At 70.8% G+C, this 115,343-nt stretch carries 98 protein-coding genes, 5 tRNA genes and 1 riboswitch (2 of these 104 cut by a window edge); of the genes, 29 read left to right on the top strand and 74 right to left on the bottom strand.

The window, feature by feature from the left end:
- Both leuD and leuC read right to left on the bottom strand, forming a co-directional pair.
- Positions 1 to 310: the 5' portion of a 3-isopropylmalate dehydratase small subunit gene (gene leuD / locus AB0I83_RS08545; protein WP_363304074.1), read on the bottom strand. It extends 284 nt beyond the left edge of the window; 310 of the gene's 594 nt are visible here — the first part of the coding sequence; it begins with the start codon at positions 308 to 310; the stop codon falls past the left edge of the window.
- A 5-nt stretch (positions 311 to 315) separates the two neighbouring features.
- Positions 316 to 1,740 carry a 3-isopropylmalate dehydratase large subunit gene (gene leuC / locus AB0I83_RS08540; RefSeq protein WP_356531143.1) on the bottom strand — a complete coding sequence of 475 codons (1,425 nt, stop codon included), beginning with the start codon at positions 1,738 to 1,740 and terminating at the stop codon, positions 316 to 318.
- A gap of 173 nt (positions 1,741 to 1,913) precedes the next feature.
- On the opposite strand from leuC, the gene ndgR reads away from it, so the two are divergent.
- Positions 1,914 to 2,630, top strand: a complete 717-nt coding sequence (gene ndgR, locus AB0I83_RS08535) for an IclR family transcriptional regulator NdgR (RefSeq protein WP_356531141.1) — start codon at positions 1,914 to 1,916, stop codon at positions 2,628 to 2,630.
- Positions 2,631 to 2,799: 169 nt separating this feature from the next.
- Here ndgR and AB0I83_RS08530 read toward each other — a convergent pair.
- From AB0I83_RS08530 to AB0I83_RS08490, 9 genes are all read right to left on the bottom strand, one after another.
- Positions 2,800 to 2,875, bottom strand: a tRNA-Glu gene (locus tag AB0I83_RS08530).
- Between the two features lie 20 nt (positions 2,876 to 2,895).
- Positions 2,896 to 2,967 (bottom strand) — tRNA-Gln (locus tag AB0I83_RS08525).
- 12 nt (positions 2,968 to 2,979) lie between these two features.
- Positions 2,980 to 3,052 (bottom strand) — tRNA-Glu (locus AB0I83_RS08520).
- A gap of 85 nt (positions 3,053 to 3,137) precedes the next feature.
- A tRNA-Glu gene (locus tag AB0I83_RS08515) sits at positions 3,138 to 3,210 on the bottom strand.
- Positions 3,211 to 3,229: 19 nt separating this feature from the next.
- Positions 3,230 to 3,301: transfer RNA gene (locus AB0I83_RS08510), tRNA-Gln, on the bottom strand.
- A gap of 84 nt (positions 3,302 to 3,385) precedes the next feature.
- Entirely contained in the window at positions 3,386 to 4,105 is a 720-nt protein-coding gene (locus tag AB0I83_RS08505) for an HAD family hydrolase (RefSeq protein ID WP_363304073.1), read from the bottom strand.
- A gap of 86 nt (positions 4,106 to 4,191) precedes the next feature.
- On the bottom strand, positions 4,192 to 5,673 hold the full coding sequence (gene gltX / locus AB0I83_RS08500; RefSeq protein WP_363304072.1) for a glutamate--tRNA ligase: 1,482 nt from the start codon (positions 5,671 to 5,673) through the stop codon (positions 4,192 to 4,194).
- A complete protein-coding gene (locus tag AB0I83_RS08495; protein WP_363304071.1) occupies positions 5,666 to 6,442 on the bottom strand; it encodes a fumarylacetoacetate hydrolase family protein in 777 nt (258 codons plus the stop codon). The genes gltX and AB0I83_RS08495 overlap by 8 nt, the downstream gene beginning before the upstream one ends.
- 100 nt (positions 6,443 to 6,542) lie before the next feature.
- Positions 6,543 to 6,725, bottom strand: coding sequence for a hypothetical protein (locus AB0I83_RS08490; RefSeq protein ID WP_356531230.1), 183 nt, complete (start codon positions 6,723 to 6,725; stop codon positions 6,543 to 6,545).
- Between the two features lie 610 nt (positions 6,726 to 7,335).
- On the opposite strand from AB0I83_RS08490, the gene AB0I83_RS08485 reads away from it, so the two are divergent.
- From AB0I83_RS08485 to AB0I83_RS08450, 8 genes are all read left to right on the top strand, one after another.
- Complete coding sequence (locus tag AB0I83_RS08485; RefSeq protein ID WP_363304070.1) at positions 7,336 to 10,998, top strand: nitrate- and nitrite sensing domain-containing protein; 3,663 nt, start codon at positions 7,336 to 7,338, stop codon at positions 10,996 to 10,998.
- The gene (locus AB0I83_RS08480) at positions 10,999 to 11,421 is read left to right on the top strand and encodes a roadblock/LC7 domain-containing protein (protein WP_003966009.1); all 423 of its coding nucleotides are present in this window, start codon (positions 10,999 to 11,001) and stop codon (positions 11,419 to 11,421) included. It abuts the gene before it with no gap.
- 134 nt (positions 11,422 to 11,555) lie between these two features.
- Complete coding sequence (locus AB0I83_RS08475) at positions 11,556 to 11,963, top strand: DUF742 domain-containing protein (protein WP_356531135.1); 408 nt, start codon at positions 11,556 to 11,558, stop codon at positions 11,961 to 11,963.
- Positions 11,944 to 12,531 carry an ATP/GTP-binding protein gene (locus AB0I83_RS08470; protein ID WP_351276111.1) on the top strand — a complete coding sequence of 196 codons (588 nt, stop codon included), beginning with the start codon at positions 11,944 to 11,946 and terminating at the stop codon, positions 12,529 to 12,531. Before AB0I83_RS08475 ends, AB0I83_RS08470 begins: the two co-directional genes overlap by 20 nt.
- A 351-nt stretch (positions 12,532 to 12,882) precedes the next feature.
- Positions 12,883 to 16,083, top strand: coding sequence for a nitrate- and nitrite sensing domain-containing protein (locus AB0I83_RS08465; RefSeq protein WP_363304069.1), 3,201 nt, complete (start codon positions 12,883 to 12,885; stop codon positions 16,081 to 16,083).
- Positions 16,084 to 16,093: 10 nt separating this feature from the next.
- Complete coding sequence (locus AB0I83_RS08460; protein WP_030125847.1) at positions 16,094 to 16,507, top strand: roadblock/LC7 domain-containing protein; 414 nt, start codon at positions 16,094 to 16,096, stop codon at positions 16,505 to 16,507.
- 89 nt (positions 16,508 to 16,596) lie between these two features.
- A complete protein-coding gene (locus tag AB0I83_RS08455; RefSeq protein ID WP_363304068.1) occupies positions 16,597 to 17,292 on the top strand; it encodes a DUF742 domain-containing protein in 696 nt (231 codons plus the stop codon).
- On the top strand, positions 17,273 to 17,854 hold the full coding sequence (locus tag AB0I83_RS08450) for an ATP/GTP-binding protein (protein WP_356839723.1): 582 nt from the start codon (positions 17,273 to 17,275) through the stop codon (positions 17,852 to 17,854). The genes AB0I83_RS08455 and AB0I83_RS08450 overlap by 20 nt, the downstream gene beginning before the upstream one ends.
- Positions 17,855 to 17,988: 134 nt before the next feature.
- On the opposite strand, the gene AB0I83_RS08445 is transcribed toward AB0I83_RS08450, so the two are convergent.
- Positions 17,989 to 18,192, bottom strand: a complete 204-nt coding sequence (locus AB0I83_RS08445; protein ID WP_356531130.1) for an acyl-CoA carboxylase subunit epsilon — start codon at positions 18,190 to 18,192, stop codon at positions 17,989 to 17,991.
- A 62-nt stretch (positions 18,193 to 18,254) separates the two neighbouring features.
- A complete protein-coding gene (locus AB0I83_RS08440) occupies positions 18,255 to 19,838 on the bottom strand; it encodes an acyl-CoA carboxylase subunit beta (protein WP_363304067.1) in 1,584 nt (527 codons plus the stop codon).
- A gap of 614 nt (positions 19,839 to 20,452) precedes the next feature.
- On the opposite strand from AB0I83_RS08440, the gene AB0I83_RS08435 reads away from it, so the two are divergent.
- Positions 20,453 to 21,664, top strand: a complete 1,212-nt coding sequence (locus tag AB0I83_RS08435) for a glycoside hydrolase family 64 protein (protein WP_363304097.1) — start codon at positions 20,453 to 20,455, stop codon at positions 21,662 to 21,664.
- Between the two features lie 117 nt (positions 21,665 to 21,781).
- Positions 21,782 to 23,104, top strand: coding sequence for an amidohydrolase family protein (locus AB0I83_RS08430; RefSeq protein WP_363304066.1), 1,323 nt, complete (start codon positions 21,782 to 21,784; stop codon positions 23,102 to 23,104).
- 108 nt (positions 23,105 to 23,212) lie between these two features.
- Here the strand turns inward: AB0I83_RS08430 and AB0I83_RS08425 are convergent, their stop codons facing one another.
- Complete coding sequence (locus AB0I83_RS08425) at positions 23,213 to 23,737, bottom strand: hypothetical protein (RefSeq protein WP_356531124.1); 525 nt, start codon at positions 23,735 to 23,737, stop codon at positions 23,213 to 23,215.
- Between the two features lie 241 nt (positions 23,738 to 23,978).
- On the opposite strand from AB0I83_RS08425, the gene AB0I83_RS08420 reads away from it, so the two are divergent.
- On the top strand, positions 23,979 to 24,593 hold the full coding sequence (locus AB0I83_RS08420) for a YceI family protein (RefSeq protein ID WP_356531123.1): 615 nt from the start codon (positions 23,979 to 23,981) through the stop codon (positions 24,591 to 24,593).
- A 71-nt stretch (positions 24,594 to 24,664) separates the two neighbouring features.
- Here AB0I83_RS08420 and AB0I83_RS08415 read toward each other — a convergent pair whose 3' ends face one another.
- The 3 genes from AB0I83_RS08415 to AB0I83_RS08405 all read right to left on the bottom strand — a co-directional run bounded on the left by AB0I83_RS08415 (position 24,665) and on the right by AB0I83_RS08405 (position 26,875).
- Positions 24,665 to 25,297, bottom strand: coding sequence for a class I SAM-dependent methyltransferase (locus tag AB0I83_RS08415; RefSeq protein WP_363304065.1), 633 nt, complete (start codon positions 25,295 to 25,297; stop codon positions 24,665 to 24,667).
- Entirely contained in the window at positions 25,294 to 26,331 is a 1,038-nt protein-coding gene (locus tag AB0I83_RS08410; protein WP_363304063.1) for an NAD(P)/FAD-dependent oxidoreductase, read from the bottom strand. Before AB0I83_RS08410 ends, AB0I83_RS08415 begins: the two co-directional genes overlap by 4 nt.
- 118 nt (positions 26,332 to 26,449) lie before the next feature.
- The gene (locus AB0I83_RS08405; RefSeq protein ID WP_363304061.1) at positions 26,450 to 26,875 is read right to left on the bottom strand and encodes a Rid family hydrolase; all 426 of its coding nucleotides are present in this window, start codon (positions 26,873 to 26,875) and stop codon (positions 26,450 to 26,452) included.
- Positions 26,876 to 27,002: 127 nt separating this feature from the next.
- On the opposite strand from AB0I83_RS08405, the gene AB0I83_RS08400 reads away from it, so the two are divergent.
- Both AB0I83_RS08400 and AB0I83_RS08395 read left to right on the top strand, forming a co-directional pair.
- Entirely contained in the window at positions 27,003 to 27,512 is a 510-nt protein-coding gene (locus AB0I83_RS08400) for a MarR family transcriptional regulator (protein WP_363304058.1), read from the top strand.
- A 311-nt stretch (positions 27,513 to 27,823) separates the two neighbouring features.
- A complete protein-coding gene (locus AB0I83_RS08395; RefSeq protein ID WP_363304057.1) occupies positions 27,824 to 28,357 on the top strand; it encodes a translation initiation factor IF-2 in 534 nt (177 codons plus the stop codon).
- Here the strand turns inward: AB0I83_RS08395 and AB0I83_RS08390 are convergent.
- Together AB0I83_RS08390 and AB0I83_RS08385 are read right to left on the bottom strand one after the other, a co-directional pair.
- Positions 28,346 to 29,416: a sigma-70 family RNA polymerase sigma factor gene (locus AB0I83_RS08390; protein WP_363304056.1), complete on the bottom strand. Its 1,071-nt coding sequence runs from the start codon at positions 29,414 to 29,416 to the stop codon at positions 28,346 to 28,348. The two genes, AB0I83_RS08395 and AB0I83_RS08390, sit on opposite strands and share 12 nt — an antisense overlap.
- Before the next feature lie 118 nt (positions 29,417 to 29,534).
- On the bottom strand, positions 29,535 to 29,771 hold the full coding sequence (locus AB0I83_RS08385; RefSeq protein WP_363304055.1) for a hypothetical protein: 237 nt from the start codon (positions 29,769 to 29,771) through the stop codon (positions 29,535 to 29,537).
- A 729-nt stretch (positions 29,772 to 30,500) separates the two neighbouring features.
- Here AB0I83_RS08385 and AB0I83_RS08380 point away from each other — a divergent pair.
- A complete protein-coding gene (locus AB0I83_RS08380; protein ID WP_363304054.1) occupies positions 30,501 to 31,871 on the top strand; it encodes a cellulase family glycosylhydrolase in 1,371 nt (456 codons plus the stop codon).
- 50 nt (positions 31,872 to 31,921) lie between these two features.
- Here AB0I83_RS08380 and AB0I83_RS08375 read toward each other — a convergent pair whose 3' ends face one another.
- Positions 31,922 to 32,188 carry a helix-turn-helix transcriptional regulator gene (locus AB0I83_RS08375; RefSeq protein WP_363304053.1) on the bottom strand — a complete coding sequence of 89 codons (267 nt, stop codon included), beginning with the start codon at positions 32,186 to 32,188 and terminating at the stop codon, positions 31,922 to 31,924.
- Positions 32,189 to 32,277: 89 nt separating this feature from the next.
- Here AB0I83_RS08375 and map point away from each other — a divergent pair, with 89 nt between their 5' ends.
- Entirely contained in the window at positions 32,278 to 33,078 is an 801-nt protein-coding gene (map, locus tag AB0I83_RS08370) for a type I methionyl aminopeptidase (protein ID WP_363304052.1), read from the top strand.
- An 8-nt stretch (positions 33,079 to 33,086) separates the two neighbouring features.
- Here map and ppk2 read toward each other — a convergent pair whose 3' ends face one another.
- Entirely contained in the window at positions 33,087 to 34,037 is a 951-nt protein-coding gene (gene ppk2 / locus AB0I83_RS08365) for a polyphosphate kinase 2 (protein WP_363304051.1), read from the bottom strand.
- 213 nt (positions 34,038 to 34,250) lie between these two features.
- On the opposite strand from ppk2, the gene AB0I83_RS08360 reads away from it, so the two are divergent.
- Positions 34,251 to 34,829, top strand: coding sequence for an MSMEG_1061 family FMN-dependent PPOX-type flavoprotein (locus AB0I83_RS08360; protein WP_363304050.1), 579 nt, complete (start codon positions 34,251 to 34,253; stop codon positions 34,827 to 34,829).
- 53 nt (positions 34,830 to 34,882) lie between these two features.
- On the opposite strand, the gene AB0I83_RS08355 is transcribed toward AB0I83_RS08360, so the two are convergent.
- The 9 genes from AB0I83_RS08355 to AB0I83_RS08315 form a co-directional block, all read right to left on the bottom strand.
- Positions 34,883 to 36,262: a hypothetical protein gene (locus AB0I83_RS08355; RefSeq protein WP_363304048.1), complete on the bottom strand. Its 1,380-nt coding sequence runs from the start codon at positions 36,260 to 36,262 to the stop codon at positions 34,883 to 34,885.
- Between the two features lie 78 nt (positions 36,263 to 36,340).
- On the bottom strand, positions 36,341 to 39,427 hold the full coding sequence (locus tag AB0I83_RS08350) for a glycoside hydrolase family 3 N-terminal domain-containing protein (protein WP_363304046.1): 3,087 nt from the start codon (positions 39,425 to 39,427) through the stop codon (positions 36,341 to 36,343).
- 85 nt (positions 39,428 to 39,512) lie between these two features.
- Positions 39,513 to 40,940: a GH1 family beta-glucosidase gene (locus AB0I83_RS08345; protein WP_363304045.1), complete on the bottom strand. Its 1,428-nt coding sequence runs from the start codon at positions 40,938 to 40,940 to the stop codon at positions 39,513 to 39,515.
- 52 nt (positions 40,941 to 40,992) lie between these two features.
- Positions 40,993 to 41,979, bottom strand: coding sequence for an ABC transporter ATP-binding protein (locus AB0I83_RS08340; protein ID WP_363304044.1), 987 nt, complete (start codon positions 41,977 to 41,979; stop codon positions 40,993 to 40,995).
- Positions 41,976 to 43,001, bottom strand: coding sequence for an ABC transporter permease (locus AB0I83_RS08335; RefSeq protein ID WP_363304043.1), 1,026 nt, complete (start codon positions 42,999 to 43,001; stop codon positions 41,976 to 41,978). Before AB0I83_RS08335 ends, AB0I83_RS08340 begins: the two co-directional genes overlap by 4 nt.
- A 4-nt stretch (positions 43,002 to 43,005) precedes the next feature.
- Entirely contained in the window at positions 43,006 to 43,986 is a 981-nt protein-coding gene (locus AB0I83_RS08330; protein WP_363304041.1) for an ABC transporter permease, read from the bottom strand.
- Entirely contained in the window at positions 43,983 to 45,038 is a 1,056-nt protein-coding gene (locus tag AB0I83_RS08325) for an ABC transporter ATP-binding protein (protein WP_356531095.1), read from the bottom strand. The genes AB0I83_RS08330 and AB0I83_RS08325 overlap by 4 nt, the downstream gene beginning before the upstream one ends.
- A 19-nt stretch (positions 45,039 to 45,057) precedes the next feature.
- On the bottom strand, positions 45,058 to 46,737 hold the full coding sequence (locus AB0I83_RS08320; protein ID WP_363304040.1) for an ABC transporter substrate-binding protein: 1,680 nt from the start codon (positions 46,735 to 46,737) through the stop codon (positions 45,058 to 45,060).
- A gap of 80 nt (positions 46,738 to 46,817) precedes the next feature.
- Entirely contained in the window at positions 46,818 to 47,792 is a 975-nt protein-coding gene (locus tag AB0I83_RS08315) for a LacI family DNA-binding transcriptional regulator (RefSeq protein WP_356531092.1), read from the bottom strand.
- Positions 47,793 to 48,061: 269 nt separating this feature from the next.
- Between AB0I83_RS08315 and AB0I83_RS08310 the strand changes: the two genes are divergently transcribed.
- Positions 48,062 to 49,930 carry a ricin-type beta-trefoil lectin domain protein gene (locus AB0I83_RS08310; RefSeq protein ID WP_363304039.1) on the top strand — a complete coding sequence of 623 codons (1,869 nt, stop codon included), beginning with the start codon at positions 48,062 to 48,064 and terminating at the stop codon, positions 49,928 to 49,930.
- Between the two features lie 9 nt (positions 49,931 to 49,939).
- On the opposite strand, the gene cimA is transcribed toward AB0I83_RS08310, so the two are convergent.
- From cimA to AB0I83_RS08265, 9 genes are all read right to left on the bottom strand, one after another.
- On the bottom strand, positions 49,940 to 51,547 hold the full coding sequence (gene cimA / locus AB0I83_RS08305; RefSeq protein ID WP_356531089.1) for a citramalate synthase: 1,608 nt from the start codon (positions 51,545 to 51,547) through the stop codon (positions 49,940 to 49,942).
- Positions 51,548 to 51,825: 278 nt separating this feature from the next.
- Positions 51,826 to 52,470 (bottom strand): TetR/AcrR family transcriptional regulator, encoded by a 645-nt coding sequence (locus AB0I83_RS08300; protein WP_363304038.1) that lies wholly within the window; start codon positions 52,468 to 52,470, stop codon positions 51,826 to 51,828.
- Positions 52,471 to 52,474: 4 nt separating this feature from the next.
- Positions 52,475 to 53,479, bottom strand: coding sequence for an agmatine deiminase family protein (locus AB0I83_RS08295; RefSeq protein WP_363304096.1), 1,005 nt, complete (start codon positions 53,477 to 53,479; stop codon positions 52,475 to 52,477).
- 31 nt (positions 53,480 to 53,510) lie between these two features.
- A complete protein-coding gene (locus AB0I83_RS08290) occupies positions 53,511 to 55,193 on the bottom strand; it encodes an urease subunit alpha (RefSeq protein ID WP_363304037.1) in 1,683 nt (560 codons plus the stop codon).
- Positions 55,193 to 55,882, bottom strand: a complete 690-nt coding sequence (ureA, locus tag AB0I83_RS08285; protein ID WP_363304036.1) for an urease subunit gamma — start codon at positions 55,880 to 55,882, stop codon at positions 55,193 to 55,195. Before ureA ends, AB0I83_RS08290 begins: the two co-directional genes overlap by 1 nt.
- Before the next feature lie 144 nt (positions 55,883 to 56,026).
- Entirely contained in the window at positions 56,027 to 57,130 is a 1,104-nt protein-coding gene (locus AB0I83_RS08280; RefSeq protein WP_363304035.1) for a branched-chain amino acid aminotransferase, read from the bottom strand.
- A gap of 294 nt (positions 57,131 to 57,424) precedes the next feature.
- Entirely contained in the window at positions 57,425 to 58,468 is a 1,044-nt protein-coding gene (locus tag AB0I83_RS08275) for a 3-isopropylmalate dehydrogenase (protein ID WP_363304034.1), read from the bottom strand.
- A 103-nt stretch (positions 58,469 to 58,571) separates the two neighbouring features.
- The gene (locus tag AB0I83_RS08270) at positions 58,572 to 58,700 is read right to left on the bottom strand and encodes a hypothetical protein (RefSeq protein ID WP_356531079.1); all 129 of its coding nucleotides are present in this window, start codon (positions 58,698 to 58,700) and stop codon (positions 58,572 to 58,574) included.
- Positions 58,701 to 59,019: 319 nt separating this feature from the next.
- A complete protein-coding gene (locus AB0I83_RS08265; protein ID WP_363304033.1) occupies positions 59,020 to 59,619 on the bottom strand; it encodes a TetR family transcriptional regulator in 600 nt (199 codons plus the stop codon).
- Between the two features lie 105 nt (positions 59,620 to 59,724).
- On the opposite strand from AB0I83_RS08265, the gene AB0I83_RS08260 reads away from it, so the two are divergent.
- Entirely contained in the window at positions 59,725 to 62,046 is a 2,322-nt protein-coding gene (locus tag AB0I83_RS08260; protein WP_363304032.1) for a glycoside hydrolase family 3 N-terminal domain-containing protein, read from the top strand.
- A gap of 102 nt (positions 62,047 to 62,148) precedes the next feature.
- On the opposite strand, the gene pruA is transcribed toward AB0I83_RS08260, so the two are convergent.
- On the bottom strand, positions 62,149 to 63,780 hold the full coding sequence (pruA, locus tag AB0I83_RS08255; RefSeq protein WP_356531075.1) for an L-glutamate gamma-semialdehyde dehydrogenase: 1,632 nt from the start codon (positions 63,778 to 63,780) through the stop codon (positions 62,149 to 62,151).
- 105 nt (positions 63,781 to 63,885) lie between these two features.
- Positions 63,886 to 64,812 carry a proline dehydrogenase family protein gene (locus tag AB0I83_RS08250; RefSeq protein ID WP_356531074.1) on the bottom strand — a complete coding sequence of 309 codons (927 nt, stop codon included), beginning with the start codon at positions 64,810 to 64,812 and terminating at the stop codon, positions 63,886 to 63,888.
- A gap of 177 nt (positions 64,813 to 64,989) precedes the next feature.
- On the opposite strand from AB0I83_RS08250, the gene AB0I83_RS08245 reads away from it, so the two are divergent.
- Complete coding sequence (locus AB0I83_RS08245; protein ID WP_363304031.1) at positions 64,990 to 66,159, top strand: helix-turn-helix domain-containing protein; 1,170 nt, start codon at positions 64,990 to 64,992, stop codon at positions 66,157 to 66,159.
- 86 nt (positions 66,160 to 66,245) lie between these two features.
- Here AB0I83_RS08245 and serA read toward each other — a convergent pair whose 3' ends face one another.
- The 6 genes from serA to AB0I83_RS08215 form a co-directional block, all read right to left on the bottom strand.
- Entirely contained in the window at positions 66,246 to 67,838 is a 1,593-nt protein-coding gene (gene serA, locus AB0I83_RS08240) for a phosphoglycerate dehydrogenase (RefSeq protein ID WP_356839684.1), read from the bottom strand.
- A 301-nt stretch (positions 67,839 to 68,139) separates the two neighbouring features.
- Entirely contained in the window at positions 68,140 to 69,141 is a 1,002-nt protein-coding gene (gene ilvC, locus AB0I83_RS08235; RefSeq protein ID WP_356531070.1) for a ketol-acid reductoisomerase, read from the bottom strand.
- A gap of 114 nt (positions 69,142 to 69,255) precedes the next feature.
- Positions 69,256 to 69,783 (bottom strand): acetolactate synthase small subunit, encoded by a 528-nt coding sequence (gene ilvN, locus AB0I83_RS08230; RefSeq protein WP_356531068.1) that lies wholly within the window; start codon positions 69,781 to 69,783, stop codon positions 69,256 to 69,258.
- A 22-nt stretch (positions 69,784 to 69,805) separates the two neighbouring features.
- Positions 69,806 to 71,677 carry an acetolactate synthase large subunit gene (locus AB0I83_RS08225; protein WP_356531067.1) on the bottom strand — a complete coding sequence of 624 codons (1,872 nt, stop codon included), beginning with the start codon at positions 71,675 to 71,677 and terminating at the stop codon, positions 69,806 to 69,808.
- 217 nt (positions 71,678 to 71,894) lie between these two features.
- Positions 71,895 to 74,723 carry an EAL domain-containing protein gene (locus AB0I83_RS08220; protein WP_363304029.1) on the bottom strand — a complete coding sequence of 943 codons (2,829 nt, stop codon included), beginning with the start codon at positions 74,721 to 74,723 and terminating at the stop codon, positions 71,895 to 71,897.
- 268 nt (positions 74,724 to 74,991) lie between these two features.
- Positions 74,992 to 75,942: a 2-hydroxyacid dehydrogenase gene (locus AB0I83_RS08215; RefSeq protein WP_356839680.1), complete on the bottom strand. Its 951-nt coding sequence runs from the start codon at positions 75,940 to 75,942 to the stop codon at positions 74,992 to 74,994.
- A 130-nt stretch (positions 75,943 to 76,072) separates the two neighbouring features.
- Between AB0I83_RS08215 and AB0I83_RS08210 the strand changes: the two genes are divergently transcribed.
- Positions 76,073 to 77,029: an aldo/keto reductase gene (locus tag AB0I83_RS08210; protein WP_363304095.1), complete on the top strand. Its 957-nt coding sequence runs from the start codon at positions 76,073 to 76,075 to the stop codon at positions 77,027 to 77,029.
- A gap of 93 nt (positions 77,030 to 77,122) precedes the next feature.
- Positions 77,123 to 78,304 carry a PQQ-dependent sugar dehydrogenase gene (locus AB0I83_RS08205; protein ID WP_363304028.1) on the top strand — a complete coding sequence of 394 codons (1,182 nt, stop codon included), beginning with the start codon at positions 77,123 to 77,125 and terminating at the stop codon, positions 78,302 to 78,304.
- Positions 78,305 to 78,513: 209 nt separating this feature from the next.
- Here the strand turns inward: AB0I83_RS08205 and AB0I83_RS08200 are convergent, their stop codons facing one another.
- The 13 genes from AB0I83_RS08200 to AB0I83_RS08140 all read right to left on the bottom strand — a co-directional run bounded on the left by AB0I83_RS08200 (position 78,514) and on the right by AB0I83_RS08140 (position 95,279).
- Positions 78,514 to 79,188 carry a hypothetical protein gene (locus AB0I83_RS08200; protein ID WP_363304027.1) on the bottom strand — a complete coding sequence of 225 codons (675 nt, stop codon included), beginning with the start codon at positions 79,186 to 79,188 and terminating at the stop codon, positions 78,514 to 78,516.
- 26 nt (positions 79,189 to 79,214) lie between these two features.
- Positions 79,215 to 79,766 carry a GNAT family protein gene (locus tag AB0I83_RS08195; RefSeq protein ID WP_356531060.1) on the bottom strand — a complete coding sequence of 184 codons (552 nt, stop codon included), beginning with the start codon at positions 79,764 to 79,766 and terminating at the stop codon, positions 79,215 to 79,217.
- A gap of 28 nt (positions 79,767 to 79,794) precedes the next feature.
- The gene (locus AB0I83_RS08190) at positions 79,795 to 82,020 is read right to left on the bottom strand and encodes an MMPL family transporter (protein ID WP_363304026.1); all 2,226 of its coding nucleotides are present in this window, start codon (positions 82,018 to 82,020) and stop codon (positions 79,795 to 79,797) included.
- A 206-nt stretch (positions 82,021 to 82,226) separates the two neighbouring features.
- The gene (locus AB0I83_RS08185; protein ID WP_363304025.1) at positions 82,227 to 84,332 is read right to left on the bottom strand and encodes a phosphocholine-specific phospholipase C; all 2,106 of its coding nucleotides are present in this window, start codon (positions 84,330 to 84,332) and stop codon (positions 82,227 to 82,229) included.
- 213 nt (positions 84,333 to 84,545) lie between these two features.
- Positions 84,546 to 86,054 (bottom strand): Asp-tRNA(Asn)/Glu-tRNA(Gln) amidotransferase subunit GatB, encoded by a 1,509-nt coding sequence (gatB, locus tag AB0I83_RS08180; protein WP_363304024.1) that lies wholly within the window; start codon positions 86,052 to 86,054, stop codon positions 84,546 to 84,548.
- Between the two features lie 16 nt (positions 86,055 to 86,070).
- Positions 86,071 to 86,313: a hypothetical protein gene (locus tag AB0I83_RS08175; protein ID WP_056794577.1), complete on the bottom strand. Its 243-nt coding sequence runs from the start codon at positions 86,311 to 86,313 to the stop codon at positions 86,071 to 86,073.
- The gene (gatA, locus tag AB0I83_RS08170) at positions 86,310 to 87,812 is read right to left on the bottom strand and encodes an Asp-tRNA(Asn)/Glu-tRNA(Gln) amidotransferase subunit GatA (protein ID WP_356531056.1); all 1,503 of its coding nucleotides are present in this window, start codon (positions 87,810 to 87,812) and stop codon (positions 86,310 to 86,312) included. The genes AB0I83_RS08175 and gatA overlap by 4 nt, the downstream gene beginning before the upstream one ends.
- A 5-nt stretch (positions 87,813 to 87,817) precedes the next feature.
- Positions 87,818 to 88,114, bottom strand: a complete 297-nt coding sequence (gene gatC / locus AB0I83_RS08165; protein WP_356531055.1) for an Asp-tRNA(Asn)/Glu-tRNA(Gln) amidotransferase subunit GatC — start codon at positions 88,112 to 88,114, stop codon at positions 87,818 to 87,820.
- 136 nt (positions 88,115 to 88,250) lie between these two features.
- Positions 88,251 to 90,320 (bottom strand): bifunctional diguanylate cyclase/phosphodiesterase, encoded by a 2,070-nt coding sequence (locus AB0I83_RS08160; RefSeq protein ID WP_363304094.1) that lies wholly within the window; start codon positions 90,318 to 90,320, stop codon positions 88,251 to 88,253.
- A 380-nt stretch (positions 90,321 to 90,700) separates the two neighbouring features.
- On the bottom strand, positions 90,701 to 92,899 hold the full coding sequence (gene ligA, locus AB0I83_RS08155; RefSeq protein ID WP_363304023.1) for an NAD-dependent DNA ligase LigA: 2,199 nt from the start codon (positions 92,897 to 92,899) through the stop codon (positions 90,701 to 90,703).
- Between the two features lie 37 nt (positions 92,900 to 92,936).
- Positions 92,937 to 93,962 carry a methionine synthase gene (locus AB0I83_RS08150; protein ID WP_363304021.1) on the bottom strand — a complete coding sequence of 342 codons (1,026 nt, stop codon included), beginning with the start codon at positions 93,960 to 93,962 and terminating at the stop codon, positions 92,937 to 92,939.
- 32 nt (positions 93,963 to 93,994) lie between these two features.
- Entirely contained in the window at positions 93,995 to 94,684 is a 690-nt protein-coding gene (locus AB0I83_RS08145) for an SDR family oxidoreductase (RefSeq protein WP_356839673.1), read from the bottom strand.
- A gap of 55 nt (positions 94,685 to 94,739) precedes the next feature.
- On the bottom strand, positions 94,740 to 95,279 hold the full coding sequence (locus tag AB0I83_RS08140; protein ID WP_363304020.1) for a TIGR00730 family Rossman fold protein: 540 nt from the start codon (positions 95,277 to 95,279) through the stop codon (positions 94,740 to 94,742).
- A gap of 65 nt (positions 95,280 to 95,344) precedes the next feature.
- On the opposite strand from AB0I83_RS08140, the gene AB0I83_RS08135 reads away from it, so the two are divergent.
- Together AB0I83_RS08135 and AB0I83_RS08130 are read left to right on the top strand one after the other, a co-directional pair.
- Positions 95,345 to 95,680: a DUF427 domain-containing protein gene (locus tag AB0I83_RS08135; protein WP_363304019.1), complete on the top strand. Its 336-nt coding sequence runs from the start codon at positions 95,345 to 95,347 to the stop codon at positions 95,678 to 95,680.
- A 62-nt stretch (positions 95,681 to 95,742) separates the two neighbouring features.
- On the top strand, positions 95,743 to 96,543 hold the full coding sequence (locus AB0I83_RS08130) for an alpha/beta fold hydrolase (protein WP_363304018.1): 801 nt from the start codon (positions 95,743 to 95,745) through the stop codon (positions 96,541 to 96,543).
- Between the two features lie 95 nt (positions 96,544 to 96,638).
- On the opposite strand, the gene mnmA is transcribed toward AB0I83_RS08130, so the two are convergent.
- Positions 96,639 to 97,772, bottom strand: a complete 1,134-nt coding sequence (mnmA, locus tag AB0I83_RS08125; RefSeq protein ID WP_363304017.1) for a tRNA 2-thiouridine(34) synthase MnmA — start codon at positions 97,770 to 97,772, stop codon at positions 96,639 to 96,641.
- 61 nt (positions 97,773 to 97,833) lie between these two features.
- Between mnmA and AB0I83_RS08120 the strand changes: the two genes are divergently transcribed.
- Positions 97,834 to 98,520 carry a peptidoglycan recognition family protein gene (locus AB0I83_RS08120; RefSeq protein ID WP_363304016.1) on the top strand — a complete coding sequence of 229 codons (687 nt, stop codon included), beginning with the start codon at positions 97,834 to 97,836 and terminating at the stop codon, positions 98,518 to 98,520.
- A 57-nt stretch (positions 98,521 to 98,577) separates the two neighbouring features.
- On the opposite strand, the gene AB0I83_RS08115 is transcribed toward AB0I83_RS08120, so the two are convergent.
- The 3 genes from AB0I83_RS08115 to AB0I83_RS08105 form a co-directional block, all read right to left on the bottom strand.
- A complete protein-coding gene (locus tag AB0I83_RS08115; RefSeq protein ID WP_356531042.1) occupies positions 98,578 to 99,747 on the bottom strand; it encodes a cysteine desulfurase family protein in 1,170 nt (389 codons plus the stop codon).
- A 210-nt stretch (positions 99,748 to 99,957) separates the two neighbouring features.
- Positions 99,958 to 100,365, bottom strand: coding sequence for a DUF4190 domain-containing protein (locus AB0I83_RS08110; protein ID WP_363304014.1), 408 nt, complete (start codon positions 100,363 to 100,365; stop codon positions 99,958 to 99,960).
- A gap of 16 nt (positions 100,366 to 100,381) precedes the next feature.
- Entirely contained in the window at positions 100,382 to 100,537 is a 156-nt protein-coding gene (locus tag AB0I83_RS08105) for a hypothetical protein (protein WP_356531040.1), read from the bottom strand.
- A 106-nt stretch (positions 100,538 to 100,643) separates the two neighbouring features.
- On the opposite strand from AB0I83_RS08105, the gene AB0I83_RS08100 reads away from it, so the two are divergent.
- Entirely contained in the window at positions 100,644 to 101,267 is a 624-nt protein-coding gene (locus AB0I83_RS08100) for a TetR family transcriptional regulator (RefSeq protein WP_363304013.1), read from the top strand.
- Between the two features lie 187 nt (positions 101,268 to 101,454).
- On the opposite strand, the gene AB0I83_RS08095 is transcribed toward AB0I83_RS08100, so the two are convergent.
- The 10 genes from AB0I83_RS08095 to AB0I83_RS08050 all read right to left on the bottom strand — a co-directional run bounded on the left by AB0I83_RS08095 (position 101,455) and on the right by AB0I83_RS08050 (position 112,285).
- On the bottom strand, positions 101,455 to 102,330 hold the full coding sequence (locus AB0I83_RS08095; protein ID WP_363304012.1) for a thioesterase family protein: 876 nt from the start codon (positions 102,328 to 102,330) through the stop codon (positions 101,455 to 101,457).
- A 58-nt stretch (positions 102,331 to 102,388) separates the two neighbouring features.
- A complete protein-coding gene (locus AB0I83_RS08090; RefSeq protein WP_356531036.1) occupies positions 102,389 to 103,060 on the bottom strand; it encodes a trimeric intracellular cation channel family protein in 672 nt (223 codons plus the stop codon).
- Between the two features lie 18 nt (positions 103,061 to 103,078).
- Complete coding sequence (locus AB0I83_RS08085) at positions 103,079 to 104,353, bottom strand: dipeptide ABC transporter ATP-binding protein (protein WP_363304010.1); 1,275 nt, start codon at positions 104,351 to 104,353, stop codon at positions 103,079 to 103,081.
- Entirely contained in the window at positions 104,350 to 105,444 is a 1,095-nt protein-coding gene (locus AB0I83_RS08080) for an ABC transporter ATP-binding protein (RefSeq protein ID WP_363304009.1), read from the bottom strand. Before AB0I83_RS08080 ends, AB0I83_RS08085 begins: the two co-directional genes overlap by 4 nt.
- On the bottom strand, positions 105,441 to 106,430 hold the full coding sequence (locus AB0I83_RS08075) for an ABC transporter permease (RefSeq protein ID WP_363304008.1): 990 nt from the start codon (positions 106,428 to 106,430) through the stop codon (positions 105,441 to 105,443). The genes AB0I83_RS08080 and AB0I83_RS08075 overlap by 4 nt, the downstream gene beginning before the upstream one ends.
- Positions 106,431 to 106,521: 91 nt before the next feature.
- On the bottom strand, positions 106,522 to 108,282 hold the full coding sequence (locus AB0I83_RS08070; RefSeq protein WP_363304007.1) for an ABC transporter substrate-binding protein: 1,761 nt from the start codon (positions 108,280 to 108,282) through the stop codon (positions 106,522 to 106,524).
- Between the two features lie 43 nt (positions 108,283 to 108,325).
- A complete protein-coding gene (locus tag AB0I83_RS08065; protein ID WP_356531029.1) occupies positions 108,326 to 109,318 on the bottom strand; it encodes an ABC transporter permease in 993 nt (330 codons plus the stop codon).
- A 370-nt stretch (positions 109,319 to 109,688) separates the two neighbouring features.
- A complete protein-coding gene (locus AB0I83_RS08060) occupies positions 109,689 to 110,471 on the bottom strand; it encodes an enhanced serine sensitivity protein SseB C-terminal domain-containing protein (protein ID WP_356531027.1) in 783 nt (260 codons plus the stop codon).
- Between the two features lie 160 nt (positions 110,472 to 110,631).
- On the bottom strand, positions 110,632 to 111,399 hold the full coding sequence (locus AB0I83_RS08055; RefSeq protein ID WP_363304006.1) for an enhanced serine sensitivity protein SseB: 768 nt from the start codon (positions 111,397 to 111,399) through the stop codon (positions 110,632 to 110,634).
- Between the two features lie 196 nt (positions 111,400 to 111,595).
- On the bottom strand, positions 111,596 to 112,285 hold the full coding sequence (locus tag AB0I83_RS08050) for an AAA family ATPase (RefSeq protein ID WP_363304005.1): 690 nt from the start codon (positions 112,283 to 112,285) through the stop codon (positions 111,596 to 111,598).
- 184 nt (positions 112,286 to 112,469) lie between these two features.
- A riboswitch (glycine riboswitch) is annotated at positions 112,470 to 112,567 on the top strand.
- 165 nt (positions 112,568 to 112,732) lie between these two features.
- Between AB0I83_RS08050 and gcvT the strand changes: the two genes are divergently transcribed.
- The 3 genes from gcvT to glyA form a co-directional block, all read left to right on the top strand.
- Positions 112,733 to 113,866, top strand: a complete 1,134-nt coding sequence (gene gcvT / locus AB0I83_RS08045; RefSeq protein ID WP_363304003.1) for a glycine cleavage system aminomethyltransferase GcvT — start codon at positions 112,733 to 112,735, stop codon at positions 113,864 to 113,866.
- A 102-nt stretch (positions 113,867 to 113,968) separates the two neighbouring features.
- A complete protein-coding gene (gene gcvH / locus AB0I83_RS08040) occupies positions 113,969 to 114,346 on the top strand; it encodes a glycine cleavage system protein GcvH (protein ID WP_356531020.1) in 378 nt (125 codons plus the stop codon).
- 19 nt (positions 114,347 to 114,365) lie between these two features.
- A protein-coding gene (gene glyA, locus AB0I83_RS08035; protein WP_363304002.1) for a serine hydroxymethyltransferase crosses the window boundary here: on the top strand, positions 114,366 to 115,343 show its 5' portion. 282 nt of this gene lie beyond the right edge of the window; the window shows 978 of its 1,260 coding nt (coding positions 1-978); its start codon is at positions 114,366 to 114,368; the stop codon falls past the right edge of the window.

The following is a 115,343-nucleotide window of genomic DNA, read 5'->3' as shown; positions in this document are numbered from 1 at the left end:
TGCCCCGGAAGATGTCGGCGAACCGGGAGGAGACGACGGTCTTGAAGCCGTAGTTCTGCAGGGCCCAGACCGCGTGCTCTCGGGAGGAGCCCGTACCGAAGTCGGGACCGGCCACCAGGACCGAGGCACCCTTGCGCTCGGGGCGGTTGAGGACGAAGTCCTCGTCCTTGCGCCAGGCCTCGAAGAGCCCGTCCTCGAAGCCGTCGCGGGTGACCTTCTTCAGCCAGTGCGCCGGGATGATCTGGTCGGTGTCGACGTTGCTGCGCCGCAGCGGGACGACCCGGCCGGTGTGTGCGGTGAATGCTTCCATGGCTCTCAGACTCCGGCGGGCGTGCGGACGTCGGACAGATCGGCGGGCGAGGCCAGATGGCCCAGCACGGCGGTGGCGGCGGCGACCTGCGGGGAGACCAGATGGGTGCGGCCGCCCTTGCCCTGCCTGCCCTCGAAGTTCCGGTTCGAGGTGGAGGCGGAGCGCTCGCCGGGGGCCAGCTGGTCGGGGTTCATGCCGAGGCACATCGAACAGCCCGCGTGCCGCCATTCGGCGCCGGCGGCGGTGAAGACCTTGTCCAGGCCCTCCTCGACGGCCTGCAGGGCGACCCGGACGGAACCCGGGACGACCAGCATCCGTACCCCGTCGGCGACTTTGCGGCCGTCCATGACCGAGGCGGCGTTCCGCAGGTCCTCGATGCGCCCGTTGGTGCAGGAACCTACGAACACGGTGTCCACGTTGATCTCGCGCAGCGGCTGGCCGGCGGTCAACCCCATGTACTCCAGCGCCTTTTCGGCGGCGAACCGCTCCGAGGCGTCCTCGTACGAAGCGGGGTCGGGGACGTCGGCCGACAGGGGCGCGCCCTGCCCGGGGTTGGTGCCCCAGGTGACGAACGGCGCGAGCGCGGCGCCGTCGATGACGACCTCGGCGTCGAACACGGCGTCGTCGTCGGTGCGCAGCGTCTTCCAGTACTCCACGGCCGCGTCCCACTCCGCGCCCTCTGGCGCGTGGTCGCGGCCCCGGAGGTAGTCGAAGGTGGTCTCGTCGGGGGCGATCATCCCCGCGCGGGCGCCGGCCTCGATCGACATGTTGCAGATGGTCATCCGGGCCTCCATCGAGAGCTTCTCGATGGCGGAGCCGCGGTACTCCAGGATGTAGCCCTGGCCGCCGCCGGTGCCGATCCGGGCGATGATGGCCAGGATCAGGTCCTTGGCGGTGACGCTGTCGGGGAGTTCGCCCTCGACGGTGATCGCCATCGTCCGGGGACGGGCCAGGGGCAGCGTCTGGGTCGCCAGTACGTGCTCGACCTGGCTGGTGCCGATACCGAAGGCCAGCGCCCCGAAGGCGCCGTGGGTGGAGGTGTGGGAGTCCCCGCAGACGACCGTGGTGCCGGGCTGGGTCAGGCCGAGCTGCGGGCCGACCACGTGCACGACGCCCTGCTCGACGTCTCCCAGCGGGTGCAGCCGGACGCCGAAGTCCGCGCAGTTCTTGCGCAGGGTCTCCAGCTGGGCGCGGGAGACAGGGTCGGCGATCGGCTTGTCGATGTCGAGGGTCGGGGTGTTGTGGTCCTCGGTGGCGATGGTGAGGTCGAGTCGCCGTACCGGGCGGCCGGCCTGGCGCAGACCGTCGAACGCCTGCGGACTGGTCACCTCGTGCAGCAGGTGCAGATCGATGAAGAGGAGGTCGGGCTCGCCATCGGCGCGCCGGACGACGTGGTCGTCCCAGACCTTCTCCGCGAGTGTCCTACCCATCGCTTTCCCTCCGGCCGGCATCTTCGCCGGCCCAACTAGAGATTCGGATGCCGCCGTCCGGACCCCCGAGCGGGGCGGTGGCCGTGGGCCGTTGTACGACCGCACGTACAGGTTCGCAACTTCCGGGGAAAATTGAACTTGCGTTTCACAGAGTGAGACGCGAGTATCGTCGTATGGACAACTCTAGCGGCGTCGGCGTTCTCGACAAGGCAGCTCTGGTATTGAGCGCCCTGGAGTCCGGTCCGGCCACCCTCGCCGGGCTGGTCGCGGCGACAGGGCTCGCACGGCCCACGGCACACCGACTGGCCGTGGCACTCGAACACCACCGCATGGTGGCGAGGGACATGCAGGGCCGGTTCATTCTCGGCCCCCGGCTGTCGGAACTCGCGGCCGCGGCCGGCGAGGACCGCCTCCTGGCGACGGCCGGCCCCGTACTCACACACCTGCGCGACATCACCGGCGAGAGCGCGCAGCTCTACCGCAGGCAGGGCGACATGCGCATCTGCGTGGCGGCGGCGGAGCGGCTCTCCGGTCTGCGGGACACCGTGCCGGTCGGCTCCACGCTCACCATGAAGGCGGGCTCGTCCGCGCAGATCCTGATGGCCTGGGAGGAGCCGGAACGGCTGCACCGCGGACTGCAGGGCGCCCGCTTCACGGCGACGGCGCTCTCCGGCGTGCGCCGTCGGGGCTGGGCCCAGTCCATCGGCGAGCGGGAGCCGGGCGTGGCCTCGGTCTCGGCACCGGTCCGCGGACCGTCGAACCGGGTGGTCGCCGCGGTGTCCGTCTCCGGACCGATCGAGCGCCTCACCCGCCACCCGGGCCGGATGCACGCCCAGGCGGTCATCGACTCGGCCGCCCGGCTGAGCGAGGCCCTGCGCCGTACGAGCTGAGCCACCCGCCGCACCCACACCGGCCGCCCCAGCGTCGTGGCGGCCCAAGTCACCTTTCGCACAACCGAGATGGGCATACCCCGCGAAGCCGGTCGGCGGCGGGAGCCGTACTCGTCGCGCACACGCAGAAGGCCCTCCACCGAGGTGAAGGGCCTTTGTATGGTGCTGTTGGTACCCCCGACCGGATTCGAACCGGCGCTACTGCCGTGAGAGGGCAGCGTGCTAGGCCGCTACACAACGGGGGCGTGTTCACTGCTGACTTGCGCTGGGCTACCAGGACTCGAACCTAGAATGACGGTACCAGAAACCGTAGTGTTGCCAATTACACCATAGCCCATGGTGTGACAAGTACCCCCGACCGGATTCGAACCGGCGCTACTGCCGTGAGAGGGCAGCGTGCTAGGCCGCTACACAACGGGGGCCCTAGCGATCCTCACCAGGCGTCAGCCGGATGTTGTCACCGCGAGAACGTGGGTGCGACCCTGATGTTCGTGCGGGATGGATCTGTACCCCCGACCGGATTCGAACCGGCGCTACTGCCGTGAGAGGGCAGCGTGCTAGGCCGCTACACAACGGGGGCCTTGTTACTTGATCTTGCGCTGGGCTACCAGGACTCGAACCTAGAATGACGGTACCAGAAACCGTAGTGTTGCCAATTACACCATAGCCCACTGAAACGCAACCCCTTCGGGCCTTGTTTCTGTCTGCGCTCCCGGCCGGATCTTTCGGCCCGCTCGGGCGGCGCAGGAAGAACATTACCTGAAGGTGTCCGGCGCTCCAAAACGGGTATCGCCCGCCAGCAGGCCGGGAAGCTCGTCCAGCCCCGTGATGCGGACGAGTTCGGGGCGCCCTCCCCTGCCCCGGCGGTCCAGCCAGATCCCGCTCAGGCCCGCGGCGACGGCACCGGCGGCGTCGATGTCGGGCTCGTCCCCGACGTAGGCCACTTCGTGCGGATCGAGCTCCAGCGCCTCGCAGGCCGCGTGGAAGGCCCCCGCGTCCGGCTTGGAGATGCCGAGCTCGACGGCGCACACCACCGCCTCGAAGCGGTCCCGCACCCCGAGCGCACGCAGCTTGCGGTCCTGGTTGTGGATGCTCGAATTCGACAGGACGGCGTGCCTGAACCCGTCGGCCAGCCGGTCCAGGACAGGCACCGTGTCCGGGAACAGCGCCCAGGCGGACTCGTAGTGGGCCGCGTGCCGGCCGAACCACTCATCGGCCTCGGCGTCGCTCAGCCACCGGCCGAGGAACGTCCGTACCCGCTCCCGCCGCTGGCCCTGGAAGTCGACCTCCCCGGCCGCGAACCTGGCCCACTGCACGTCGGTGACGGCCTTCCACACGTCGAGGGCGTGGTCCACGGACGTGTACTCGCCGGGCAGGCCCTCGGACTCCAGGTGCATGCGCATGCCGACGCGGTCTGCACCGGAGTAGTCGAAGATCGTGTCGTCGATGTCCCAGAGAACCGCTCGGATCGGCATACGGGCCAGGTTAGCGGCGTATCCCCCGTACGACGACGGGGTGGCCGCCCCGGCTCGGGCGGCCACCCCGTCGTGGGAACCGGACGTTACGCGGCGAGCCTCGCCAGCGCGGCGTCGATGCGGGCGATCGTCTTCTCGCGGCCCAGGATCTCCAGGGACTCGAAGAGCGGCAGCCCGACCGTGCGGCCGGTGACGGCGACACGGACCGGGGCCTGCGCCTTGCCGAGCTTCAGCCCGTGCTTCTCACCGGCGGTGAGGACGGCGGTCTTGAGTGCCTCGGCGTTCCACTCGGCGGCGGTCAGCTCGGCGCGCGCCGTGACCAGCAGGGCGTCGGAGCCCTCCTTCATGGCCTTCGTCCAGGACGCCTCGTCGTGGACCGGCTCGTCCAGGAAGAGGAAGTCCACGTTGGCGGTGATGTCCGAGAGCACCGTGACGCGTGTCTGGGCGTGGGGAGCGATCTCCGCGAACCGCTCCGCGTCGAAGGCCTCGGGCGCCCAGGGCGCGAAAGGTGCCTTCAGCCACGGGCCGCAGGCCTCGGTGAAGGTCTTCACGTCGAGCATGCGCAGGTGCTCGGCGTTGACGTGCTCGGCCTTCTTCAGGTCGAAGCGGGCCGGGTTGGCGTTGACGTCCGCGATGTCGAACGCGGCCACCAGCTCGTCGCGGCCGAAGATGTCGCGGTCCTCGGCGATCGACCAGCCCAGCAGCGAGAGGTAGTTGATCAGGCCCTCGGCCAGGAACCCGCGCTCGCGGTAGAGGTTGAGCGAGGCCTGCGGGTCACGCTTGGAGAGCTTCTTGTTGCCCTCGCCCATGACGTACGGCAGGTGGCCGAAGGCGGGGGTGTCCTTGGCGATGCCCAGCTCGATGAGCGCCTTGTAGAGGGCGATCTGGCGCGGGGTGGAGGAGAGCAGGTCCTCGCCGCGAAGGACGTGGGTGATCTCCATCAGGGCGTCGTCGACCGGGTTGACGAGCGTGTACAGGGGAGCGCCGTTGGCCCGGACGATGCCGTAGTCCGGGACGTTCTCCGGCTGCACGGTGATGTCACCGCGGACCAGGTCGGTGAAGGTGACGGCCTCGTCGGGCATCCGGAAGCGGACGATCGAGGTGCGGCCCTCGGCCTCGTACGCCGCCTTCCGCTCGTCGCTCAGGTCGCGGCAGTGGCCGTCGTAGCCCGAGGGGCGGCCGGCCGCACGGGCGGCGTCGCGCCGGGTGTCGAGCTCCTCGGTGGTGCAGTAGCAGTGGTACGCGTGCCCGGAGGCCAGGAGCTTCTCGGCGACGTCCTTGTAGAGGTCCATCCGCTGCGACTGACGGTAGGGGGCGTGCGGGCCGCCGGTCTCGGGGCCCTCGTCCCAGTCGAGCCCGAGCCAGCGCATCGAGTCGAGCAGCTGCGTGTAGGACTCCTCGGAGTCGCGCGCCGCGTCGGTGTCCTCGATACGGAAGACCAGGGTGCCCTGGTGGTGCCGGGCGAACGCCCAGTTGAACAGGGCGGTGCGGACCAGGCCCACATGGGGGTTGCCGGTCGGGGAGGGGCAGAAACGGACGCGGACGGGTGCGACTGGTGCGTTAACCACGCTTGATCACCTTGTTGGTGAGAGTGCCGATGCCTTCGATGGTGACGGCGACCTCGTCGCCGACGTGCAGGGGTCCGACACCTGCGGGTGTTCCGGTGAGGATCACGTCGCCCGGGAGCAGCGTCATGGCCTCCGAGATGTGGACGATCAGGTCCTCGACCGAGCGGATCATGTCGCTCGTCCGGCCGAGCTGTCGTTGCTCGCCGTTGACCGTGGTCTGGACGGCCAGGTTGCCGGGGTCGACGTCGGTCTCCACCCAGGGGCCGAGCGGGCAGGAGGTGTCGAAGCCCTTGGCGCGGGCCCACTGGCTCTCGCGCCGCTGCACGTCGCGGGCGGTGACGTCGTTGGCGCAGGTGTAGCCGAGGACGACGTCCTTGACGCGCTCGCGCGGAACCTCGCGGCACATACGGCCGATGACCACGGCGAGTTCGGCCTCGTAGTGCAGTTCCTCGGAGAAGGAGGGGTACTCGATGGCGTCGCCCGAACCGATCACCGAGGTGGTGGGCTTGAAGAAGGCCACCGGCACGTCCGGGACCTCGTTGCCCATCTCGGCGGCGTGTTCCGCGTAGTTGCGGCCGATGGCCACGACCTTGTTCGGGAGCACGGGCGGGAGCAGCCGGACCTTCTTCAGCGGGACCTTGGTCCCGGAGAGCTCGAAGTCGGCGTACGGGATGCCCTTGATGATGTCGAGGACGAGGCTGTCGGGGCTGTCGCCCTCGACCGCGCCGAAGGCGACATTGCCGTCGATGGAGAACCTGGCGATGCGCACGGGATGCTGTCGCCCCTCACTTGCTGGTGCTGGCTGGCTGAAGACTGACGCTCCAGGCTAGCGCCTCGCCCGGCACCGGAGAGGGCGACAGCCTCGCGCGTCAGGAGCCGGCCGCGACCGGGGCTTCCATGAGGATGGTGCGGCGGGGGTTGGCCGTCCGGGTGGGCAGGTCGACGGAGTGCTCGGGCTGCTCCGGCGTGTGCAGCGCCTCGGCGCCGTCGAGGTGCGCCAGCGTGGTGCGCCGGGGGTTGGCAATGTTGCGGAACGTCATCGTCGTCTTCATCTGCCGCATGGACCCTTGTCGCCGGGGCGCCACCCGGAGGGGCGCCGGTTTGTCGGACTCGCTATCCCTGTAAAGCGCCAGGCTAAACATCCGATTCCCGGACCGAGCCGGAGAGAGACGTCGATCATCATGTGAGTTTCCTCACGAAGTTGCCGACAAAGCGCCCATTGCGGGCGGCTGACCGGCGGAAGCAAACCAGACAATACGTCACTGAATCTGGCATTCCGCTCCCGATCATGCCGTCTGGGACACCGCCCGCCTCACCGGACAGCACCCTTATTCGACCGCTTTGACCATGAACACGCTGCACGCCTTGTCACATGGTCATCACACGGTGTCATCCAGGTCACAGCCAGGTACGTGGGCCTTGTTGGAGATCCTCCACTGTGCTGGAATTCCACGCACCGCCGCGGGTTTCAGGTCCCAGCGCGCAGGGGCGCAACGCAGCGCCGAGTGGCGGCGGGAGGGGGAAGTACGCCGGTCATTCACGACCACCTTGGGGCGCGTCCAGCGCCCCACGACGCCGACACCGTTCTGCCGCGCCACGCGCGGAGGGACGCCTGGTCCAGAGGTTGCGACGCTAGTGCAGGGACGTTTCAAGAGGGATGGCATGGGGTCGCCCCAGCCCCGCCAGGGCCGAGGGGAAACTCCGGCTGATCAGGAACCGCGCGACGGGAACTCCCGCGGCTCCGCACCCCAGCACGCCCAGAATCCCGGCAACGGCGGCGACCGCTCACAGCGGTCCGGCACGCCCGGTGCCGACGCCGCGGACCCGGCGGCGCCCCTCAAGTCGGCCGGCCCCGGCAGCACCGGCTCACGCGTGGCCCTGCGCAACTGGCGCATCAGCACGCGTCTGGTCTCCCTGCTCGCCCTCCCCGTGGTCGCGGCGACCACCCTGGGCGGTCTGCGCATCAACGAGTCCATGAACGACATGGACCAGTTGGAGCACATGCAGCTGCTCACCAAGATGACCAAGCAGGCGACCGCGCTCGCCAACGCGCTCCAGGAGGAGCGCGACAAGTCGGCCGGCCCGCTGACCAACGGCGTGAAGGCCACCGACTTCAAGGTCACCGAGCCCCGCAAGCGCACCGACCGCGCGAAGGCCGCCTTCCTCGACGCCACGGACGAGATCGGCAACACCCCCGGCGACGCCGCGCTGGACAGCATCCACGCGAGCGTCAGCCAGATCAGCACCCAGCTGGGCAACATCACCAGCATCCGCAAGGACGCCTACGCCGGCGACAGCCCGAGCCTCAACACGGTCGACCGCTACAGCCAGCTGATCACCTCGCTGCTGAGCCTGTCCCAGGACATGGCACAGGCCACCAGCAACCCGGAAATGATCAAGCGCACACGTGCGCTGGCAGCCTTCTCCTCCTCGAAGGAGTACGCCTCCGTCGAGCGCGCCATCATCGCGGGGGCCCTCCCCGGCGGTGACAGCGGGGACACTCACCTGAACGACAACGACCAGGCGTTCGGCCGCAACGCGCTCAACAAGGGCGCCACGACCCTTCAGACCTTCCAGTCGACCTACGAGTCGACGGGCAAGAGCTCCACCGATCTGCTGGCGCCGCTGGACAACGGCAACCCGGAGATCAAGGCCGCCGACATGTACGCGAAGAAGGTGCTCGACAGCCCGCTGGGCATGGAGGGCAGCAAGCCGCGTACGTACATGGACTGGTACGACCAGAGCTCCAACAAGATCCAGGCCATGAAGACCATCGAGGAGACCCTCCTCGGTGACATGGAGAGCAAGGCCCGCGAACTGCGTGACGAGTCGCAGCGCGACGCCATCCTCAACGGTGCGATCATCCTCCTCGTCCTCGGTGTGTCGCTGGTGGGCGCCTTCGTCGTGGCGCGGTCCATGATCCGCTCGCTGCGCCGCCTGCAGGACACCGCGACCCGGGTCGCCCAAGACCGCCTGCCCGAGCTCGTCAGGCAGCTCTCCGAGACGGACCCGCAGGATGTCGACACCTCCGTCGAGTCGGTCGGTGTCCACTCCCGTGACGAGATCGGCAAGGTGGCCGCGGCCTTCGACGACGTGCACCGCGAGGCGGTCCGACTGGCCGCCGAGCAGGCGCTGCTGCGAGGCAACGTCAACGCGATGTTCACCAACCTCTCGCGCCGCAGCCAGGGCCTCATCCAGCGTCAGCTCTCGCTCATCTCCGAGCTGGAGTCACGCGAGGCCGACCCGGACCAGCTGTCCTCGCTCTTCAAGCTCGACCACCTCGCGACCCGTATGCGCCGTAACGGCGAGAACCTCCTCGTCCTCGCGGGCGAGGAGCCCGGCCGCCGCTGGACGCGTCCCGTGCCGCTGGTCGACGTCCTCCGTGCCGCCGCCTCCGAGGTGGAGCAGTACGAACGCATCGAGCTGGCCGCGGTGCCCGCCACCGAAGTGGCCGGCCGCGTCGTCAACGACCTCGTGCACCTCCTCGCCGAGCTGCTGGAGAACGCCACGTCGTTCTCCTCCCCGCAGACGAAGGTCCGGGTCACCGGTCACGCGCTGCCCGACGGCCGTGTGCTCGTCGAGATCCACGACACCGGCATCGGCCTCTCCCCCGAGGACCTGGCCGCGATCAACGAGCGGCTCGCCTCGCCGCCCACCGTGGACGTCTCGGTGTCCCGCCGCATGGGTCTGTTCGTGGTCGGCCGGCTGTCCCTGCGTCACGGCATCCGCATCCAGCTGCGCCCCTCCGACTCCGGTGGCACGACCGCGCTGGTCATGCTGCCCATGGAGGTCGCGCACGGCGGCAAGCAGGCACCGTCCAAGCAGGGCGCGCAGAGCGGTGCCCCGGGCGGTCTGCTCGCCGGTGCCGGTTCTCCCGCCGCGGGCGGCCAGCGCCCCGGCCTCGCCGGCTCCGCGGGGGCTCCCGCCAAGGGTCTGGGTTCGGCCGCCGCGCGCGGGCAGGTCGGTTCCGGCTCCGCGCCGCGCGCCGCACTGCCCTCACGTGACGCCGGACCGCGTCAGCCGCAGAACGGCGGCCAGCAGGGCCCCGGCCTGCCGAACCAGGGCCGTCCCGAGGCGCCGCGCCAGGGTGGTGGACTCTCCGGAGCCTTCGGTGGTGCCCGGATGGGCGCACGGGGCCCGCAGGACCCCTCGGGCGGCGCGGACTCCAACCGGACCAACCTCTTCGGGCACACCGGATCGCAGCCCGGCAGGCAGAGCGGCCCGCCCGCACGGCAGGCTCCGCAGCCGCAGCAGGCCCAGTTCGGCCAGGGCGGCCCGCAGCAGCAGCAAGGTGGCCCCGGCCGCCAGCTGCCGCCGTCCGGCGGACCGCGGGCCGAACTGCCCGGCGGCAACCCGCAGCAGCAGGCCCCGAGCTGGGGCGCGGAGGAGCAGGGCGCCCCGCGGCGTCCGCAGCAGGATGCGGCGCGCGGTCACGAGGAGTCGTCCGACACCGGAAGCTTCGCGCGGCCGGGCAGCTCCGCCCCGAACCAGCGGTTCAGCCCGCCGAACCAGCGCCCGCCGATGAACGACCGTCAGGGACCCGGCGCCACCGCCGAGTTCGCCCGTCCGGACTTCTCGGCGCCGCAGGCACCGCAGGCCCAGGACCCGGCGAGCACCGCCCAGTTCGCCCGCCCGGACTTCAACGCCCCGATGCCTCAGGACCAGGGCTACGGCGCCCAGGCCCCGCAGCGTCCGCAGACGCCCGCACCGCGCCGGCAGGACAACGGCGACTTCGGCGCCCCGCGCCCGCCGGTGCCCGCCGCGGGCGAGCTGCCGCGCCGTCCGGAACTGCCCCAGCAGTACGAGGGGCTCCCTCCGGCCGGCCCCGGTGAGCTTCCGCCCGCCGGCCCGGGTGACGGGCGTACGCCGCTGTTCGACACGCTGGAGACGAACTGGTTCCACGGCACGCAGCAGAGCGGCCAGCAGCCGCCGGCCGCCGCGCCGCAGGCACCGTCCGCTCCGCAGTCGACCGACGGCCAGGCTCCGCCCATGCCCCGGCGTGGCGCGTCCGACACGGCTGCCACCAGTTCCTGGCGCGCCTCGCCCAACGACGAGCTGGGGCGGCAGGCCGAGCGGGTCAAGAAGCCCGCCGCGGGCGGTATCACCACATCCGGACTGCCCCGCAGGGTGCCACGTGCCAATTTGGTGCCGGGCACCGCTCAACAGCAGAATCATCAGTCCGGACCCCAGGTTTCGCGTGCGCCCGATGACGTACGCGGCCGTCTGACCAATCTCCGCCGGGGCATCCAGCAGGGACGACAGGCCAACAACGGCTCGTCTACCGGCAGTTTCCAACTCGGCCCCACTCACCAGCAGGAGCGTTAGTTGAGCCCCATGAGTCAGGCCGCGCAGAATCTGAACTGGCTGATCACCAACTTCGTGGACAACACCCCAGGGGTGTCCCACACGGTGGTGGTCTCCGCGGATGGCCTGCTGCTGGCGATGTCCGAAGGTTTCCCGCGCGACCGCGCCGACCAGCTGGCGGCTGTCGCCTCCGGTCTGACGTCGCTGACCGCGGGCGCCTCTCGCATCTTCGAAGGCGGCGCCGTGAGTCAGACGGTCGTGGAGATGGAGAGGGGTTTCCTCTTCCTCATGTCCATCTCGGACGGATCCTCGCTCGCCGTCCTCGCCCACCCGGACGCGGACATCGGCCTGGTCGGATACGAGATGGCACTTCTCGTCGACCGCGCGGGAACCGTCCTGACCCCTGATCTCCGCGCCGAGCTACAAGGCAGTCTGCTCCACTAGGCGGCCATGCGGCAGACACCTGACACGATCACCCCAGGTACTACTCAAAACCCTCACCCACCAGGCCGCACGAGCTTCCCACCGGCCACCTTCAGACGGCAGATCGACCCCCTGCTGTCACGCCCGGAGGATTTATGACCCCGCCACCCGCCTCACCGGATCCGTACGGCGCACTGCACCACGCGTCGTACGACGGTGAAGGCGACCAGCCGCTGGTCCGTCCGTACGCCATGACCGGCGGCCGGACCCGGCCGCGCTACCAGCTCGCCATCGAGGCACTGGTCAGCACCACGGCCGACCCCGCGAACCTCGGGAGCCTGCTTCCCGAGCACCAGCGGATCTGCCACCTCTGCCGTGAGGTCAAGTCGGTGGCCGAGGTCTCGGCCCTGCTGTCCATGCCCCTGGGTGTGGCACGGATCCTCGTGGCGGACCTGGCGGAAGCCGGCATGGTGGCGATCCACCAGCCGGGCAACGGAGAGACCGGCGGCGCGCCGGATGTGACACTGCTCGAAAGGGTGCTCAGTGGACTTCGCAAGCTCTAGCGGCGGTACGGGTACGGCCCGCGCAACCACCTCGGCGAAGATCGTGGTGGCAGGGGGCTTCGGCGTGGGTAAGACCACGTTCGTCGGTGCCGTCTCGGAGATCAACCCGCTGCGCACCGAAGCCGTGATGACGTCCGCCTCCGCGGGCATCGACGACCTGACCCACACCGGGGACAAGACCACCACCACCGTGGCCATGGACTTCGGACGCATCACCCTGGACCAGGACCTGATCCTCTACCTGTTCGGCACCCCCGGACAGGACCGCTTCTGGTTCATGTGGGACGACCTGGTACGCGGCGCCATCGGCGCCGTCGTCCTCGTCGACACCCGCCGCCTCGCCGACTGCTTCCCCGCCGTCGACTACTTCGAAAACAGCGGCCTCCCCTTCGTCATCGCCCTCAACGGCTTCGACGGACACCAGCCCTACACCCCCGACGAAGTACGCGAAGCGCTCCAGATCGGCCCCGACGCCCCGATCATCACGACGGACGCGCGGCACCGCGCGGACGCCAAGAGCGGCCTGATCACGCTGGTCGAGCACGCCCTGATGGCCCGGCTGAAGTAGCCGCAAGTCGGTATCGATCTACGGAAGTTGCAGTAGTCACACGGGGGCGGCCTGTGTCCTTTGACACGATCCGCCCCCGTGTTCATAACATTTCGACAGTGAATCGCGCCCTCGCCACCACCCGGCGCGTACGAACGGTACCGCTGTGCTCATACGAGCCTCGCCTTTTGACGGGGCTCGCTCTTTATGCCCGTTTTATCTTCGGTGCGCCTTACTCGGAATCTCATATTCCGACTGTTTGGAACGCGACCCGTCCGCGTGCTGCAATGCCTCGAACTACCGAGCAGTACGGCCCCCTGAACGATAATTCCGGCACAACGTAGGTGCCGACGCCGAGAGGTTGTTGGTCGAGTGAGGCGAAGCAACGAGAGCCCCGCTGCGCAGCCGGAGCGGGGCAACTTCACCCCGCCGCCGCGCGCCGCGGTGTCGCCTTCGGGCACGTCCGAGGCGCAGTCGGCGGGTGGCAGCACCAGTCGGCTGTCACCGCGCAACTGGCGGGTGCCCACGCGGCTGAACGCGATTCTCCTGATACCCGCGCTGGTCGGCCTGGTCATGGGCGGCTTCCAGGTGAAGGGGTCGGTCGACACCTGGAACGAGGCCCAGGACGCCGAGAAGACGGCTCTGGTCGTCCGCGCAGCCGCGGCGTACGGACAGGCGCTGCTGAACGAGCGTGACCTCACCGCCCAGCCGCTGCTGTCCAACAAGCGCACCGCCGCCGAGGTCGAGGACGTGCGGGCCACCACCGACGCCGCCGCCGCGAACTTCGACGACGCGGTGAAGGACATGCCGGAGAAGCAGGGGCTCGACCGCCGCCTGAAGCTGTTCAAGGTCGAGGAGCCGCTGCTTCCCGAGCTGCGCAAGGCCGCCTACGCCGAGGCCATGGACCCGGTGAAGACGGAAGAGGGCTACACCAAGGTCCAGCACTCGCTCATGGAGTTCTCCAACGAGCTGGGCCTGGGCACCGGCAACATCACCAGCTACGGCCGGACGGTGTACGCGATCGAGCTGGCCAAGGCCGCAGAATCGCTTCAGCGCTCGATCGGCATGCACCTCCTCGTGCGTCCGAGCCAGGAGGAGCGCAAGTTCAACGGCCAGGTCACGGCGTTCAGCTCGTACAACTACCTGGAGCAGATCGCACTCGGCGAGTTCGTCTCCGGCGGTACGGGGGCCGACGCGGCCCGACTCAAGGAGGTCATGGCCGGCAAGGCCGCCGAGGGCGCCAAGCAGCTGAAGGCGGCCAAGGCACAGGCCGCTGCCGCCGGAGAGCCCTTCGTGTCGCCCCCGAGCATCGACGGTTCGGTCTTCGACGGCATGGCCCAGCAGATCGGTCAGGGCAAGCAGCCGGACGAGCTGAAGGCCAAGGGCATCACCCCCGAGACCTGGATGGCGGCTTCCACCGCGAAGTTCGACGGCTACACGACGGTCGAGAACGAGCTCGTCGACAAGGCCGTGGCCGAGGCGGCGGAGATCTCGACCGACGCCAGGAACGACGCCATCGTCAACGCCGCGATCGTGATCGTCTCGCTGCTGGCCGCGTTCGTCATCGCCGGGCTCATGGCCCGCCAGATGAGCCGCTCGATGCGCCAGCTGCGTACGGCCGCCTTCGGTATCGCCGAGCAGCGGCTGCCGATGCTGGTCGACCAGCTGTCGCGGACCGAGCCCGGCCGGGTGGACACCCGGGTGCAGCCCATCCCGATCAACAGCCAGGACGAGATCGGCGAGGTCGCCCGCGCCTTCGACCAGGTGCACCGTGAGGCGGTCAGGCTCGCGGCCGAGCAGGCCATGCTGCGGGGCAACGTCAACGCGATCTTCACCAACCTGTCGCGCCGCAACCAGTCGCTCATCGAGGGCCAGCTGACCCTCATCACCGACCTGGAGAACAACGAGGCCGACCCGGACCAGTTGGAGAGCCTCTTCAAGCTGGACCACCTGGCCACCCGTATGCGCCGCAACGGCGAGAACCTCCTCGTCCTCGCGGGCGAGGAGCCCGGCCGCCGCTGGAACCAGCCGGTTCCGCTGGTCGACGTGCTGCGCGCGGCCTCGTCCGAGGTGGAGTCATACGAGCGCATCGAGCTCACCGGTGTACCGGAGAGCGAGATCCACGGCCAGGCCGTGACCGACCTCGTGCACCTGCTGGCCGAGCTGCTGGAGAACGCGACCACCTTCTCCTCGCCGCAGACCAAGGTCCGCGTCACCGCGACCCGGCTGCCGGACGGCCGCGTCATGGTCGAGATCCACGACAAGGGCATCGGCCTCACCGCCGAGGACTTCGCGGACATCAACCACAAGCTGGCCAACCCGCCGACCGTGGACGCCGCGGTGTCCCAGCGAATGGGCCTGTTCGTGGTCGGCCGGCTGGCCGACCGGCACGGCGTCCGCGTCCAGCTGCGCCCCTCGGGCGAGCAGGCGGGCACCACGTCCCTGGTCATGCTGCCGGACGCCATCACCCACGGTGGCGGTGGCGGATCGGCCGCGGAGGGCGACTTCACCGTCTCCTCGATCATCCCCGAGCAGCAGCAGGCACCGGCGTTCGACCCGATGCCGCAGCCCCTCCCGATGCGTACGGCGGCCGAGCTCGGCTTCGACGACTCCCGCTACGACACCCCGGCGGCGGACTCCCCGCAGCTGGACCCGGTCAACCGTTCGCTGATGCGCGAGGAGCGTCGTGCCGCTCTGGAGGCTCAGACGGGCGGCGAGCACCAGGCCTTCACGGGCAACGGCGGCGGGCAGCAGCACTACGCACAGGAGCAGTACGGCCAGGGCCAGTACGCCCAGGAGCAGTACGCACCCGAGCAGTACGCCCCGCAGCAGCAGGACTACGCGCAGCCCGCCCACGAGGGCGGCTTCGAGCCGTACCCCGCCGGGAACGGGTACCAGGAGCAGCAGCAGAACGGCTATGCGGAAGGCGCGTACCCCGCTCAGGACGGCCGGCAGGATCAGTACACCGACCCGTTCGCGCCGCAGAGCGACCAGTCCCAACAGGGCGAATGGTCGGGACAGGGCTCTTATCAGGGAGCCTTCGAGACCCCGTCACAGCCCGAAGCGGAAGCCGCGCCGAGCACTCCCGCGGAGACGCGGGAACACGTAGGCTTCGACCGCCCGGGTCCCACCCACAGCCCCGGTCAGGATGTGACGGACGCGGGTCTCCCCCGCCGTGGCGCGGGCCAGCAGCACTGGCAGCCGACCGGCCGCGGAAACGGCCGGCCCGCCGCGCCGGAACAGCGGCCGCAGGCGCCGAAGCCGGAACCGAAAGCGGACGACGCCGACGGGAACGGCAGCGAGGACTGGCGCTCCGCGAACGACGAGCGCTGGGAGCGGGCCGAGAAGCTCCGGGATCCGAAGGCGGGCGGAATCACCCCGTCGGGTCTCCCCCGGCGCGTGCCCAAGGCCAATCTGGTCGAGGGCACGGCTGAGCAGACCCAGCAGGGCGGCCCACAGGTCTCCCGCGCTCCCGAGGACGTGCGGGGCAGGTTGAGCAACCTGCGACGCGGCGTCCTCCGGGGACGTACCGCAGGGTCGGACACAAGCAACACCTACAACCAGGAGCGTTAGTGTGAGCCCGATGAGCCAGGCGGCGCAGAATCTGAACTGGTTGATCACCAACTTCGTGGACAACACCCCTGGGGTGTCCCACACGGTGGTGGTCTCCGCCGACGGACTCCTGCTGGCGATGTCCGAAGGTTTCCCGCGCGACCGCGCCGACCAGTTGGCGGCTGTCGCCTCCGGTCTGACGTCGCTGACCGCGGGTGCCTCCCGGATCTTCGAAGGCGGCGCCGTGAACCAGACCGTTGTGGAGATGGAGCGAGGATTCCTCTTCCTCATGTCCATCTCTGACGGATCCTCACTCGCCGTTCTCGCCCACCCGGATGCCGATATCGGCCTGGTTGGGTACGAAATGGCACTTCTCGTGGACCGTGCAGGAAGTGTCCTCACCCCGGATCTCCGCGCCGAGCTGCAGGGAAGTCTTCTTAACTAATAGACGGACAGTGCGTTTCTCGTCACCGCGCCATAGGGTGCGGTGGCGCGGCACCACTGGGATGGCGACCGGCAGGCGGAGGAGGAAACGTGGCAACACCCACAGGCGGGCACCCGTACCAGGGCGGTCAGCGGGTTCCGGGTGAGCAGGGTGACGATCGTTTCAACAACCCCTCCATGCCCGGCAGAGAGGGTCCGCAAGACTCTTATCAGCCGTACCAGCCGTACCAGCCCCCTCAGCAGTCGTACCGGCAGCCCCGACAGGGCTCGCAGGACGACGACTGGTGGGACCACGTCCAGCAGCCCGCTTCGGAGTGGCCGCCGCAACAGCCTCACTACGAGCAGCCGCGGCACGAACAGCAGCCGCCGCAGCGGTACGAGGCTCCTCCGTCGCGCATCCAGCCGGTCCAGCGGCAGGCCCCCGCGCCCGCCGCGCCCGCGGCGCACAACCCGCTGGTCCGTCCGTACGCCATGACCGGCGGCCGGACCCGGCCGCGTTACCAGCTCGCCATCGAGGCACTGGTCAGCACGACGGCCGATCCCGCCCGGCTGCAAGGGCAGTTGCCCGAGCACCAGCGGATCTGCCGGCTCTGCATCGAGATCAAGTCGGTGGCCGAGATCTCGGCCCTGCTCTCGATTCCCCTCGGCGTTGCCCGGATCCTCGTCGCCGACCTGGCCGAGGCCGGACTCGTCGCAATCCATCAGCCCGGCGGCGACGAGACCGCCGGCGGCCAGCCAGATGTGACACTGCTCGAAAGGGTGCTCAGTGGACTTCGCAAGCTCTAGCGGCGGAGCAGCCCGCTCCACTACCTCGGCGAAGATCGTGGTGGCAGGGGGCTTCGGCGTGGGTAAGACCACGTTTGTCGGTGCCGTCTCGGAGATCAACCCGCTGCGCACCGAAGCCGTGATGACGTCCGCCTCCGCGGGCATCGACGACCTGACCCACACCGGGGACAAGACCACCACCACCGTGGCCATGGACTTCGGACGCATCACCCTGGACCAGGACCTGATCCTCTACCTGTTCGGCACCCCCGGACAGGACCGCTTCTGGTTCATGTGGGACGACCTGGTACGCGGCGCCATCGGCGCCGTCGTCCTCGTCGACACCCGCCGCCTCGCCGACTGCTTCCCCGCCGTCGACTACTTCGAAAACAGCGGCCTCCCCTTCGTCATCGCCCTCAACGGCTTCGACGGACACCAGCCCTACACCCCCGACGAAGTACGCGAAGCTCTCCAGATCGGCCCGGACACCCCGATCCTGATCACGGACGCGCGGCACCGCGCGGACGCCAAGAGCGCGCTCATCACGCTGGTCGAGCACGCCCTCATGGCCCGCCTGCGCTGAGCCCCTCGCCGCACGGCGAAGGCCCCGTACTCCTTCGAGGAGTACGGGGCCTTCGTCCGTCAGGGGCGGCTTCACCCGTCAGGCGCTTCGTCCGCCGGGCCCGGAGGGCCCTGGAACGGCCTCAGCGGCCGTTCTCAGCCCTGCCAGCTGTGCGGGGCACGGAATCCGGGGGTGCGCTCCAGTCGGCGCCATCCGGCGGTGTCACGGCCTCGGTGGGCCGGTGCGTCGGTCCGGTGGGCGGCCCGGGCGAGCAGGACCGCGGTGATGGCGGCGAGCTCCTCGGGGCCGGCCTGGCCCTTCTCGACGCGTAGGACCGAATCGGCGGTGGTGACGTTCATGGGGTCTCCGGCTTCTGTGCGGGTGGTCGCGGGCGTGGGCGGGGTGGCCGCTGCGGCCGCGACTACTGCGGCGGGTTGCCGTGCTTGCGGGACGGCAGGTCGGCGTGCTTGTTGCGGAGCATCGCGAGCGAGGCGATCAGCACCTCGCGTGTCTCGGCGGGGTCGATGACGTCGTCGACCAGGCCGCGCTCGGCCGCGTAGTAGGGATGCATCAACTCGGCCTTGTACTCCTTGACCATGCGGGCACGCATGGCCTCGGGGTCCTCGGCCTCCGCGATCTGGCGGCGGAAGATGACGTTGGCGGCACCTTCGGCGCCCATCACCGCGATCTCGTTGGTGGGCCAGGCGTAGGTGAGGTCGGCCCCGATGGACTGGCTGTCCATGACGATGTAGGCGCCTCCGTACGCCTTGCGGAGGATCAGCGAGATCCTCGGCACGGTGGCGTTGCAGTACGCGTACAGGAGCTTCGCACCGTGCCGGATGATCCCACCGTGCTCCTGATCGACGCCGGGCAGGAAGCCGGGTACGTCCAGGAGAGTGACGATGGGGATGTTGAACGCATCACACATCTGGACGAATCGCGCGGCCTTCTCGGACGCCTCGATGTCCAGCACACCGGCGAGTGCCTGGGGCTGGTTGGCCACGATGCCGACGACCTGGCCGTCGAGCCGGGCCAGGGCGCAGACGATGTTGCGGGCCCAGCGCTCGTGGATCTCCAGGAAGTCGCCGTCGTCGACGAGCTCCTCGATGACCTTGTGCATGTCGTACGGGCGGTTGCCGTCGGCCGGGACCAGGTCGAGCAGGACCTCGCCGCGCCGGTCGGCCGGGTCGTCGCTCGGGACGACCGGCGGGTTCTCCCGGTTGTTGGAGGGCAGCATCCCGATCAGGTAGCGGACCTCGGCGATGCAGGTCTCCTCGTCGTCGTACGCGAAGTGCGCGACGCCCGAGGTCTCGGCGTGCACGTCCGCGCCGCCGAGCCCGTTCTGGGTGATCTCCTCGCCGGTGACCGCCTTGACGACGTCCGGGCCGGTGATGAACATCTGCGAGGTCTCGCGGACCATGAACACGAAGTCGGTCAGCGCCGGGCTGTAGGCCGCGCCGCCCGCGCACGGGCCGAGCATCACCGAGATCTGCGGGATGACACCGGAGGCGCGGGTGTTGCGCTGGAAGATCCCGCCGTATCCGGCGAGCGCGGACACGCCCTCCTGGATACGGGCGCCGGCGCCGTCGTTCAGCGAGACCAGCGGGGCCCCGGCCGAGATGGCCATGTCCATGATCTTGTGGATCTTCGTGGCGTGGGCCTCGCCCAGCGCTCCGCCGAAGATCCGGAAGTCGTGCGCGTAGACGAACACCGTCCGGCCGTCGACCGTGCCCCAGCCGGTGATGACACCGTCGGTGTACGGCTTCTTGGCCTCCAGGCCGAAACCGGTCGCCCGGTGCCGGCGCAGCTGCTCGACCTCCTTGAACGATCCCTCGTCAAGGAGCAGCGCGATGCGCTCCCGGGCCGTCAGCTTGCCCTTGGCGTGCTGCGCCTCGGTCGCCCGGTCGCTCGGTCCACGCCGGGCCTGCTCGCGCAGCGCCAGCAGTTCGGCCACGCGTCCACGCGTGTCGCTCGGCTCGCCCGGGATTTCGTCCACAACGGTCATGCATCGACCCTACGAAGCCGACCGCACAATTCCGCCGTCCACATTAAACAGTCTCCTGCCCGGTTTCCTGGTGGCACCCGACAGAATGAGAGCACCGTGCAGCCCATCTGTCAGCTGAGCGGGCTCCGGCTTTGTAGATCCTGTACAAACCCTTAGATGTGGCCCCGGACACATCGGCGCCCGCGCGCCACGCCGCGGACCCACCGGGGACACCACAATGGCAGAGCCCGGCGCCGGGACAGGGGGCGGACGGCGACGGCGTACGGGGCGGGCCGAGGGCGGCGCCGCCCGGCCGCACCACGCCCGCCACACCGCACGGGCCCGGCGGCACCCACCGTGCGGGACCGGTCGCCCGCGACGGGTTCGGAAGCTGTTCACTCCGCGCATCCGGACCTCGACCGGGAGTCGCGAAAACCCTTTCCGTGGCGTCGAGTTGTGAAGATGGGAGCCTCTTGAGAGCGCTCTCAGTCATAAGTCTTGACGCTTGCGGGAGCCGTCGCGAGAGTAGGGCGCACCGCAGACGACCCCCACCGCCACACCTCCCCGCACCACCCCCCACACCTGTGTCTGCGGTCCCCCCACACCTCGGGAGTTCCTTCGTGATTTCACGCCGAATGTTCCTGACGGGCGCCGCCGCCTCCGCGACCGCGCTCACCTACCCGCTCTGGGGCAGCGCCCTGAGCCCGCGCACGTCGGCCGCCGCCGCAACCTGTGAACTGGCTCTGGAGAACCGCTCGTTGCCCGGCACGGTGCACGCGTACGTCACCGGGCACGAGCAGGGCACCGACCGCTGGGTCCTGCTCCGCCCCGACGGCAGCGTCTACCGCCCGGACTCCCCCGGCGCTCCGCAGACCCCGCTGCCCGTGGACTGCGCCATCCCGCTGAAGGCCGCGGGCGCCGGACCCGTCGTACTGACCCTGCCGCAGATGTACGGGGCCAGGGTCTACTTCGTGCGGGACGACAAGCTGGACTTCTACCTGAACCCCGGGCCGTCCCTGGTGGAGCCCGCCTTCGCGACACCGACCGACCCGAACTACGGCAGGACCTGGTCGTTCTGCGAGTTCACCTTCAATCCCCAGCAGCTGTACGCGAACATCAGCTACGTCGACCTGGTGACCGCGCTGCCGATCGGCCTGACCCTGGAGGGCGACACCACGCACACGGTGGCCCCGCTCCCGGACGGCGCGGTCCAGCGCATCGCCGACGACCTCACCGCCCAGGCCGCCTCCGACGGACAGCCCTGGGACAAGCTGGTCACCCGCGGCTCGGACGGAGAGGTACTGCGGGTCGTGTCGCCGCAGAACCTGATGGCGCCGTTCTTCGACCGGCCGGACGAGATGCCCTTCCGGGACCTGTTCACCGCGCAGATCGACGAGGTCTGGGAGAAGTACCGCTCCACCGACCTGCGGATAGACATGCAGGGCGGCCGGGGCACGCTGGCGGGGCGGGTCAGCGGCGACACACTGACCTTCGAGGGCGGTCACACCTTCGTCAAGCCGACGTCGAAGGACATCTTCACCTGCAACCACGGCCCCTTCACGAACAACCCGGGTGACTCCGACGACAAGAAGGCGCTGCTGGCGAGGATCGCGGCGGGGTTCAACCGCTCGATCATGCTCAGCCACCCGCAGCAGCCCAACGGCACCTCGGTGGCGGACTACTACAAGGGCGGCGTGACGAACCACTGGTCGCGGGTCGTCCACGCGAACTCCCCCATCGGATACGCCTTCCCCTACGACGACGTCCGCCCGGACGGCGAACCGGACGTCTCGGGTGCGGCGCACGACGGGAATCCGCGCCGCTTCACGGTGAGCGTGGGCTCCTGACCCTCTCCCCGCGCCGGGCCGTCCACCGCACACCGCGGCGGGCGGCCCGGCCGCGTCCGGCACCCGTACGGCCCAGTCCGGCCTGCGGGGCCGGGCAGCGGGAAGGATCGTCGGAAGATGTCCTCATCCGACGCACTGCCCGCCGGGGAGCCCGGTGAACGGGTCCTCCTCCAGGACCTACGCCTGATCGACGGCACCGGGCGCGCCCCCGTGCCGGATGCCGCGCTGCTGATCGAGGGGACGGCGATCCGGTGGGCCGGCCCCCTCGCACGTCTGCCCGCGGAGCTCGCCCCGCCGAAGCGGCTGAGCCTCGGCGGGCGGACCGTCTGCCCCGGTTTCATCGACGCGCATGTGCACTTCGCCCTGCCCGGCCCCGCCGGCAACCCCCTCCAGGGCCTCTACGAACTTCCGACCTACCGTGCCCTGAACGTGCTGGACCGGCTGCGCGTCACCCTGGAGAACGGGGTCACCACCGCGCGGGACCTGATGGGCCTGGACGCCGGGTTCCGGCAGGCGGTCGCGGAGCGGAAGATCGTCGGGCCCCGGCTGCTGGTCTCGGTGACCATGCTCAGCCAGCGCGCGGGACACGCCGACTTCACCCTGGCCGCCGGGATCGACGGACTCGCCGTCGCCGTCGCCTTCCCCGGGAGCCCGCCCAGCCTGGTCGGCTCGGTCGACGACATGCGGGCCCGGGTCCGCGACCTGGTCGCGTCAGGCGCCGACTGCGTGAAGCTGGCCACCAGCGGAGGCGTCACCTCACCTCACGACCAGCCCGAGTGGCTGGGGCTGCGGCCGGAGATGATCAGCGCGGCCGTCGAGGAGGCCCGCTCCTACGGAGGTCTGCCCGTCGCCGCGCACGCCATCGGACGGCCGGGGATCGAGGCGGCCGTCCGGTCCGGCGTCACCAGCATCGAGCACGGTTACGCCCTGGACGACGAGCTGCGGGCGGAGATGGTGGAGCGGGGCCAGTACCTGGTGCCGACGCTGCTGGAGACCACCCAGGACCTCGATCCGGCGCGCACCTCGCCCTCCGCGTACGAGAAGGGGGTGCGTTGGCACCGGATCGCGCAGGAGTCGGTGGCCAGGTCGGCCGCGGCCGGCGTCCGCATCGCGATGGGGACGGACAGCGGTCTGGCGGTCGGGCACGGCCAGAACCTGCGGGAGCTGGGGCTGCTGGTGGACATCGGGGGCCTCACCCCGATGGCGGCGATCGTGGCCGCGACCGGCGAGGCGGCCCGGCTGTGCGGTGTCGGCGAACTCACCGGCACCCTGGAGGCGGGCAAGGCCGCCGACCTGGTGATCACGGACGTCGACCCCCTGGCCGACATCAGGGCGCTGGGCGAGCCGGCCCACATCCTGGCCGTGGTGAAGGAGGGTCGGATCGCCATCGACCGGGCCGGTGTCCTCGGCACGGGGTCACTGCCCGCGCTGCGGCCCTGACGCCCGGCGGACCGGCTCCGGCGAGTGCCCCCGCTCCGTGGATCCGTGGAGCGGGGGCACCGGGCTGCCCGGGGCGGGTGCCACCGGGCGCGTGCCGCTCCGGGACCGTCAGCAGCCGCCGCAGTTGTAGTACGTCACGTCCCAGTGGTTGCCCTCGTCGGCGTAGACGTTGCCGGAGCCGGACTGGTACTGGGGAGCGCCGTCACCACGGACTCCGATGTAGGTGAACACGCCCTTCACGTAGTTCGTCAGGCAGGTGGTCTTGGCGAAGTCGAGCTTGTAGCCGTTCCAGTGCGAGTACGTGCCGGAGGCGTGGCCGGTCTCGGTACCGCCGGTGATGTTGAGCGCGCAGCCCGTGGCGCTTTTCAGCGTCTGGGCGCCCTGGGCACTGGCGAGGTTGAGCTGGTCGAAGGACGTGCAGGTGGAGACGTTCCGGTTGGAACAGCCGCCCGAGGACGACCAGGTGACCCCGGACGAGGTGAAGCGTGAGGTCGCCTGGGAGTGGGTCAGCTTGGTGGCCGCGTGCGCCTCGGTCGCACCGCCGCCGAGGACGCCGACGCCGGGCGCGAAGAGGGCGCCGAGGACGAGGGCCGTAGCGGTCAGGGCCGAGCGGAGTCTGGGACGGGTCAGCATGGGGGGATCCTCCTGCTCATGACAATTTTTGGGGCAGGGAGATAGTGCCCGAGCTCTACGCGCGTCCGCCAGGGGGCGGCGCGGACCACTCCACTTCGGCCACGACTTCCGGACCGGCCTGGACCCTTGATGTTGAACATTGAACAAAAAGGGTCTACAGTCAATCTCGTTGAAGGTTCAACAAGAACCTCGACGGCCTGTCGTCACAGAACACGCCGGACGCACGTACCGAGGAGGAGCCATGGCTCTGTTCAACCGCAAGAACGCCGCCCCGTCCACCACCGCCACCCTCGCCGTCGACCCGGCGCTGGCCGCGCTCACCGGCACGTACACGATCGACCCGGCCCACAGCAGCATCGGCTTCACCGTGCGGCACGCCATGGTCACCAACGTGCGCGGCTCCTTCGCCGAGCACGAGGGCACCCTCACGCTGGACGGCGCGGACCCGGCCGGGTCCTCCGCCTCGATCGACGTCCGGATCTCCAGCGTCGACACCGGCATCGCCGACCGGGACGGCCACCTGGTCAGCGGCGACTTCTTCGACGCCGAGAAGTTCCCCCTGATGACGTTCCGCTCCACGCGGGCCGAGCAGCTCGGCGGCGACTCGTACCGCGTCACCGGCGACCTGACCATCAAGGACGTCACCCGTCCGCTCGCCATCGACCTGGAGTTCAACGGCTCCGCCACCGACGTCTACGGCAACGAGCGCGTCGGCTTCGAGGGCAGCGCCGACATCCTGCGCTCCGACTGGGGCCTGACCTGGAACGCCGCCCTGGAGACCGGCGGCGTGATGGTCAGCGACAAGGTCAAGCTGAACTTCGACATCTCCGCGATCAAGGCCGCCGCGCAGGTCTGAGCCTTCCGGACCGAGCGCGCCCGCCGGCCCTCCCCCACCGGGGAGGACGGCGGGCGCCCGGCTGTGCCCGGTCACCGGACGCGGCGGACCTTCAACGCGTTGTCGGTGCGCGTGGTGGGGTTGCCGTCGGGGTCGTTCTGGACGCGCTCGTGCTCCTCGCTGAGCAGCACCTCCCACTCCCCCTCCGGGAGTTCGAGGGAGGCGAGGACCTCGTCCGTCGTCGGCAGCTCCATGTCCGCGTGGTCGTGCTCCCAGGAGGGGAAGCCGGCGTGGCCGACGATCAGGAGTACGCCGCCGGGTGCGACCGCGGCGGCGGCCTCGCGCAGGATCCGTTCGCGCGGCAGGTCGCCCATCGAGTGCAGGAACTGCGCGGAGACCAGGTCGTACTCCCCCTCCGGGAACGAGGCCCCCAGGTCGTGCCACTGCCAGTGGATCAGGTCCGCGACACCGGCGTCGGCCGCGTGGACGGCCGCCCGGTCCAGGGCGACCCGCGAGATGTCGGTGGCGGTGACCCTCCAGCCCCACCGGGCGAGCCGGACGGCGTCGGCGCCCTCGCCGCAGCCGAGGTCGAGGGCGCGGCCCGGCGTGAGGCCCTCCACCTCGCGGACCAGGACCGTGTTGGGGTTCCCGCTCCAGATCCGGTCGCTCTCTCGGTACCGGTCGTCCCACATCTCGGCGTCGGTGCGGGTGCTGTCGGTGGTCATCGAGTCTCCTGCAGTCCGTGACGGCGGTCTCCGAGCACACGCTCGGAGACCTGGCGCTCGGCCTCGGCCGAGAAGGGGGTGCGGCGCGCCTCGACCGCGCGGCGCGTGTCGTCGGTGACGAGGTCCATGTTGATCATCGATGCCGACCTGAGCCCGGCGGCCGCCGCTCCGACGACCTGCCCCATGAGGTCGGCGACGTTACCGGCCACCCACACGCCGGGCACATCGGTGGCGCCTGCCGGGTCGGCCGCGACGTACGTGCCGACGACGTGGTCGCCGATCACCATCTCGGTCGGCACCAGGCCGAGGCCCTCCAGGACCGCCGACCGCGCGGTGAAGCGGGGCTGGACGACGACCGCCTCGCGCGGGATCACCGCGCCCCCGGCCAGCCGCACACCGGTGACCTTGTCCTCGGCCACCTCCAGCGCGGCCACCTCACCGTCCACGACGGAGATGCCCCGCGCGGCGAGCTGCTCGTACTCCTCGTCGCTGAAGTCGGCCTGCTCGTGGCGGAAGAGCACCACGTCGTCGGTCCACTGCCGCCAGAGCAGTGCCTGGTGCACGGCCATGGGGCTGAGCGCCAGCACGCCGACCGGCCTGTCCCGCACCTCCCAGCCGTGGCAGTAGGGGCAGTGCAGCACCTCCTTGCCCCAGCGCCCGGCCAGGCCCTCCAGCGGAGGCAGCTCGTCGACGATCCCGGTGGTCACGAGGAGTCGACGGGCGTGGACGGCGCTCCCCTCCGCCCGCACGACGCGGAAGCCGTCGGACAACCTCTCGGCCGAGACGACGTCGCCCCGGACGATCTCGGCGCCGTAACCCGCCGCCTCGGCCCGCCCGACGGCCAGCAGCTCCAAGGGCGGGACGCCCTCGCGCCCCAGGTAGTTGTGCGCGTGGGAAGCGGGCGCGTTGCGCGGGCTTCCCGCGTCGATCACGAGCACGGAACGCCGCGCCCGGGAGAGGGCGAGCGCCCCGCTCAGCCCGGCGGCCCCACCGCCGATCACCACTACGTCGTACCGCTGGTCGGTCTCGCTCATGCGGAACACCTCCTGTTACGGGAGATGGTGCGCGCGCGGCGCCGATTCGACAAACCTGCTTGCCGAAGTGGCAAACTCGCCCGGATGGCGCCCCTCCTCCCCGGGCTACGGGGATGGCTCAGCCCCCGGAGCCGACCACGGCGGTGACGCGGATCTCCACGCGCATGGCGGCGAGCCCGAGGACCGTGACGCCGGTCTCGGTCCAGATCGGCGCGCGGCCGTCGAGGCGACGGCGGAACTGCTCGGCCATGACCGCGTTGTGGTCGTCGCCGATGGCGTCATCCCCCGGCGCGACCTTGTGGTACGAGTTGACGTGGATGACGTCCTTCCACGTCGCGCCGACCGTGGCGAGCGTGCGCTCCACGTTGTCGAAAGCCTGGATGATCTCGTCCTCCAGCGAGTCGGGGATCACCAGGTCGTCGTCCACCCCGGCCTGGCCGGAGGTCTCGACCCGGTCGTCGACGCGGACGGCCCCGCTGTAGCCGAGGGCCTCGTACAGCTTCTCGCCGTAACCCGGAGTGACGCCGAAGGTGACGGTGCTCATGATGTTCCCTCTTCCTGTCCACGGGGCGCGTTTCCCGTTGAATGACTTCACGCGTAAAGTGAGACTAGCAAGCGATGACTTCAAGCGCAAAGTGATGGCGAACTTCGCCGGAGGGGCGGGAAGATCCATGAGCAGCACGGGAGAACCCATGAGCGGCACGGGCGAACACGAGGACGACGAGGAGCTGCGATGGCTCGACGAGCAGGAGAAGGCGGCATGGACGGGGCTGATCTCCCTCGTCCTGCTACTGCCCGCCAAGCTGGAATCGCCGCTACGGCAGGAACACGGCCTCACCCTGTTCGAGTACCTCGTGCTCAGCCACCTCTCCGAGGCGCCGCGGCGCAAGCTGCGGATGGGAGAGCTCGCCTTCCTCGCCAGCGGGTCGCTCTCCCGCCTGTCCAACGTCGTCAAACGCTGCGAACAGCGCGGCTGGGTCCTACGGACACCCGACCCGGCAGACGGCCGTTACACCCTCGCCGAACTCACCGACGGCGGCTTCGACATCGTGCGCCTGGCAGCGCCCACCCACCTGCGCGCCGTACGCCGCATCGTCCTCGACTCGCTCAACACGACCGATCAGAAGGCCCTCGCCCGCGTCGCGCGGAGACTCCGCATCGTCCCCGACGACTTCGGCTGACAGCCGTCCCACGCGACGACCCGGGACGAGCGGCGCCGAGGTCCGTTTCGGAGTGTCGGGCGCCCGGTGCGAAGGAACGCAAGCCGGTTTCGCCGACGGGGCTGAGTACGATCGCCCGTGCCGGCCCGAGGACGTGAGCGGCTGCCGCCGCGCGGCGCCGGAAGGGTGGGCACATGCGCCGACTGCTGCTGCTCGCACCGCTGTTGGTGCTCACCGCCGGCGCGAGCGACCGGCTCTAGGGCCAGCGTCCGCGCACGGCGGAGGAGGTAGGACGCTCCGCCTCCGGCATCGACGGGGTGGAGGTGCTCCGGGTGACGGGCACCTCCACACATGACGGGGACGGCGTCGACCTGGTCGTCCGCACGTCCGGCTCGGCGCACAGGGGATGGATCGACACCCAGGAAGTCACCGTCGAGCGCTGTTTCGGGATACGGGTGTCGCCCAGGTCGCAGTGGCGTGAGGATCCAAAGGATGCGGACTGCCCGGACGGCCCTCCGCCGGCCTTCGCCCAGCCGCCCGAACCGGCCCGGCTGCCGTACGAGGAGCTCCGCGCGAGACTTCCCCGGGTGCCGGAGGGCGGCCGGGTGGACGAGGCGGAGGTACGCCGTGGGATCGCCGCCCTGGACCTGCCCCCGGAGATCCGTACCGAGGTGAAGGGGGACGGCGGACGGGTCGGTGTTCTCCTGTACGTGAGGGGCGACGGCTTCGACGCGCAGGACTGCCTGCTCGGCCGGGTGGGTCCCGGCTCCACCGACGTCCGGGTGCCGCCCCGGGTGCAGCGGATGCCCGGGGAGGGCGGGTGCAGCGTCGGCAACGCGCTGGATCCGGCAGCCTCACCGCACTGAACGGGACGCCCGGCCCAGCGGTTCGGGATCGACCGTGACGCCGCCCACCGCGGCGGTGGTGACCGTCGGCACCGGGGGCACTTCCGGGCGACGGAGATCCGGCGTGTCCACCGGCAGTGACGGTATCGACGTGAGCGTGTCCACCGGCGTCGGTAGCGAGACAGGTTGGCCGGATCCGATCGATACTTCCACCCCCACCGCGCCCGAAGGCTCGTGGGAGCACGGCGGACTCAGCGGAACGGACCGCGACGCGTCCTGCCCCGTACCGGCGTCGCGATGCGGGTCCGGCGAGGGCATCTGCGTGTGAGGGCGTGCCCGAGACGCTCGGGGAGCGGGGAACTCGGCGGCCGGAGCGGGGCGCGGCGCCACGGCCCCGTGCCTGCTCCCCGGAGGCCGGACGTCCGGCTGGTCGAAGGGCCCCGCCGGCATCACCGCCGCCGCCACGGCGAGCGTCACCGCAGCCGACGTCACCCCCGCGGACGGGGCGACGTCCGCGCGGGGAAGCCTGCGCGCGCACAACCACACCGCCGTGGCCAGTGCGAGGGTCCCGGCCAGGGCGTCACGCAACGACCGTCTGGCCCGGGCGAGCAGCGACTCGGTGGCCCGGTAGCTCAGCCCCATGGCCCGGGCCACCTGCCCGACGTCCAGATCCCGCGCCTGGAGCAGCAGCGCCTGCGCCTGGCGGGCGGGCAGCAGTTCCGCGCTGCGCCCGGCCAGCCATCTGGCCTCCGCCCGGTCGCATACCGCCTCCTCCACGGGGGAGGGCTCGGCCGGAGCGGTGGAGAGGCTCTTGCTCAACTCCCGGTCGTGGGCGACCTGCCGGTGCCGGTCGGCGCATGCGCGTACGGTCGCGCGCCTGAGCCACGAGCGCACCCGGCCGTACTGGACGTCAGGGTCCTCGACCGCGCGGACCATCGCTTCCTGGACGGCGTCCTCGGCCTCTTCGGCGCTCGACGAACGGCGGCGCGCGATCTCCAGCAGTTCGTCACGGTGACTCCAGACGAGCTCCCACCGGTTGCCCGGGCCGCCTGGACGGCGAGCGGTACGCGGGTCGCTCACGTTCGAAACCCTCTGGTCCGTGGTGTCAGGTCCGCTGTGTCCGCCTCGGTTCCGCACGGCCCCTGTGCCCCGCGGCCGGTGGCCGTCGGAGCACGGGGCGTACGGGCTCGGCGCAGGATCAGGCCGAGAGCGTGGCGGCGGAGCCGAGACCGGCGACGCCGAGCACGTCGCCGCCGAGGGCGCCCGAGAGACCACCGGGGAGCAGCGACGCGCCCGGCAGGTCGGCGCTGACCGCACCGGCGACGCCACCGACGAGCGGAGCCTGGACGGCAGCCGCGCCGGAGAGGCCACCGGACACGGCGTCCAGGTCGCTGTCGGAGATTTCCTGGGTGTGTATCTGGGGGACGGAGCTCATGATGTGAATTCCCTTCGCATTGATTCCGAACGGCCGGGCCGACCCCGTCAAGACGAAGGGCCCCCGCCGATGTCGCGGCCACCGAGGGCTCACCGTTCGCCCTGAGGCGGTGAATTCGCCTGCGGCCGGCGCGATGTGAGGGATGTAAGCACGTCAGGGCGTTGCGGGGCCACCCTCCACCGGTCCGGCGAATGGTTGTCGGGCGAGGAATCGCCGACACGGTCACATCAATCCGTGGACCGGTACATTTTCTTCACCCGTCCGACCGACGGACGTTTCGCAGGACGAATATTCGATCCGCCGCGAAGGGGACATTGTCGGTCGCCGACGTGGAGGATCCGGTCCGCGCGCGAAAAGCGGCGGGAGCCGTCTCGCCTCCTGCGGACACGATGTGCAGATCCGCCGCAGACGGCCCCGGCGCGCCTCCCGGAAGCACCGTCCGGGCGGGCTTCACGCCACCGGGGCCCCGAATACGGATCGTCACGGTGCAGGCTGCGCCCCGGCCGTAGGGCGACCCGGCCGTCGAGCACCCGGCGAGACGGAAGGGAATGGGCTGCCCTGCTTCCGGGGGGAAGCCCCGGAACCCTCCACACGCACCTCCGGACCGGTGTCGTCCCGTCGGTACGTCGAATGTCTATCGCGCGTCGGCGCTCCGGTGTACGTTCTCGGGTCGACAGGCCTTGGGAGCGCTCCCATGAGCCGATTCCGCTTCGCACGAGGAGGAACGCCATGAAACGCCTGCTCGCCTTACTGGCGACCTGCGCGACAGTCCTGGGCCTCACGGCGGCAGCCGGCCCCCAAGCGGCGGCCGCCACCGGGTGCAAGGTCGAGTACAGCGTCACCGGCCAGTGGGCGGGAGGCTTCCAGGCCGGGGTGAAGGTCACCAACCTGGGCGCCCCCGTCACCGGATGGACGCTCGGGTTCGCCATGCCGGACGCGGGACAGAGGATCACCCAGGGCTGGAACGCCACCTGGTCCCAGTCCGGCCCCACCGTCTCCGCCGTCGGCGTCGACTGGAACCGCACACTGGCCACCGGCGCGGCGGCCGACCTGGGATTCACCGGTTCCTTCACGGGTGGCAACCCGAGACCTACGGCCTTCACGCTCAACGGGGTCGCCTGCACGGGTTCGCTCGAAGAGCCCCCGCCGGCCCCGGCGGACGGCACCCCGGTGGGCGTCAACGGCCAACTCCACGTCTGCGGCGTGCACCTGTGCAACCAGTACGACCGCCCCGTCCAGCTGCGCGGCATGAGTACGCACGGCATCCAGTGGTTCGGCACGTGCTACAACGCGGCGTCCCTGGACGCGTTGGCGAGGGACTGGAAGTCGGACCTGCTGCGCATCGCCATGTACGTACAGGAGGACGGCTACGAGACCGACCCGGCGGGCTTCACCAGTCGAGTGAACGGCCTCGTCGACCAGGCAGAGGCCCGCGGCATGTACGCGCTGATCGATTTCCACACCCTGACGCCGGGCGACCCGAACTACAACCTCGACCGCGCGAAGACCTTCTTCGCGTCCGTCGCCGCCCGCAACGCCGGCAAGAAGAACGTGATCTACGAGATCGCCAACGAGCCCAACGGCGTCAGCTGGTCGGCCATCAAGAACTACGCCGAGCAGGTCATCCCGGTCATCCGGGCCGCCGACCCGGACGCCGTCGTCATCGTCGGTACCCGCGGCTGGTCCTCACTGGGCGTCTCGGACGGCTCCGACGGGAGCGAGGTCGTCAACAACCCCGTCAACGCCACCAACCTCATGTACACGTTCCACTTCTACGCCGCGAGCCACAAGGACGCCTACCGCGCCGCAGTGAGCCGGGCCGCCTCGCAACTGCCGCTGTTCGTGACCGAGTTCGGCACCGTGAGCGCCACCGGCGGCGGAGAGATGGACCGGGCGAGCACCACGTCCTGGCTGGACCTGCTCGACCAGCTGGGGATCAGCTACGCCAACTGGACCTACTCCGACGCCCCCGAGAGCAGCGCGGCCCTCCGGCCCGGCACCTGTGACGGCGGCGACTACAGCGGCAGTGGGGTGCTGACCGAGTCCGGGGCGCTGCTCAAGAACCGGATCAGTACGGCCGACAACTTCCCCACCGGCTGACCTCGTCCGGGCCCCGCCCTCGGCGGGGCCCGGACGCGCGCTCCCTCCGCTCAGGAGGCCTTGCTCAGGACGAGGCCGCTGCGCCAGACGACGGCGAGTTCGGGCAGCGGCACGGCGAGCACCTCGCTGAGCCGGACGACGGTGCCGAACGCGGGTGTGGGCAGCCGGCCGGTCTCGATCTTGCGGAGGGTCTCCGGCGAGATCCCTGCCGCCAGGGCCACCTCGGCGAGGCCGCGTCCGGCCCGGGCGGAGCGCAGCGCGGCTCCGAGGCGCCGGCCCGCCTCGATCTGTTCGGGGGCGAGCGGATGACGAACCATGCGCTCATGCTAGAGCGGCACGCGATCCGGCGGCAACCACCCCCTGGTATAAATATACCTACCAGCGTCGCGGAGGATCGAGGAACGCAGTGATCGAGCACAAAACCCCCCAGGACATCGAGCGGATGCGCGTCACCGGACAGTTCGTCGGCGAGGTGCTGGCCGAGCTCGCCGCCCTGGCCGCGGTGGGGGTCGACCTGCTGGATCTGGAGCATGAGGCCCGCCGCCGGATCAAGGAACGCGGCGCGCAGTCCTGCTACTGGGACTACGAGCCCTCGTTCGGCAAGGGCCCGTTCCGCAACGTGGTGTGCCTCTCGGTCAACGACGCCGTGCTGCACGGACTGCCGCACCGCTACAAGCTGCGCGACGGGGACCTGCTGACCATGGACATGGCCGTCACCATCGACGGGTGGGCCGCGGACTCGGCCCGGTCCGTCGTCGTCGGCACCGCGGCCGAGGAGGACCTTCGGCTGATCGAGGCCACCGAGGTCGCCCTGGAAGCCGGCATCGAGGCCGCCAGGCCGGGCAACAGGCTCGGGGACATCTCGGCGGCCATCGGCTCGGTCGCCGCGGAGTACGGCTACCCGGTCAACCTGGAGTTCGGCGGACACGGTATCGGCCGCACGATGCACGAGGACCTGCACATCCCCAACGACGGCCGCCCCGGACGCGGCTGGAAGCTGCGCCCCGGCCTGACCATCGCGATCGAGCCCTGGTTCGCCGCCGGCACCGACAAGATCGTCTACGACCCGGACGGCTGGACGATCCGCTCCGCCGACGGCTCGCGTACCGCTCACTCCGAGCACACGGTCGCCGTCACCGAGACCGGCCCGCTGGTGCTCACCCGCCCCCCTCGGAGCGACGAGGCGCCGCAGGACCGGAGGCGGTGAGCGGCCCCTTACGGGTGCGCGCCCCGCCCCCTGGTGTTCGGGGCGAGGCGGGTGGGTGAGAGGGCGGTGTCCTCCTCGCCCGGTTCCAGCAGGGTGGCGGCGGCGCCGACGACGAGGGGGTCCGGCCTGCCGACGGCGCCCGGGTCCTTCGCCGTGTAGTCGATGCGGGCCAGGAGGCTGCGCATCGCTTCGAGGCGGGCCCGGCGCTTGTCGTTGCTCTTCACCACCGTCCACGGCGCGTACTCGGTGTCGGTGGCGCGGAACATGCGGATCTTGGCCGTGGTGTAGTCGTCCCAGCGGTCCAGGGAGTCGATGTCCGTGGGCGAGAGCTTCCACTGCCGCACCGGGTCTATCTGCCGGATGGCGAAACGGGTGCGCTGCTCGGAGCGGGAGACGGAGAACCAGAACTTGACCACGATGATCCCGTCGTCGACGAGCATCTCCTCGAAGGCCGGGCACTGGTCCAGGAAGCGTTCGTACTCGGGCGGGGTGCAGAAGCCCATCACGCGTTCGACACCGGCCCGGTTGTACCAGGAGCGGTCGAAGAAGACGATCTCACCGGGTGCGGGCAGATGGGCCACGTAGCGCTGGAAGTACCACTGCCCCCGCTCGCGGTCCGTCGGCTTGTCCAGGGCGACTATGCGGGCGCCGCGGGGGTTGAGGCGCTCGGTGAAGCGCTGGATGGTGCCGCCCTTGCCCGCCGCGTCCCGCCCCTCGCAGACCACGACGACCCGCGCGCCGGTGTCCTTGGTCCACCGCTGGAGTTTGAGCATCTCGATCTGCAGGATGCGCTTGATCCGCTCGTACTCCTTGCGGCGCAGCCTGCGGTCGTACGGGTAGTTCTCCCGCCAGGTCCTGATCGGCCTGCCCTCGTCGTCGAGCAGGATCGGCTGCTCCGGCCTGGTGGCGTCGACGGTCAGGCCGTGCAGAAGCTGCTTCTCCAGGCGGTCACGGTCCACGCGACAAGAGTGGCACCCGTTCGCGTCCCGCGCCACCAGGTGGCGCGGGACGTCCGAGCCGCCTGGTTCATCGCGTCCGCGAACAGCGGGACGACCTTGTCCCGCGCGCTTGCCACCCCCGGGTCGGGACCCATCGGGCACCTAAGTAAGGTGACCCTAACAGTGCCAGGTCAGCGTCCCGCTGCTGCGCCCACACGAGGTACGGAGAACCCCTTGTCGAATGCCGCGCCCGCACCGGCACCGGCCGCCCCCGTCGACACCGCGGACCCGCTGGCCGGAGCCGTGCCGCTGGAGTCGGCGGAGCAGCTGCGCGAGATCCTGGGCGAGCCGTGGCCGATCGTCATCGACAAGGTGCACGACGAGCTCACCGAGGCCGACCTCGCCCTGCTGGCCCGCTCCCCGTTCTGCGCCGTCTCCACCTCGGACGCCGACGGCAACTGCGACACCTCCCCGCGCGGCGGGGAGCCCGGCTTCACCAGGGTCCTGGACCCCCGCACCCTGGTGATGGCCGACCTGCCGGGCAACCGGCGCGGGGACAGCTTCCACAACATCCTGTCCAACCCGCACGTGGGGCTGCTGTACCTGATACCGGGTGCGATGACGGTCCTGCGGATCAACGGCCGGGCCCGCGTCCTCAGGGACGCTCCGCTCTTCGACGAGATGAAGGTCAGGGGACGGCGTCCCGACCTCGCCCTGGTCGTGGACATCGACGAGATCTACCTGCACTGCCCGGCCTCGCTCAAGCGCTCGGGCCTGTGGGCTCCGGAGAAGTGGGAGGGCGCGTCCGAGTAGGCGCGCGACCTCGCCGCCCCGCCCCGCTCGCACCCGATGAAGCGGGGCGGGCCTCAGAATCCGCCGCCTCCGTCGAACCCTCCGCCGCCGCCGAAGCCGCCGCCGTCACCGAAGCCGCCGAAGCCCGAGGAGTCGAAGTCGGAGCCGGAGAAGTCGCCTCCGCCCCAGTCGCCTCCCCCGACCCCGCCGAAGTCACCGCCGCCGTACTCCGCCGCGTACGCCGGGGTGGAGAGCATCGAGCCGAGCATGGTGCCGACCAGGAGGCCGGGCAGCAGGCCGCCTCCGAAGTAGCCGCCGGCCCAGGGGCCGTAGGCCGGGCCCGCCTCCCAGTAGGGGCGGCGGCTGCCGTCGCCCACGTCCACCGTGCGGCTCATCGGGTCCTCGCCCTCCCGCAGCCGCACCTCGTCCGCGCCGCAGACCGGGACCTCGCGGGCCGCTCCGCCGGACGGCGTCCATGTGACGTCCGCGACGGAGGGGCCGTGGCGCGGGTCGAAGAAGCAGGGCGGGCGGCGGTCCGGCAGTTCCCGGTGCTTGCGGCGCGCCTCCAGGACCGCGAGGGAGAACCGGCCGTCCTCCAGGGCCTGGGTGACCCCGCGCACGTCGGAGGGGTGGCGGGCGCTGCCCATACGGGACTTGGCGTCCTCGTAGGAGTCGAGCGCGCGCTCGTAGTCGGCGCGCATCGGGTCGTCGGCTCCCGGCTCCGCCGGATGGAAGTCCAGCCGGTCGAGTGCTTCGCCGTACGCGGTGATGTCCTCGTCCACGACCACCCGGAGCTTGTCCAAGGCGGCCTGCTCCTCCTCCTCCCGGCGCCTGCGGTTGCGGCGGACGACGGTGAACGCGGTGGCGCCGCCGACGGCCACGACGCCGCCGAGGACGATGAGGCCGGCCACCGGCATCCCGCTCGTGGAACCGTCCCCGGCGGTGCCACCCGACCAGGAGTCCGGGGCGCTGCCCTTGGCCTGTTCGAGGGCCCGGTCGACGAACGCGTTGAGCTGGGTCGCGGCGTCGGTGTCCGCGCCGGGGGCCTTCACGGCCGTGGTGAGGTTCTCCACGGCACGGGTCGGCATCACCTGCGGGTCGGCACCCGCGTCGAATCCGTTGCCGAGGCGGACCGCGTAGACGCCGGTGATCCCGGTGTCGCTGCGCAGGTTCCGCAGGAGGTTCTCGGGCGGGTACTGGGACGTCGCGGGCAGCACGGCCACGAAGACCGGCTTGTCGGCGTCCTTGATCTTCTTCTCCAGCGCGGCCTCCTGGGAGGCCGGGAGCTGCCCTGCCGCCGCCGGGTCGACGTAGACCGGGCCCTGGCGCAGGGCGCGGGCCGCGTCGCCGATCGTGGAGGGGGCGGCAGGGGCAGCGGGGGTCATCGCCAGCACGGCCGCCGAGAGAATCAGCAGCAGGCAGGCCCACAAGGGAGCGAACAGCCTTTTCCGCATACTCCGAAAGTAACCCGGGCGGGCGAAGGATGCGTCGCCCGCCCGGGTCCCTCCCGTGTTGTTACGCGGCCCGTGTTGTTACGCGGCGCGGTACGCCGTGCGCAGCTTGGACACCGCGCCGGTCAGATCACCGGTGAGCAGCAGGTGGTCCGCCTCGGCGAACGGCTTGGACACCGCGGCGGCCGGCTCGCCGCCTGTCTTCTGCTGGACCAGGAACCTCGCCCGGTCCACGATCTCCTTGCCCGCGGCGGTCCTCCCGAGACCCGCCCGCTCGGCGAGCCGCGCGGCGACGGCGAGGGCGGTCAGCGCCGCCTCACCGCCCGAGGGTGGCTTCCGCAGGGTGGTCAGTCCCCAGCCGTAGGGGAACTGCGGGTCGTAGGCCGCGTCACCGACGTTGATCGGCAGCTGCGACTCCGACCGCGGCCAGGTCACCGGCAGCTGCCCGGTGAAGGCCCGCTTGCCGTAGAGGACGTCGGCGACGCCGTCGCCCTCGGTGCCGGGCAGCCAGGAGGCGACCAGCGCGTCGATGTCGCCGAGCCGGTCGCCGATGAGCTGCGGACGACCGGAGACGACGAGTACGGCGCACTCCATGGCGGCGCAGACCGTGTCGACGGCCTTCTTGTCGGCATCGGTGAGCTCCAGGTCGTGGCCGTTGCCCACGTCTCCGATGCCCTCGGCGTAGGGCTTCTCACCGACGACCACGACTCCGGCGTCGTACCCGCCGGTCGGGGCGGAGGCGTCCTCGGAGAAGGTGGCCGACGAGGTGTTCCTCTCGATGCCCTCCAGGATCGTCGTGCCCGTGGTGGTGGCACCGGAGGCGCCCTGCCAGCTCACCGTCCAGCCGCCGGCCTGGTTGCCGAGGTCGTCGGCGTTGGAGCCGGCGACGTACACGTTCTGGGACGCCTTGAGCGGGAGCACGGCGCCGTCGTTCTTCAGCAGCACCTGGGACTTGGCGACGGCCTCGCGGGCGACCGCGCGGTGTGCGGCCGATCCGACCTCGTCCAGGTTCGACGTGTCCGCGTACGGCTTCTCGAAGAGGCCGAGGCGGAACTTCTGGGTCAGGATCCGGGAGACCGCGTCGTCGATCCGGGCCTGGCCGATGCGGCCGGCGGCGACCTCGTCCTGGAGCGTCTTCGTGAAGTCCTGGTACGCGGTCGGGACCATGATCATGTCGAGCCCGGCGTTGACCGAGGTGCGGACGTCGCTCGCGTAGTCACCGGGGATCTGGTCGATGGCCTGCCAGTCGCTGATGACGAAGCCCTCGAATCCCATCCGGTCCTTGAGCACACCGTTGATCATCTCGGCGTTGGCGTGCATCTTGACCGGTCCCGCGTCGTCGCCGAGGACGTCCAGCGAGGAGTAGGACGGCATGACCGTGCCGACGCCGCGCTTCACGGACTCGGCGAACGGCGCGAGGTGGACGGCTTCGAGCTCCTGCCGGGTGACCTTCGTGACGCCCTGGTCGATGGTGTACGAGCCCGTGGTGGACGAGCCGAACTCCGTGCCGCCGTCGCCGACGAAGTGCTTGGCGCTCGCCAGCACCTTGTCGGCGCGGGCCAGGTCCTTGCCCGAAGGGCTGCCCTGCATGCCGGTGATGACCGTCTCCATGGCCTCGACCAGGGCGGGGTCCTCGCCGTACGCCTCGTAGGAACGGCCCCAGCGCTCGTCACGGGTGACGCACACGCAGGGGGCGAAGTCCCACGGGATACCGGTGGCGCGGACCTCGTTCGCGGTGACCGCGCCCGTCCTCTCCGCGAGCTTCGGGTCACGGCCGGCGCCGATGCCGATGTTGTGCGGCATGATCGTCGAGCCGATCACGTTGTTGTGGCCGTGCACCGCGTCCACGCCGTAGATCAGCGGGATCTGGAAGCGGGTCGTCTGGGCGCGCAGCTGGTAGGCGTCGACCATCTTCGCCCAGGCCTCGGGCGTGTTCGGGGTGGGTACGGAACCTCCGCCGGAGAGCAGCGAGCCGAGGTCGTACGCCGCGATGTCGCCCTGCGACCGGAGCGCGTTGCGCTCGGCCTGCGTCATCTGGCCCGCCTTCTCGGCGGGCGACATCCGCGAGAGGAGGTCCGCGACGCGCTTGCTCACCGGAAGCTTCGCGTTCTGGTACGCCAGACCGTGGGCGTCGATGACGACCTGCGGGTCCTCCTTGGGCGCCTTGGCCCCGGTGACGGTGAGCTCCAGCGGGATCGTCTCCGCCGGCTCGGCGCCCCTGTCCCTGGTGGTGGCCACGGAGACGGTGTGCGTGGTGCCGGACGCGGTGCCCGCGGGGAAGGTGTGGGTCCCGGTGACCGGCGTGTAGTCCTTGCCGGGCTCGGCGCTGCCGCCCTTGGTCGTGTACGCGACGGTGACGGGCTCCTCGATGGGGACGGAGCCGGTGGTGGCGACGGAGATCCTGATGTCCGCCCTGCCGCCCTCGGTGACGGGGTGGACCGCGGAGTCGATCACGACGCTCGACTTCAGGGCCGGGTCGGCCTTGCCGTACAGCTCGACCGCGTCCATGGCGAAGGAGCCGGGAGCGCCGGTCGGCAGGGTGAGCGCGTAGCCCCACATCTCGTTCAGGCCGAGGACCTGGTCGATGCCGCCGACGGGCTGGTAGTCGGTCCGGTAGACGAAGTCCGCGAAGGGGATCTCGACCTGGTGCCAGCCCTCCCAGTCGTCGGTGAAGGAGGTGGTCCACAGCTCGGAGGCGCCGCCGTTGGCACCGCCGTCCTTGATCTCGAAGTTGATCCGCTTGCCCGAACCGGGCGGCAGCGGCGCGGTGTTCTGCCCGTACCACCAGAAGCGGACGCCCTTGTGGGCGGTCCAGTCCTTCGGGGGCTGGTCCACCGCGAACTCGTGGCTGAGTCCGCCGTAGGCGCTGATGTCGTAGGTGCCCTGGAGGACCTTGGCGCCCTCGGGGGCGTCGGCGCGCTCCTCGAACTTCAGGGCGGGGTGGTCGTCCGCGTCGCCGCCCCAGGTGAAGAGCGAGTCGGCGGGCGGGTTGCCGAGCGGCACCTCGCCCTCGAAGCGGTCGACGAGGACGGGTGCGGGTTCGTCAGCGTCGGCGGCCGCGCTGGGGACGGCCCCGGCGAGGAGTGAGGCGAGGACGGCGGCGGCTGCGAGGCCGGCGGTCACCGGTCTCGCCCGGTGGCCTGCGCGGACGTGCGGCGTACGGGGCATGGACGGCTCTTCTCTGCTCCGGTGACGGTGACGGTGAGGGGCGGCGGGCGCGACCAGGACGACGTCGTACGGGAGGGCTGTCGTGTCAGTCCCGTACGGGCCGGTCGGTGCGGGCGTTCCGGGTGAGCCGGATCGTGTCGCGGTACCACTTGGCGCTGTCCTTGAGCGTCCGCGCCTGCGTGTCGTAGTCGACGCGGACGATGCCGAACCGCTTGTCGTACCCGTACGCCCACTCGAAGTTGTCCATCAGCGACCAGGCGAAGTAGCCCCGGACGTCGGCGCCCTGGCTGCGGGCCTCGGAGACGGCTGCGATGTGGTCGGCGAGATAGGCGGTGCGGCCGGTGTCGGGCACGGAGCCGTCGGCGGCGACGGTGTCGTCGAAGGCGGCCCCGTTCTCGGTGATGACGGTCGGCAGCGCGTAGTCGCGCTGGAGCCGCAGCAGCAGGGAGGTGAGTTCCTCCGGGGTGATCTCCCAGTCCATGGCGGTGCGGGGCAGGTCGCGTTCCACACCCCGCACGACGGGGAGGCCGTCGGCGCCGGTCGGCGAGCCGTCCTCGGTGACCCCGGAGAACAGGGCGCCGCGGTAGAAGTTGACGCCCAGGACGTCGAGGGGGGTGGCGATGGCGGCCAGGTCGCCTTCCTGGACGGGCAGTTCGATGCCCTGGGCCGCGAGGTCGTCGACGACGTCCTCGGGGTAGCGGCCGTGGACGATCGGGTCGAGGTAGAGGCGGGTGCCCATGCCGTCGGCGCGGCGGCAGGCGTCGCGGTCGGCCTCGCTGTCCGTCTCCGGGGTGGCGGTGCCGAGGTTGAGGGTGATGCCGAGCTCCAGCGGGCGGCTCCCCGCCGCCTCACGCATCTGCCGGGCGGCGAGGCCGTGGCCCAGGAGCAGGTGGTGGACGGCGCCCACGGCGTCGCCCATGTCGGTCCGGCCGGGGGCGTGCGCCCCGTAGGCGTATCCGAGCATCGCCGAGCACCAGGGCTCGTTGAGGGTCGTCCAGTGCTCGACCCGGTCACCGAGCGCCTCGTACGCGAGCGCGGCGTACTCCGCGAACCGCAGCGCGGTGTCACGGGCCGGCCAGCCGCCCGCGTCCTCCAGCTCCTGCGGCAGGTCCCAGTGGTAGAGGGTGATCCAGGGGGTGATGTCCCTGCCCCGGAGCTCGTCGACCAGCCGCTTGTAGAAGTCGAGGCCCTTGGCGTTGGCGGGGCCGCGGCCCCCCGGCTGGATGCGCGGCCAGGCGAGCGAGAAGCGGTAGGTGTCGACGCCGAGGCCGGCGATCAGCTCCACGTCCTCGGGCATCCGGTGGTAGTGGTCGCAGGCGACGTCGCCGTGCTCCGCGTTGTGCACGGCGCCCGGCACACGGCAGAAGGTGTCCCAGATGGAAGGGGTGCGGCCGTCCTGCGACGCGGCGCCCTCGATCTGGTACGAGGAGGTGGCGACGCCCCAGCGGAAGTCGGCGGGGAGTCCCTGGACGGCGGCGGGCTGAAGGCTGCTGCGGGGCGTGACGAGGTTCATCGGGACTCCGTAACTCCGTTGTGCTGCGGGGTGGTGAGCGGCGGGCGGACGGTCAGTGGTGCAGCCAGCAGGCGACTTCGCGGTTCTGTCCCGCGTCCGGCGGGGCGAGGACCGGGACCCGCTCGGAGCACGGCTCGAAGGCCTTGCCGCAGCGGGGGTGGAAGGCGCAGCCGGCGGGCATCGCGGACAGGTGCGGGGGTGAGCCCGGGATGCCGGTGAGCTCACGCCGGGGGCCGTGCAGCGCGGGGAAGGAGTGCAGCAGGCCGTCGCTGTAGGGGTGTCGGGGGTCGCGGTAGATCTCTGCCGCACCCGCCTGCTCCACGATCCGGCCGCCGTACATGATCGCGATGCGGTCGGAGAACTCGATCAGAAGCGAGATGTCGTGGGTGATGAACACGACGGAGAAGGAGAGCTGCTCCCTGAGCTGGACGAGCCTGCGCAAGATCTGACGCTGCATCACAACGTCGAGTGCGGTGGTCGGTTCGTCCATGATGACGATCTCGGGCTCCAGGGCGAGCGCCATCGCGATCATCACGCGCTGGCGCATGCCGCCCGAGAGCTGGTGCGGGTAGGCGGCCAGGCGGTCGGCCGAGATCCCCACCAGTTTGAGCAACTCCGCTGCCCGATCGGTCCGTTCGGCCTTGCGCATGCCGGGGCGGTGCGCCTTGAGCACGTCGGTGAGCTGGCTGTGGACGGTGTGCACCGGGTTGAGCGAGTTCATCGCCCCCTGGAACACGATCGACAGCTCCTGCCAGCGGAAGGCGCGCAGCTCGTCCGGGGAGAGCGAGAGGATGTCGACGGGCTCGGCGCCCGGCCGGTGGTAGCGCACGCCGCCGCCGGTGATCACCCCGGGCGGGGAGAGCAGCCGGGTGACGGCGTAGGCCAGGGTGGACTTGCCCGAGCCCGACTCGCCTGCCAGACCGAGGACTTCGCCGCGGTGCAGGGTCAGGTCGATGTCCCGGAGCGCGTGCACGCCGCTCGCGCCGGTGCCGTAGTCGACGTTCAGGCCGCTGATGGTGAGGATCGGCTCGGCGGTCATGCGGAGTGCTCCTTGCTGGACGTGCCGGACGGCTCGGGCGCGGGGGCTCCGGTGCGGCCGGGAGGCGTGGCCGCACGTGCCACGGGGGTGAAGCCGACCCGCATCCGCACCTTGCGGTCGGCACCGCCGGCGGTGCGCAGGCGCGGATTGACGAACTCGTCGATGCCGAAGTTGATCAGGGCGAGCGCGGTGCCCAGCAGGGCGATGCAGAGGCCGGCCGGGACGAACCACCACCAGGCTCCCTGGGCCAGCGCCTGGTTGGACTGGGCCCAGAAGAGCACGGTGCCCCAGTTCCAGTGGGAGATGTCGGCCACGCCGATGAAGGCGAGGGTGATCTCCGAGAGGATCGCGAAGATGACGGTGCCGACGAAGCCGGACGCGATCACGGCGGTGAGGTTCGGCATGATCTCGAAGAGGATGATCCGCCAGGTCGACTCGCCGGTGGCGCGGGACGCCTCGACGTAGTCGCGGCGCCTCAGGGACAGCGTCTGGGCGCGCAGGACCCGAGCGCCCCAGGCCCAGGACGTGAGCGCGATGACGGCGGCGATCAGCAGGTCGCCGGTGTCCTCGACGAAGCTCGCGATGATGATGATCAGCGGCAGTCCGGGGATCACCAGGAAGACGTTGGAGAGCATCGAGAGGAGCTCGTCGGCCGCGCCGCCGAGGAAGCCCGCGCTGACGCCGATGAGCACCGACAGCACGGTGGCGAGGAATCCGGCGAGGAACCCGACGAGCAGCACCCCGCGGGTGCCGACGAGGATCTGCGAGAGGACGTCCTGCCCGGTGTGGGTGGTGCCGAACCAGTGCTCGCCGGACGGCGGCTGGAGCAGCTGGTCGCTCATCGCGTCCGGGTCGTACGGGGCGAGCCAGGGGCCGATGACGGCGATCAGCAGGAAGAACGCGAGGATGGCCAGGCCGGTGCGGGTCTTGCCTCCGCGCAGGAAGCGGAACCGGGCCCGGCCGGCCGCCGCGGGGGTGGGCGGATCGTCCAGTACGGCGACGTCGGTGGCTGCGACGGACATGGTGTCACGCCTCCTTGCGGGTGCGGGGGTCGAGGAGGGCGTAGGCCATGTCGGCCAGCAGGTTCGCGGCGAGCACCGAGAGCGTGATGATCAGGAAGACGCCCTGCATCAGGGGGTAGTCCTTCGCGCCGACCGCCTGGAGGAGGCGGAAGCCGATACCCGGGTAGTTGAAGACCATCTCGACCAGCAGGGTGCCGCTCACGATGAAGCCCAGGGAGAGCGCGAAGCCGGAGATGTTGGGCAGCACCGCGTTGCGGGCCGCGTAGGCGAACATCACCCGCCGCTCGGAGAGCCCCTTGGCCTGCGCCACCATGACGTAGTCCTCCGAGGAGACGGTCACCATCATGTTGCGCATGCCGAGGATCCAGCCGGCCACGGCGCTGAGCACGATCGTCACCCCGGGCAGCACACCGTGGTACAGGGCGCTGGAGATGAACGGCCAGTCGAAGGCCGGGACCAGGGAGCTGTCGTAGCCGCCCTCGAAGGGGAACAGCGGCCACTTCACGGCGAACAGCGCGATGGCGATGAGGCCGAGCCAGAAGTAGGGCACGGACGAGATGAAGGTGGTGACGGGCAGCAGGCCGTCCAGCCAGGAGCCGCGCCGCCAGCCGCTGTAGACGCCGATACCGGTGCCGAGCAGGAAGCTGATCAGGGTCGTGATGCCGACCAGGGCGAGCGTCCAGGGAAGCGCGTCGGAGAGCACCTCGCTCACCGGGGTCGGGAAGTAGGTGAAGGACAGGCCCAGGTCGCCGTCCAGCAGGCTCGACCAGTAGTCGGTGTACTGCGACCAGAGCGACTGGTTCTCGTCGAGGCCGAACAGTGCCTTCAGCGAGGCGATCGCCGTGGTGTCGAGCTGGCCCTGGTAGCGGCTCATCAGGGCCTCGACCGGGTCGCCCGGCATGAGGCGCGGGATGAGGAAGTTGATCGTGATGGCGGCCCACGCGGTGACGGCGTAGAAGGCGAGACGCTGGAGTACGTACTTCACTTCGCAGCCCCCTGCGCGGTCGTGCCGTCGTACAGCCAGCACGCGGCCCACTGGCCGTCCGCCAGGTCGAAGCGCGGCGGCAGTTCGGTGCGGCAGCGCTCCATGGCCTTCGGGCAGCGGGGGTGGAAGCGGCAGCCGTCGGGCGGGGCGATCAGTGAGGGCGGCTCGCCGCTCCCCGCCTCCTCCTGGTCCTCCTCGTCGGCGACCCGGTCGGGGTCGGGCGCGGAGGCGATCAGCAGCTGGGTGTAGGGGTGGGCGGGGTGCTGGGTGACGGTCTCGCTGTCCCCGCCCTCCACGATCCGGCCGGCGTACATCACCAGCGTGGTGTCGGCGAAGTACCGTGCGGACGCGATGTCGTGGGTGATGTAGAGGATCGCGAGGTGCAGCCGCTCCTTGAGGTCGCGCAGCAGGTTGAGGACACCGAGCCGGATCGACACGTCGAGCATCGACACCGGCTCGTCGGCCAGCAGCACCTGCGGGTCGGCGCCGAGCGCGCGCGCTATCGCGACGCGCTGGCGCTGCCCTCCCGACAGCTCGTGCGGGAACTTGTCCAGGAACTGATGAGGAGGGGTCAGCTGGACGCGTTCCAGCAGGGCGGCCAGGTTCTTCTCCAGGTCCGTCTCCCCGCTGCCCGCCCGGCCGTGGATCCTCAGCGCCCGGGTGAGGTGGTAGCGCACGGTGTGCACCGGGTTCAGCGAGGCGAACGGGTCCTGGAAGATCAGCTGGACCTGCTTCACGTATCGGACGAAGGACCGGCCACGTCCCGCCTTCACCGCCGTACCGCCCAGGTGTACCGCGCCCTCGGTGAGCGGGTACAGCTGGGCGAGCAGCCGTGCGACGGTGGACTTCCCGGAGCCCGACTCCCCCACCAGGGCCGTGACGGTGCCGCGCCGGAGCTTCAGCGAGACGTCGTCGACGGCGTGGACGGTACGACGTCTGCGGGCGAGGATGTCGCCCGCCGTGCGGCGTACGGGGAAGTGCTTGGTGACTCCGCGTGCTTCGAGCACCACGTCGTTCGCGGTGCGCACGTCTGCGGACTGTTCGGTGGTCATGGCCGGTTCTTCCCCGTACTTACTTGGCGGGCTTCAGGTTCAGCACGACTTCCAGCGCATCGGGCTGGGTGTGCTGCGGGGCGGCGTAGGGGTCCTGCTCCGTCGGCCAGCCGACCCAGTTCTTCGTGGAGTACTCGGCGCCTATCGGGGCCGCGGCCGTCGGGATGACCGGCGCCTGCTCGACCATGATCTTCTGGAGGGTGTCCATGGACCTGGTGCGGGCGGCGTCGTCGGTGGCATTGGCGTACTCCTTCAGCGCCGCGGTGGCCTCGGGGCTCTTGAAGCGGCCGAAGTTGCCGAGCTGGGAGGTCTTGCCGACCGGCTGGAGTATCGCCCCGTCCATGATGTTCTGGTACATGTCGTAGGGCGTGGCACCGCTGTTGGTCCAGTGCAGGGTGGCGTCGAAGTTGCCGGTGGCGACGTCGGTGCCCCAGGCCTCGGCGGTCTGCGTCTTGACCTTGGCCTCGATCCCCAGCTGCTTGATGTTGTCCTTGATGATGGAGAGCCCGGTGATGTAGTCGTTCCAGCCGGCCGGGTCGGTGAAGGTGAGCTCGACCGGCTTGCCGCCCGGGTCCTTCAGGACGCCGCCGCTGAGCTTGAATCCGGCCTCGTCGAGGATCTTCTTGGCCCCGGCGACGTCGGGCTCAGTGGTGGCGCTCTTGTACTCGGGGGCGAGGAAGGGCTCGCCGGCGGGCAACGGTATGCCGGTCGGGTTGCTGATCTCCGGGTAGAGGGTGGCCTGGGCCTGCACGTGGATCGCCTTGCGGTCCACGACCATGGCCATCGCCTTGCGCAGCGCGGGGTTGTCGAACGGCTTGCGGGCGGTGTTGAACCACAGGCCGTGGATGCCGAGGCCGGAGGGGAACCACAGCTTGTGGTTCTTCGGGTCCTTGGCGACGTACAGCTGCTTGTAGTTCGGCATGAAGACGAACGACCACTCGACCTTGCCGTTGGCCAGCGCGGTCGTCGCCGCGCTGTTGTCGTTGTACGCGGTGTAGCGCAGCTCCTTGACCTTGGTCTCGCCCTTCCAGTAGGTGGGCGTCGCGGTCAGGGTGGTGGTCTGCGGGGTGAACGTCTTCAGCTTGTACGGGCCGGAGCCGACCGGGGTGCGGTTGGGCCAGGTCTCCGGGTTCTCGACCTTCTCCCAGATGTGCTTGGGGACGACGTAGGTCGTGATGATCTTGTTCTGGTTGACGAACTGCGACTCCTTGAAGGTCAGTACGACCTTCTCGCCCTCGACCGTGATCCCGTCGTACGGGATGCCGTTGCCGTTGAGCGCCGGGTGCTTCTTGAGCAGTTCGAAGGTGAAGGCGACGTCGGCCGCGGTGAGCGGCTTGCCGTCGGCCCACTTGGCGCGCTTGTCGAGCGTGAAGGTGAGCTTGGTGAAGTTCGCCTCCCAGTCCCACGCGGTCGCCAGCCACGGGTCCGCCTTGTCCGTGGGGCGGATCTGGTTCGTCATCGCCAGCGGCTCGTAGATCATGAAGCGGTAGCCGAGGGTGGCGCCGGCCGAGGTCGCGAGGAACGGGTTGCTGTTGTTCGTCTGCGGTCCGTCCGGCTTGCCGAGGGTCAGTACGCCGGAGGCACCCGCTCCGCCCCCCTTGTTGGCGCCCGAGTTGGCGGACGAGCAGCCGGCGGCGAGCGCGACCACGGCAGTGGCGGCTGAGAGCGCTCTCAGGGTGTGACGACGGCGTACGGACATGGCGACTCCAGGAGGACTGCGGGTCTGGGAGATCCGGCGGGTTCGGGGATGCGGGCGGGTGACCGGCAGGGCCGGGACCGTTACGGCGCCGATCGGCGCACGACCAGTTCGGTGGGCAGCACGACCGGTCCGTCCGGTACGGCGGTGCCGCCGAGGTGGGAGAGCAGCAGGTGGGCCGCGGCCTCGCCCATCCGCCGCGTGGGCTGATGCACGGTGGTCAGCGGCGGTTCGGTGTGTTCGGCCATCGGGATGTCGTCGAAGCCGACCACCGCGACATCGTCGGGCACGCGGCGGCCGGCGGCCCGCAGGGCCCGCAGGACCCCCGCCGCGCTGATGTCGTTGAGGGCGAAGACGGAGTCGAACTCCACTCCCCTCGCCAGGAGTTCCTCCACGGCGAGACGCCCCCGGCTCTCGGTGAAGTCCCCGTCCACGACCAGCTCGGTGGGCAGGACCGAACGGAAGCCGGCGAGCCGGTCGCTCACGCAGCCGAAGTGCCTCGGCCCGGTGACGACCAGGGGTCTGGTGCGCCCCGCGGCTCGCAGATGGCGGGCGGCGGAGGCACCCCCTTCGTGATTGGTGGTCACGACGGACGCGAATTCGGGGTGGTGGCCCCGATCGTCGATCAGCACGATCGGCAGACCCGAGCGGTGCAGTGCGGTGAGCTGGTCGAGGGTGTTCTCCGGTTCGACGACGACGAGTCCGTCGAAGGCGCGCGCCGACACCTGGGTGGTGAAGCGCTCGACGGACTCGGCACCCCGGTTGCAGGTGAAGAGCAGCAGCCCGTAGTCCGCCGCCTCGACGGTGTCCACGACGCCCTGGAGCACCTCCCCCATCCACGGCCAGGTGAGCGTGGGCACGAGCATCCCGACCGTACGGCTCCTGCCGCGGGCCAGCCCGACGGCTCCCGAGCTGGGTACGTAGCCGAGGTTCGCGATCACTTCACGAACGCGGGCGGCCGTCGAGCCGTCCACTTCGCCCTTGAGGTTGATGACCCGCGACACGGTCGTCTTGCTGACGCCGGCCTCGCGGGCGACATCGGCGATGGTGACACGCAACGGAGCCTCCAGGGACAAGGCAGGACAGGGGGTTCGGTACCGGTTCCGGAACCGGTACCGGCGTTGCGGCTGGAGTTAACCCCGCCGGAACAGGGGCGTCAATACTTCACGCCGAGATTGGTCCGTACCCATGATCGAAGCGGGTCCGGCGGGGCTTCCGTTCACCTCTTGAACGAGCTGCCCTCTTGACGCGGACACGTAACAGCAGTTCACTCACGGCTCGTTCGGAGGCACTTCCCCCACGCCCCTGCCGAGAAAGGCAGCAGCCCATGATTCGGACAAGCAGAGCGGCGAGAGTCCTCGTCGCGACCACCCTCGCGACCGCCGGCCTCGCCGGGCTCTCCTCCGGTACCGCACAGGCCGCCGGTGAGACCGTGAACATCGTGCTGACCACCACGGACGACTCGGGCGGCCGGCACGTCACCCGCGGACTCCAGGCGCAGACACCGGTCGCCTTCGGCGACGGCAACGGCGGCCAGGGCACGAACATCACCGTCGACGAGAACACCCGCTACCAGACGTTCACCGGCGGCGGCGCCTCGTTCACGGACACGGCTGCCTGGCTGATGAAGGGCAGCGGGGCGCTGAGCCAGGCGACCCGGGACGCGACGATGAAGAAGCTCTTCTCGCCCACGGAGGGCATCGGGCTCTCCTTCGTGCGCAATCCGATGGGCGGATCCGACCTGGCCCGGTTCGGCTACACCTACGACGACATGCCGGCCGGGCAGACGGACCCGGGTCTCGCCAACTTCTCGATCGCACATGATCTGCAGGACGTACTGCCCCTCACCAAGCAGGCGGAACAGCTCAACCCCGCCCTGACGACGGTCGCCTCCCCGTGGACGGCGCCGGCCTGGATGAAGGACAACGGGCAGCTGAACGGCGGCTGGCTGAAGGCCGAGAACTACGGTGCCTACGCGGACTACTTCGTGAAGTACCTCCAGGCGTGGAAGGCCCAGGGCGTCCCGGTCGACTACGTCACCGCGCAGAACGAGCCGACCTGCTGCTCCGGCTATCCGTCGATGAGCTGGAACGGCTCGGGGCTCGCCTACTTCACCAAGAGCGAGCTGCTGCCGAAGCTGCAGTCCGCGGGCCTGGCCACCAAGGTGCTGGCGCACGACTGGAACTGGGACAGCTACGACGCGTACGCCGCGCCCACCGTCGACGACCCGGCCGTACGCAGCCACCCGAACTTCGGCGGGGTCGCCTGGCACGGCTACGGCGGCGACGTCTCGAAGCAGACGGCGGTGCACGACCGGTACCCGCAGACGGACGCCTTCCAGACCGAGCACTCGGGAGGCACGTGGATCGCCGACCAGCAGCGCGAGGACATGCTCAACATCATCGACTACACCCGCAACTGGGCGAAGTCGGTCACCAAGTGGTCGCTCGCCGTCGACCAGGACCGCGGCCCGCACAACGGCGGCTGCGGCACCTGCGACGGGCTGGTCACCGTGCACAACGGGGACGGCAGGCACGGCCAGGTCGACTACACGATCGAGTACTACACGATGGGCCACCTGACGAAGTACGTCCGGCCCGGCGCCGCCCGCATCGCCTCGACCGGCAGCTCGACGGTGCCCAACGTGGCCTGGCGCAACCCGGACGGCTCGAAGGCCCTGATCGCCTACAACGGTTCGGCGTCGGCGCAGCAGGTCACCGTCAACTGGGGCGGGCAGAAGTTCACCTACGCCCTGCCCGGACGCACCTCGGCGACGTTCACCTGGGCGGGCACCCAGTCGGGCTCGTCGGGCAGCAGCGGCGCGCTCACCGGCGTGGGCGGCAAGTGCCTGGACGCCACGGGCAGCAGCGGCTCGGACGGGACCCCGGTCCAGATCTGGGACTGCACCGGCGCGGCCAACCAGAAGTGGACGGTCCCCGGCGACGGGTCAGTCGGGGTGCTCGGCGCCTGCCTGGACGTCACCTCCGGCTCGACGGCCGACGGAGCAAAGGTCCAGCTGTACACCTGCAACGGCTCGGGAGCGCAACGCTGGACGTACGACTCCTCGACCGGTGACGTCGTCAACACGGCGGCGGGCAAGTGCCTGGACGTGACCGGCCGGTCATCGGCGAACGGGGCGCGCCTCCAGATCTGGACCTGCACCGGAGCCGCCAACCAGAAGTGGCGGCTCCGGTAGCCGGCGGGGTCAGTCGGTGGGCTCGACGCCCGCGCGCAGCAGGCCGTAGGTGTACGCGTCCTCCAGGGCCTGCCACGACGCGGCGATGACGTTCTCGGCCACGCCGACCGTGGCCCAGTCACCGGATCCGTCACCCGTGGTGATCAGCACCCGGGTGGTGGATTCGGTGCCCGTCCGGCCCTCCAGGATGCGGACCTTGTAGTCGACGAGCTCAAGCTTGGCCAGCTGCGGGTAGATACGCTCCAGGCCGACGCGCAGCGCCCTGTCGAGGGCGTTGACCGGGCCGTTGCCCTCGGCGGTGGCGACGATGCGCTCGCCCTTGGCCCAGAGCTTCACGGTCGCCTCGTTGGCGTGGGTGCCGTCGGGGCGGTTCTCGACGATGGCCCGCCAGGACTCGACACGGAAGTAGCGGCGGGGCCTGCCCTCGACCTCGGTGCGCAGCAGCAGTTCGAAGGACGCGTCGGCGGCCTCGTAGGTGTAGCCCTTGAGCTCGCGCTCCTTGACCCGCTCGACGACACGTCCGACGAGCGCGCGGTCGCCTCCCAGGTCGATGCCGAGCTCCTTGCCCTTGAGCTCGATGGAGGCGCGGCCCGCCATGTCGGAGACGAGCATGCGCATGGTGTTGCCGACGCGCTCCGGGTCGATGTGCTGGTAGAGGTCCGGGTCGACCTTGATCGCGGAGGCGTGGAGTCCGGCCTTGTGCGCGAAGGCGGACACACCCACGTACGGCTGGTGGGTGGAGGGCGTGAGGTTGACGACCTCGGCGATGGCGTGGGAGATGCGGGTCATGTCGGCGAGCGCGCCCTCGGGCAGCACGGCCTTGCCGTACTTGATCTCCAGCGCGGCGACGACCGGGAAGAGGTTGGCGTTGCCGACGCGCTCGCCGTATCCGTTGGCGGTGCACTGCACGTGCGTGGCGCCCGCGTCCACGGCGGCCAGGGTGTTGGCGACGGCACAGCCCGTGTCGTCCTGGGCGTGGATGCCGATCCGGGCGCCGGTGTCGGCGAGCACAGTGGAGACGACGGCCTGGATCTGGGCGGGGAGCATGCCGCCGTTGGTGTCGCAGAGGATGACCACGTCGGCGCCGGCCTCGGAGGCGGTGCGCACGACCGACTTGGCGTACTCGGGGTTCGCGCGGTAGCCGTCGAAGAAGTGCTCGCAGTCGACGAAGACGCGGCGGCCCTGTTCCCGGAGGTGGGCGACGGTGTCGCGGACCATCTCCAGGTTCTCGTCGAGGGTGGTGCGCAGGGCCAGTTCGACATGGCGGTCGTGCGACTTGGCCACCAGCGTGATCACCGGGGCGCCCGACTCCAGCAGCGCCTGGACCTGCGGGTCGTCGGCGGCGGATCCACCGGCCCTGCGGGTGGCTCCGAACGCGACGAGCCGGGCGTGCCGGAAGTCGATCTCCTGTCGGGCGCGCGCGAAGAACTCGGTGTCACGCGGGTTGGCGCCGGGCCAGCCGCCCTCGATGAAGCCCACGCCGAAGTCGTCCAGGTGCCGGGCGATGGTCAGCTTGTCCGCGACCGTCAGGTTGATGCCTTCACGCTGCGCACCGTCGCGCAGGGTGGTGTCGAAGACGTGGAAGGTGTCATCGGGGGCCGTTGCCTTGGTGGTCATGCTGATCTGACTCCTGTCGGGTGAGCGGATCCGGACGAATCGGCTCCACTTGCCCCCATCCTCTCGCGGGCCTCGCCCCGGCCGTGGTGTGGGCCGGAAAACGAAAAAACCCCTCGCGGGTGCGAGAGGTCTGCGCGCGGGTCTGGGGCACGATGTCCGTTCCGTACGTGGTGGTACGGGACGGTCACTGCGGACCGGCGCGCCTGCTGCCGGTAATCATGGCGAACGAGGACACGGGAGCAGTCTGGCACAGCGGCGCCCCCGGGTCCCGGCCCGTCTCAGGATGCGGGCGTGACGTCCGTCGTGGGGGCGGGCCCGCCGTGGGGCGCGAGGGTCTCGTCCACGTGGTCGCGCAGCTGCTCCAGGACCTGGTCCCGCCCGGTGCCGGGGATGCCGACCGCGACGTGGACGCTGAACCCGTCCATCAGGGCGCGCATCCGCGTCGCGGCACGGCCGGTGTCCACGGCACGGAACTCGCCGCGCGCGACGCCGTCGGCCAGCAGCTCCACCAGGTCGCGGTGCCAGGCGTCCTCGATGGCGGCCTGCCGGGCACGGGCGTCGTCGTCGGCGCCCTGGGAGCGGTTCCAGACCTCCAGCCAGAGCGTCCAGTGCGGGTCGCGGTGGCCGTCGGGGACGTACAGCGCGATGTAGGCGTCGAGCCGCGCACGCACGGGGCCAGGGGCCGCGAGCAGGGACGCGCGTTCGGTACCGAGCCGGGCCTCGCTCCACTCCAGGGTCCGCAGCAGCAGCTCGTCCTTGGTGCGGAAGTAGTAGAGGAGGTGGCCGCTGCTCATCCCGACCTCGCGGCCGAGCCCCGCCATGGTGAGTCCGTCGAGCCCTCGCCGGGCGACGGTGGCCATGACGGCGGCGAGCACGTCCTCCCTCGGCGGGGCGATGTTGCGGCGGCGCGGGGCAGGGGTCACGGTGTCAGATCCTGGGCTGTTGCTGCGTGATGCAGTGGATGCCTCCACCACCGGCAAAGATCGTACGGGCGTCGACGGACGTCACCGTACGGTCGGGGAACAGGTCGCGGAAGACCGCTGCCGCCTCCTCGTCCCTCGGGTCGTCGAAGGCGCAGAGCACCACCCCGCCGTTGCAGAGGTAGTGGTTGATGTACGAGTGGTCGGCCCACCCGCCGTCCTCGCCCCGCGGGGCCGTGGGCGCCGCGATCTCCACCACCTCCAGCGGGCGGCCTCGCGCGTCGGTGGCGGCCCGCAGGATCGCGGTCGTCGTGCGGGTGATCTCGTGGTCCGGGTGGGAGGGGTCGGGCTGGACGTGGGCGACGACGACCCCGGGGCGGGCGAAGGCGGCGACGATGTCGACGTGGCCGAGCGTGCCGAAGGTGCCGTAGTCACCGGTCAGACCGCGCGGCAGCCAGATGGCCTTCTCGGTGCCGAGCCGGGCGTGGATCTCGTCCTCGACGGCCTGCCGGGTCCAGCCGGGGTTGCGTTCCCTGCCCAGCTGGACGGTCTCGGTGAGCAGCACCGTGCCCTCTCCGTCGACGTGGATCGCCCCGCCCTCGTTGACGAGCGGCGAACTGTGCACGGGGACGCCGGCGAGTTCGGCGACGCCCCGGGCGATGTGCCGGTCGTGCTCCCACCGGGCCCAGCTCTGTGCGCCCCAGCCGTTGAACGTCCAGTCCACGGCGGCCAGACGGCTGCCGTCGGTGACGAAGGTCGGGCCGATGTCCCGCATCCAGGCGTCGTCGAGGGGCCGGACGGTGGTCTCGATGTCCGGGCCCAGGAGCTCGCGCGCGCCGTCCTGCTGTCCGGGGCCGACGACGACGGTGACGGGCTCGAAGCGGCGTACGGCACGGGCGACGGCGGCCCAGGCCGCACGGGCCCCGTCGAGCTCCGCGCCGGTGGCGAAGGTCGGGTTGGGGCCGGGCCAGGCCATCCAGGTGCGCTCGTGCGGGGCCCACTCGGGCGGCATACGGAAGGTCACGGCGGGTCCTCGGCTCTTTCTAGAGGAAGTAGAGGCGGTTGAGGGTCACGGACTCGGCGGCCGGTGAGCGCAGGGGCTCCCCGTCGAGGGTGACGAGCCCGCTGTCACCGTTCACCTCGACCTTGCCCGTACGGGAGTTGAGGTGCAGGTCGGCGGGCCCGATGCCCCGCGTGCCCCGGACGGCGACCCGGCGGCGGCGGGTCGGCATCAGGTCGGAGCCGAGCTGGGTGGCCGCCTCCGCGACGAAGGCGACGGAGAGATCGGCGGGCGTGGCCCCGTACGCCCCGAACTGCGGCCCGAGGACCAGGGGTTCGCAGGCGTCGGTGGCGGCGTTGGGGTCGCCGGTGACGCCGTAGGCGGGGAAGCCGGATTTGAGGACCAGTTGGGGCTTCGCGCCGAAGAACTCGGGGCGCCAGAGGACGATGTCGGCGAGCTTTCCCGTCCCGATGGAGCCGATCTCGTGGGACAGGCCGTGGGCGATGGCGGGGTTGACGGTGAGTTTGGCGATGTAGCGCAGGACCCGTGCGTTGTCGTCGTCGGGTCCGTCGCCGTCCATGGGGCCCAGCTCGGCCTTCATCTTGGCGGCCATGGCGAGGGTGCGGCGCACGGTTTCGCCGGCTCGTCCCATGCCCTGGGCGTCGGAGGAGGTGATGCCGATGGCGCCGAGGTCGTGCAGGACGTCTTCGGCTCCCATGGTGCCGGCGCGGATGCGGTCGCGTGCCATGGCGGCGTCGCCGGGGAGGTCGGTCTTGAGGTCGTGGACGGAGACGATCATTCCGTAGTGCTCGGCGACGGCGTCGCGGCCGAAGGGGAGCGTCGGGTTGGTGGAGGAGCCTATGACGTTGGGGACTCCCGCCATCTTCAGGACGTTGGGGACGTGTCCGCCGCCGCAGCCCTCGATGTGGAAGGCGTGGATGGTACGCCCCTCCAGGACGCTGAGGGTGTCCTCGACGGAGAGGCATTCGTTCAGTCCGTCGCTGTGGAGTGCGACCTGGACGTCGTGTTCCTCCGCGACCCGCAGCGCGGTGTCCAGTGCGCGGGTGTGGGCGCCCATGTCCTCGTGGACCTTGAAGCCGCAGGCTCCGCCTTCGGCGAGGGCCTCGGTCAGGGGTGCGTGGTGGGAGGAGGAGCCGCGGGCCAGGAAGCCGATGTTGACGGGCCAGGCGTCGAAGGCGTTGAAGGCGTGGCGCAGGGCCCAGGGGGAGTTGACGCCGACGCCCCAGACGGGGCCGAACTCCTGGCCGATGATCGTGGTGACGCCGGAGGCCAGGGATGCCTCCATGATGCGGGGGGACAGGAGGTGGACGTGCGGGTCGACGGCTCCGGCCGTGGCGATGAGTCCCTCGCCCGGGACGATGGTCGTGCCGGTGCCGACGACGACGTCGACACCGTCGAGGGTGTCGGGGTTGCCGGCGCGGCCGACGGCGCTGATGCGGCCCTCGCGGATGCCGATCGAGACCTTGCGGATGCCGAGGACGGCGTCGATGACCAGGACGTTGCTGATGACCACGTCGCAGGTCCCGCGGACGGCGGCGGCCTTGAGGTGCAGGCCGTCGCGGGCGGTCTTGCCGAACCCGGCGAGGAACTCCTCCCCCGGCCGCTGGGCATCGGACTCGACGCGCACGGTCAGTCCGGAGTCGCCGAGCCTGACCCGGTCCCCGGCCCGCGGCCCGTGCACGGAGGCGTACTCGTACGGATCCATCAGCGCTCCTCCCCGGCTCCGAGGTAGCCGCAGGCCGCCGCCCTGCGCAGCGCCTCCTCCTTCGCGCCCGGCGCGTCCAGCCGTCCGTCCACGAGTCCGGCGAAGCCGATCGCGATGCGGGCACCACCGATGGGGACCAGCGGCGCCTCGGCGCTCTCCCCCGGGCCGAAGCGGACGGAGGAGCCTGCCGGCACGGCCAGCCTCATCCCGTACGCCGCCGCGCGGTCGAAGTCCAGCCGGGGGTTGGCCTCGAAGAAGTGGAAGTGGGACGTCACGCTGACCGGCACGGTCGCGGTGTTGCGTACGGTGAGCCGCACGGCGGGCTCCCGTCCGGGCGTCGTGGGGCCGGGGACGAGCGCACCGGGCGCCGCGTCGCCGAGCGTGCCGTCGCCGAGTGGCCGGGTGACCACCGCGAGGCGCGAGCCGTCGTCGAACACGGCCTCCACCTGGACCTCGGTGACGACCTCCGCCACGCCGGGCAGCACGTCGCCGGGCCCCAGCACGGTCCGGCCCGCCTCGATCGCCTCGGCCAGCCTGCGCCCGTCCCGGGCGGCCTCGCAGACGGCGTCCGCGATCAGCGCGGTCGCCTCCGGGACGTTGAGCCGCAGGCCGCGGGCTCGCCTGGCCCTGGCCAGTTCGGCAGCGCCGAAGAGCAGCAGCCGGTCGCGTTCGGTCGGGGTCAGTCGCACGTCACCGCACCTCCTGGTTAGAGCATCACTCTAACCAGGCTTCGAGCGGCGCTCGAACCCCGGGCCCCGCACCGGCCGCCGGGTACGACGAAGGCCGCGCCCCCGGCGTCGGTCTCCAGGGGGCGCGGCCTTCACGTGCGCCGGTCAGCCGAGCCGGTGCATCCAGCCGTGGGTGTCCTCGGCGATGCCCCGCTGGATGTCCAGCAGGCGCTCGCGCAGCTTCACGGTGACCTCGCCGGGCGTACCGTCGCCCTGGGTCCACTCGCCGTCCGCGGACTTCACGGTGCCGACGGGGGTGATGACGGCGGCGGTGCCGCAGGCGAAGACCTCGGTGAGGGTGCCGTTCGCGGTGTCGGCGCGCCACTGGTCGATGGAGACGCGCCCCTCCTCGGAGGCGTAGCCGAGGTCCTCGGCGACGGTGAGCAGGGAGTCGCGGGTGACGCCCGCGAGCAGCGAGCCGGTGAGGGAGGGGGTGACGATCCGCTTGCCGCCGCCCTCCCGCTCGTACACGAAGTAGAGGTTCATGCCGCCGAGTTCCTCGACCCACTTGTGCTCGACGGCGTCGAGGTAGGCGACCTGGTCGCAGCCCTTCGCGGCGGCCTCGGCCTGCGCGAGGAGGGAGGCGGCGTAGTTGCCGCCGGTCTTGGCGTCGCCCACGCCGCCCGGAACGGCGCGCACCCGGTCCCGGGAGAGCCAGATCGAGACCGGCTTCACACCGCCGGGGAAGTAGGCGCCGGCCGGAGAGGCGATGACGAGGAAGAGGTACTGGTTGGCGGGCCGCACACCGAGACCGACCTCGGAGGCGATCATGAACGGGCGCAGGTAGAGGGACTCCTCACCGCCGTGCTCCGGAACCCACGCCTGGTCCTGGGTGACGAGGGCGTCGCAGGCCTCGATGAACGTCTCGACCGGCAGCTCGGGCATCGCGAGCCGGGAGGCCGAGCGCTGGAAGCGCCGGGCGTTGGACTCCGGGCGGAAGGTGGCGACCGAGCCGTCGGGCTGCCGGTACGCCTTGAGGCCCTCGAAGATCTCCTGCGCGTAGTGCAGGGTCATGTTGGCCGGGTCCATCGAGAGCGGCCCGTACGGCACGAGCTGGGCGTCGTGCCAGCCGCGCCCCTCGGTCCAGCTGATCGTCACCATGTGGTCGGTGAAGTAGCGGCCGAAGCCGGGGCTGACCAGGATCGCCTCGCGCTCCGCGTCGGACAGCGGGTTCGAGGAGGGCTTGAGCTCGATCGTGGGCGTAGTCATGAGTGCGTGTCCTTCACCGGTCTCGTGTGTGATGGACCGCGCTCGCGCCCTCCCTCCCGGCGGCTGCCGGGCGGGTCGTAGGACGTCCGAGCTCTACCACGAGCCGCGGTCCCGCGTTCGATTATCTCCCGGGGGCGGCTCTGCACGAAATGACGTGTTTGGGGCAAGGCTCACAACGGCCGACTGCGGTGACGCGAGAACGCGGTCCAGGGGTCGATGGTTGCACCCGGGGACCGCGAGGTGAAGCCGCCGGGTGCGGTTGCGACCCGGCGGCTTCGAAGTGGAGGCGTCGGGTCAGCTCGCTACGCGTACCGCGAGCGCGTCGCCGATCTCGTCGGTGGTGCGGGCGTTCCCTCCGTCACGCTCCGCCAGGTCGGCGGAAACGGCCTCCTCGATGCGCACGGCCTCGGTCTCGTAACCGAGGTGGCGCAGCAGGAGGGCGACGGAGAGGATCGTGGCCGTCGGGTCGGCCTTGCCCTGGCCCGCGATGTCCGGCGCGGTGCCGTGGACCGGCTCGAACATGGACGGGAAGGCGCCCGTGGGGTTGATGTTGCCGGACGCGGCCAGGCCGATGCCGCCGGTCACGGCAGCGGCGAGGTCGGTGAGGATGTCACCGAAGAGGTTGTCGGTGACGATGACGTCGAAGCGCTCGGGCTGCGTGACGAAGAAGATCGTCGCGGCGTCGACGTGCAGGTAGTCGGTAGCGACCTGGGGGAACTCGGCAGCGACCCGGTCGAAGGTGTTCTTCCACAGGTGGCCGGCGTGCACGAGGACGTTGTTCTTGTGGACCAGCGTCAGCTTCTTGCGCGGGCGGGCCGCGGCACGCGCGAAGGCGTCGCGCACGACGCGCTCGACACCGTAGGCCGTGTTGACGCTGACCTCGGTGGCGATCTCGTGCTCCGTGCCGGTGCGCAGGGAACCGCCGTTGCCCGTGTACGGGCCCTCGGTCCCCTCGCGGACGACGACGAAGTCGATCTCCGGACGTCCGGCGAGCGGTGTCGCCGTGTTCGGGAAGAGCTTCGACGGCCTCAGGTTGATGAAGTGGTCGAAGGCGAAGCGGAGCTTCAGCAGCAGCCCCCGCTCCAGCACGCCCGACGGTACGGACGGGTCGCCGATGGCGCCGAGCAGGATGGCGTCGTGGCCCTTGAGCGCTTCGAGCTCCGCGTCCGGAAGGGTCTCACCGGTGCGGTGCCAGCGCTGGGCCCCGAGGTCGTACTCCCTGGTCTCCAGCTTCACATCCTGCGGGAGAACAGCGTTGAGGACCTTGAGGCCCTGGGTGACGACCTCCTGGCCGATACCGTCGCCGGGGATCACTGCGAGATCGATGCTGCGAGACATAGGGACAGACTAGCCGTCCGTCCCACCCCATGACATCCGTTGTCCACGATACGGACAGTCACTCCCGCGCACGGCGGATGTCACGAGGCGGGACCAGGCACCGTCAGTGGCCGGTCGACCCGCCGTTGTCCCGGCGGTCGAGGGCGCGCTGCAGGGCCGCGGCGGCGTTCCTGCGGTCCGAGTCGGTGGGACGGGCGGTGTGACGGACGCGGCGGACAGTGGTCTCGGCCATGAGGGATCGACTCCTTGGGATCGCGTGGATTTCTGGATCAGGACTTCGTGAGGGACGGCTTGCCGGCGCGTATCGGGATCGCACCGGATGCCGGGACCTGATTTTCGAGGTTCTCGAGGCGCCGCAAGGGCGGGGAGCGAATACCGCAGGGGTTGCCTGCTTCGGGGCACGCTCTCGACCGCCGTCGCTGGATCAGCGATTCGTTCGGCTCCTACAAAGCTAGGACAGTCCGGGCCATCTGTCTCTACAGATACTCGGACTTCCTACTATCTGAGACGGCGGCGCGAGCGGAGGGTGCTACACGAACCGCCCCGGACCCTCAGAGATCCACGGTCAGCTGCGCCTGGATGTGGGCACGCAGGACGCCGGCCATGTCCGTCCCGCAGCCGCCGAGCAGCCACTGGACCTGGAGTCCGTCCATCAGGGCGATCAGCTGCCGGCCCGCGTCGGCAGGAGCGACACCGTCCCGCAGCGCACCGTCCCCGCGCGCCTGTTCGTACGCGATCCGGGCGCCGGCGACGGAGTTCTCGTAGCGGCGTACGAAGTACGCGTGGGCGGGGTGGTCGGCGGCGGTCGCCTCGGCGGAGACCACCGAGAACAGCTCGACGATCCCGCGCCGCGTGGAGTTCAGCGAGGCAAGCTCGGCGAACCGGCGCAGCCGGTCCACACCCGTGGTGCCGCCGACCGAGAGCCACACGTCGTCCACGTCGTCCCGGTGTTCGAGCACCGCGAGCAGCAGGGCCTCCTTGGTCGGGAAGTGGTGCAGCAGTCCGGTGTGCGAGATGCCGCACCGGGTGGCGATCACCCGCAGCGACGCACCCCGGTAGCCGGCCTCGCCGAACAGGGACATGGCCTGGTCGAGGATCTCGCGCCGCTTCGCGCGGCCCTTCGCGTAGCCACGCCGCGCCTCGGCGGTCACTCGCCACTCTCCCGCTCCGCCGGCATCGGTTCCGGCCGGCACTTGGTCACATCGGATTTCGGTCCGGCCCCCGGAGATACCTACCAGGTGGTCGGGATTGACTCTATGGTGAATCCGAACCGTGTCGCGAAAGGACCCCCCGTGTCCCCCTCCCTGCCCTACCTCGACCCCTCGCTCCCCGTCGCCGAGCGGGTCGACGACCTCCTCGGCCGCATGACCCTGGCCGAGAAGTCCGGTCAGATGCTCCAGCTGAACGCCAAGGACGGGGTACGCCACCTCATCGAGGACCTGCACGCGGGTTCGATACTCCACGCGTCGCCCGAGCGGGTGCGCGAGGCGGCGGCGCTCACGGAGCGGACCCGGCTGCGCATCCCGCTGCTGGTCGCCGAGGACTGCATCCACGGCCACTCCTTCTGGGAGGGGGCCACGATCTACCCCACGCAGCTCGGTCTCGCCGCCACCTGGGACCCCGCCCTCGTGGAGCACGTCGCCAGGGCCACGGCGGTCGAGGTCTCCGCGACGGGCGTCCACTGGACGTTCTCGCCGGTGCTCTGCATCACCCGGGACCTGCGCTGGGGCCGGGTGAGCGAGACGTTCGGCGAGGACCCCTTCCTCATCGGCGAGCTGGCCTCGGCGATGGTGCGGGGCTACCAGGGCGAGGGCCTGGACGACCCGACGGCGGTCCTGGCCTGCGCCAAGCACTTCGCCGGCTACTCCGAGACGCAGGGCGGCCGCGACGCCAGCGAGGCCGACATCTCCCGGCGCAAGCTCCGCTCCTGGTTCCTCCCCCCGTTCGAGCGGGTCGCCCGCGAGGGCTGCCGCACCTTCATGCTCGGCTACCAGTCCATGGACGGGGTGCCGATCACCGTCAACGACTGGCTGCTGAACGAGGTGCTGCGCGGTGAGTGGGGCTACACCGGCACGCTGGTCACGGACTGGGACAACGTCGGCCGCATGGTGTGGGAACAGAAGGTCTACGCCGACCACACCCAGGCGGCGGCAGCGGCGGTCCGGGCGGGCAACGACATGGTGATGACCACCCCGCAGTTCTTCGAGGGCGCCCAGAACGCCGTCGCCGAGGGCACGTTGGACGAGTCGGACATCGACGCCGCGGTACGGCGCGTCCTGACCCTGAAGTTCGAGCTCGGACTCTTCGAGGACCCGCGGCACCCGGACGCCGCCCGGCAGGCCGAGGTCATCGGCAGCAGCGGGCACACCGCGCTGAACCTGGAGGCCGCCCGCCGCTCGCTGGTGCTGCTCACCAACGACGGCACGCTGCCGCTGGCCGGCGGGCTCGCGCCGGGACGGGACGGACGCGCCGCCGCCGGTTCCACGCCGCGCACGGTCGCCGTCGTGGGGCCCAACGCCGACGACGCGCAGAACCAGCTGGGTGACTGGGCGGGGTCGTCCGGCCAGGCCGACTGGCTGCCCGACGGCCACCCGCGCCCCATGATCCGTACCGTGCTCGACGGCTTCCGCGCGCACGTCCCCGGGGACTGGAGCGTCACCTACGCCCCCGGCGCCGAGATCCTGACCGTCGGGCCCGACCCGGAGGGCGCGTTCTTCCCGGACGGCCAGCCCCGCCCCGACGTCGTCGTGCCCTCGGAGCCGTCCGACACCCTGATCGGTGAGGCGGTCGCTGCGGCCGAGGCAGCCGACCACGTCGTCGCCGTGGTGGGTGACCGCATCGAGCTGGTCGGCGAGGGCCGTTCGACCGCGACGCTCGAACTCGTGGGCGACCAGGTGGCGTTGCTCGACGCACTGGCCGCGACCGGCAAGCCGTTGGTCGTCGTGGTCATCAGCTCGAAGCCGCTGGTCCTGCCGCCGTCCGCGCTCGGTGCGGCCGCGATCGTGCACGCCTTCAACCCGGGGATGCAGGGCGGCCGTGCCGTGGCGGAGGTGCTGCTCGGTCTCGTGGAGCCGTCGGGGCGGCTGCCCGTCTCGTTCGCCCGTCACGCCGGGCAGCAGCCGACGTACTACAACCAGATCCGGGGCCAGCACGGCAGCCGGTACGCCGACCTCACCCAGCGTCCCGCATTCGTGTTCGGCGAGGGTCTGAGCTACACGACCGTCGAGTACTCCGGCCTTGAGGTGCTGACGGCGAGCGTCGGCGAGAGCGACATCCTGCGGGCGCGCGTCACCGTGCGCAACACCGGCGCGCGGCCGGCCCTGGAGACCGTGCAGGCGTACATCTCCGACACCGTGACCTCCGTGACCTGGGCCGAGAAGGAGCTCAAGGCCTACCGCCAGGTGACGCTCGCCCCGGGCGAGGCGCGCGAGGTGCTGCTGGAACTGCCGGTCGCGGAGTGCACCCTCGTCGACGCGACGGGCCGCCGTGTCGTGGAGCCGGGCGCCTTCGAGCTGCTGGTGGGCCCCTCCTCGCGCGACGACGCCCTGCTGCGCGCGGGCTTCACCGTGAAGGGCTGAGGCCACCCGGGCCCGGAAAGCGAACCGCCTCCCGGCCGGCGGGGGAACCGGTCGGGAGGCGGAGTGCGGAGCGGGGCGCCCTGTACGGGCTCCCCGGGGGCGTCAGCCCTGGTGCGGGTAGGTGTAGTCGGTCGGCGCGACCAGCGTCTCCTTGATGGCGCGGGTCAGCGTCCAGCGCTGCAGGTTCTGCGGTGCGCCCGCCTTGTCATTGGTGCCCGAACCGCGACCGCCGCCGAAGGGCTGCTGGCCGACGACGGCACCGGTCGACTTGTCGTTGATGTAGAAGTTGCCCGCCGCGTAGCGGAGCTTGTCCATCGTGTACGCGGCCGCCGCACGGTCCTTGGAGATGACCGCACCGGTCAGCGCGTAGTCGGAGACCGACTCCATCTGCTCCAGCATCGCGTCGTACTTCTCGTCCTCGTAGACGTGGACGGCGAGGATCGGGCCGAAGTACTCCGTGGTGAAGACCTCGTTCGCCGGGTCGTCGCACACGATCACGGTCGGACGGACGAAGTAGCCGACGGAGTCGTCGTACGTGCCGCCCGCGACGATCGTGCACGTCGGGTCCGCGGCGGCGCGGTCGATCGCCGCCTTGTTCTTCGCGAAGGAACGCGCGTCGATGACCGCGCCCATGAAGTGCGACAGGTCGGTGACGTCACCCATGGTGATGCCGTCGACCTCGGCCGCGAACTCCTCCTTGAAGCCGGAGTTCCAGATGGAGGCCGGGACGTACGCGCGCGAGGAGGCGGAGCACTTCTGGCCCTGGTACTCGAACGAGCCGCGGGTCAGCGCGGTCTTCAGGACGGCGCGGTCGGCGCTCGGGTGCGCGACGACGAAGTCCTTGCCACCGGTCTCGCCGACCAGCCGCGGGTAGGTGCGGTAGTTGGCGATGTTGTTGCCGACCGTCTTCCACAGGTGCTGGAAGGTGGGGGTCGAGCCGGTGAAGTGGACACCCGCCAGGTCGCGGTGGTTCAGCGCCACCTCGGAGACGGCGATGCCGTCGCCGGTGACCAGGTTGATGACGCCCTTGGGCAGCCCGGCCTCCTCCAGGAGCCGCATCAGCAGCACGGCGGCGTGGGTCTGCGTCGGGGACGGCTTCCACACCACGACGTTGCCCATGAGCGCGGGCGCGGTGGGCAGGTTGGCCGCGATGGCCGAGAAGTTGAACGGCGTGATCGCGTAGACGAAGCCCTCGAGCGGGCGGTGGTCCATGCGGTTCCACACGCCGGGAGAGTTCGCCGGAGGCTGCTCGGCGAGGATCTGGCGCGCATAGTGCACGTTGAAGCGCCAGAAGTCGACGAGCTCGCAGGGGCAGTCGATCTCGGCCTGCTGGGCGGTCTTGCCCTGGCCGAGCATCGTGGAGGCGGCCAGCGTCTCGCGCCAGGGGCCGGACAGCAGCTCGGCCGCGCGCAGGATGATCGCCGCGCGGTCGTCGAAGGACATCGCGCGCCAGGCCGGAGCGGCGGCGAGGGCCGCGTCGACGGCGTCCTGGGCGTCCTGCTCGGTGGCGCCCGCGAAGGTGCCGATGACGGCCTTGTGGTTGTGCGGCTGCACGACGTCGACGCGCTCGCCGCCGCCCATGCGCTTCTCGCCGCCGATGGTCATCGGCAGGTCGACGGGGTTCTCGCCGAGCTCCTTGAGCTTCGCCTCCAGGCGGGCTCGCTCGGCGGTACCGGGGGCGTAGGAGTGGACCGGCTCGTTGACCGGCGCGGGGACCTGGGTGACGGCGTCCATGAGTGCCTTGTCTCCTTGGTTGAGGTGGATGGTCAGCCGGGCGGGTCAGCCCTGGTTCAGCCTGGGTGCGGCCTTGTGGGTCGAGGCCTCGGTTCAGCTCTCGGTTCAGCCCTTGGTGAGTACGGAGCGGCCGAAGAACAGCAGGTTGGCCGGCTTCTCCGCGAGGCGGCGCATGAAGTATCCGTACCAGTCGGTGCCGTACGCCGTGTAGACGCGCATCCGGTGGCCCTCGGCCGCGAGCCGGACGTGCTCGTCGCTGCGGATGCCGTACAGCATCTGGAACTCGTACTCGTCCAGTTTGCGCCCGGCCTGGCGTGCGAGCTCCTGGCCGATGGCGATGAGACGGGGATCGTGCGAGCCGATCATCGGGTAGCCGTCGCCGCGCATCAGGGTCTTCAGGACGCGGACGTACGCCTTGTCGATCTCCGGTTTGCTCTGGTACGCGACGGAGGCGGGCTCCTTGTACGCGCCCTTCACCAGGCGGACCCGGCTGCCCTCGGCGGCGAGGCGGCGGGCGTCGGCCTCGGTGCGGAACAGGTAGGACTGGATCACACAGCCGGTCTGCGGGAAGTCCTTCCGCAGCTCCGTGTGGATGGCGAACATCGAGTCGAGGGTGGTGTGGTCCTCGGCGTCCAGGGTGACCGTGGTGCCGATCGCGGCGGCGGCCTCCACGACGGGGCGGATGTTGGCGAGAGCCAGCTCGTGTCCGCCTTCGAGCGACTGTCCGAACATCGACAGCTTGACGGACATCTCGGCCCGGGTGCCGAGCCCGAGCTCCGCGAGGCGGCCGACCAGCTCCAGGTACGCGTCACGGGCGCCGGCGGCCTGCTCGGCGGTGGTGATGTCCTCGCCCACGACGTCCAGGGTCACCTCCAGGCCCTTGGCGGCGGCGTCCTGGATGACCGGGACCACGTGGTCGACCGTCTCACCGGCGATGAAGCGGTCGACGACCTGCTTGGTGCCCGGGGCGGCCGAGATGAAACGACGCATCTTGTCGCTGCGGGACGCGGCGAGAATCACGGGACCCAGCACGGGGCACCTCCACGGAGTACGAACGGGGCCGAACCGGCAGCGATGTGAACGGACCGGGACGGCACGGAGAACCAAGGTGAAATCTAGGGATCACCAAGGGGCCGTGCCATCGACAGCTGTCACGCATCCGTGTACTGGATCTCAGACATATGTCTGAAGAGGTGCGAGAATGGCCGGGTGAAAGGCGACTACCAGGAGCTCGTCGACGAGATCTCCGCGCTGCTCGGCGCACCCGCGACGCTGGAGAACCGCGATTTCGGCCTGGTCGCCTTCGGCGCGCACGACAGCGACGACGACACGGCCATGGACCCCGTCCGGACACGCTCCATCCTCACCCGCCGGTCCACCCCCGCGGTCCGCGCCTGGTTCGAGGGCTTCGGCATCACCCGGGCGACGGGCCCGGTCCGCATTCCCGCCGCACCGGAGGCCGGGGTCTTCCGGGACCGCATCTGCCTCCCGGTACGCCATCGGGGTGTCGTCCTGGGCTACGTCTGGCTGCTGGACGCCGAACCGGGACCGGCCGACGAGCGGCTGACGGCGGCGATGGACGTGGCGGCCCGGATCGGCGCCCTGCTCGCCGACGAGGAGCGGGCGGACACGGACCTCTCCCGCGAGTTCGGCGCGGTGCTCGTCGCCGGGCGCGGCTGGCAGCGGGACATGGCCGTCGCCGCGCTACGCGACGCTCTGGGCGCCGACGCGGACGGGGTGCACACCGTGGTGTGCGTGACCCCCTGGCCCGGCGAGACACCCTCCGTCCGTACGGTGCCGTCCGCCGCCGCCCTCGCCACGGTGGCCGGCACCGACGCTCCGGCCCTCGCCGCCCTGGTCCGCCTGCGCTCCCCCGAGGCCCTGGACCCGGCTGCGACGGCCGCGGAGCGGCTGCGCGTCGCGGCGGGGCCCGCCGCGACGGCGGGCCTCGCCGCGGCCCGCCGGGGGCTGGCGGAGCTCGCCGACTCCTGGCACGAGGCGCTGTCCGCCGCCCGGGCCGCCGCGGCGGAGTCCCGCTACGGCCCGGTGGCCGACTGGTCCGCCATCGGCCCGTACCGGCTCCTGGCGTACCTGCCCCGCGTCCAGGACAGCGCGCCCGACCACGCCGTTCGGACCCTGCTGACCCCGCCGCACACCGAACTGGCCCGCACCGCCGAGGTGTTCCTCGACCTCGCCGGCCAGGCGAGCAGGACAGCCGCCGAACTGGGCGTCCACCGCCAGACGCTCTACTACCGTCTCGCCCGGGTCCAGCAGCTCACCGGGCTGGACCTGAACGACGGCGAGGACCGGCTGCTGCTCCACATGGCACTGAAGCAGGCCCGGCTCCGAGCAGGCGGGCACCCCGGCCGCGGGAGCTGAACGGCAGTCATCCCGGCGGCACACGACCGCGCCCGGCGGGCAGAGCGTGCTCTGCCCGCCGGGCGCGGTCGTCGTAGGGTGTCCGGTCAGTCGGCGAGGTTCACCGAGCGGGCCGAGGCCGCGCCGATCTCCTCGGCGATCTCGCTGAGGACGGACTGCGGGATGGTGTCGTCGACGGTGAGGACGACCAGCGCCTCGCCTCCCGCGTCCTGCCGTGAGACCTGCATACCGGCGATGTTCAGCCCGGCCTCGCCGAGGATCTTGCCGACCGCGCCGACGACGCCGGGACGGTCCTCGTACCGCAGGACGACCATGTGGTCGGCGAGTGCCAGGTCGACGTCGTGGTCGCCGATCGCGACGATCTTCTGGAGGTGCTTGGGGCCGGCCAGCGTGCCGGAGACCGCGACCTCCTCGCCGCTCGACAGCGTGCCGCGGACGGTGACCACGTTTCGGTGGTCGGGCGACTCGGAGCTGGTGGTGAGGCGGACCTCGACACCGCGCTCCTGCGCGAAGAGCGGGGCGTTGACGTAGCTGACGGTCTCGTCGACGACGTCCTCGAAGACGCCCTTGAGCGCGGAGAGTTCCAGCACCTTCACGTCGTGCTGGGTGATCTCACCGTAGACCTCGACGTCGAGACGGGCCGCGACCTCGCCCGCGAGGGCGGTGAAGATCCGGCCGAGCTTCTCGGCGAGCGGCAGGCCGGGACGCACGTCCTCGGCGATGACGCCGCCCTGGACGTTGACCGCGTCGGGGACGAGCTCACCGGCGAGGGCCAGGCGGACGGACCTGGCGACGGCGATGCCGGCCTTCTCCTGGGCCTCGTCCGTGGAGGCCCCGAGGTGCGGGGTGCAGACGACCTGGTCGAACTCGAACAGCGGGGAGTCCGTGCAGGGCTCCTTGGTGTAGACGTCCAGCCCGGCGCCGGCGACACGGCCCTCCTTGAGGGCGGAGGCGAGCGCCTCCTCGTCGACGATGCCACCACGTGCGGCGTTGACGATGCGCACCGAGGGCTTGACCTTGTGCAGCGCCTCGTCGCCGATCAGGCCGAGCGTCTCGGGGGTCTTGGGCAGGTGCACCGTGATGAAGTCGGAGACCTCGAGCAACTCGTCGAGCGAGAGGAGCTTGACGCCCATCTGCGCGGCACGCGCGGGCTGCACGTAGGGGTCGTACGCCACGACCTTCATGCCGAAGGCGGACATGCGCTGCGCGACCAGCACGCCGATGCGGCCTAGGCCGACGACGCCCAGGGTCTTCTCGCTGAGCTCGACGCCCGTGTACTTGGAGCGCTTCCACTCGCCGTTCTTCAGGGCGGTGTTGGCCTGCGGGATGTTGCGCGCGGTGGCCACGAGCAGACCGCAGGCCAGCTCGGCCGCGGTGACGATGTTGGAGGTCGGCGCGTTGACGACCATCACGCCGGCCTTGGTGGCCGAGGCGACGTCGACGTTGTCCAGGCCGACACCGGCACGGGCGACGACCTTGAGCTGCTTCGCGGCGGCGATGGCCTCGGCGTCGACCTTGGTGGCGGAGCGCACCAGGATCGCGTCGACGTCGACGATCGCGGGGAGGAGTTCGGCGCGGTCCGCGCCGTTGCAGTGCCGGATCTCGAAATCCGGACCCAGTGCGTCGACCGTGGCGGGCGACAGCTCTTCGGCGATGAGTACGACAGGTTTCGAGCTCACGTGTGTCCTCACAAGTCCAGTGCGGACGGCCGTCCCGACGGCCGCAGGCGGTGGAGGGGCTAGCCGCGTGGAAGACGCACGACGATGTGGGCCCTGACGCGTTGATCGGTTGAGGGGAAGTGTAGTCATGCGGCCGGGCGCGCGGTATGCCGCGATGGCTGGATCACCCCCACGGGGTGGACGGTCCGTACAGGGGTACCGTGCCGTTTCCGCCACCCGCCTCCTGCCCGCGGTGACACGGGCTGTGAGGCCGGCCTTGCACCGGGGGCGGGTCCGGGTGGACCCGCCCCCGGGCGGGAACTCAGGCTTCGTCGTTGTCGACCCAGCTCATGAGCTTGCGCAGCTCCTTGCCGGTGGTCTCCAGCAGGGACTCGGCGTCGGCCTTCTTGTACTCGTTGTACTTGGGCAGGCCGTTGTGGTATTCGGCCATCCAGTTCTTGGCGAAGGTTCCGTCCTGGATCTCGGAAAGAATCTTCTTCATCTCGGCCTTGGTGGAGTCCGTGATGATGCGCGGGCCGGTGACGTAGTCGCCCCACTCGGCGGTCTCCGAGATGGACCAGCGCATCTTCTCCAGGCCGCCCTCGTACATGAGGTCCACGATGAGCTTCAGCTCGTGGAGGCACTCGAAGTACGCGATCTCCGGCTGGTAGCCGGCCTCGGTCAGGGTCTCGAAGCCGGCCTTGACCAGAGCGGCGGTGCCACCGCAGAGGACGGCCTGCTCACCGAACAGGTCGGTCTCGGTCTCCTCGGTGAAGGTCGTCTTGATGACGCCGGCGCGGGTGCCGCCGATTCCCTTCGCGTAGCTGAGGGCGAGCTCCAGGCCCTTGCCCGAGGGGTTCTGCTCGACGGCCACGATGCACGGCACGCCGCGGCCCTCCTCGTACTGGCGGCGGACCAGGTGGCCGGGGCCCTTGGGGGCGACCATGCAGACGTCGACGTTGGCCGGCGGCTTGATGAAGTCGAAGCGGATGTTCAGGCCGTGGCCGAAGAACAGCGCGTCGCCGTCCTTGAGATTGTCCTTGACGGACTCCTCGTAGACCTGGGCCTGGATCGGGTCCGGGACGAGGATCATGATGACGTCGGCCTCGGCCGCGGCCTCGGACGGGGTCACCACGCGCAGGCCCTGCTCCTCGGCCTTGGCCTTGGACTTCGAGCCCTCGTGCAGACCGACTCGGACGTCGACACCCGAGTCACGCAGCGACAGCGCGTGGGCGTGGCCCTGGCTGCCGTAACCGAGGACCGCGACCTTGCGGCCCTGGATGATGGACAGGTCGGCATCGTCGTCGTAGAACAGCTCGGCCACTGGGTCTTCTCCTTGGTGTGCAGGTGTTGCGTCCCACCGTACGGCGGGGTGCGTGGGATACGTTGCCGGGTCTCGCCATGCGAGCGGCCGGACGGCCGGGCAACCCGTGAAGGGTTACGCCGAGCGGTCGAGTGCGCGCAGAGAACGGTCGGTGATCGAGCGCGCACCGCGTCCTATGGCGATGGTGCCGGACTGGACGAGCTCCTTGATGCCGAACTGCTCCAGCATCTTGAGCATGGCCTCCAGCTTGTCGGCACCCCCGGTCGCCTCGATCGTGACGGCCTCGGGAGAGACGTCGACGGTCTTGGCGCGGAACAGCTGGACGATCTCGACGATCTGGGAGCGGGTCTCGTTGTCGGCGCGGACCTTCACCAGGACGAGCTCCCGCTGGATCGCCGCGGCGGGCTCGAGTTCGACGATCTTCAGTACGTTGACCAGCTTGTTGAGCTGCTTGGTCACCTGCTCCAGCGGCAGGCCCTCGACGTTCACGACGATGGTGATGCGTGAGATGTCGGGATGTTCGGTGGTACCGACCGCGAGCGAGTCGATGTTGAAGCCGCGCCGGGAGAACAGGGCCGTGATCCGGGCGAGGACACCGGGCTTGTTCTCGACCAGGACGGAGAGCGTGTGCTTACTGGACATGGAGTCTGTCTCTCTCTGTCTCTCAGTCGTCTTCGTTGTCGCCGAAGTCGGGGCGGACGCCACGCGCCGCCATGACCTCGTCGTTGGAGGTGCCTGCGGCGACCATCGGCCACACCATGGCGTCCTCGTGGACGATGAAGTCGATGACGACCGGGCGGTCGTTGATCGCGTTGGCCTCGGCGATGACCTTGTCCAGGTCGGCCGGGTCCTCGCAGCGGATCGCGTAGCAGCCCATGGCCTCGGACAGCTTGACGAAGTCCGGCACCCGGGTGCCCTTGGCGGGGACGCCGTCCGAGTCCGCGCCGCTGTGCAGCACGGTGTTGGAGTAACGCTGGTTGTAGAACAGGGTCTGCCACTGGCGGACCATCCCGAGCGCGCCGTTGTTGATGATCGCGACCTTGATCGGGATGTTGTTGAGCGCGCAGGTGGTGAGTTCCTGATTGGTCATCTGGAAGCAGCCGTCGCCGTCGATCGCCCAGACGGCGCGGTCCGGCATGCCGGCCTTCGCGCCCATCGCGGCCGGGACGGCGTACCCCATGGTCCCCGCGCCGCCCGAGTTGAGCCACGTCGCGGGCTGCTCGTACTGGATGAAGTGCGAGGCCCACATCTGGTGCTGGCCGACGCCCGCGGCGAAGATCGTGCCGTCGGGGGCGAGTTCGCCGATGCGCTGGATGACCTGCTGCGGCGAGAGGCTGCCGTCCTCCGGCAGGTCGTAGCCGACCGGGTAGGTGTCGCGCCAGCGGTTGAGGTCCTTCCACCAGGCCGCGTACCTGTCCTGGGCCGCGGCGCCGGGCCTGCCCTCGGTGTGCTCGGTCTGGACCGCCTGGACGAGGTCGGCGATGACCTCGCGGGCGTCCCCGACGATCGGGACGTCGGCGACGCGGTTCTTGCCGATCTCGGCCGGGTCGATGTCCGCGTGGACGATCTTGGCGTACGGGGCGAAGCTGTCCAGCTTGCCGGTGACCCGGTCGTCGAACCTGGCCCCGAGCGCGACGATCAGGTCGGCCTTCTGCAGCGCGGTGACGGCGGTGACCGAACCGTGCATGCCGGGCATCCCCACGTGCAGCGGGTGGCTGTCGGGGAAGGCGCCGAGCGCCATCAGCGTGGTGGTGACGGGCGCTCCGGTGAGCTCGGCCAGGACCTTGAGCTCGGCGGTGGCCCCGGCCTTCAGGACGCCGCCGCCGACGTACAGCACCGGCCGCTGGGCCTGGGTGACGAGCTTGGCGGCCTCGCGGATCTGCTTGGCGTGCGGCTTGGTGACCGGGCGGTAGCCGGGCAGGTCCATCGTCGGCGGCCAGCTGAAGGTCGTCTTCGCCTGCAGCGCGTCCTTGGCGATGTCGACGAGGACCGGTCCCGGACGGCCGGTGGAGGCGATGTGGAAGGCCTCGGCGATCGTGTGGGCGATGTCCTCGGCGCGGGTGACCAGGAAGTTGTGCTTCGTGATCGGCATCGTGATGCCGCAGATGTCGGCTTCCTGGAAGGCGTCCGTACCGATGGCGGCGGAGGCCACCTGGCCGGTGATCGCGACCAGCGGCACCGAGTCCATGGCCGCGTCGGCGATCGGGGTGACCAGGTTGGTCGCGCCGGGGCCCGAGGTGACCATGCAGACGCCGACCTTGCCGGTGGCCTGTGCGTAGCCGGTGGCCGCGTGTCCCGCGCCCTGCTCGTGGCGGACCAGGATGTGGCGGACGCGGGTGGAGTCCATCAGCGGGTCGTACGCCGGGAGGATGCAGCCGCCGGGGAGGCCGAATACCGTGTCGGCCCCGACTTCCTCGAGAGAGCGGATGAGGGACTGCGCGCCCGTGAGGTGCTCAACGGAGGCGGAGGACGGTCCGCCGTTACGGGCCCGCGGCTGCGGGTGCTGGGCCCCGGTGGCCTGCTCGGTCATCGGCATTCTCTTCTCGAAGCTGAGGGTTTATGCGGTGTGTTTGCGGGGTTTTGAGGGGCCCCGGTGCAACAAAAAACCCCTCGTGCCGTGAGGCAAGCGAGGGGAGCGCGCCGGTGCGGTCTGCAGGGTGTCCATGAGTGACCCTGCTTCAGCCGACGCGCTTTCCAAGTACGAGAATTCGGGTGCGCATGGCATTGACCCTCTCTCCGGCACGTATACGGTGTCAAGTGGGTGGGACGGGCGTCTCATCATGTGAGCGGCTCTGCAGCGGGATCGAGCCGCCCGCGAGCACCGGGCGAGCGGTCGGGGCGGCGCCGGGGACGGGGTACTTCCCGCGCACCAGGGTCCGCCGCAGACGGTACTCGTCCAGCGGCCCGGCGAAGGCCGTTCCCTGGCCGTGCGTGCAGCCCATGGCGCGCAGCGCGCGCACCTGCTCGGGCATGTCCACGCCGTCGGCGACGGACTGCATCCCGAGGTCGCCCGCGATGCGCAGGAGCCCACTGGTGATCTTGTGCAGCCTCGCCGACTCGACGACGCCCTCCACCAGGCACCTGTCCAGTTTCAGTACGTCGATGGGGAGCCGGCGCAGGGCGTTGACGGCGGCGTACCCGCTGCCGAAGCCGTCCAGCGCGATACGCACGCCGAGGCGGCGCAGGGAGACCAGCCGCTGCTCCAGCTCTTCGAAGGAGTTCCGCGGGTCGCTGTCGGCCACCTCGATCATCAGCGAGCCGGAGGGGAGGCCGTACCGGGTCAGGAGTGCCTCGACCGACCCCGGGGGCAGTGTCCGGTCCAGCAGCCGGGAGGCCGGCACCCGCACGCAGACGGGGACGGGATGCCCGGCCCCGGCGCGGTCGGCGGCCTGTTCGACCGCCTCCTCCAGGAGCCAGGTGCTGAGCTCGGCTGCGCGTTCGCTGTCGGCGGGCGCCCTGAGGAACTCGGCCGGGGTGAACAGGACGCCCTGGGCGGAGCGCCATCGCGCCTGCGCGGCGACGGCCGCCACGGTGCCGCTGGCGAGGTGGACGACGGGCTGGTGCAGCAGGGCGAACTCGCCGTCCCGCAGGGCGGTTCGCAGCCGCGCGGCCAGCTCGGACCTGCGCACGACGTCGGCCTGCATCTGGGGGGCGTACAGCTCGACCCGGTCCTTGCCGCCGGCCTTCGCGCGGTACATGGCGAGGTCGGCGTTGCGCATGAGGTCCTTGGGCGTGATGGACGGCTCGGCGAAGGCGACTCCGATGGAGGCGGCCACCCGGACCTCGCCGGTGCCGATCCGGTACGGCTGGGAGAGCCGCAGACGGAGCCGCTCGGCGATCTCGTGGACCTGGCACTCCCTTGCGGCCTGGTCACGGGTGCCGTCGCCGGCGATGAGCGCGGCGAACTCGTCGCCCCCGAGGCGTGCGGCGGTGTCGGAGCCGCGCACGGACTCCTGGAGCCGTCGGGCGGCCTGGACGAGCAGTTCGTCGCCCGCCTGGTGGCCGATGGAGTCGTTGACGGCCTTGAAGCCGTCGAGGTCGATGAAGAGCACCGCGGTGCCGGGGTCGCCGGCTCTCCGCCCGCCGAGCGCCCGGCCGACGCGGGTGGTGAACAGCGCCCGGTTGGGCAGGTCGGTGAGCGGGTCGTGTTCGGCGTTGTGCTGCAACTGCGCCTGGAGCCTGACCCGCTCGGTCACGTCCCGGCTGTTCAGCAGCAGACCGCCCTCGTGGCGGTTGACGGTGGACTCCACGTGGAGCCAGTCACCCGTGCCCGACCGGAAGCGGCACTCGATACGGGTGGTGGACTCGTCGCGGGGCGGGGCGGCGAGGAAGCGTCTCAGCTCGTGGACCACTGCCCCGAGGTCGTCGGGGTGGATGACCGACGCCAGCTCGGCGCCGACGAGGTCCTCGGCCTGACGGCCGTAGACCCCGGCCGCCGCGGGACTGACGTAGCGCAGCACACCGCTGGGCTCGGCGATCATGATGACGTCGCTGGACCCCTGGACCAGGGAGCGGAAGTGGTTCTCCTTCTGGGCCAGTTCGTGGGTGAGGGCGATGTTGTCGAGGAGCATGATGGCCTGGCGCAGCACCAGGGCGAGCACCACCGTGCAGCCGGTGAGGACCACGAGGCGGTCGACCCGGCGGCCCTCGACCACGTTGTAGAGGATGCCGAGCGTGCACACCGCGGCGGCGAGGTACGGCGTGAGCGCGGCGAGCGATCCCGTGACCGGGCGGCTCTGCGGACGCGGTTCGGGCAGGGCCCCGACAGCGTTGTCCTCGTCGCGACGGGCCCCCCAGGGTGCGTAGGCGAGGAGCAGGGAGCCGGCGAACCAGCCCGCGTCGAGCAACTGTCCCGAGTGGTACACCGAGCGCAGCAGCGGGGCGGTGAACAGCGCGTCGCACAGCACGGTCAGGGCGAGGCCCGCGATGGCCGTGTTCACCGCGGAGCGGTTCACGTTGACCCGCCGGAAGTGCAGGGCGAGGACCATGGAGACCAGCACGATGTCGAGCAGCGGGTAGGCCAGCGAGAGCGCCGCCCTGGCCACGCTCTCGCCCGCCGCGTTCACCGCGTGCGCGGTGTGGGCGAGTGCGAGGCTCCAGGAGAGCGTCAGCAGGGACCCGCCGATCAGCCAGGCGTCCAGCACCAGGCAGACCCAGCCGGCGCGGCTGACCGGTCTCTTGGCGAGGACGAGCAGGCCGACGATGGCGGGCGGCGCGAAGCAGAGGAAGAAGACGTCCGCGAGGGAGGGGGAGGGCACCGTGCGCCCCAGCACCACCTCGTACCATCCCCAGACCGCGTTGCCTCCGGCGGCCATGGCCGAGGAGAGCGAGAAGAGGAGCCAGGCCGGCCGGAACCGGATGTCGCCGGCGCGGGCGTAGCGGAAGCACGAGACTGCGGCGATCAGGGCGGCGACGCTGAGGCCGAAGTCCCCCATGAACAGGGCGACTCCGGGCGATCCCCAGCCGACGGCCGCCCCCACGCCGTATCCGGCGCAGACGGTGGCCAGGGCGAGTTGGGCGCGCAGCCCGGTGGTCCGCCCGGTGGCGGGCTGCCGGGCGAGCATGGCCCCGAGGGCGCTCACCGGGGAACTCCGCGGGTGGGCCCCGGCACCCTCGGTGCCGCCGGCCCCGCCCGTCGGCCCCGCCGCTTCGGATCGTCTCTCCACTGGCCGCACATCGCCCGTCGCCCCCTCGCGTTCGGCTTCCTCCCCCGACGCCGTCCCTTCCACGGCGCAGCCCTCTTCCGGACGATACACCAGAGCCGTCACTCAGGGACATAGCTTCTCTACTCTCCGTGACCACCTGGGGTGTTGTGGGAACTCGGTGCGGTCGGAGCCGTTCGGCGAGCGGTCAGCCGGTCGTGAGGACGAGGTTGGCGACCGGCTCCCCGGCGGCGTACCGGGTGAGCTGTCCGGTCAGCAGCCGCTTGGCCCGGGGCAGGAACGCGGAGGTGCTGCCCCCCACATGGGGAGTGATCAGCGTGTGGGGAGCGTGCCAGAGGGGGTGGCCGGCGGGCAGGGGTTCCGGGTCGGTGACGTCGAGTGCGGCACGCAGGCGTCCGGACTCGAGTTCGGCCAGCAGGGCCGCGGTGTCCACGACGCCTCCCCTGGCTACGTTCACGAGCAGTGCGCCGTCCCGCATCGCGGCGAGGAAGTCCCGGTCGACCAGGCCTCGTGTGGACGGGTTCAGCGGAGTGGACAGGATGACGACGTCGGCCTCGGGCAGCAGCGCGGGGAGGTCCCCGAGCGCGTGCACGGGACCGCGCCCGGTGGTCCGCGCGGAGCGTGCGACGCGCAGCACCCGCGCACACTCGAAGGGTTCGAGCCGGTCCTCGACGGCGGCGCCGATCGATCCGTAACCCACCACGAGAACGGTCTTGTCGGCGAGTGCCGGATAGAAGCCGGACCGCCACTCCTCCTCGTCCTGGCCGTGCACGAAGCCGGGGAACCCCCGGAGCGAGGCGAGGACGAGGGCGAGCGCGAGCTCGGCGGTCGAGGCCTCGTGCACACCCTTGGCGTTGCACAGCCGCACCCCGGAGGGCAGGAGGCCGAGCCCCGGTTCCACGTGGTCTATGCCCGCCGAGAGGGTCTGGACGACCTCGACCCGCTTCATCGCGTCGAGCGGACGGACCGCGACCTCGGGGCCCTTCATGTAGGGGACGACGTAGAACCCGCAGTCGGAGGGATCCGCCGGATAGTCCCGGCCGCCGTCCCAGAAGCGGTAGTCGAGGCCCTCGGGGAGCCCGTCCACCTCGTCGGCGGGGAAGGGCAGCCATACGTCGGTGGCAGATGAAGAAGTCATGGTCAGGAGGCTATGCGAAGGGCGAGGTACGGCAGAGGTTACTTTGGGGTGCTGGTGGTCCCATGATCGCGCAGCCGAGGGAGGGTTCGGGGAGTTGGAGCGCAGGACTATCGGTGCGGCGGCCCTGTCCGTGGGCGCGGTCGGGCTGGGCTGTATGCCGATGAGCTGGGCCTACAGCACGTCGCAGCAGCGCGGTGACCGCTCGGTGCGTACGGTGCACGCCGCGCTGGACGCGGGCGTCCGGCTGCTCGACACGGCGGACATGTACGGCCCGTTCACGAACGAACTGCTCGTCGGGCGGGCGCTCAAGGGCCGCAGGTCCGACGCCTTCCTCTCCACCAAGTGCGGCCTGCTCGTGGGGGACCAGCACATCGTGGCCAACGGGCGCCCCGGCTATGTGCGCCGGGCCTGCGACGCGTCGCTGCGGCGGCTGCAGACCGACGTGATCGACCTCTACCAGCTGCACAGGGCGGACCCCGAGGTGCCGGTGGAGGAGACCTGGGGAGCGATGGCGGACCTGGTGGGCGCGGGCAAGGTGCGGGCGCTGGGACTGTGCGCGGTGGGCGCGCGGGCCGGTCGCGGGCCGGGGGCGCGGATGCACGACGCGACGCTTCGGCAACTGGAGCGGGTTCAGCAGGTCTTCCCGGTCAGCGCCGTGCAGGCGGAGCTGTCAGTGTGGTCGCCCCAGGCGCTGGAGGACCTGCTGCCCTGGTGCGCGGCGAGAGGTGTGGGCGTGCTGGCCGCGATGCCGCTCGGCAGCGGCTATCTGACCGGGACGCTCAAGCCTGGCCACGGCTTCGAGCCCGACGATCCACGGGCCAGGCACCCCCGGTTCACCTCGGAGATGATGGCCGCCAACCAGCCGGTGGTGGCGGGGCTGCGCAGGGTCGGGGAGCGGCACGGCGCCACTCCCGCGCAGGTGGCGCTCGCGTGGGTGCTGCGCCAGGGCCGCCACGTGGTGCCCGTGCCCGGCGCGAAGCGGGAGCGGTGGGCCGTGGAGAACGCCGAGGCCGCGGGACTGGTGCTCGACGACCGGGATCTCGTCGAGATCGCCGGGCTGCCACGCGCCCGCGGGTCGTGGGACTGATCCGGCGGCGGGAGAATTGCCGGAGCTCGGGAACCCGAGGGAACGCTGCGGTGTGAGAACAGTGGTCGTGCGACCGTCGAAAGGATCGGTGCTGTGCAAAGTCCCGTACTGCGCAAGGGCGTGGTGGCCCTCTTCGCCTCGTCCTGCCTGTTGCTGTCCGGATGCTCGTCCGAGGACGGTCCGGCGGTGGGCGGGGGTGCCTCCGCGTCGCCGACGGGCACCGCGTCGGCTCCCCCGGCTTCGAAGAGCCCCACGGCGGACCTGCCTCCGGCCAGGGGATCGGTCGAGGTGGTGAAGACGCTCACCGACGGCCTGGCGTCCCCCTGGGGCCTCGCGGCGCTGCCCGGGGGCGACCTGCTGGTCGCCTCGCGTGACGAGGCGACGATCACCCGGATCGACGGCGAGAGCGGCGGGAAGACACTGCTCGGCTCGGTGCCGGGGGTCGCCCCGGCGGGTGAGGGCGGCCTGCTCGGCCTGGCTGTCGCCCCGACGTTCGGAGCGGACCACCTGGTCTACGCCTACTTCACCACCGAGTCGGACAACCGCATCGCACGCATGCAGTACGACGAGAAGAAGCCCCCCGGCCAGCAGCTGGGTGCACCGGACACCATCCTGCGGGGCATTCCGAAGGGGTCCATCCACAACGGCGGACGGATCGCGTTCGGCCCGGACCGCATGCTGTACGCGGGCACGGGCGAGACGGGCGACACGGGTCTGGCCCAGGACACCTCGTCCCTTGCGGGCAAGACCCTCCGGATGACCCCCGACGGCGAACCGGTGCACGGCAATCCCGAAGCGGACTCGGTGGTCTACTCCTACGGCCACCGCAATGTGCAGGGCCTCGCCTGGGACGGCCGAAAGCGCCTCTGGGCCGCCGAGTTCGGCCAGAACACCTGGGACGAGCTCAACCGGATCGAGCCGGGCAGGAACTACGGCTGGCCGAAGGTGGAGGGCAGGAAGGGCGAGTCCGGTCTCGTCGACCCGGTGGCCCAGTGGAAGACCTCGGAGGCCTCGCCGAGTGGAATCGCCTACGCCGAGGGATCGATCTGGATGGCGGGGCTCCGGGGCGAGCGGCTCTGGCGCATTCCTCTGTCGGGCAAGTCGGGCGAAGAGCCGCTGGCGGCCCCCCAGGCGTTCCTCGAAGGGAAGTACGGGCGGCTGCGCACCGTGCTCGCCGCGGGTGGGGACAAGCTGTGGCTGGTCACGAGCAACACGGACGGCCGCGGCACCCCGAAGGCGGGTGACGACCGGATCCTGCTCCTCGAGGTGCGTTGACGGCCGGCGACCGGCGGGGGCGGCGTGCCGGAGGCTGTCGTGCGGGGGGGGGTGGCACAACCGGTGGTCTCCTCCAGGACGCGGAAGGCGGGTCGGAGCACGGATCGCTCGTACCGTGCGCCCGGCCTCCCCTCCCGCGGCAGCTGCCAGCGCGTCGGGCGGGGGAGGCGGGGCCCCGGTCGTGGGAACCCAGGGCCCGCCCCGGGTGATCAGCTGCCGGCGGCGGCCGACGGCATGGCGACGAAGAGGTCGAGGTACATGCCCACGGAGATCAGTACACCGAGCACGCCGAGTGCGATGCCGGCCCAGGCCACCGAGCGGATCCAGCCCGCCTGCGGATGGACGGACGGTGTGCCGAAGGCGGGACGGACAAGGACGAAGACGCCGACGAGCAGGGCGAGGAGGGCGAACACTCCGTTGACGAGGGCCGTGCTGTGCCAGGCGTCGCCGTAGATCTCGGAGATCTGCTGGGCGGCGCTGCCGCCGCCGCCGGAGGTCTTGATCTGGCCGATCAGCGTCTCGCGCTCGGCGGCGACCCGGCCGGTCCACGCTCCGGAGAGGGAGACGACACCGAGCGCGGCGGCCACGACGGCGGCGGCGCCCGCGCCGGTCCCGGCGGATGCGGCGGCCTCGGCCTCGGCGTGCGCGTCTGGCTCCAGCTCGACTTCGAGACCGTCCTCGGCGGCGGCGTCGGTCGCGGCGACGTCCATCGCCGTCACGTCGGACGCGGTGACGCCCGGTGCGACGCCCTCCGGCACGGCGTCGCCCTCCGTGGGAGCGGCCTTCTTCGCCGGGCCCGGTACGACGGCGGTGCCGTCGGCCGTCTTCCTCTCCTCGGTGTCGTCGGTGGTCGGGGTGGAGGGGGTGGTGTTCATACGCCGCACGCTAGGGGTCCCGTATGAGAACCTCCTTAACGCCGAGCGCGCCACTCCGAGGCCAGGACGGACCAGATCTCCTCGTCGTGGCGCACACCCCGGTACAGGTAGGCCTCCCGGCGCACGCCGTCCCGCCTCATCCCGAGGCGCTCCGCGGCGGCGACGCTGCGGATGTTGGCGGCGGAGGCGATCCACTCCACGCGGTGCATTCCGCGTACGTCCACGGCCCAGTCGATCAGGGCCCGTGAGGCACGGTTGACCAGGCCCCGGCCCTGCCCGGCCGGCTCCAGCCAGCAGCCGATCTCGCAGTTGCCCGTCTCCGCCTCGAATATCCGGAACATGACGCCGCCGACGAGCGTGCCGTCCAGCCAGATCCCGTGGATGCGGCCGGTGTCGGCGGCCTGCTTGTCAGCGTAGCGCTGGAGCAGAGCGCGTGCGGAGGGGAGGTCCGTGGCGGCCGAGGCGAAGGGGATCCACGGGTCGACAAGGCCGCGTGCCCGGTCCATGTGGGCCAGGAACTCCTGCGCCTGCCAGGGTTCGAGCGGCCGGAGCTCCGCCCCGTCGTCATCCAGTGACACGGTGAACACCGTACGTCTCCTCGTTCGTCGTGATGCCTCAGCGAAGGCTCTGCGGGGCGGCCGGGGCTTCGACGCCCGTGCGCTCCCCCGGGATCCCCGCACTCGGGACCGGGCGTTCCGGCGGCTCGATGCTGAGACGCGGCAGGAGACGGTCCAGCCGGGCGGGCAGCCACCAGTTCGCGCCCCCGAGCAGGTGCATGAGGGCGGGGACCAGCAGGGTGCGCAGGACGAACGCGTCGAGTGCGACCGCGGCGGCGAGAGCGATGCCGAACATGGCGATGACACGGTCGCCGCTGAGCACGAAGGCGAGGAAGACCGAGATCATGATCACCGCGGCCGAGTTGATCACCCGGCCGGTCTCGGCGAGGCCCACCCGCACCGACCGGCAGTTGTCACCGGTCGCGAGCCACTCCTCGTACATCCGGCCGACGAGGAAGACCTGGTAGTCCATCGAGAGCCCGAAGAGGACCGAGACCATGATCACGGGGAGGAACGGCTCGATGGGACCCGCGCTGCCCAGCCCCAGCAGCTCGCTCCCCCAGCCCCACTGGAACACCGCTGTGACGACGCCGAAGGACGCGGCGACCGCGGCCACGTTCATCACGGCGGCCTTCAGCGGGACGGCGAGTGAGCGGAACGCCAGCAGCAGGAGCAGGCAGCCGAGCGCGATGACCACTCCGACGAAGAGCGGCAGCTTACCGACGATGATCTGCGCGAAGTCGTCGTAGCTCGCCGTCACCCCGCCGACATGTGTCTCCAGCGAGGTGGCCTCCCCCACCCGCGGCAGGACGTCGTCGCGGAGCCGGTCGACGAGCTCGCTGGTCCGCTGCGACTGCGGAGCCGACTCGGGAACGACGGTGACGAACGCCGTGTCACCGCTGCCGTTGTACGTCACGGGGCTCACCGAGGCGACGCCGTCGGTGCCGCGCAGTACGGCGGGCAGACCGCCCATCGCGAGCTGGTCGTCGGCGCCGTCGAGATGCGCGGCGACCGTCAACGGCCCGTTGACGCCGGGGCCGAACCCGTCGGCCAGCAGGTCGTACGCCTGCCGGGTGGTTGCCGTGGCGGGGTTGTTGCCCTGGTCGGACGTGCCCAGGTGCAGGGAGAGGGTGGGGATCGCCAGCACGGCCATGACGCCGGCTGCGACCGCGCCCAGCAGCCGGGGGTGCCTCTCGACGAAGGCGGACCAGCGGACGGCGAAGCCGGTGGCCCGCTCGGGCTGCGGCCCGGACTCGGCGAGCCGGCCGCGCTCACGCCGCCCGAGGGCGCGCATGCCGATGAAGGAGAGCAGCGCGGGCAGCAGCGTCACCGACGCCGCGACGGTCAGCACCACCGTGAGCGACGCGGCGATGGCGACGCCGTTGAGGAAGCCGAGCCGCAGGACCAGCATGCCGAGCAGGGCGACGCAGACCGTGGCTCCGGCGAAGACGACGGCGCGGCCCGTCGTCGCGACGGCGTCGGCCGCCGCCTCCGGCACGGACAGGCCGCGTCGCAGGCCTCGCCGGTGCCGGGTGACGATGAAGAGGGCGTAGTCGATGCCCACGCCGAGCCCGATGAGCATGCCCAGCATCGGTGCGAAGTCGGCGACGGTCATGACGTGGCCGAGCAGCACGATCGCCGCGTACGCCGTGCCGACGGAGACGAGGGCGGTGGCGATGGGCAGCAGACTGGCAGCGAACGATCCGAAGGCGAGGAAGAGCACGACCGCCGCGACGACGACCCCGACGGCCTCGCCCAGGTGGACGGACGGCGCCTCGGTCAGCGCGAGGGGGGTGCCGCCCAGTTCGACCTGAAGCCCGTCGCTCCCGGCCGCACGCGCCGTTTCGACGAGGGCCCGCACCCGCTCCGGCGGGATCTCGTCGGCCCGGTGGTCGAAGGTGACCGTGGCGTAGGCGGTGCGCCCGTCCTGGCTGATCTGCTCCTGGCCGCCGGTCGCTCCGTACGGGCCGGCCACGTCACCGACACCGGGCAGCGCGCCGATCGCACGCAGCGTCCCGGTCATCGTCCGCTCCACACCGGCATCGCGGACGGAGGCGGAGGCGGGGGTGTGCCAGACGACGGAGGCGGTGTCCCCTCCGATGTTCTTGAAGCCCGCCTGGAGGAGTTCACCGGCGCGGCCGGATTCGGTGCCCGGCACCTCGTAGTCGTTGGAGTACGCCGAACCCGCGAAGCCGGCCGCCGTGGCGGCGCCGCCGAGTGCGAACAGCCAGATGAGGACAGCGGCGAGGCGGTGCCTGAGGCACCAGCGTGCGATGGCGGCCAACGGACGTGCTCCTGGGGTTCGTGGGCCTCGCGGGACATGACGGGAACGTCCCACGAGGCCGCATGACCTGGAAGGCTCACTCTGTCAGCCATTAATGACCATATGCCGCTTTCGTGGTGATGGTCACACCGTTCGGATTCCGCCTTCGTCGGCGGGCCCCCGGCCACGGCCGCTCCAAGCCCCTCCCCCGGGGAAGCCGTCACCCGTCACCCGGAGACGCTCGGCCGGCCGTTCTCGATGTGTCCCATCAGCCGCCGCCGGAAGGATCCTCCGTCGGTCGTCACGTCGAGGTCGTACCAGCCGTGGGAGTCGGCCGCCGAGTGCACGACCGTGCGGCTGCGGCCGGGCTTGACCTCGACCCTCCGGGTCCAGTCCAGCAGGTCGTCCTCCTCGGCGTACGCCAGCGGCCGGACGGTGAAGGTCAGCGTGCGCCGCCCGGTGTTGCGCAGGGTGAGGTGCAGGTCGCGCTCGTCGGCGTCGATCCTGGAGGCGAGTTCGGCGGGGCTGTGGGCGGCCCCCTCGAACTCCCGCCGGAAGCCGTTCGGTCCGGTGACGGTGAACCTGTACCGCTCGCCGTCGAGGGGCACGGCCAGCCGCGCCGCCCTTCGGACGTCGCGGTGCTGCGGGACGGGGAACTCGCCGGCGTACGGGTACAGCGCGAAGTGTGCCCAGGAGCTTCCGCTGTTGCTGAGCGACACCCGCAGCCCGCCTTCCACCCGCACGGCCTGCGCGTCCGGCTGGTACGGGAGGGGCCTGGCCGGCCGGACGCCGGGCTCCTGGACGGGCATGTGCTGGGCGGCGGGCGGCTTCGGCTGCCAGCGCCCTCCGAAGGGCGGGACTCCACCCGGGTGTGCCACCTCCGGTTGCCGCCGCGCCCGCCGGAAGTCGAACGCCGAGGTGAGGTCGCCGGTGACCGTGCGGCGCCAAGCGCCGATGTTCGGCTCCTCCACACCCGTCCAGCGCTCCAGGAGACGGATCACCGACGTGTGGTCGAAGACCTCGGAGCAGACGTACCCGCCGACCGTCCACGGCGAGACGACCAGGAGCGGCACCCGCACGCCGAGCCCGGTGGGCTTGCCCTGCCAGCGCTCCTCGGCGACCTCCGCGGGAGGTACGGGTGGAGGCACGTGGTCGAAGAAGCCGTCGTTCTCGTCGTAGTTGATGAGGACGGCGGTGTGCCGCCACACGTCGGGATGCCTGCCGAGCGCGTCGAGGACCTTGTAGACGATCGTCGCGCTGTGCACCGGGGACGAGACGCTCGGATGCTCGGAGTCCACCGCGGACGGCACCAGGTAGGACACCTCGGGCAGCGTGCCGGCCGCGACGTCCGCGGCGAACTCGTCGGCCAGCGTCCCCGTCTCCACCCGGCGCAGTCCACGCTCGAACAGGCTCCGCTCGGCCCGGGTCAGCGCGGCGACGCCCTCCTCCAGCAGCCCCAGCAGCCGGTCCCGCTCCGGCCCAGCCCCGGCGTCCCGCACGGCCGCGTAGAAGGACTCCATGTAGGTGTGCCCGCCCGTCGCCGCCAGGGCCTTGCGCGCCAGGGCCTTGAACGTGCTGAAGAACTCGATCTGGTTGTCGGTGAAGTTCTCCCACTCGGTGTACGTACGCCAGCTGCGCCCGGCCTTCTCCAGCCGTTCCGCGTAGGTGCCCCAGCCGTACCCGGGATGCGTGCCCTCGTCGTACGCGTCGTTGCCGACGGCCCGCTCACCGTTCGCCTCGAAGCCCGTCATCCCGCTCCAGAGGTGGTTGCGGTTGGGGCTGGTCGAGGTGTGTACGGAGGAGTGGTAGGCGTCGCAGACCGTGAAGGTGTCGGCGAGTTCGTAGTGCAGCGGGATGTCCCGGCGGTCGTAGTACGCCATGGTCGCGGCCGTCTTCGCGGAGACCCAGCCGTTCATCCAGCCATCGCCCCAGGCCTTGGCGCCGCCGCTCCAGGAGTGGTCGAGGGCGCCGATGTACTGGAGGTCCTGCTTCTGGGCCGCCGCCGCGTCCCGGACGGGGAACGGCAGCACCGTGGTGCCGAGCGGCCCCGGCTGCTCGAAGACCGGCCTGCCGGAGGGCAGTTCGACCGCGTTGCGGTCACCGAACCCCCGCACCCCGCGCAGCATGCCGAAGTAGTGGTCGAACGAACGGTTCTCCTGCATGAGGATCACCACGTGCCTGATGTCCCGGAGCCCACCGGACCCCGCCGCGTGCTGCGGTTGCGCGGCCATCGCGGCCTGGAGCGACGGAGGCAGCAGCGAGCCCGCGGCAGCGGCCCCGAGAGCGCCGCCGCCGAGCGTGAAGAGCCGTCGCCGTGAAATGTCCGTAGCCAATTGAGCCTCCCGAAATCCAGTGGTACGTCCGGAAGGTAGACAAGCCAGGTGGCGCCGGGAAGGCGTCCGTACGGCCCGGTGGTGAATGTCCGGCGGGTGCCCCGCGGAGTGCGCCGGCGGACGGGGCGCCGCCCGGTCCGATCCAGTCCCCGGTACGCCGAAGGGGGCGGAACATCCGGTGGATGCTCCGCCCCCTTCGGCAGGATGCCCGGGTCAGCCCTCGACGCCGAGCTTCTCCAGGATGAGCTCACGCACGCGCGCCGCGTCCGCCTGGCCGCGGGTGGCCTTCATGACCGCACCGACCAGGGCGCCGGCCGCGGCGACCTTTCCGCCACGGATCTTGTCGGCGATCGCCGCGTTGGCCGCGATGGCCTCGTCGACCGCCGTGCCCAGCGCGCCCTCGTCGGAGACGACCTTCAGGCCGCGCTTCTCGACGACGGTGTCCGGATCGCCCTCACCCGCGAGGACGCCCTCGAGGACCTGGCGGGCCAGCTTGTCGTTGAGGTCGCCGGCGGCGACGAGCTCGGCCACCCGGGCGACCTGCGCCGGGGTCACCGGCAGCTCGTCCAGACTGCGGCCGGTCTCGTTGGCGTTGCGGGCGAGCTCGCCCATCCACCACTTGCGGGCCTGGTCGGAGGGTGCGCCCGCGTCCGTCGTGGCGACGATCAGGTCGACCGCGCCGGCGTTGAGGATCGACTGCATGTCGTGCTCGCCGACGCCCCAGTCCTCCTTCAGCCGCTTGCGGCGCAGCCGCGGCAGCTCGGGGAGCCCCTTGCGGAGCTCCTCGACCCACTCGCGGGACGGGGCGACCGGGACCAGGTCGGGCTCGGGGAAGTAGCGGTAGTCCTCGGCGTTGTCCTTGATGCGGCCGGCCGTGGTGGAGCCGTCCTCCTCGTGGAAGTGCCGGGTCTCCTGCACGATCGTCCCGCCCGAGTTCAGCACCGCGGCGTGGCGCTGGATCTCGAAGCGGGCGGCGCGCTCGACGGAACGCAGCGAGTTGACGTTCTTCGTCTCGGAGCGCGTACCGAACTCCTCGCGGCCGTGCGGGCGAAGCGACAGGTTGACGTCGCAGCGCATCTGGCCCATCTCCATCCGGGCCTCCGAGACGCCGAGCGCCTTGATGAGCTCGCGGAGCTCGGCGACGTACGCCTTGGCGACCTCGGGGGCGCGTGCGCCGGCTCCCTCGATCGGCTTGGTGACGATCTCGATGAGGGGGATGCCCGCACGGTTGTAGTCGAGCAGCGAGTGGGAGGCGCCGTGGATGCGGCCGGTGGCACCGCCGACGTGCGTCGACTTGCCGGTGTCCTCCTCCATGTGGGCGCGCTCGATCTGCACGCGGAAGATCTCGCCGTCCTCCAGCTGGACGTCCAGATAGCCGTCGAAGGCGATCGGCTCGTCGTACTGGGAGGTCTGGAAGTTCTTCGGCATGTCCGGATAGAAGTAGTTCTTCCGGGCGAAGCGGCACCACTCGGCGATCTCGCAGTTCAGCGCGAGCCCGATCTTGATGGCGGACTCGACGCCGATCTCGTTGACCACCGGGAGCGCACCCGGCAGACCGAGGCAGACCGGGCAGGTCTGCGAGTTGGCGTCCTGCTTGAGCTCGGTGGAACAGCCGCAGAACATCTTGGTCTTGGTGCCCAGCTCGACATGGACCTCGAGGCCCATGACGGGGTCGTACGTCGCGAGGGCGTCCTCGTACGACTCCAGGTCAATGACAGTCACGGTGAAACTTTCCCTCTCAGCCCAGCAGGACGTCGTCGTCGCCGAGACGCTTGAGTTCGCGGTAGAGGATCGCCAGACCGGTGACGATCGCTGCGGCCGAGACGGCTGCGTCGATCAGACGCAGCGTGTCGCTGTCCTGGCGGGCCATCCTCGCCTGCTTCACGACGCTGAGCGCGCCGAAGGCGGTGGTGCCCAGGGACACGTAGACGCCGGACTTGGACTTCTTGAAGTTCTTGGCCTTCTTAGCCATTGCGCTCATAGTGACGGAGCCTCCTCAAGCAGCGGGTGCCCCCACTTTTCCACGAAAGCGGCCTCGACGGCGGCTCCGACCTTGTACAGCCGGTCGTCCTTCATGGCGGGGGCGATGATCTGCAGACCGACCGGCAGGCCGTCCTCCGGGGCCAGGCCGCAGGGCAGCGACATGGCGGAGTTGCCGGCGAGGTTGGTCGGAATGGTGCACAGGTCGGCGAGGTACATCGCCATCGGGTCGTCGGCGCGCTCGCCGATCGGGAAGGCGGTGGTGGGCGTCGTCGGCGAGACGATGACGTCCACCTGCTCGAACGCCTTCTCGAAGTCCTGGGTGATGAGGGTACGGACCTTCTGGGCAGAGCCGTAGTACGCGTCGTAGTAGCCGGAGCTGAGCGCGTACGTACCGAGGATGATGCGGCGCTTGACCTCGTCGCCGAAGCCCGCCTCGCGGGTGAGCGCGGTGACGTCCTCGGCGGAGCGCGTGCCGTCGTCGCCGACCCGCAGGCCGTAGCGCATGGCGTCGAAGCGGGCCAGGTTCGAGGAGCACTCGGACGGCGCGATCAGGTAGTACGCCGAGAGGGCGAGGTCGAAGGACGGGCAGTCCAGCTCGACGACCGTGGCGCCGAGGGACCGGAGCAGCTCGACGGACTCCTCGAACCGCTGCACGACTCCGGCCTGGTAGCCCTCGCCCGCGAACTGCTTGACGACACCGACGCGCATGCCCTGCACCGAGCCGTTGCGCGCGGCCTCGACGACCGGCGGGACCGGGGCGTCGATGGACGTGGAGTCGAGCGGGTCGTGCCCGCCGATGACCTCGTGCAGGAGCGCCGCGTCCAGGACCGTACGGGCGCAGGGGCCCCCCTGGTCCAGGGAGGACGAGAAGGCGACCATGCCGTAGCGCGAGACGCCGCCGTAGGTGGGCTTGACTCCGACGGTGCCGGTCACGGAGGCGGGCTGGCGGATGGAGCCGCCGGTGTCCGTGCCGATGGCGAGCGGCGCCTCGAAGGAGGCCAGCGCGGCGGAGGAACCGCCGCCGGAGCCGCCCGGGATCCTGGTGAGGTCCCAGGGGTTCCCGGTCGGGCCGTAGGCGCTGTTCTCGGTGGAGGACCCCATGGCGAACTCGTCCATGTTGGTCTTGCCGAGGATGACGACGTCGGCCGCCTTCAGCTTCCTGGTGAGGGTCGCGTCGTACGGCGGGACCCAGCCCTCGAGGATCTTCGAGCCGACGGTGGTCGGCATGTCCCGCGTGGTGAAGATGTCCTTGAGCGCGAGCGGGACACCGGCCAGCGGGCCGAGCTTCTCGCCCGCCTCACGCTTGGCGTCCACGGCACGGGCCTGGGCCAGCGCGCCCTCGCGGTCGATGTGCAGGAAGGCGTGGACCTTCTCGTCGATGGCGTCGATCCGGGCCAGGTGGGCCTCGGTGACCTCGACGGCCGTCAGCTCGCCAGAGGCGATCCTCGCCGCGATCTCGGCAGCGGTGAGCTTGATGATGGTGCTGGAGTCCGTCATGGCTTTTAGTCCTCCCCCAGGATCTGCGGCACCTTGAAACGCTGCTGCTCCTGGGCCGGTGCTCCGGAGAGCGCCTGCTCGGTGGTGAGCGACGGACGGACCTCGTCCGCGCGCATGACGTTGGTCAGCGGCAGCGGGTGGGAGGTCGGCGGTACGTCTTGGTCGGCGACCTCGGAGACGCGGGCGACCGCGCCGATGATGTCGTCGAGCTGACCGGCGAAGTGCTCGAGCTCTTCGCCCTTCAGCTCCAGACGCGCCAGCCGGGCGAGGTGGGCGACCTCCTCGCGCGTGATGCCAGGCATGCAGCGATCCTCAGGGTTCGGTGTGTGGTTTTCGGCCCAATCCTATGGGGTCGCCGGGCACGTCCGCGGCGGGCCGATCGAGCCCGGTCTCCAATTGGAGACAAAGGGGAGGAACCGCCACCGCCCGTGCCGTTCCTCAGGCGGTGGCGGGGCCGGGATTGAGTGCCCGCCCCGCAGACCTGGGCGCCGGCTCGGGCGCCACCGCCGCCGGTGCCGCGGCCTCCAGCTCCGAAGGGCGCCGCCACCCGTGCTCGCCCCGGGCCAGGAGCCATGCCGTCGCCTCCTGCGGCGGCATGGCCGCGGCGACGAGCCAGCCCTGCACCGCGTCGCAGTGCAGGTCACGCAGCCGCTCCCAGGTCTCGTCGTCCTCCACTCCCTCGGCGACGACGATCAGCCCGAGCGAGTGGGCCAGGTCGATGGTGCAGCGGACGATCTCCGCGTCCTCGTGGTCCACGGCCAGCCGAGCCACGAACGACCGGTCGATCTTGAGCTCGCTGACCGGCAGTTTCCGAAGGTGGACGAGGGAGGAGTAACCGGTGCCGAAGTCGTCCAGGGACATCTTCACCCCGTGCCCGGTCAGTCCCGCCAGGGTGTCGGCGGCCCGCTGCGGGTCCTCCAGCAGGACGTGTTCCGTTATCTCCAGCTGCAGGGCGCCTGCCGGGACCCCGTGCCGCGCCAGCCGGGCCGCGACGCTGCCTGCGAAGCCGGGGGTGTGGACGTCGCGCGGCGACACGTTGACCGCGACGGGGACGAACAGGCCCTGCGCACGCCAACGGGCCACCTGGGCCAGCGCCGTCTCCAGCACGTACTCGGTCAGGTGGGGCATCAGCCCGGAGGACTCCGCGATCGCGATGAACTCGTCCGGGGGGACCCGCCCGCGATCCGGGTGCACCCAGCGCACGAGCGCTTCGAGGCCGGCGACCTGCCCGTCGAAGCGGACCTTCGGCTGGTAGTGGAGTTCCACCTCCTTGGCGTCCAGGGCGCGGCGCAGGTCGCCCAGCAGGCCCAGCCGGTCCGGGGTGTTGCTGTCCCGCTTGGACTCGTAGACCTCGACACCCGTGCGGTCCCGCTTGGCCTGGTACATGGCCACGTCCGCCCGTCTGAGGAGGCCCTCGGCGTCGAGCGCGTGATCGGGGTACACCGCGACGCCGGCGCTGGCCTCCAGCACCAGCGTGAGTCCGTCGAGGTCGAGGGGGGAGGAGAGCTCGGCGGCGAGATGCCGGGCGATCCGCTGGGCGCTGGTTGTCGAGTCCGCCGTCGGCAGCAGTACGGCGAACTCGTCACCGCCGAGCCGAGCGGCCTCGGCACCGCGTGGCAGGGCCAGCCGCAGCCGCTCGGCTATCTGGAGCAGCAGACGGTCCCCGGCGAGGTGGCCGAGGGTGTCGTTGACCGCCCGGAAGCGGTCGAGGTCGATCAGGACGAGGGCGGCCCTGGTGCCGGTGCTTCCGGCCTCCTCCAGCGCCGTCCAGGTCCGTTCCAGCAGCCACTGGCGGTTGGGCAGGCCGGTCAGGGGGTCCCTCAGCTGCTCCTCGGCGCGCGCACGGGCGATCCACAGGGTGGAGTCCAGGGCGATCAGCGGCACCGCGAAGAGGGGCAGCAGCACCGGCATGGCCCATGCCACCACACAGATCAGCGGTGCGATCCCGAGCAGGGCGACCGCGACGAGCCCCTGGCGCAGCAGCGCGGTGCGGGCGATGGTCGGCAGTCCGCCGGTCTGGGAGGCGCGGGCGTACCAGAGCAGGACGCGGGTGACGAGGAGGTAGACGGCGGCGGCGAGCAGCACCTCGGGCACCGCGGTGACACCCCAGTACAGTGGCCGCCAGGGCGTCTCCACGGTCGGCACCTCACCGAACGCCGACAGGACGAGCGCGGCGCCTCCCACGCCGAGGATGTCCACCGCACCCTGTAGCAGTCCCTGCCGCCAGCGATGGCGCCTGGCCATGCCGACGAGTACGACGACGACGAGGCTGACCAGCCCGGCGGACACCCAGCCGTAGAGCAGCAGCACGGCCAGCGTGAGGGCGGCGCCGGAGCCGGTGCCGCCCCACCAGCGGTCGCGCCCGAGGGCGACCAGGTGGCCTACGACGATTCCGGTGAGCAGCGCGAGCGACCATCCCGCGGTGCCGTCGGGGAACAGCGCGTGTCCGTCGCGGACCGTTCGGTAGAACCCGGTCGCGAGCTGTAAACCGGCGACCGCCATGACCATCACGCCCACTTTCGACGTGAGGCCCACGAAACCTTGCAGCCGCGACACCGGCGCGGCGCTCTCGGTCGGTTTCATTCCGTCCCTCTCACAGCCGGCGGTGCCGATGTCCCGCGGTGGCCCCCGCTCCCATGCCACCACGACCCGATTCCCACCACGCGGCCGGGCACGGCAGGTGCTCGTTCAACAGTAGGCCGCCGAGGGCCCGCGCGGGCAGCGCTCCGCAGGTCTTGCCCGAATGCGGACCTTGCGCCGCGCACTGTCGGGTATGCGCCGAACGGGTGGTGCGGTCGGGTCGGCCCGGCTCCCGCGGTCCTCTCCCGCCCGCTTGATTCCCCGCTCGGCGCCGGTCACGCGTCACCGGTGTCTCGATCGCGCCTCGATCAGGCCTCGGCAGCGGGGACCGCGGCCTCCCGGGCGGCGTCCGGGCCCTGTTCGAGGAGGACCGCGAAGCCCGCCTCGTCGAGGACGGGAACCTTCAGCTGCACCGCCTTGTCGTGCTTCGACCCGGGGTTGTCGCCCACCACGACGAAGGAGGTCTTCTTCGACACGGAGCCGGTCACCTTGGCCCCGCGGCTCTGGAGCGCGTCCTTCGCGCCGTCCCTGGTGTGCGTGGCCAGCGTGCCGGTGACCACGACGGTGAGCCCTTCCAGAGGGCGCGGCCCCTCGTCGGCGCCCGCTCCCTCGTCCTCCATCCGGACGCCGGCCTCGCGCCACTTGCGCAGGATCTCGCGGTGCCAGTCCTCGGCGAACCACTGCTTCACCGAGGCGGCGATGATCGGTCCGACCCCGTCCGCTGCGGCGAGCTCCTCCTCGGACGCCTCGTCGATGCGGTCGACCGAACGGAACTGACGGGCCAGCTCCACGGCGGCCACCGGTCCCACGTGGCGGATCGAGAGCCCGGTGAGGATCCGGGCGAGGGGGGCTTCCCTGGCCGCCGCGATGCCCTCCAGCATGGCCAGGGCGTTCTTCCTCGGCTCGCCCTGCTGGTTGGCGAAGACCGTGGCGGTCTTCTCCTCGCCCGTCCTCGGGTCGCGCTTGGGCAGTCCGCTGTCGGCGTCCAGGACGTACGCCCGGATCGGCAGCAGCTGCTCCACCGTCAGTCCGAAGAGGTCGCCCTCGTCGAGCAGCGGGGGCTCGGCGGGCTCCAGCGGTCGCGTCAGGGCTGCCGCGGAGACATAGCCGAAGTGGTCGATGTCCAGGCACTTGCGGCCCGCGAGATAGGCCAGCCGCTCCCTCAACTGGGCCGGGCAGGAGCGGGCGTTGGGGCAGCGGAGGTCGATGTCGCCCTCCTTCATCGGGCGTAGCGGCGTGCCGCACTCCGGGCATTCGGACGGCATGACGAACTCCCGCTCGCCGCCGTCGCGCAGGTCGACGACCGGACCGAGGATCTCCGGGATGACGTCACCGGCCTTGCGCAGCACCACCGTGTCGCCGATGAGGACGCCCTTGGCCTTCACCACGTTCTGGTTGTGCAGGGTGGCGAACTCGACCTCTGATCCGGCGACCTCGACGGGCTCCACCTGGGCGTACGGCGTGACCCTTCCGGTACGTCCGACGCCGACCCGGATGTTGACCAGCTTGGTGTTGACCTCCTGCGGGGCGTACTTCCAGGCGATCGCCCAGCGGGGCGCGCGCGAGGTGGAGCCGAGCCTGCCCTGGAGCGGGATCTCGTCGAGCTTGATGACGACGCCGTCGATCTCGTGCTCGACGGACTGGCGGTTCGCCCCGAAGTAGGCGATGAACTCCTTCGCCTCGTCGAGCGATCCGACGACCTTGTTGTGCCGGGCGGTCGGCAGGCCCCAGTCCCTCAGCAGGTCGTACGCCTGCGAGAGCCGGTCGATGCCGAAGCCGTCGCGGGCGCCGATCCCGTGCACCACCATGTGCAGCGGGCGGGTGGCGGTGACCTTGGGGTCCTTCTGGCGCAGTGATCCGGCGGCGGCGTTGCGGGGGTTGGCGAAGGGCTTGTCACCGGCTTCCACCAGCCGGGCGTTGAGCCCCTCGAAGGCCTCCATGGGGAAGAAGACCTCGCCGCGGACCTCGACGAGCGCGGGCACCCGGTCGCCTTCGAGGCGGTGCGGGATCTCGGCGATCGTACGGACGTTGGGGGTGATGTCCTCGCCCGTGCGGCCGTCGCCGCGGGTCGCCGCGCGGGTCAGCCTGCCGTGCTCGTAGGTGAGGTTGACCGCGAGGCCGTCCACCTTGAGCTCGCAGAGGAAGTGGTAGCCGCCGCTGCCGACGTCCTTGGCGACGCGCTCGGCCCAGGCCGCGAGCTCCGCGTCGTCGAAGGCGTTGTCCAGGGAGAGCAGGCGCTCGCGGTGCTCGACGGAGGTGAAGTCCGTGGTGTACGGGCCGGCGACCTTCTGGGTCGGTGAGTCCGGTGTGCGCAGCGCCGGGTGCTCGCCCTCGACTGCCTCCAGCTCACGCATCAGCCGGTCGAACTCCGCGTCGCTGACGACCGGCTGGTCCTTCACGTAGTACCGGAAGCGGTGGTCCTCGATCTGCTCGGCGAGGAGCGCGTGACGCTCCAGGACCTCCGCCGGCACACCGGTCAGCTGCTGCGCCTGCTGTTCGCCGGCCATCGTCCGTACCTCCCGTTACCCCGTTGACCCGATGCCCTTACTCAGGGTTGTCTGCGAGCGACTTCGCGGCCCGGGCGCAGTGGGCGAGCGCGGCGCGCGCGTAAGCGGGCGACGCCCCGGCGAGCCCGCAGGACGGGGTGATCACGACGGACTCGGCGAGAGTCCCCGGATTCAGCCCCAGCCTGCTCCACAACGTCCTGACCTCCTTGACGCTACCGCCAGGGTCCGACAATGCGGTCGAGGCGCCGTCGAGACCGGGAACCACGCCGAGGAAGAGCTGGGTACCGCCCTCGACGGCCTCCCCGATCGCCTCCTCCTCACGCTCGGTGAGCAGCGAGAAGTCGAAGGAGACCGCACCGGCTCCGGCACGGCGCAGCAGCGCGAAGGGCACCTCGGGGGCGCACGTGTGGACGACGGTGGGCGCCTCGCCGTTCACGGCGAGCAGCTCACGGAGCGCGTCCTCGACGACCTGGCGGTCCACCGCGCGGTAGGTGCGGTATCCGCTCGCCGACCTCACCCGTCCCAGCAGTACGGCGGTCAGGGAAGGTTCGTCGAGCTGGAGCACCACCTCGGCGCCGGGCACCCTGCGCCGCACCTCGGCCAGGTGGGAACGCAGGCCCTCGCCCAGGGATCCCGCCAGGTCACGGCATGCCCCCGGGTCGCCCAGCATGGCCTCTCCGCCGCGCAGCTCAAGTCCGGCCGCGAGGGTCCAGGGCCCGACGGCCTGGACCTTGAGGAGCCCCTCGTATCCCTGGGTGAACTCCTCCAGGGCGTCGAGGTCCTCGCCCAGCCAGGAACGGGCGCGGCGCGTGTCGCGGCCGGGCCGGTCACTGATCCGCCAGCCGCTGGGCTCGACATGGCCGTACATCTCCGCGAGCAGGCCGACGGTACGGCCGGTCATGTCGGCGCCGGGGCCCCGCGCGGGCAGCTCCGCCAGGTAGGGCACGCCCTGGCCGTCCGCGAAGGACCCGGTGACGGTCCTGGCCGCCTCCCGGGCGTCTCCCCCCGGCATGGAACCGATCCCGGTGGCTGCACTCGCGCTGAACCCGCTCTTCTCGCTCACGCGGAAAGCCTACGGGCCCGGCGGACCGGCTCTCAGCGGCCGGGGCGGACCGTCAGGTCGTTGACCTCGGCGTCCCGCGGCAGGTCGAGTGCCGTCAGGATGGTGGTGGCCACCGACTCGGGGTCGATCCACCGGGAGGCGTCGTACTCCTTGCCCTCCTGCTGGTGGACCTTGACCTGCATGGGGCTCGCGGTGCGGCCCGGGTAGACGGAGGTGACCCTGACACCGGCGCCGTGCTCCTCGTGGCGCAGCGAGTCGGCGAGCGCCTTGAGGCCGTGCTTGCTCGCGGCGTACGCGCCCCACTCGGCGTGTGCCGCGAGCCCGGCCCCGGAGTTCACGAAGAGGACGTGCCCCTGGGCGACGCGCAGCTGGGGCAGCAGCAGACGGGTGAGTTCGGCGGGGGCGATCAGGTTGGCGTTGAGCTGGAAGTGCCATGCCTTCGGGGTGAGTTCACCGATCGGGCCGAGCTCGACGACACCCGCGACGTGGAGCAGCGAGTCGAGGCGGTCGGGCATCGTCTGCTGGCCGAAGGCCCAGGAGAGCCGGTCGGGGTTGCCGAGGTCGCCGACGAGGGTGCGGGCACCGGGGTGGAGCGCGGCCAGTTCCTTGGCGCGCCCCGCGTCCCGGGCGACCAGCACGAGCTCGTCGCCGCGTTCGAGGAGCCGGCGGGCGACGGCCGCGCCGATACCGGAGCCGGCGCCGGTGATGAGGTGAGTAGGCATGCCCTCATGCTCGCACCACCGCGGGCGGACCGGCCTCCAGGTGCCGGGCCCCCGGTCACCGCAGGCCGGCCGACTCCTCCAGGTAGGCGAGCGCACCGACCGCGTCCTTCGCGAAGAACACCAGGCCGGTGAGGGGAAGGGGAAGGAAGCCCTCGTCCTCCATGCGCTGGAACTGCTGGCGCAGACCGTCGTAGAACCCGGCGGTGTTGAGCAGGACCACGGGCTTGGTGTGCTTGCCGTGCTTCTTCAGTTCGAGGATCTCGGTCGCCTCGTCGAGCGTGCCGGTTCCGCCGACCATGATCACGACGGCGTCGGCCTTCTCCAGGAGCAGCGCCTTGCGCTCGGCCAGGTCCCCGGCGATCACCATCTCGTCGGCGTTCGTCCGCGCCTTCGCCGCCAGGAAGTCCACCGACACCCCGACGAGCCGCCCGCCGGCCTCCTGGACGCCGTCGGCCACCACCTTCATCAGCCCGCTCTCCGAGCCTCCCCAGACCAGCGTGTGCCCTCCCCTGCCCAGCAGTTCCGCGAACTCGCGGGCGGGCGCGGTGTAGCGGTCGTCGAGGTCGGCGGCGGAGAGGAAGACGCAGATGTTCATGGAGCCACCGTACGACCGGTCCCGGACACGGGAAGAAACCGGCCTCCCGGACCGCTGAAGCACATATGACTTCCACCACCGGCCACACCATCACCGTCGAACCCGCCGCCGTGCACGTGCGCGCCGTGCACGACGGGCAGGTGCTCGCCGAGAGCCGTCGCCCGCTGGTCCTGCGCGAGACGGGCTGCCCCGTCCGCTACTACCTCCCGCCCGAGGACGTCCGCACCGAGCTGCTGACCGCGTCCGGCACCGGCACCCACTGCCCGTTCAAGGGGGACGCGTCCTACTGGTCGGTGCCGGGCGCGGCGGACCTCGTATGGGCCTACCCGGAGCCGATCGACCAAGTCGCTTCGATCAAGGACCACTTCTGCTTCCACGCCACGGAAATCGTCTCCGACTGACCGTCAGAAAGATTTCTCCGCAACGGCGATGAGTTCCGGCGGGGGCGGCAGTCCACCCTCGCATGGACAAGACTCTCTCCCGTGACGGCACGTCGATCGCGTATCGCCGCCGCGGCGACGGGCCGCCGGTGGTCCTGGTCGGCGGGGCTCTGGGCACCGCGGCCGACGAGGAGCCGCTGGCGGCTCTGCTGGCGCCGCGTTTCACGGTCGTCACGTACGACCGCCGGGGCCGCGGGGCCAGCGGCGACGGCGGGCCGTACACGGTCCGCCGCGAGATCGACGACCTGGCGGCGGTGACGGCCGCGGCGGGCGGGCGTGTCTCGCTCTTCGGCATGCTTTCGGGCGGGGCCCTGGCCCTGGAGGCGCACGCCGCGGGACTGCCGGTGGACCTGCTCGCGGTCTACGAACCGCCCTACACACCGGGTTCCGACGGCCTGCTGCACAAATCGCGCTGGACGGCGCTGCTGCACCGGCTGCTGGCCAGGGGTGACCGGACCGGTGCCGTCGAGCTGCACCTGACCCGGACCGGCGTCCCGGAGGAGACGATCGCCCGGATGCGCCGCGCGCCGATGTGGCCGGGCCTCGAAGCCGTGGCCCACACCCTCGCGTACGACGACGCACTGCTGGGCGACGGCTCGGTGCCCTGCGCACGCTTCGCGTCCGTCACCGCGCGCACCCTGGTGATGACCGGGGGTTTCAGCACCGCCCAGGCCCGGGGGACGTCGCTGGCCCTCGCGTCGGCCGTCCCCCGGGCCCGGCACCGCACCCTGACGGGCCAGACCGGCGAACCGGCACCGCACGTGCTCGCACCTGTCCTGGCGGACTTCTTCGCCCGCAGCTCGTTCCTGCGCGCGGCGTCCTGACGGGACGCCCTCGCGGGGGCGCCCCGGCCGGTCTCGGCGGGGCACGGACCCGGCCGGGTCGCCGCAGGGGAGCGACCCGGCCGGCCCGGACGTCCTCAGCCGGCCGCCGCGGCCCTCTCGCGCCGCACCGTCGTCGCGATGGTCGCCGATCCGACGACGCGCGTCCCGTCGTACAGCACGACCGCCTGGCCGGGGGCCACGCCCCGGACCGGCTCGGTGAACGCCACGTGGAGCGTTCCGCCGGTCAGCTCCGCCGTCACCTCGGTCTCGCCGCCGTGGGCGCGGAGCTGGGCGGTGTACGTACCGGGGCCCGCAGGAGCCGTTCCGCACCAGCGGGGCCTGATCGCGGTGAGCGCGGTGACGTCCAGGGCCTCGGCCGGGCCGACGGTCACCGTGTTGTCCACCGGCGAGATGTCCAGGACGTAGCGGGGCTTGCCGTCGGGGGCGGGGTGGCCGATGCGCAGTCCCTTGCGCTGGCCGATGGTGAAGCCGAAGGCGCCCTCGTGGGTACCGACCTTCGTACCCGACTCGTCGAGGATGGCGCCCTCGGCCGGACCGCCGAGGCGCCCGGCCAGGAAACCCTGGGTGTCGCCGTCGGCGATGAAGCAGATGTCGTGGCTGTCGGGCTTCTTGGCCACGGCGAGCCCCCGGCGCTCGGCCTCGGCCCGGATCTCGTCCTTGGTGGTCAGGGTGTCGCCGAGCGGGAACATGGCGTGGGCGAGCTGCTTCTCGTCCAGGACTCCGAGGACGTAGCTCTGGTCCTTGGCCATGTCCGACGCGCGGTGCATCTCCCGGGTGCCGTCCTCGTTCAGTACGACGGTGGCGTAGTGGCCGGTGCAGACCGCGTCGAAGCCGAGGGCCAGCGCCTTGTCGAGCAGCGCGGCGAACTTGATCTTCTCGTTGCAGCGCAGGCAGGGGTTGGGCGTGCGTCCCGCCTCGTACTCCGCGACGAAGTCGTCGACCACGTCCTCGCGGAAGCGTTCCGCCAGATCCCAGACGTAGAACGGGATGCCGATGACGTCCGCCGCGCGGCGGGCGTCCCGGGAGTCCTCGATGGTGCAGCAGCCGCGCGCGCCCGTACGGAAGGACTGCGGGTTCGCGGAGAGGGCGAGGTGCACACCGGTCACGTCGTGGCCTGCCTCGGCGGCACGGGCCGCGGCGACGGCGGAGTCGACGCCGCCCGACATGGCGGCGAGCACACGGAGGGGGCGCGGGGAGGTCTGAGTCATAGCTTCCCAAGAGTACGGGGCGCCGGGAACCGAATGCTCGCGGATATGCGTTGAGGAGCACATGGGGAACAACGGTAGTGCCGGGTCGCCGGGGAAAGGCCCTGGTCACGGCATCAGTCGACGGACGCTGCTCATCGGCGGCGGTGTCGCGGCGGCGGGCACGGCCGCTCTGGCCGTGGACGACGTCCGGCGCGTGTGGTGGCGGGTGCCGGGGGTCGAGAAGCCCCGCAAGGCCGGCGAGCTCGACTACGCCCCGGCCACGTGGGTCGCGGCCTCCGAGGGGAACTGGCGGCGCGCGGACCGCCCCGACGACTACGGCGTGGACCGGGTGATCGTCCATGTCACCCAGGGCAGTTTCGCCAGTGCGGTGAAGGTCTTCCAGGATCCGGCGCACCAGGCGGCGACGCACTACATCGTCGGGCAGGACGGCCGGGTGACGCAGATGATCCGCGAGCTGGACGTGGCGTACCACGCCGGCAACCGCTCGTTCAACGAGCGCAGCGTCGGCATCGAGCACGAGGGCTTCGTGGACCGCCCGCAGGACTTCACCGCGGCGATGTACGAGTCCTCCGCGCGTCTGACGGCCGCGATATGCAAGCGGTACGGCATCCCGATGGACCGCGAGCACGTCATCGGGCACGTCGAGGTGCCCGGCGCCGACCACACGGACCCCGGCCCGCACTGGGACTGGACCCGCTACATGAAGCTGGTGCGCGCGGCCTCCACCGCGGGGCCGAAGGCAGGCTGAGCCCTGCCGCGGGGGTCCTCACGGCCGTGCGGGCCGCCCGCTGCCGCGGGACGGCCCTCAGCTGAGTCCTGCCGTCCTGGCCCGGTCGACCGCCGGGCCGATCGCGCGTGCGACCTCCTCGACGTCCCGGCGGGTGGAGGTGTGTCCGAACGAGAAGCGCAGGGTGCCGCGCGCCAGCCCGGGATCGGTGCCCGTGGCCAGCAGCACATGGCTGGGCTGGGCGATGCCCGCGGTGCACGCGGAGCCGGTGGAGCACTCGATGCCCTGGGCGTCGAGCAGCAGGAGGAGGGAGTCGCCCTCGCATCCGGGGAAGGTGAAGTGGGCGTTGGCGGGCAGCCGGCCGCCCGGAGCCGGGTCGCCGCCGAGGAGGGCGTCGGGGACCGCCTTCAGCACGGCGGCCGCCAGCTCGTCCCGGAGGGCGCCGATCTCACGGGCGAACGTCTCGCGCCCGTCGGCCGCGTGCCGTCCGGCGACGGCGAACGCCGCCACTGCGGGCACGTCGAGCGTTCCGGAGCGCACGTGCCGCTCCTGGCCGCCCCCGTGCAGGACGGGCACGGGCGTCTGGTCGCGGCCGAGCAGCAGGGCGCCGATACCGAACGGCCCGCCGATCTTGTGCGCGCTGACGGTCATCGCCGCCAGCCCGGAACGGGCGAAGCCGAGCTCCAGCTGGCCGAAGGCCTGCACCGCGTCGGCGTGCATGGGGACGCCGAACTCGTTCGCGACGTCGGTGAGTTCACGTATCGGCATGACGGTGCCGATCTCGTTGTTGGCCCACATCACGGTGATCATGGCGACGTCGTCGGGATCGCGTGCGAGCGCCTCGCGCAGCGCGTCGGGGTGCACGCGTCCGTAGCCGTCCACCGGCAGGTATTCGACGGTGGCGCCCTCGTGCTCGGCGAGCCAGTCCACGGCGTCGAGCACGGCGTGGTGCTCCACCGGGCTGGCGAGGACACGGGTACGCCGGGGGTCGGCGTCGCGGCGGGCCCAGTAGAGGCCCTTCACGGCGAGGTTGTCGGCCTCGGTGCCGCCGGAGGTGAGGACCACCTCGCTCGGGCGTGCGCCGAGCGCGTCGGCGAGGGTCTCTCTGGACTCCTCGACGGTACGGCGGGCACGGCGCCCGGCGGCGTGCAGTGAGGACGCGTTGCCGGTGACGGCGAGCTGCGCGGTCATCGCCGCGATCGCCTCCGGCAGCATCGGCGTGGTCGCGGCGTGGTCGAGGTAGGCCATGGTGGATCCGATTCTACGAGCCCCCGGCGGGACGCGTGCCGGGCGCATGGCCTCACGGTCGGCACGGGCCCTCCGGACCGTGGCTGCCGGCACTCCGGTACGCCGCGGTGCGGGCGCCCGCACCGCGCCGGGAGGCGCTCGTACGACCGTCCGGGACCGTCCCCGCCGAAGCCGCTCTGCCCGCCCGGCCGGCGTCAGCGCATGAGCCCGTCAGCCCGCGAGGCTCCAGGAGACGGTTCCGTTCGCGGTGACGACGACGGCGAGGACGACCAGGTCGGCGATACCGAGACCCAGTCCCAGCAGGGCCCGCCCGCGTCGGGTGGTGGAACGGGCGAGGGCGATGAGTGCCATGACGATGGCAACCGGCCCGAGCAGGATGTTCATCACCAGCAGGCCGAGGAGGCCGAGCACGAAGGAGGCCACGGCCAGCCCGTCGGCCTCGCGGGAAGGCTTGCGGGCAGGGGCGGAGGACCCGCCGGCGGAGGGGGCTCCGACGGACGGGCTGCCACCGGCGGAGGCGCCCGCTGATCCGGCGCCGGACCGGGCGGCGTCGCCGGCAGGTGCCTCGCCCGACCGGGCACCGGCGGACAGATGGGCACGCGGGGTCGTGAGTGTCATGGTGCTTGCTCCTTCGTCAGCGGGTACGGCGGGTGAGGCGTTCACGGACACCGAAGACCGCCAGCCAGAGGCCGATCACGGCCGCGGCGGCCAGAGTCAGGGGAAGCGGAAGGTGGGCGACCGCTCCGAGGACAACCCCCAGCAGGAGCAGGGCGGCGACGAGGACGAACATGTCCGGGCCTTTCTGCGAACTTTGAGAGTACGACTGTTCACTGACTATGGAGTCTAGACCCTCCACCCCCTTCCCCGCATCGGAGAACGGTTGTTTACTGAATGGCATGAGTCACACCACCGGAATCCGTCAGGCCCAGAAGCTGAAAACACGTCAGGCACTGCTCGACGCGGCACTCGCGCTGCTGGAGCACCAGAGCCTGAGCAGCTTGGGTCTGCGCGAGGTGACCCGGGGCGTGGGTGTGGCACCGACCGCCTTCTACCGCCACTTCGACGGCACGGCGGCGCTCGGCGTCGCACTGGTCGAGGAGACCCTGGGCAGCCTGCACGGAATGATCGGCGCGATACTCGCCAAGACGGGCGACACCGAGGAACGACTCGACCGCAGCGTCGACCTGATAGCACGTCACGTCGCGGCGCAGCCGTCGCACTTCCGGTTCATCGCGCGCGAGCAGCACGGCGGTGTCGGCCGGGTCCGCGAGGCCATCGCCGCCCAACTGCGCCTGTTCGCCGAGGAAGTGGCCGAAGTCCTCGGCGCGGAAGCCGAGTCGGCCGGCTGGGACAGGGAGGACCTGCTGATGCTGGGCGGCCTGTACGTCGACCACATGGTGCTCACCGCGTCGGCCCTGCTGGACGCCGGCCCCGAAGGCGAGCAGGAGGTCGTCCGGGTGGCACGCCGCCGACTGCGCCTGGTCACGATCGGCAGGGCCCACTGGCTGGACTCACCGTGAGCACCGCGAAGAACCGGGCCGCCCTCGCGGCACGGCAGGCGGACCAGGACCCGCCTCCGTACGCCGGGTCGCCTCGCACGTCCGGCCGTCCCGCGCGGGAACACGCCGGACACGGGGGCACGTCAGGCGAGCGGGAATCGGACCAACCGGGCGGGACCCAGACGTGCGGGCCCAGACGCGCGGGGGCTCAGACGCGCGGGGCCCGCGCCAGCTGACGGGACTGGGCCACGAGGCGACCGGCACTGTCCCAGACGTCCGCGTCCTCCTCCAGGAACCCGCCCGCGAGGTTGCGGGTGGTGATGGAGACGCGCAACGGACCGGGGGCCGGGCGGCAGCGGATGTGGGTGGTGAGCTCGATGGTGGGCGTCCAGCCCTTCAGCCCGAGCTCGAACGAGGTCGGCGGCAGCGCGTCGACGGTGAGCAGCAGCGAGAACGGGTCGGCGTCGCGGCCGTCCGCGAGGCCGAACCAGCCCCGCATCTCCCCCTTGCCCGAGGGCGCGCCGATGGCCCAGCCGACCGTCGCGGGGTCCAGCTTGATGTCGAGCCGTTCGGTGATCGCGGAGCTGCCGGGGATCGCCGCCGGACCGTCACTCGGGCCGAGGCAGTGCTCAAGCGGCGGGATCGCGGGCGGCTCGGCCGACGTACGGATCTCGTCGGTCAGGGCGTCCAGGTCGCCGTAGGTCGCCAGCACCCGGATGCGCTCGATCTCCGAGCCGTCCTCGGCGAACTGGAAGAGCGAGGCCTGGCCCGTGGAGAGCGTGCGGCCGGTGCGGACGACCTGGGTGCGGATCACGGCCGGACCCGGGACGGACGCCGTGAGGTAGTGCGCGGAGACCGAGAAGGGATCGGAGTGCGGGAGCGCGTCGCCGAGCGCGCGGCCGAGCATGGCGAGGAGGTAACCGCCGTTGACGGCGTGGATGATCGTCCAGCCCGCGGAGAGCTCCGCGTCGTAGACGCCTTCCTCCCGGAGCGTGACCGCGGTGTCGCGGTCGAACTCGCTGTCACCGATGGTCGCCCGTACCGCCTGTACCGCGCGCGACTCCTGCGCTGCTGCCTGTGCCATGGCATGCACGGTACACCGATCGTATTACTGAGCGGTAGCTTTTTGTTTCGATCAGATGTCAGATGACGGCCGGGTCCTCCTCCGCCGTGGCCGAGCGCCTGTTCCAGGCTCGCGGGGCCCGCCAGTGGAAGCGCATGGCCAGCAGGCGCAGGACGAACCCGGTGACCACGGCGATACCACTGGTGTAGGCGTTGAGCACGTCGAAACGGATGCAGAGCACCACCATCACGGCCCCGACGATCGCGGGCACGGCGTAGAGGTCGCGGTCCCAGCGCAGCAGCGAGGGGACCTCGTTGGCCAGGACGTCTCGCAGCACACCGCCGCCGACCGCGGTGGCCAGACCCAGGGCGGCGGACGAGGTGAGGCCGAGGCCGTAGTCGTAGGCCTTGACCGTCCCGGCCACACAGAAGAGGCCGAGCCCCGCGGCGTCGAAGACGTTGACGCCGACCTGGATGCGCTCGACGTGCGGATGCAGGAAGAAGACCAGGGCGGCGGCGATCAGCGGCGTCAGGAAGTAGCCGAGGTCCGTGAAGGCCGCAGGGGGCAGCGCTCCGATCATCACGTCACGGAAAATCCCTCCGCCCAGCGCTGTCACCTCGGCGAGCACGGCGATGCCGAAGACATCGAAGTTCTTGCGTACGGCGAGCAGGGCGCCCGAGATCGCGAAGACGAAGATTCCGACGATGTCGAGCGCATGCTGGACGGAGGGGGTGAAGAGTTCGTTGAGCACCGGGCAATTGTGCCGGTACTACGCCTTCGGCTTGTCCTCCGGACCGGTGGACGGTGCGGCGGAACCCTTGCCGGCGTCGTCGGAGGTGTCGGCGGAGGCAGCCTCCTCGACCGCCCCCTCCGTGCTCTCCGCAGGCGCACCGGCCACCGGCTCGACGGCGCCAGGCTCGACGGCCGCCACCGGCTCGGTGGCCACCGCCGACTTCACCGTGATGACGTCGGTGACGAGCGGCGCGTCGCCAGGAGCCTGGTCCTCGCCGTTCTCCGGGTGGTGGCACGCAACCTGGTGCCCGGTCTTGAGCTGCAGCAGCGGCGGCTCGGTGGTCTTGCAGACCTGCGTCGCCTTCCAGCACCGGGTGTGGAACCGGCAACCGCTCGGCGGCGAGATCGGCGACGGCACGTCGCCCTTGAGCAGGATGCGGTCGCTCTTCGCACCGCGCCGACGCGGGTCCGGCACCGGCACCGCGGACATCAGGGCCGTGGTGTACGGGTGCATGGGCGCCGTGTACAGCGAGTCGCGGTCCGCGAGCTCGACGATCTTGCCGAGGTACATGACCGCGATCCGGTCCGACACGTGGCGGATGACCGACAGGTCGTGCGCGATGATCATGTACGTGAGCCCGAGCTCGTCCTGGAGGTCGTCCAGCAGGTTGACGACCTGGGCCTGGATCGACACGTCCAGTGCGGAGACCGGCTCGTCCGCGACGACGAGCTTCGGGTTGAGCGCGAGCGCGCGGGCGATGCCGATGCGCTGGCGCTGACCGCCGGAGAACTCGTGCGGATAGCGGTTGTAGTGCTCCGGGTTGAGCCCCACCAGCTCCAGCAGCCGCTGGACCTCCGCCTTCACGCCGCCATCGGGCTTGACGCCCTGGAGCCTGAAGGGGGTGCCGATGATCCCGCCGACGGTGTGGCGCGGGTTCAGCGAGCCGTAGGGGTCCTGGAAGATCATCTGGATGTCGCGGCGCATGGGCCGCAGCCGGCCCGCGGACATGTGGGTGATGTCGCGGCCCTGGAACTCGACCTTGCCACCGGTCGGTTCGAGCAGCCGGGTCACCAGCCTGCCCATGGTCGACTTGCCGCAGCCCGACTCGCCGACGACGCCGAGGGTCTCCCCGCGGCGGACGTCGAAGGTCAGCCCGTCGACGGCCTGGACCGCACCGACCTTGCGCTTCAGCACACCCTTGGTGATCGGGAAGTGCTTGGCGAGGTTCTCGACCTTGAGGATCGACTCCGACCCGGATCCGTCCGACCCGGCCGCGGGAGCCGCGGGAGCCTTCTTGTTCAGATCAGTCACAGCTTCGGCGCAATCTCTTCGGTCCAGATCTGTTCCCGCTGCTCACGCGACATGTGGCACGCGGAGTAGTGCCCGTCGCTGATCAGCTGCAGCTCAGGACGCTCGGTGCGGGTGATGTTGTCCGGCGGGACGTCGGCGTACGGGCAGCGCGGGTGGAAGGCGCAGCCGGACGGGACGTTGATGAGGCTGGGCGGCGATCCCTTGACCGGGACGAGCCGGTCGGTCTGCTCCCGGTCGATGCGCGGCATGGAGCCGAGCAACCCCCAGGTGTAGGGGTGCTGGGGCTGGTAGAAGACCTTCTCCGAGCTGCCGCGCTCGATGCAGCGGCCCGCGTACATCACCAGGAGGTTGTCCGCGATCTCGGCGACGACGCCGAGGTCGTGGGTGATCATGACGACCGCGGAGCCGAACTCCTTCTGCAGGTCGCGGATCAGGTCGAGGATCTGCGCCTGGACGGTGACGTCCAGGGCCGTCGTCGGCTCGTCGGCGATCAGCAGCTGCGGGTTGTTGACCAGGGCCATCGCGATCATGGCGCGCTGGCGCATACCGCCGGAGAACTGGTGCGGGTAGTCCTCGTAACGGCGGTGCGGTTCGGGAATCCCGACCCGGTCGAGCATCTCGATCGCGCGCTTCTTGGCCGTCTTCTTGTCGACCTTGTTGTGGACGCGGTAGGCCTCCACGATCTGCGCGCCGATGCTGTAGTACGGGTGCAGGGCCGACAGCGGGTCCTGGAAGATCATCGCCATCTTCTGGCCACGGAGCCTGCGTACGCGCTCCGCGCCGGCCGAGATCAGCTCTTCTCCGTCGAGCCAGATCTCACCCGCGATCCGGGCGCGGTCCGAGGTGTGCAGACCCATGATCCCCAGCGAGGTCACGGACTTGCCCGAGCCGGACTCGCCCACGATGCCGAGGGTCTGACCGGCCTTCAGGTCGAAGCTGACGCCGTCGACGGACTTGACCAGACCGTCGTCGGTGTCGAAGTGGACGCTGAGGTTGCGTACGGAGAGGAACTCCTTGCCGTCGCCGGACGCGTCCCGCGGGGCGGGGACCGTTCCCTGCGCCGGAGTGTCCTTCTTGCTTACGTCGCTCATGAGAGCCTCACCCGGGGGTCGATCGCGGCGTACACGAGGTCCACCAGCAGGTTGCAGATGACGATGAAGAAGGCGGCGACCAGCGTCACGCCCATGACCTTGGGCAGGTCGGCTGTGGTCACACCCTGGATGGCGAACGCGCCGAGGCCCTGGAAGGAGAACACTCTCTCGGTGATGACCGCGCCGCCGAGCAGCAGGGCGAAGTCCATGCCGAAGATCGTGATCAGCGGGGTCAGCGCCGCGCGCAGACCGTGCTTGACGACGACCTTGCGCTCCTTCAGGCCCTTGGCCCGAGCGGTCCGGATGTAGTCCTCGCCCATGGTCTCCAGCATTCCGGCCCTGGTGAGCCGGGCGTAGAGCGCGGAGTACAACAGGGCCAGCGTGCACCAGGGCAGGACCAGACTGCCCGCCCATTCGACCGGGTTCTGTGTGAACGGTACGTACTCCCCGTTGCCGAAGAGCGCCAGGACGACGAGACCGGTGAAGAACATCGGCAGCGAGACGCCGGCGAGGGCGACACCCATGGAGAGGCGGTCGAAGAACGAGCCCCGCCTCAGTGCGGAGAGCACACCGGTGGCGATACCCGAGATGACCCAGATGACCGCCGCGCCGACGGCCAGCGACAGCGTGACCGGGATGCGGTCGATGAGCTGCGGCCAGATCTCGGTGTGGGTCTTGAAGGAGTAGCCGAAGCACGGGGCATGGCAGGTGACGGGGTCAGGACCGAACTGGTACTGGGCGCCGACGACAATGCCCTTGATGAAGTTCCAGTACTGCAGGTAGAGGGGCTGGTCGAGCCCCAGGTTCTTCTTGACCGCGGCGATGACGTCGGGGTCAGGGCTCTTCCCGACGTACTGGGCGGCCATCGAGTCGAGGGTCTGCCCGCCGAGGCGGGGGACCAGGAAGAAGATCGCGAACGTGACTGCGCTGACCACCAGCAGCAGCAACACCGCGGCGAATACGCGTCGAATGATGTACGCAGCCACAGCCGTGCGGCGCCGGGCGGGCGGGCGGGGTGCCACCCGCCGGCCCGGCGCCTTCACCTGCCTTTCAAGGGATGCCGTCGATTAACAGGTGTTACTTGGTCGAGGTCATCAGCACGTAGTCGTACATGCCGAGGTACGCGTCCGTGACCGTGACGTTCGCCGCGGAGTCCGGGCGGTAGAGCAGGTTCTTGCGGTAGATGAGCGGGACGAGCGAGGCGCTCTCCATGACCTTCTGGTCGACGTCACCCCAGGCGGCGTTGCGCTCCGTGGTGTCCACCGTGCCGATGCCCTTGACGAGGGCCTCGTTGACGCCCTTGTCGTCGAGCTCCATCAGGTTCGTGCCACCGGACGGCTTGATGGCCGATCCGTTCACGATCTGGTCGAGGAAACCGAAGCCGGTCGGCCAGTCGGCACCCCACTGCATCATCATCATGCCCGCGTTGTTCTTGTGGACCCAGTCCGGGACACCCGCGAAGTCCGTGAAGTACTTGTCGGACGGGAACTGCTTGATGTCGGCGGTGATGCCGATCGCCTTCAGGCTGCCCTGGAGCTGCGTGGCGGCGGTGATCTCGTCAGGACGGTCCGAGCGGGCCGTGAGCGTGGTCTTGAAGCCCTTGGGCTGACCGCACTTGGTCAGGTGCTCCTTCGCCTTGGCGATGTCACCCTTGCTGCCCTCGGACGGGTACAGGTCGAACTTCTTGTAGCCGGCGACGGTCGGCGGGATGACCGTGCTGGCCGGGTCGCCCTTGACCGAGCCACCGATCGAGTCGATCAGGCTCTGCTTGTCGACCGCGTACTGCACGGCCTTGCGGCACTCGATGTTGTCGAACGGCTTCACGTTGACGTTCAGCGCCATGTACTGCAGCACGCCGGCGTACGGGTTGTCCGTCTTCGCCTTCTCGGCGGCCTTGACCAGGACCTTCGGCTGGGTCTTGGACTGCAGACCCGTACCGGCGATGTCCGCGGTGGTCACGTCGTTGAGCAGGTGGTCGTCGACCGTGGTGGGGTTGACGTTGAGCTTCAGCTCGATCTTGTCGGGCAGAGCCTTGCGGATCGGGTCCGTCTTCGGGTCCCACTCCGGGTTGCGGACGAGCGTCGCGCCCTTGCTCTCGTCGTACGCCGAGAACTTGTACGGCCCCGAGGAGACCATCTTCTGGACGTAGCTGGCGCCCTTGTCGGCCTTCTGCGGGACCGGAGCGGTCTGCGAGAAGGCGGCGAGGTAGTCCATGTCCGCGAACGGCTTGTTCAGCTTGAAGACGACCGTGTAGTCGTCCGGGGTCTCGATGGACTTGAGGCCCTCGGGCGACTTGTCCTTGTACGGACCCTTGTACTTGTCGCCGCCCTCCAGGTAGCTCTTGAAGTACGTCGGGCCGTTGGAGAGAGCCTCCGGCGCGAAGTTGGAGCGCTCGACGGCGTACTTGACGTCCTTCGAGGTGATCTCGGTGCCGTCCTCGAACTTCACGCCCTTGCGGAGCGTGTACGTCCAGGTCTTGGCGCCGTCGCTGGCCTTGCCGAGGCCGGTGGCGAGGTCGGGGACGATCTCCAGGCTCTCCTTGCCGGCGGCCGGCTTGAAGGTCACCAGCGAGCGGGCGTACAGGCGGGCGAAGTTCTGCACCCAGCCGTAGTAGGTGTTGCCCGGGTCCAGGGAGTCGGGGCCACTGGAGTGCTCGTAGGTGACCGTCCCCCCCTTCTTGTCCGACTTGTTGACGATCGACGTCAGACCGGCGTCGGCCTTGGCACTTCCGCCGCCACCCGCGCCGTCACTGCCCGAGTCACTGCCGCTGCAGGCCGACGCACCGAGCGCCACCGCCACGGCCACGGCTATCGCCGAAGCTGTCTTTCTGTTTCGCATGCTGAGGAAAGCCCCTCGTTCGAACGGTGCGGCAGGGCCGCGATTACTTGCCACGAGGGTCGAGTGCGTCACGCAGCCCGTCCCCCAGCAGATTGAAGGCCAGCACGGTGATGAAGATCGCCATGCCGGGGATGACCATGAACATCGGGTCCACCTCGTAGAGGTCGACCGCCTGCGTGAGCATTCCGCCCCAGGATGCCTGCGGCGGCGCGATGCCGACGCCCAGGAAGCTGAGGGACGCCTCGAAGAGGATGTTCGTGGGGATCAGCAGGGTCGCGTAGACCAGGATCGGCGCGATCAGGTTCGGCAGCAGCTCACGGAACAGGATGAACGGGCCGCGTGCGCCGAGCGACCTGGCGGCCTCGACGAACTCCCGCTCACGCAGCGACAGGGTCTGCGCGCGGACGATGCGGCCGATGTAGGGCCAACTGAAGAAGCCGATCACGAAGATCAGGACCGCGATCCGCAGCGTGAGCCCTTGGAGTCCGAACGCTTCGCCCTGCAGGGAGGCGGAGATGGAGATCGCGAAGAGCAGCAGCGGGAACGCCAGGAAGGTGTCCATCAGCCGGCTGATGAAGCTGTCCACCCAGCCGCCGTAGAACCCGGCGACGACACCCATGACGACGCCGATCACGACGGAGAGCAGCGTGGAGCCGACGGCGACCACCAGGGAGACCCAGGAGCCCTCGAGGATGCGGGCCAGGATGTCGCGGCCGGTCTGCGGTTCGACTCCGAGCGGGTGGTCCCAGCTGATACCGCCGAAGTCCCCCTTGGGCGCCAGCAGTACGGGGTCGACCAGGCCCTGGTTGAAGGCGTCGGGGTCGAGCCCGAGGAGCGACTGGAGCGGCTTGGAGAGCAGGGCGGTGAGGACCAGCAGCACGACAACGATGCCACCGGCCATCGCGGCCTTGTCCCTCTTGAAGCGGGTCCAGGCGATCCTGCCGAGCGAGCGGCCTTCGATCTGCTTGCGCCCGGCGCCTTCCAGCACCGCTTCGGGCTGCACATCCGCCCTGGTGGTCTCGATAGGTGCCGTCATTGCGGTGGAAGACCCCTCTCGGCCGACGGTGGCCGGCCTGTGACCGCCGCTGTAGCGGCTCTAACAAAACGTGACAGATGTGATCATGCAACACCGAACTGACCCCGTTTGAACCAGGGGTGCGCCGGGCAGGGAACACCTGCTGTGTGGAGTCTTCAGCCACTTTGCGATCACCCGCCAGACCTGACGGGGAATGTTTGCTCAAACGTGATGCTGTCAGAGGGCTTCCGTTATCCGGACAGTCGTGCTTCTTGAGCGGACACTCGGTCGCTAATCCGCCATAACGGACGCGGCACCCAAGGGTGTTGCCCACGCACGGAACGACCCAGGGCCACGGTGCCGGCCGGCACCTCCTCAGCCCGCCCGCGGGTCAGTACGCCTGCGGGGCCTGCGGATAGCCGTAACCCGTGGCGGCGGGTGCCGGTGCGTGTGCCTCGCGGTCGTAGAACGGCCGGGAGTTGGCGCGGAGCCACATCGCGACCGGATCGTACTCGTCGGACATCGAGACCGTGGAGACGGGCAGACCGTCGGGCACCACACCGATCGACTGCTGCATCATCGCGCGGACCGCGTCCACGGACGGGCGGCCGGTGTCGTAGAGGTCGAGCCCGATCGCGAGGTACGGAACACCGAGGGCGGGCTGCACCCAGGCCCGGCGCAGCGCGCGGACGGCCGGGGTGCGGTGGGCGTTCTGCGACAGCAGGGCGTAGAACTGCGGGATCTCGACGGCGGGTTCGGAGAGCCTCAGCGGGCCGGCGGGCATACGGTCCAGGCCGGTCGCGATGCGGCGCAGGTCGAGCCACGGGATGCCGAGGCCGCCGCCCGGCGCGTGCGGGTTGAGCCAGATCCCCCAGCGGTCCGGGAAGAGGGAGCGGGCGATGTCCCGGCCGGTCGTCACCTCGTGGGCCCTGTTCCAGCCGCTCGCCGAGAGCTCCTGGGCGGAGGTCACGCACGGGGCGTAACCGAGGCCGTCGACCTCCATGTTGCCGTACTGCGAGTCGGGTGAACCCGCCGTGCCGTGCCAGAGCAGCATCCAGACCTGGCCCTCGGCCAGCGACCTGAGCAACTCCTCGTACGCGTCGAGGCGCCCGGGGGTCACCTGGCGCAGCATGTGCTCGATCTGCCCGGCCGCCGCGGTGCCTGACGCACTCACCCTGGGTCCCGCCCCTCTTCGATCCGCTGTTCCGCCGTCCGCGTGCTTCACGGTGCCGTGCCGCCGCTCCGGGCCACGGGGCGGCCCCGCCATCAAACCAGCTTATGTGCCGCCCCTGACACCGGCTTGACGCCGGATGGTGAGGGGATCCCCCTCCTCCCTACCCCTCGCGCCGGTAGAACGGGCGCACCTTGTCCCGCATCCAGTCGCCGACCGGGTCCTGGGCCACGTCGAGGAGGACGAGGTTGACGGGCCACGGCACCTGGACGCGGCTGAGCGCCCGGCCGAGCGCGTCCAGCGGAGCGCTCTGCGCCGCGGCGTCCCAGGTCGTGGACTCCACGCCGACGAACAGGACCGGGTCGTCGCCCTCGATGCTGGCCAGCGCCCGGCGCGCGGTGCCGACCACGCCGGTCGCCTGGAACTCCGCGGACACCGCGGCCAGGAAGTCGACCGGGTCCTCCTTCCAGTCCGGTTCGTAGAGCCGGACCCGGCCCCCGCTCGCGGAACCGTCCAGCGGGGTGCGGCCCGCCCGGCAGAGCTCCGCGACCGCGGGCGGCGGCAGGGGCACACCCACGGCGCCGCCCGGGTTGACCGCGATACCGACCTGCGGGGGTAGGCCGCGGGCGAACTCCCGCGCGGGAGCCACGGTGAAGGAGAGGTGGGAGCCGACGCAGTACAGGAACTGCGCCTCGGAGCTGAACACCGGGACGAACGCGGCGCCGCCGATGTCGACCGTCGGCAGGTCGAGTTCGGCACTGCCGTGCCCGCCGCCGTTCGGAAGCGGCACCCAGAGCTGACTGCGGCCGAGCACCTCGACGAGCCGGCCCCCCGCGCCGGGTATGCCGAGTGCGGCGCCGAGCACCTCTTCGAGCTCGTTGGCCGGCCATCCGTTCGACGGATGGGGCGTGGCCTGGGCCGGAATGTCCACGGTGTCTGTGTCCTTTTCTCGCCATGCTGTGCGGCAGAAACCTTAGACCGGGTCGCACTCCGGCCGCAGGGCCGCAGGCGGGAGCGGTGCCCCGGCCGGCCGCAGCGTCCAGATTCCGGACAGCCGGCCGGAGCCGCGTGAACTGTGCGTATGCGAACGGTGACGTCCCAGGGCCCCCGCCGCCTCCCTCACTGGGCTACTCCCGCGGGAGCAGCGGCTCCGGGAACGAGATGCGGCCGACCGCCCCGGCGGCCTCACGGTCGAGCAGCACCGCCGAGGCGCAGCCCGGGGGCAGCAGACCGCTCTCGGTGTCGCGGAGCAGGCGGCCGACCGCGCGCCGGTGCCGGGCGAAGGCGTATCCGGAGACTCCGCGCCCGCGTTCCCGCTGCCCCTGCCGCGCCACCCCGGGGGCGACGTCGAGCAGCACGAGGTGGAGGGTGCGGCCCCGGCGCAGGGCCTCGCGTGCGAGCCAGCGCCGCACCCAGGCCTGCGTCCCGCAGTCGTGCACGACGCAGGACGCTCCCGAGCGCAGGGTCCGCCGCAGTCCGGCGTAGTGCGCGGCGCGCACCAGGGGCCGGTAGACGGCGTACGGGAGTAAGCGGGGCAGAGCAGCCGCCCAGCGGTCCCTGGTGTCCTGGGAGTCGATCGCGTGCTCCTGGACCGTGCGCCGGATCAGCGTCGACTTGCCACTGCCGGGCAGCCCGGAGACCACCACCAGGTCCCCCGCGGCGAAGTCCAGGCTGCGCGGGCCCCCGTCCTTCCCGCCCCGCAGGTCACGCACCACCGGTGCCCGCCCGCCCATCAGCTCCCGGGCGGGTACGCCCGGCTGCCTGGGCATCGCGCCGTGTGCGGCCCCCGCGGTCGTCGCGAAACGCTGCAACCTCATCGCCCTCCCCCTGCCGATTCACCCACCGACCTGCCCAAGAAGTGTAAAGAAAAGGCAATGCGGCACAACCGTTCCGGTCCGTACGTGTCGCCGCCGGCCGGCCGGGGACTCCGGCACGGACCGGACCTCCCCACTCTCCTCCGATGCGTGCGATGATGACCCCGCCAACTGGATAAAGGCCGTTCGAATCCGCGCGGGAGAGTTCCGGTCACTGTGTGCGCCGGGCGCCGAAGGAGCAAGTTCCTCCCTTGAATCTCTCAGGCCCCGTACCGCGTGGATGAGGCAGATCTGAAAAGCGGGCCGCTCTGCGGCCCCACCCAAGGTGCAAGCCGATCCCGAGGGGGCCGACCCTTCAGGACCCTTTCAGGGGCTCTCGGCGAACCTCTCAGGTTCCGATGACAGATGGGGAGGGATCACCCTCTGTCGTCATGCCCTGGAGCCATGTCCATGAGCACTGCCCCGAGCGCCCCCCGTCTCACCGCCCTCGACGCCCTGCACCGGTCGCTGGGCGCCACCATGACCGACTTCGCCGGCTGGGACATGCCGCTGCGGTACGCCAGCGAGCGCGAGGAGCACAACGCCGTGCGCACCACGGCCGGCCTCTTCGACCTGTCCCACATGGGCGAGATCACCGTCACCGGCCCGCAGGCCGCGGCGTTCCTCGGCTACGCACTGGTCGGCAACATCGCGACCATCGGCGTGGGCCGGGCCCGCTACACGATGATCGTCGCCGAGGACGGCGGGATCCTGGACGACCTGATCGTCTACCGCCTGGGCGAGGCCGACGCCCCGGAGTTCATGGTGGTCGCCAACGCGGGCAACGCCCAGCTGGTCCTGGACACCCTGACCGAGCGTGCGGCGGGCTTCGAGGCCGAGGTGCGGGACGACCGCGAGGCGTACGCGCTGCTCGCCGTACAGGGACCCGACTCCCCCGGCGTACTGAAGTCGGTCACGGACGCCGACCTGGACGGACTGAAGTACTACGCCGGCCTGCCGGGCACGGTCGCCGGTGTCCCGGCGCTCATCGCCCGGACCGGCTACACCGGCGAGGACGGCTTCGAGCTCTTCGTGGCCCCCGCCCACGCCGAGCGGCTCTGGAAGGCGCTCACCGAGGCCGGCGCGCCGTACGGCCTCATCCCCTGCGGGCTCTCCTGCCGCGACACGCTCCGCCTGGAGGCGGGGATGCCGCTGTACGGGCACGAGTTGACCACCGCGCTGACCCCCTTCGACGCGGGCCTCGGCAGGGTCGTGAAGTTCGAGAAGGAGGGTGACTTCGTGGGCCGCGAGGCGCTTCTCGCCGCGGCCGCCCGCGCGGAGAGCGCCCCGCCGCGCAAGCTCGTCGGCCTGATCGCCGAGGGCCGCCGGGTGCCGCGCGCCGGCTTCTCCGTCGTGGCCGGCGGGGAGGTCGTCGGCGAGGTCACCTCCGGTGCGCCGTCGCCCACGCTGGGCAAGCCGATCGCCATGGCGTACGTGGACGCGGCGCACGCCACGCCCGGTTCCGGGGGTGTCGGCGTCGACATCCGGGGCACGCACGAGCCGTACGAGGTCGTGGCACTGCCGTTCTACAAGCGCCGCAAGTGACGCCGAGCGGCACGGGGCGCCACGGCCACGTGACGCAGTCGTGTCTCACACCGTAAGACCACCGTTCATCAGCACTCCCCCGCGTACAGGAGAATTCAGGTCATGAGCAACCCCCAGCAGCTGCGGTACAGCAAGGAGCACGAGTGGCTGTCGGCCCTCGAGGACGGCGTGGCCACGATCGGCATCACCGAGTACGCGGCCAACGCGCTCGGTGACGTCGTCTACGCCCAGCTCCCGGAGGTCGGTGACACGGTTACCGCGGGCGAGACCTGCGGTGAGCTGGAGTCGACCAAGTCGGTCAGCGACCTGTACTCGCCGGTGACCGGCGAGGTCACCGCGGCCAACCAGGACGTCGTGGACGACCCGTCGCTGGTGAACTCCGCTCCCTTCGAGGGCGGCTGGCTGTTCAAGGTGCGCGTCGCGGAGGAGCCGAACGACCTTCTCTCCGCCGACGAGTACACCGCGTTCTCCGGCAACTGAGACCCCAAGGGACCCACTGATGTCGCTTCTCAACTCCTCCCTCCACGAGCTGGACCCGGACGTCGCCGCCGCCGTCGACGCCGAGCTCCACCGCCAGCAGTCCACCCTCGAGATGATCGCCTCGGAGAACTTCGCTCCGGTCGCCGTCATGGAGGCGCAGGGCTCCGTCCTCACCAACAAGTACGCCGAGGGCTACCCCGGCCGCCGCTACTACGGCGGCTGCGAGCACGTCGACGTGGTCGAGCAGATCGCGATCGACCGCATCAAGGCCCTCTTCGGCGCCGAGGCCGCGAACGTCCAGCCGCACTCGGGTGCGCAGGCGAACGCCGCCGCGATGTTCGCGCTGCTGAAGCCGGGCGACACGATCATGGGTCTCAACCTGGCCCACGGCGGTCACCTGACCCACGGCATGAAGATCAACTTCTCCGGCAAGCTCTACAACGTGGTCCCGTACCACGTCGACGACACCGGCGTCGTGGACATGGCCGAGGTCGAGCGCCTGGCCAAGGAGTCCAAGCCGAAGCTGATCGTGGCCGGCTGGTCCGCGTACCCCCGCCAGCTCGACTTCGCCGCCTTCCGCCGCGTCGCGGACGAGGTCGGCGCGTACCTGATGGTCGACATGGCGCACTTCGCGGGCCTGGTCGCCGCCGGTCTGCACCCCAACCCGGTGCCGCACGCCCACGTCGTCACGACCACCACGCACAAGACCCTCGGCGGTCCGCGCGGTGGCGTCATCCTGTCCACGCAGGAGCTCGCCAAGAAGATCAACTCCGCGGTCTTCCCCGGTCAGCAGGGTGGCCCGCTGGAGCACGTGATCGCGGCCAAGGCCGTCTCCTTCAAGATCGCGGCGACCGAGGAGTTCAAGGAGCGCCAGCAGCGCACCCTGGACGGTGCCCGCATCCTGGCCGAGCGCCTGGTCCAGCCGGACGTCACCGAGGTCGGCGTCAGCGTCCTCTCCGGCGGCACGGACGTCCACCTGGTCCTGGTCGACCTGCGC

Origin of the sequence: Streptomyces sp. NPDC049970, assembly GCF_040660235.1 — a bacterium.
Taxonomy (GTDB): Bacteria; Actinomycetota; Actinomycetes; order Streptomycetales; family Streptomycetaceae; genus Streptomyces.
The sequence above is the reverse complement of the archived record's forward strand: the minus strand, read 5'-3'. Positions and strand labels throughout refer to the sequence as shown.

Bases quoted from the DNA above. Each gene is read 5' to 3' on its own strand.
- AB0I83_RS08260 (WP_363304032.1), top strand. From the start codon at position 59,725: ATGGTGAATCCGAACCGTGTCGCGAAAGGACCCCCCGTGTCCCCCTCC.
- AB0I83_RS08135 (WP_363304019.1), top strand. From the start codon at position 95,345: ATGACTTCCACCACCGGCCACACCATCACCGTCGAACCCGCCGCCGTG.
- AB0I83_RS08350 (WP_363304046.1), bottom strand. From the start codon at position 39,427: ATGCCCCGTACGCCGCACGTCCGCGCAGGCCACCGGGCGAGACCGGTG.
- leuC (WP_356531143.1), bottom strand. From the start codon at position 1,740: ATGGGTAGGACACTCGCGGAGAAGGTCTGGGACGACCACGTCGTCCGG.
- AB0I83_RS08080 (WP_363304009.1), bottom strand. From the start codon at position 105,444: ATGAGCGACGTAAGCAAGAAGGACACTCCGGCGCAGGGAACGGTCCCC.
- AB0I83_RS08270 (WP_356531079.1), bottom strand. From the start codon at position 58,700: ATGGCCGAGACCACTGTCCGCCGCGTCCGTCACACCGCCCGTCCCACC.
- AB0I83_RS08095 (WP_363304012.1), bottom strand. From the start codon at position 102,330: ATGGCACAGGCAGCAGCGCAGGAGTCGCGCGCGGTACAGGCGGTACGG.
- AB0I83_RS08065 (WP_356531029.1), bottom strand. From the start codon at position 109,318: ATGACGGCACCTATCGAGACCACCAGGGCGGATGTGCAGCCCGAAGCG.
- AB0I83_RS08295 (WP_363304096.1), bottom strand. From the start codon at position 53,479: ATGCCGCCCGAGTGGGCCCCGCACGAGCGCACCTGGATGGCCTGGCCC.
- AB0I83_RS08460 (WP_030125847.1), top strand. From the start codon at position 16,094: ATGAGCCAGGCGGCGCAGAATCTGAACTGGTTGATCACCAACTTCGTG.
- AB0I83_RS08415 (WP_363304065.1), bottom strand. From the start codon at position 25,297: ATGACCACCGACAGCACCCGCACCGACGCCGAGATGTGGGACGACCGG.
- AB0I83_RS08440 (WP_363304067.1), bottom strand. From the start codon at position 19,838: ATGACCGTTGTGGACGAAATCCCGGGCGAGCCGAGCGACACGCGTGGA.
- AB0I83_RS08050 (WP_363304005.1), bottom strand. From the start codon at position 112,285: ATGAGGTTGCAGCGTTTCGCGACGACCGCGGGGGCCGCACACGGCGCG.
- AB0I83_RS08485 (WP_363304070.1), top strand. From the start codon at position 7,336: ATGGGGTCGCCCCAGCCCCGCCAGGGCCGAGGGGAAACTCCGGCTGAT.
- AB0I83_RS08380 (WP_363304054.1), top strand. From the start codon at position 30,501: ATGAAACGCCTGCTCGCCTTACTGGCGACCTGCGCGACAGTCCTGGGC.
- AB0I83_RS08445 (WP_356531130.1), bottom strand. From the start codon at position 18,192: ATGAACGTCACCACCGCCGATTCGGTCCTACGCGTCGAGAAGGGCCAG.
- AB0I83_RS08410 (WP_363304063.1), bottom strand. From the start codon at position 26,331: ATGAGCGAGACCGACCAGCGGTACGACGTAGTGGTGATCGGCGGTGGG.
- gatC (WP_356531055.1), bottom strand. From the start codon at position 88,114: ATGCCTGGCATCACGCGCGAGGAGGTCGCCCACCTCGCCCGGCTGGCG.
- AB0I83_RS08435 (WP_363304097.1), top strand. From the start codon at position 20,453: ATGTTCCTGACGGGCGCCGCCGCCTCCGCGACCGCGCTCACCTACCCG.
- gcvH (WP_356531020.1), top strand. From the start codon at position 113,969: ATGAGCAACCCCCAGCAGCTGCGGTACAGCAAGGAGCACGAGTGGCTG.
- ilvN (WP_356531068.1), bottom strand. From the start codon at position 69,783: ATGTCCAGTAAGCACACGCTCTCCGTCCTGGTCGAGAACAAGCCCGGT.
- ndgR (WP_356531141.1), top strand. From the start codon at position 1,914: ATGGACAACTCTAGCGGCGTCGGCGTTCTCGACAAGGCAGCTCTGGTA.
- AB0I83_RS08335 (WP_363304043.1), bottom strand. From the start codon at position 43,001: ATGTCCGTCGCAGCCACCGACGTCGCCGTACTGGACGATCCGCCCACC.
- AB0I83_RS08070 (WP_363304007.1), bottom strand. From the start codon at position 108,282: ATGCGAAACAGAAAGACAGCTTCGGCGATAGCCGTGGCCGTGGCGGTG.
- AB0I83_RS08355 (WP_363304048.1), bottom strand. From the start codon at position 36,262: ATGCGGAAAAGGCTGTTCGCTCCCTTGTGGGCCTGCCTGCTGCTGATT.
- AB0I83_RS08225 (WP_356531067.1), bottom strand. From the start codon at position 71,677: ATGCCGATGACCGAGCAGGCCACCGGGGCCCAGCACCCGCAGCCGCGG.
- AB0I83_RS08275 (WP_363304034.1), bottom strand. From the start codon at position 58,468: ATGTCTCGCAGCATCGATCTCGCAGTGATCCCCGGCGACGGTATCGGC.
- AB0I83_RS08140 (WP_363304020.1), bottom strand. From the start codon at position 95,279: ATGAACATCTGCGTCTTCCTCTCCGCCGCCGACCTCGACGACCGCTAC.
- AB0I83_RS08345 (WP_363304045.1), bottom strand. From the start codon at position 40,940: ATGAACCTCGTCACGCCCCGCAGCAGCCTTCAGCCCGCCGCCGTCCAG.
- AB0I83_RS08505 (WP_363304073.1), bottom strand. From the start codon at position 4,105: ATGCCGATCCGAGCGGTTCTCTGGGACATCGACGACACGATCTTCGAC.
- AB0I83_RS08425 (WP_356531124.1), bottom strand. From the start codon at position 23,737: ATGCTGACCCGTCCCAGACTCCGCTCGGCCCTGACCGCTACGGCCCTC.
- AB0I83_RS08320 (WP_363304040.1), bottom strand. From the start codon at position 46,737: ATGTCCGTACGCCGTCGTCACACCCTGAGAGCGCTCTCAGCCGCCACT.
- AB0I83_RS08290 (WP_363304037.1), bottom strand. From the start codon at position 55,193: ATGGATCCGTACGAGTACGCCTCCGTGCACGGGCCGCGGGCCGGGGAC.
- AB0I83_RS08110 (WP_363304014.1), bottom strand. From the start codon at position 100,365: ATGACACTCACGACCCCGCGTGCCCATCTGTCCGCCGGTGCCCGGTCG.
- AB0I83_RS08130 (WP_363304018.1), top strand. From the start codon at position 95,743: ATGGACAAGACTCTCTCCCGTGACGGCACGTCGATCGCGTATCGCCGC.
- AB0I83_RS08160 (WP_363304094.1), bottom strand. From the start codon at position 90,320: ATGGTCATGGCGGTCGCCGGTTTACAGCTCGCGACCGGGTTCTACCGA.
- AB0I83_RS08145 (WP_356839673.1), bottom strand. From the start codon at position 94,684: ATGCCTACTCACCTCATCACCGGCGCCGGCTCCGGTATCGGCGCGGCC.
- AB0I83_RS08175 (WP_056794577.1), bottom strand. From the start codon at position 86,313: ATGAGCGCAATGGCTAAGAAGGCCAAGAACTTCAAGAAGTCCAAGTCC.
- AB0I83_RS08280 (WP_363304035.1), bottom strand. From the start codon at position 57,130: ATGACTACGCCCACGATCGAGCTCAAGCCCTCCTCGAACCCGCTGTCC.
- AB0I83_RS08375 (WP_363304053.1), bottom strand. From the start codon at position 32,188: ATGGTTCGTCATCCGCTCGCCCCCGAACAGATCGAGGCGGGCCGGCGC.
- cimA (WP_356531089.1), bottom strand. From the start codon at position 51,547: ATGACCACCAAGGCAACGGCCCCCGATGACACCTTCCACGTCTTCGAC.
- AB0I83_RS08115 (WP_356531042.1), bottom strand. From the start codon at position 99,747: ATGGCCTACCTCGACCACGCCGCGACCACGCCGATGCTGCCGGAGGCG.
- AB0I83_RS08120 (WP_363304016.1), top strand. From the start codon at position 97,834: ATGGGGAACAACGGTAGTGCCGGGTCGCCGGGGAAAGGCCCTGGTCAC.
- AB0I83_RS08215 (WP_356839680.1), bottom strand. From the start codon at position 75,942: ATGACTTCTTCATCTGCCACCGACGTATGGCTGCCCTTCCCCGCCGAC.
- AB0I83_RS08420 (WP_356531123.1), top strand. From the start codon at position 23,979: ATGGCTCTGTTCAACCGCAAGAACGCCGCCCCGTCCACCACCGCCACC.
- AB0I83_RS08430 (WP_363304066.1), top strand. From the start codon at position 21,782: ATGTCCTCATCCGACGCACTGCCCGCCGGGGAGCCCGGTGAACGGGTC.
- AB0I83_RS08325 (WP_356531095.1), bottom strand. From the start codon at position 45,038: ATGACCACCGAACAGTCCGCAGACGTGCGCACCGCGAACGACGTGGTG.
- AB0I83_RS08310 (WP_363304039.1), top strand. From the start codon at position 48,062: ATGATTCGGACAAGCAGAGCGGCGAGAGTCCTCGTCGCGACCACCCTC.
- AB0I83_RS08400 (WP_363304058.1), top strand. From the start codon at position 27,003: ATGAGCAGCACGGGAGAACCCATGAGCGGCACGGGCGAACACGAGGAC.
- mnmA (WP_363304017.1), bottom strand. From the start codon at position 97,772: ATGACTCAGACCTCCCCGCGCCCCCTCCGTGTGCTCGCCGCCATGTCG.
- AB0I83_RS08475 (WP_356531135.1), top strand. From the start codon at position 11,556: ATGACCCCGCCACCCGCCTCACCGGATCCGTACGGCGCACTGCACCAC.
- AB0I83_RS08385 (WP_363304055.1), bottom strand. From the start codon at position 29,771: ATGAGCTCCGTCCCCCAGATACACACCCAGGAAATCTCCGACAGCGAC.
- gatA (WP_356531056.1), bottom strand. From the start codon at position 87,812: ATGACGGACTCCAGCACCATCATCAAGCTCACCGCTGCCGAGATCGCG.
- ligA (WP_363304023.1), bottom strand. From the start codon at position 92,899: ATGGCCGGCGAACAGCAGGCGCAGCAGCTGACCGGTGTGCCGGCGGAG.
- pruA (WP_356531075.1), bottom strand. From the start codon at position 63,780: ATGGACGCCGTCACCCAGGTCCCCGCGCCGGTCAACGAGCCGGTCCAC.
- AB0I83_RS08105 (WP_356531040.1), bottom strand. From the start codon at position 100,537: ATGTTCGTCCTCGTCGCCGCCCTGCTCCTGCTGGGGGTTGTCCTCGGA.
- AB0I83_RS08340 (WP_363304044.1), bottom strand. From the start codon at position 41,979: ATGACCGCCGAGCCGATCCTCACCATCAGCGGCCTGAACGTCGACTAC.
- AB0I83_RS08100 (WP_363304013.1), top strand. From the start codon at position 100,644: ATGAGTCACACCACCGGAATCCGTCAGGCCCAGAAGCTGAAAACACGT.
- gcvT (WP_363304003.1), top strand. From the start codon at position 112,733: ATGAGCACTGCCCCGAGCGCCCCCCGTCTCACCGCCCTCGACGCCCTG.
- AB0I83_RS08490 (WP_356531230.1), bottom strand. From the start codon at position 6,725: ATGAAGACGACGATGACGTTCCGCAACATTGCCAACCCCCGGCGCACC.
- AB0I83_RS08405 (WP_363304061.1), bottom strand. From the start codon at position 26,875: ATGAGCACCGTCACCTTCGGCGTCACTCCGGGTTACGGCGAGAAGCTG.